This window comes from Streptomyces sp. ATexAB-D23 (genome assembly GCF_000373645.1).
Lineage (GTDB): Bacteria > Actinomycetota > Actinomycetes > Streptomycetales > Streptomycetaceae > Streptomyces > Streptomyces castrisilvae.
In genome coordinates this window covers 15780-129784 of the sequence record NZ_KB892009.1, presented here as the reverse complement: position 1 = coordinate 129784, position 114005 = coordinate 15780, and the positions used below count along the sequence as shown (strand labels likewise).

102 protein-coding genes, 1 tRNA gene, 1 pseudogene and 1 riboswitch (1 of these 105 only partly in view) are annotated in these 114005 nt (G+C 72.0%); of the genes and pseudogenes, 32 read left to right on the top strand and 72 right to left on the bottom strand.

All coding sequences use genetic code 11. The annotated features are described in order from the left end of the window. The 9 genes from B082_RS0110880 to B082_RS0110840 all read right to left on the bottom strand — a co-directional run. On the bottom strand, positions 1 to 509 hold the 5' portion of the coding sequence (locus B082_RS0110880) for a DUF4081 domain-containing GNAT family N-acetyltransferase (protein ID WP_199783786.1). The gene continues 337 nt to the left of window position 1, outside the view; 509 of the gene's 846 nt are visible here — the first part of the coding sequence; the start codon lies at positions 507 to 509; its stop codon lies beyond the left edge, outside the window. Between the two features lie 168 nt (positions 510 to 677). After that, complete coding sequence (ispG, locus tag B082_RS0110875; protein WP_026249654.1) at positions 678 to 1832, bottom strand: flavodoxin-dependent (E)-4-hydroxy-3-methylbut-2-enyl-diphosphate synthase; 1155 nt, start codon at positions 1830 to 1832, stop codon at positions 678 to 680. A 185-nt stretch (positions 1833 to 2017) separates the two neighbouring features. Next, a complete protein-coding gene (locus B082_RS0110870) occupies positions 2018 to 3328 on the bottom strand; it encodes a M50 family metallopeptidase (RefSeq protein WP_018551820.1) in 1311 nt (436 codons plus the stop codon). After that, on the bottom strand, positions 3325 to 4578 hold the full coding sequence (dxr, locus tag B082_RS0110865) for a 1-deoxy-D-xylulose-5-phosphate reductoisomerase (protein WP_026249653.1): 1254 nt from the start codon (positions 4576 to 4578) through the stop codon (positions 3325 to 3327). Before dxr ends, B082_RS0110870 begins: the two co-directional genes overlap by 4 nt. Before the next feature lie 83 nt (positions 4579 to 4661). Then, positions 4662 to 5906, bottom strand: a complete 1245-nt coding sequence (gene aroA, locus B082_RS0110860; RefSeq protein WP_018551818.1) for a 3-phosphoshikimate 1-carboxyvinyltransferase — start codon at positions 5904 to 5906, stop codon at positions 4662 to 4664. 79 nt (positions 5907 to 5985) lie between these two features. Next, a complete protein-coding gene (locus tag B082_RS0110855) occupies positions 5986 to 7932 on the bottom strand; it encodes an acyl-CoA dehydrogenase family protein (protein WP_026249652.1) in 1947 nt (648 codons plus the stop codon). 213 nt (positions 7933 to 8145) lie between these two features. Continuing rightward, positions 8146 to 9591: an aldehyde dehydrogenase family protein gene (locus B082_RS0110850; protein ID WP_018551816.1), complete on the bottom strand. Its 1446-nt coding sequence runs from the start codon at positions 9589 to 9591 to the stop codon at positions 8146 to 8148. Positions 9592 to 9697: 106 nt separating this feature from the next. Continuing rightward, a complete protein-coding gene (locus B082_RS0110845) occupies positions 9698 to 11266 on the bottom strand; it encodes a PucR family transcriptional regulator (protein ID WP_018551815.1) in 1569 nt (522 codons plus the stop codon). Between the two features lie 155 nt (positions 11267 to 11421). Continuing rightward, positions 11422 to 13896, bottom strand: a complete 2475-nt coding sequence (locus B082_RS0110840; protein ID WP_018551814.1) for a hypothetical protein — start codon at positions 13894 to 13896, stop codon at positions 11422 to 11424. Between the two features lie 262 nt (positions 13897 to 14158). Between B082_RS0110840 and gabT the strand changes: the two genes are divergently transcribed. Together gabT and B082_RS0110830 are read left to right on the top strand one after the other, a co-directional pair. Then, positions 14159 to 15499, top strand: a complete 1341-nt coding sequence (gene gabT / locus B082_RS0110835) for a 4-aminobutyrate--2-oxoglutarate transaminase (protein ID WP_018551813.1) — start codon at positions 14159 to 14161, stop codon at positions 15497 to 15499. Between the two features lie 121 nt (positions 15500 to 15620). Continuing rightward, positions 15621 to 16439: a phosphatase PAP2 family protein gene (locus B082_RS0110830; protein ID WP_202453972.1), complete on the top strand. Its 819-nt coding sequence runs from the start codon at positions 15621 to 15623 to the stop codon at positions 16437 to 16439. Here B082_RS0110830 and B082_RS0110825 read toward each other — a convergent pair. Together B082_RS0110825 and B082_RS0110820 are read right to left on the bottom strand one after the other, a co-directional pair. Continuing rightward, positions 16393 to 18237 carry a chitinase gene (locus tag B082_RS0110825; protein WP_026249651.1) on the bottom strand — a complete coding sequence of 615 codons (1845 nt, stop codon included), beginning with the start codon at positions 18235 to 18237 and terminating at the stop codon, positions 16393 to 16395. The genes B082_RS0110830 and B082_RS0110825 overlap by 47 nt on opposite strands. Before the next feature lie 175 nt (positions 18238 to 18412). Then, positions 18413 to 18871: a hypothetical protein gene (locus B082_RS0110820; RefSeq protein ID WP_018551810.1), complete on the bottom strand. Its 459-nt coding sequence runs from the start codon at positions 18869 to 18871 to the stop codon at positions 18413 to 18415. 209 nt (positions 18872 to 19080) lie between these two features. Between B082_RS0110820 and B082_RS0110815 the strand changes: the two genes are divergently transcribed. Beyond that, positions 19081 to 19659 carry an NADAR family protein gene (locus tag B082_RS0110815; RefSeq protein WP_018551809.1) on the top strand — a complete coding sequence of 193 codons (579 nt, stop codon included), beginning with the start codon at positions 19081 to 19083 and terminating at the stop codon, positions 19657 to 19659. Positions 19660 to 19777: 118 nt separating this feature from the next. On the opposite strand, the gene B082_RS0110810 is transcribed toward B082_RS0110815, so the two are convergent. Then, positions 19778 to 20605 carry a DUF4190 domain-containing protein gene (locus tag B082_RS0110810; protein ID WP_051094605.1) on the bottom strand — a complete coding sequence of 276 codons (828 nt, stop codon included), beginning with the start codon at positions 20603 to 20605 and terminating at the stop codon, positions 19778 to 19780. A gap of 126 nt (positions 20606 to 20731) precedes the next feature. Between B082_RS0110810 and B082_RS0110805 the strand changes: the two genes are divergently transcribed. Then, the gene (locus B082_RS0110805; RefSeq protein ID WP_018551807.1) at positions 20732 to 21766 is read left to right on the top strand and encodes an adenosine deaminase; all 1035 of its coding nucleotides are present in this window, start codon (positions 20732 to 20734) and stop codon (positions 21764 to 21766) included. A 24-nt stretch (positions 21767 to 21790) separates the two neighbouring features. Further along, entirely contained in the window at positions 21791 to 22495 is a 705-nt protein-coding gene (locus tag B082_RS0110800) for a glycerophosphodiester phosphodiesterase (protein WP_018551806.1), read from the top strand. Positions 22496 to 22575: 80 nt separating this feature from the next. Here B082_RS0110800 and B082_RS35920 read toward each other — a convergent pair whose 3' ends face one another. The 3 genes from B082_RS35920 to B082_RS0110785 all read right to left on the bottom strand — a co-directional run bounded on the left by B082_RS35920 (position 22576) and on the right by B082_RS0110785 (position 28127). After that, positions 22576 to 24444, bottom strand: coding sequence for a glycosyl hydrolase family 28-related protein (locus tag B082_RS35920; RefSeq protein WP_420707678.1), 1869 nt, complete (start codon positions 24442 to 24444; stop codon positions 22576 to 22578). Between the two features lie 136 nt (positions 24445 to 24580). Continuing rightward, positions 24581 to 26347, bottom strand: a complete 1767-nt coding sequence (locus tag B082_RS35910) for a glycosyl hydrolase family 28-related protein (RefSeq protein ID WP_018551803.1) — start codon at positions 26345 to 26347, stop codon at positions 24581 to 24583. A gap of 340 nt (positions 26348 to 26687) precedes the next feature. Further along, positions 26688 to 28127, bottom strand: coding sequence for a gamma-aminobutyraldehyde dehydrogenase (locus B082_RS0110785; protein ID WP_026249649.1), 1440 nt, complete (start codon positions 28125 to 28127; stop codon positions 26688 to 26690). Between the two features lie 351 nt (positions 28128 to 28478). On the opposite strand from B082_RS0110785, the gene B082_RS0110780 reads away from it, so the two are divergent. Together B082_RS0110780 and B082_RS0110775 are read left to right on the top strand one after the other, a co-directional pair. Continuing rightward, on the top strand, positions 28479 to 29216 hold the full coding sequence (locus B082_RS0110780) for an ABC transporter ATP-binding protein (protein WP_018551801.1): 738 nt from the start codon (positions 28479 to 28481) through the stop codon (positions 29214 to 29216). Continuing rightward, positions 29198 to 30382 (top strand): hypothetical protein, encoded by a 1185-nt coding sequence (locus B082_RS0110775; protein ID WP_026249648.1) that lies wholly within the window; start codon positions 29198 to 29200, stop codon positions 30380 to 30382. Before B082_RS0110780 ends, B082_RS0110775 begins: the two co-directional genes overlap by 19 nt. A 91-nt stretch (positions 30383 to 30473) precedes the next feature. Here B082_RS0110775 and B082_RS0110770 read toward each other — a convergent pair whose 3' ends face one another. From B082_RS0110770 to rlmN, 4 genes are all read right to left on the bottom strand, one after another. Continuing rightward, entirely contained in the window at positions 30474 to 31499 is a 1026-nt protein-coding gene (locus B082_RS0110770; RefSeq protein ID WP_018551799.1) for an ABC transporter ATP-binding protein, read from the bottom strand. A gap of 20 nt (positions 31500 to 31519) precedes the next feature. Continuing rightward, complete coding sequence (locus B082_RS0110765; RefSeq protein ID WP_037709879.1) at positions 31520 to 33124, bottom strand: ABC transporter permease; 1605 nt, start codon at positions 33122 to 33124, stop codon at positions 31520 to 31522. Positions 33125 to 33210: 86 nt separating this feature from the next. Further along, positions 33211 to 34314, bottom strand: a complete 1104-nt coding sequence (locus B082_RS0110760; RefSeq protein ID WP_018551797.1) for a thiamine ABC transporter substrate-binding protein — start codon at positions 34312 to 34314, stop codon at positions 33211 to 33213. A gap of 82 nt (positions 34315 to 34396) precedes the next feature. Further along, positions 34397 to 34513: riboswitch (TPP riboswitch) on the bottom strand. 74 nt (positions 34514 to 34587) lie between these two features. Next, a complete protein-coding gene (gene rlmN / locus B082_RS0110755) occupies positions 34588 to 35694 on the bottom strand; it encodes a 23S rRNA (adenine(2503)-C(2))-methyltransferase RlmN (protein ID WP_018551796.1) in 1107 nt (368 codons plus the stop codon). A 139-nt stretch (positions 35695 to 35833) separates the two neighbouring features. Between rlmN and B082_RS0110750 the strand changes: the two genes are divergently transcribed. Next, positions 35834 to 36361 carry a hypothetical protein gene (locus tag B082_RS0110750; protein WP_018551795.1) on the top strand — a complete coding sequence of 176 codons (528 nt, stop codon included), beginning with the start codon at positions 35834 to 35836 and terminating at the stop codon, positions 36359 to 36361. A gap of 66 nt (positions 36362 to 36427) precedes the next feature. Here B082_RS0110750 and B082_RS35905 read toward each other — a convergent pair whose 3' ends face one another. From B082_RS35905 to rpsB, 5 genes are all read right to left on the bottom strand, one after another. Next, on the bottom strand, positions 36428 to 37516 hold the full coding sequence (locus B082_RS35905; RefSeq protein WP_026249646.1) for a phosphatidate cytidylyltransferase: 1089 nt from the start codon (positions 37514 to 37516) through the stop codon (positions 36428 to 36430). Continuing rightward, entirely contained in the window at positions 37516 to 38073 is a 558-nt protein-coding gene (frr, locus tag B082_RS0110740) for a ribosome recycling factor (RefSeq protein WP_018551793.1), read from the bottom strand. Before frr ends, B082_RS35905 begins: the two co-directional genes overlap by 1 nt. 155 nt (positions 38074 to 38228) lie before the next feature. Next, a complete protein-coding gene (gene pyrH, locus B082_RS0110735; protein ID WP_018551792.1) occupies positions 38229 to 39005 on the bottom strand; it encodes a UMP kinase in 777 nt (258 codons plus the stop codon). A gap of 159 nt (positions 39006 to 39164) precedes the next feature. Beyond that, positions 39165 to 40001: a translation elongation factor Ts gene (tsf, locus tag B082_RS0110730; protein WP_018551791.1), complete on the bottom strand. Its 837-nt coding sequence runs from the start codon at positions 39999 to 40001 to the stop codon at positions 39165 to 39167. Positions 40002 to 40099: 98 nt separating this feature from the next. Next, positions 40100 to 41014: a 30S ribosomal protein S2 gene (rpsB, locus tag B082_RS0110725; RefSeq protein WP_018551790.1), complete on the bottom strand. Its 915-nt coding sequence runs from the start codon at positions 41012 to 41014 to the stop codon at positions 40100 to 40102. A gap of 236 nt (positions 41015 to 41250) precedes the next feature. Here rpsB and B082_RS37865 point away from each other — a divergent pair. Next, positions 41251 to 41929, top strand: a pseudogene (locus tag B082_RS37865) (murein hydrolase activator EnvC family protein); the annotation flags it as partial. A 119-nt stretch (positions 41930 to 42048) separates the two neighbouring features. Here B082_RS37865 and B082_RS0110720 read toward each other — a convergent pair. From B082_RS0110720 to B082_RS0110635, 18 genes are all read right to left on the bottom strand, one after another. Beyond that, positions 42049 to 42624, bottom strand: coding sequence for a TetR/AcrR family transcriptional regulator (locus B082_RS0110720; protein ID WP_018551789.1), 576 nt, complete (start codon positions 42622 to 42624; stop codon positions 42049 to 42051). Positions 42625 to 42855: 231 nt separating this feature from the next. Next, positions 42856 to 43692, bottom strand: a complete 837-nt coding sequence (whiG, locus tag B082_RS0110715) for an RNA polymerase sigma factor WhiG (RefSeq protein ID WP_026242485.1) — start codon at positions 43690 to 43692, stop codon at positions 42856 to 42858. 288 nt (positions 43693 to 43980) lie between these two features. Continuing rightward, complete coding sequence (dprA, locus tag B082_RS0110710; RefSeq protein ID WP_018551788.1) at positions 43981 to 45135, bottom strand: DNA-processing protein DprA; 1155 nt, start codon at positions 45133 to 45135, stop codon at positions 43981 to 43983. 203 nt (positions 45136 to 45338) lie between these two features. Continuing rightward, positions 45339 to 46964: a YifB family Mg chelatase-like AAA ATPase gene (locus B082_RS0110705; RefSeq protein ID WP_018551787.1), complete on the bottom strand. Its 1626-nt coding sequence runs from the start codon at positions 46962 to 46964 to the stop codon at positions 45339 to 45341. Beyond that, positions 46964 to 47323, bottom strand: a complete 360-nt coding sequence (locus B082_RS0110700) for a YraN family protein (protein ID WP_018551786.1) — start codon at positions 47321 to 47323, stop codon at positions 46964 to 46966. Before B082_RS0110700 ends, B082_RS0110705 begins: the two co-directional genes overlap by 1 nt. Before the next feature lie 84 nt (positions 47324 to 47407). Continuing rightward, entirely contained in the window at positions 47408 to 47716 is a 309-nt protein-coding gene (locus tag B082_RS0110695) for a DUF2469 domain-containing protein (protein ID WP_003965949.1), read from the bottom strand. Between the two features lie 63 nt (positions 47717 to 47779). Continuing rightward, positions 47780 to 48268 (bottom strand): NUDIX hydrolase, encoded by a 489-nt coding sequence (locus B082_RS0110690; protein WP_018551785.1) that lies wholly within the window; start codon positions 48266 to 48268, stop codon positions 47780 to 47782. After that, positions 48258 to 49007 carry a signal peptidase I gene (gene lepB / locus B082_RS0110685; protein ID WP_018551784.1) on the bottom strand — a complete coding sequence of 250 codons (750 nt, stop codon included), beginning with the start codon at positions 49005 to 49007 and terminating at the stop codon, positions 48258 to 48260. Before lepB (B082_RS0110685) ends, B082_RS0110690 begins: the two co-directional genes overlap by 11 nt. Positions 49008 to 49056: 49 nt before the next feature. After that, a complete protein-coding gene (gene lepB, locus B082_RS0110680) occupies positions 49057 to 49956 on the bottom strand; it encodes a signal peptidase I (protein ID WP_026249645.1) in 900 nt (299 codons plus the stop codon). 105 nt (positions 49957 to 50061) lie between these two features. Continuing rightward, positions 50062 to 50982, bottom strand: a complete 921-nt coding sequence (gene lepB / locus B082_RS37860; RefSeq protein WP_018551782.1) for a signal peptidase I — start codon at positions 50980 to 50982, stop codon at positions 50062 to 50064. Continuing rightward, positions 50864 to 51928 (bottom strand): signal peptidase I, encoded by a 1065-nt coding sequence (lepB, locus tag B082_RS0110670; protein WP_026249644.1) that lies wholly within the window; start codon positions 51926 to 51928, stop codon positions 50864 to 50866. Before lepB (B082_RS0110670) ends, lepB (B082_RS37860) begins: the two co-directional genes overlap by 119 nt. After that, positions 51921 to 52694 carry a signal peptidase I gene (lepB, locus tag B082_RS0110665; protein WP_018551779.1) on the bottom strand — a complete coding sequence of 258 codons (774 nt, stop codon included), beginning with the start codon at positions 52692 to 52694 and terminating at the stop codon, positions 51921 to 51923. The genes lepB (B082_RS0110670) and lepB (B082_RS0110665) overlap by 8 nt, the downstream gene beginning before the upstream one ends. Before the next feature lie 45 nt (positions 52695 to 52739). Then, entirely contained in the window at positions 52740 to 53090 is a 351-nt protein-coding gene (gene rplS, locus B082_RS0110660; protein WP_018551778.1) for a 50S ribosomal protein L19, read from the bottom strand. A 128-nt stretch (positions 53091 to 53218) separates the two neighbouring features. Then, positions 53219 to 54040 carry a tRNA (guanosine(37)-N1)-methyltransferase TrmD gene (gene trmD, locus B082_RS0110655; protein ID WP_018551777.1) on the bottom strand — a complete coding sequence of 274 codons (822 nt, stop codon included), beginning with the start codon at positions 54038 to 54040 and terminating at the stop codon, positions 53219 to 53221. Next, a complete protein-coding gene (gene rimM, locus B082_RS0110650; protein WP_026249643.1) occupies positions 54040 to 54621 on the bottom strand; it encodes a ribosome maturation factor RimM in 582 nt (193 codons plus the stop codon). Before rimM ends, trmD begins: the two co-directional genes overlap by 1 nt. A gap of 79 nt (positions 54622 to 54700) precedes the next feature. Then, positions 54701 to 54940 (bottom strand): RNA-binding protein, encoded by a 240-nt coding sequence (locus tag B082_RS0110645; RefSeq protein WP_005311361.1) that lies wholly within the window; start codon positions 54938 to 54940, stop codon positions 54701 to 54703. A 2-nt stretch (positions 54941 to 54942) separates the two neighbouring features. Continuing rightward, positions 54943 to 55386, bottom strand: coding sequence for a 30S ribosomal protein S16 (rpsP, locus tag B082_RS0110640; protein ID WP_018551775.1), 444 nt, complete (start codon positions 55384 to 55386; stop codon positions 54943 to 54945). A 157-nt stretch (positions 55387 to 55543) separates the two neighbouring features. Then, entirely contained in the window at positions 55544 to 56137 is a 594-nt protein-coding gene (locus B082_RS0110635; RefSeq protein WP_003965961.1) for a hypothetical protein, read from the bottom strand. A gap of 563 nt (positions 56138 to 56700) precedes the next feature. Between B082_RS0110635 and B082_RS0110630 the strand changes: the two genes are divergently transcribed. The 9 genes from B082_RS0110630 (at position 56701) to B082_RS0110590 (ending at position 65444) form a co-directional block, all read left to right on the top strand. Beyond that, positions 56701 to 57546, top strand: coding sequence for an SAM-dependent methyltransferase (locus B082_RS0110630; protein ID WP_018551773.1), 846 nt, complete (start codon positions 56701 to 56703; stop codon positions 57544 to 57546). 132 nt (positions 57547 to 57678) lie between these two features. Next, positions 57679 to 58617 carry a GntR family transcriptional regulator YhfZ gene (gene yhfZ / locus B082_RS0110625; protein WP_018551772.1) on the top strand — a complete coding sequence of 313 codons (939 nt, stop codon included), beginning with the start codon at positions 57679 to 57681 and terminating at the stop codon, positions 58615 to 58617. A gap of 108 nt (positions 58618 to 58725) precedes the next feature. After that, on the top strand, positions 58726 to 59112 hold the full coding sequence (locus tag B082_RS0110620; protein WP_018551771.1) for a PRD domain-containing protein: 387 nt from the start codon (positions 58726 to 58728) through the stop codon (positions 59110 to 59112). 49 nt (positions 59113 to 59161) lie between these two features. Beyond that, positions 59162 to 59518, top strand: a complete 357-nt coding sequence (locus tag B082_RS0110615) for a DUF2620 domain-containing protein (RefSeq protein ID WP_018551770.1) — start codon at positions 59162 to 59164, stop codon at positions 59516 to 59518. A gap of 47 nt (positions 59519 to 59565) precedes the next feature. After that, on the top strand, positions 59566 to 60903 hold the full coding sequence (locus tag B082_RS0110610; RefSeq protein WP_018551769.1) for a YhfT family protein: 1338 nt from the start codon (positions 59566 to 59568) through the stop codon (positions 60901 to 60903). Positions 60904 to 60950: 47 nt separating this feature from the next. Continuing rightward, on the top strand, positions 60951 to 61904 hold the full coding sequence (locus B082_RS0110605) for a phosphotriesterase family protein (protein WP_018551768.1): 954 nt from the start codon (positions 60951 to 60953) through the stop codon (positions 61902 to 61904). Positions 61905 to 61906: 2 nt separating this feature from the next. Next, positions 61907 to 63022, top strand: coding sequence for an aminotransferase class V-fold PLP-dependent enzyme (locus tag B082_RS0110600; RefSeq protein WP_018551767.1), 1116 nt, complete (start codon positions 61907 to 61909; stop codon positions 63020 to 63022). Between the two features lie 2 nt (positions 63023 to 63024). Then, entirely contained in the window at positions 63025 to 64191 is a 1167-nt protein-coding gene (locus tag B082_RS0110595; protein WP_018551766.1) for an alanine racemase, read from the top strand. A gap of 11 nt (positions 64192 to 64202) precedes the next feature. Continuing rightward, on the top strand, positions 64203 to 65444 hold the full coding sequence (locus tag B082_RS0110590; RefSeq protein ID WP_018551765.1) for a phosphopentomutase: 1242 nt from the start codon (positions 64203 to 64205) through the stop codon (positions 65442 to 65444). A gap of 121 nt (positions 65445 to 65565) precedes the next feature. On the opposite strand, the gene ffh is transcribed toward B082_RS0110590, so the two are convergent. The 5 genes from ffh to B082_RS0110565 form a co-directional block, all read right to left on the bottom strand. Further along, entirely contained in the window at positions 65566 to 67119 is a 1554-nt protein-coding gene (ffh, locus tag B082_RS0110585) for a signal recognition particle protein (protein WP_018551764.1), read from the bottom strand. A 110-nt stretch (positions 67120 to 67229) separates the two neighbouring features. Further along, a complete protein-coding gene (locus B082_RS0110580) occupies positions 67230 to 69683 on the bottom strand; it encodes a [protein-PII] uridylyltransferase (RefSeq protein WP_018551763.1) in 2454 nt (817 codons plus the stop codon). Between the two features lie 49 nt (positions 69684 to 69732). After that, on the bottom strand, positions 69733 to 70071 hold the full coding sequence (locus tag B082_RS0110575) for a P-II family nitrogen regulator (RefSeq protein WP_018551762.1): 339 nt from the start codon (positions 70069 to 70071) through the stop codon (positions 69733 to 69735). Next, positions 70068 to 71420 (bottom strand): ammonium transporter, encoded by a 1353-nt coding sequence (locus B082_RS0110570; RefSeq protein WP_018551761.1) that lies wholly within the window; start codon positions 71418 to 71420, stop codon positions 70068 to 70070. Before B082_RS0110570 ends, B082_RS0110575 begins: the two co-directional genes overlap by 4 nt. Positions 71421 to 71803: 383 nt before the next feature. Then, positions 71804 to 73279, bottom strand: coding sequence for a hypothetical protein (locus B082_RS0110565; protein ID WP_026249642.1), 1476 nt, complete (start codon positions 73277 to 73279; stop codon positions 71804 to 71806). A gap of 361 nt (positions 73280 to 73640) precedes the next feature. On the opposite strand from B082_RS0110565, the gene B082_RS0110560 reads away from it, so the two are divergent. Next, a complete protein-coding gene (locus tag B082_RS0110560) occupies positions 73641 to 74300 on the top strand; it encodes a bifunctional DNA primase/polymerase (protein WP_018551759.1) in 660 nt (219 codons plus the stop codon). Between the two features lie 75 nt (positions 74301 to 74375). On the opposite strand, the gene ftsY is transcribed toward B082_RS0110560, so the two are convergent. Next, positions 74376 to 75575, bottom strand: a complete 1200-nt coding sequence (ftsY, locus tag B082_RS0110555; protein ID WP_018551758.1) for a signal recognition particle-docking protein FtsY — start codon at positions 75573 to 75575, stop codon at positions 74376 to 74378. A 124-nt stretch (positions 75576 to 75699) separates the two neighbouring features. On the opposite strand from ftsY, the gene B082_RS0110550 reads away from it, so the two are divergent. Both B082_RS0110550 and B082_RS0110545 read left to right on the top strand, forming a co-directional pair. Continuing rightward, the gene (locus B082_RS0110550; protein ID WP_018551757.1) at positions 75700 to 77094 is read left to right on the top strand and encodes a purine-cytosine permease family protein; all 1395 of its coding nucleotides are present in this window, start codon (positions 75700 to 75702) and stop codon (positions 77092 to 77094) included. 57 nt (positions 77095 to 77151) lie between these two features. Continuing rightward, positions 77152 to 78117, top strand: a complete 966-nt coding sequence (locus B082_RS0110545; RefSeq protein ID WP_018551756.1) for an LLM class flavin-dependent oxidoreductase — start codon at positions 77152 to 77154, stop codon at positions 78115 to 78117. 68 nt (positions 78118 to 78185) lie between these two features. Here the strand turns inward: B082_RS0110545 and B082_RS0110540 are convergent, their stop codons facing one another. The 4 genes from B082_RS0110540 to B082_RS0110525 all read right to left on the bottom strand — a co-directional run bounded on the left by B082_RS0110540 (position 78186) and on the right by B082_RS0110525 (position 84905). After that, entirely contained in the window at positions 78186 to 79604 is a 1419-nt protein-coding gene (locus B082_RS0110540) for a sugar porter family MFS transporter (RefSeq protein ID WP_018551755.1), read from the bottom strand. A 209-nt stretch (positions 79605 to 79813) separates the two neighbouring features. Further along, positions 79814 to 83617, bottom strand: coding sequence for an AAA family ATPase (locus B082_RS0110535; protein WP_018551754.1), 3804 nt, complete (start codon positions 83615 to 83617; stop codon positions 79814 to 79816). A 355-nt stretch (positions 83618 to 83972) separates the two neighbouring features. Further along, on the bottom strand, positions 83973 to 84185 hold the full coding sequence (locus B082_RS0110530) for a hypothetical protein (RefSeq protein WP_018551753.1): 213 nt from the start codon (positions 84183 to 84185) through the stop codon (positions 83973 to 83975). 438 nt (positions 84186 to 84623) lie between these two features. Further along, positions 84624 to 84905 (bottom strand): acylphosphatase, encoded by a 282-nt coding sequence (locus tag B082_RS0110525; protein WP_026249641.1) that lies wholly within the window; start codon positions 84903 to 84905, stop codon positions 84624 to 84626. Between the two features lie 143 nt (positions 84906 to 85048). On the opposite strand from B082_RS0110525, the gene B082_RS0110520 reads away from it, so the two are divergent. Together B082_RS0110520 and B082_RS0110515 are read left to right on the top strand one after the other, a co-directional pair. Continuing rightward, positions 85049 to 86098 carry a CAP domain-containing protein gene (locus tag B082_RS0110520; protein ID WP_026249640.1) on the top strand — a complete coding sequence of 350 codons (1050 nt, stop codon included), beginning with the start codon at positions 85049 to 85051 and terminating at the stop codon, positions 86096 to 86098. A gap of 122 nt (positions 86099 to 86220) precedes the next feature. After that, on the top strand, positions 86221 to 86628 hold the full coding sequence (locus B082_RS0110515; RefSeq protein WP_018551750.1) for a winged helix-turn-helix transcriptional regulator: 408 nt from the start codon (positions 86221 to 86223) through the stop codon (positions 86626 to 86628). On the opposite strand, the gene mutM is transcribed toward B082_RS0110515, so the two are convergent. The 8 genes from mutM to recG all read right to left on the bottom strand — a co-directional run bounded on the left by mutM (position 86604) and on the right by recG (position 94112). After that, positions 86604 to 87479 carry a bifunctional DNA-formamidopyrimidine glycosylase/DNA-(apurinic or apyrimidinic site) lyase gene (gene mutM / locus B082_RS0110510; RefSeq protein ID WP_018551749.1) on the bottom strand — a complete coding sequence of 292 codons (876 nt, stop codon included), beginning with the start codon at positions 87477 to 87479 and terminating at the stop codon, positions 86604 to 86606. The two genes, B082_RS0110515 and mutM, sit on opposite strands and share 25 nt — an antisense overlap. A 102-nt stretch (positions 87480 to 87581) precedes the next feature. Further along, entirely contained in the window at positions 87582 to 88406 is an 825-nt protein-coding gene (rnc, locus tag B082_RS0110505; protein ID WP_026249639.1) for a ribonuclease III, read from the bottom strand. A 19-nt stretch (positions 88407 to 88425) separates the two neighbouring features. Continuing rightward, positions 88426 to 88599: a 50S ribosomal protein L32 gene (gene rpmF, locus B082_RS0110500; protein ID WP_003965982.1), complete on the bottom strand. Its 174-nt coding sequence runs from the start codon at positions 88597 to 88599 to the stop codon at positions 88426 to 88428. 2 nt (positions 88600 to 88601) lie between these two features. Then, positions 88602 to 89210 carry a YceD family protein gene (locus B082_RS0110495; protein ID WP_037709851.1) on the bottom strand — a complete coding sequence of 203 codons (609 nt, stop codon included), beginning with the start codon at positions 89208 to 89210 and terminating at the stop codon, positions 88602 to 88604. 208 nt (positions 89211 to 89418) lie between these two features. Continuing rightward, positions 89419 to 90552, bottom strand: coding sequence for an ATP synthase F0 subunit B (locus tag B082_RS0110490; RefSeq protein ID WP_018551746.1), 1134 nt, complete (start codon positions 90550 to 90552; stop codon positions 89419 to 89421). 110 nt (positions 90553 to 90662) lie between these two features. Continuing rightward, a complete protein-coding gene (gene coaD / locus B082_RS0110485; protein ID WP_199783788.1) occupies positions 90663 to 91142 on the bottom strand; it encodes a pantetheine-phosphate adenylyltransferase in 480 nt (159 codons plus the stop codon). Between the two features lie 26 nt (positions 91143 to 91168). Then, positions 91169 to 91753 (bottom strand): 16S rRNA (guanine(966)-N(2))-methyltransferase RsmD, encoded by a 585-nt coding sequence (rsmD, locus tag B082_RS0110480; protein ID WP_018551744.1) that lies wholly within the window; start codon positions 91751 to 91753, stop codon positions 91169 to 91171. A 139-nt stretch (positions 91754 to 91892) separates the two neighbouring features. Further along, complete coding sequence (gene recG / locus B082_RS0110475; protein ID WP_199783785.1) at positions 91893 to 94112, bottom strand: ATP-dependent DNA helicase RecG; 2220 nt, start codon at positions 94110 to 94112, stop codon at positions 91893 to 91895. 176 nt (positions 94113 to 94288) lie between these two features. On the opposite strand from recG, the gene B082_RS35900 reads away from it, so the two are divergent. Both B082_RS35900 and B082_RS0110465 read left to right on the top strand, forming a co-directional pair. After that, a complete protein-coding gene (locus B082_RS35900) occupies positions 94289 to 96196 on the top strand; it encodes an HSP90 family protein (RefSeq protein ID WP_202453969.1) in 1908 nt (635 codons plus the stop codon). Positions 96197 to 96215: 19 nt separating this feature from the next. Further along, the gene (locus tag B082_RS0110465; RefSeq protein WP_018551741.1) at positions 96216 to 99137 is read left to right on the top strand and encodes a hypothetical protein; all 2922 of its coding nucleotides are present in this window, start codon (positions 96216 to 96218) and stop codon (positions 99135 to 99137) included. Between the two features lie 124 nt (positions 99138 to 99261). On the opposite strand, the gene B082_RS0110460 is transcribed toward B082_RS0110465, so the two are convergent. After that, entirely contained in the window at positions 99262 to 100896 is a 1635-nt protein-coding gene (locus B082_RS0110460) for a DAK2 domain-containing protein (RefSeq protein WP_018551740.1), read from the bottom strand. 270 nt (positions 100897 to 101166) lie between these two features. On the opposite strand from B082_RS0110460, the gene rpmB reads away from it, so the two are divergent. Next, complete coding sequence (rpmB, locus tag B082_RS0110455; protein WP_003965989.1) at positions 101167 to 101352, top strand: 50S ribosomal protein L28; 186 nt, start codon at positions 101167 to 101169, stop codon at positions 101350 to 101352. Positions 101353 to 101475: 123 nt separating this feature from the next. Here rpmB and thiD read toward each other — a convergent pair whose 3' ends face one another. Beyond that, positions 101476 to 102285, bottom strand: coding sequence for a bifunctional hydroxymethylpyrimidine kinase/phosphomethylpyrimidine kinase (thiD, locus tag B082_RS0110450; RefSeq protein ID WP_026249637.1), 810 nt, complete (start codon positions 102283 to 102285; stop codon positions 101476 to 101478). A 10-nt stretch (positions 102286 to 102295) separates the two neighbouring features. After that, positions 102296 to 103267, bottom strand: coding sequence for a thiamine-phosphate kinase (locus B082_RS0110445; RefSeq protein ID WP_026249636.1), 972 nt, complete (start codon positions 103265 to 103267; stop codon positions 102296 to 102298). Positions 103268 to 103508: 241 nt separating this feature from the next. Here B082_RS0110445 and B082_RS0110440 point away from each other — a divergent pair, with 241 nt between their 5' ends. Together B082_RS0110440 and B082_RS0110435 are read left to right on the top strand one after the other, a co-directional pair. Then, positions 103509 to 103742, top strand: coding sequence for an Lrp/AsnC family transcriptional regulator (locus B082_RS0110440; protein ID WP_018551737.1), 234 nt, complete (start codon positions 103509 to 103511; stop codon positions 103740 to 103742). Positions 103743 to 103762: 20 nt separating this feature from the next. After that, positions 103763 to 104251: a DUF3515 domain-containing protein gene (locus tag B082_RS0110435; RefSeq protein ID WP_384191130.1), complete on the top strand. Its 489-nt coding sequence runs from the start codon at positions 103763 to 103765 to the stop codon at positions 104249 to 104251. A 58-nt stretch (positions 104252 to 104309) separates the two neighbouring features. Here B082_RS0110435 and B082_RS0110430 read toward each other — a convergent pair whose 3' ends face one another. Genes B082_RS0110430 through B082_RS0110420 form a run of 3 tightly spaced genes read right to left on the bottom strand, consistent with a single transcriptional unit; the run spans position 104310 to position 107287 of the window. Further along, the gene (locus B082_RS0110430; protein ID WP_018551735.1) at positions 104310 to 105467 is read right to left on the bottom strand and encodes a D-alanine--D-alanine ligase family protein; all 1158 of its coding nucleotides are present in this window, start codon (positions 105465 to 105467) and stop codon (positions 104310 to 104312) included. 60 nt (positions 105468 to 105527) lie between these two features. After that, positions 105528 to 106538 (bottom strand): NAD(P)H-dependent glycerol-3-phosphate dehydrogenase, encoded by a 1011-nt coding sequence (locus B082_RS0110425; protein WP_018551734.1) that lies wholly within the window; start codon positions 106536 to 106538, stop codon positions 105528 to 105530. Continuing rightward, entirely contained in the window at positions 106535 to 107287 is a 753-nt protein-coding gene (locus B082_RS0110420; protein WP_018551733.1) for a lysophospholipid acyltransferase family protein, read from the bottom strand. Before B082_RS0110420 ends, B082_RS0110425 begins: the two co-directional genes overlap by 4 nt. 163 nt (positions 107288 to 107450) lie before the next feature. On the opposite strand from B082_RS0110420, the gene cofC reads away from it, so the two are divergent. Further along, positions 107451 to 108134, top strand: a complete 684-nt coding sequence (gene cofC / locus B082_RS0110415; RefSeq protein ID WP_018551732.1) for a 2-phospho-L-lactate guanylyltransferase — start codon at positions 107451 to 107453, stop codon at positions 108132 to 108134. Between the two features lie 10 nt (positions 108135 to 108144). After that, positions 108145 to 108348, top strand: coding sequence for a hypothetical protein (locus tag B082_RS0110410; protein ID WP_018551731.1), 204 nt, complete (start codon positions 108145 to 108147; stop codon positions 108346 to 108348). A gap of 96 nt (positions 108349 to 108444) precedes the next feature. Here B082_RS0110410 and B082_RS0110405 read toward each other — a convergent pair whose 3' ends face one another. From B082_RS0110405 to leuC, 4 genes are all read right to left on the bottom strand, one after another. Next, positions 108445 to 109110 (bottom strand): HU family DNA-binding protein, encoded by a 666-nt coding sequence (locus B082_RS0110405; protein WP_018551730.1) that lies wholly within the window; start codon positions 109108 to 109110, stop codon positions 108445 to 108447. Between the two features lie 143 nt (positions 109111 to 109253). Continuing rightward, entirely contained in the window at positions 109254 to 109481 is a 228-nt protein-coding gene (locus tag B082_RS0110400) for a hypothetical protein (RefSeq protein WP_026249635.1), read from the bottom strand. A gap of 124 nt (positions 109482 to 109605) precedes the next feature. After that, positions 109606 to 110199: a 3-isopropylmalate dehydratase small subunit gene (leuD, locus tag B082_RS0110395; protein WP_018551728.1), complete on the bottom strand. Its 594-nt coding sequence runs from the start codon at positions 110197 to 110199 to the stop codon at positions 109606 to 109608. 2 nt (positions 110200 to 110201) lie between these two features. Next, positions 110202 to 111668 carry a 3-isopropylmalate dehydratase large subunit gene (gene leuC / locus B082_RS0110390; protein WP_018551727.1) on the bottom strand — a complete coding sequence of 489 codons (1467 nt, stop codon included), beginning with the start codon at positions 111666 to 111668 and terminating at the stop codon, positions 110202 to 110204. Positions 111669 to 111842: 174 nt separating this feature from the next. Here leuC and ndgR point away from each other — a divergent pair, with 174 nt between their 5' ends. Continuing rightward, positions 111843 to 112559, top strand: coding sequence for an IclR family transcriptional regulator NdgR (gene ndgR / locus B082_RS0110385; protein WP_003966003.1), 717 nt, complete (start codon positions 111843 to 111845; stop codon positions 112557 to 112559). A 73-nt stretch (positions 112560 to 112632) separates the two neighbouring features. Here ndgR and B082_RS0110380 read toward each other — a convergent pair whose 3' ends face one another. After that, on the bottom strand, positions 112633 to 113115 hold the full coding sequence (locus B082_RS0110380) for a DUF4188 domain-containing protein (protein ID WP_202453976.1): 483 nt from the start codon (positions 113113 to 113115) through the stop codon (positions 112633 to 112635). A 102-nt stretch (positions 113116 to 113217) separates the two neighbouring features. On the opposite strand from B082_RS0110380, the gene B082_RS0110375 reads away from it, so the two are divergent. Next, a complete protein-coding gene (locus tag B082_RS0110375; protein ID WP_018551725.1) occupies positions 113218 to 113859 on the top strand; it encodes a MerR family transcriptional regulator in 642 nt (213 codons plus the stop codon). Positions 113860 to 113929: 70 nt separating this feature from the next. On the opposite strand, the gene B082_RS0110370 is transcribed toward B082_RS0110375, so the two are convergent. Further along, a tRNA-Glu gene (locus B082_RS0110370) sits at positions 113930 to 114005 on the bottom strand.

Below are 114005 nucleotides of genomic sequence, written 5' to 3'. Positions count from 1 at the left end.
AGCGGGGAGATGCCGACCTCCTCGGTGAACATGGCCACGCAGGCCGGCATGAGGATGTCCATCTCGTCCTTGCGGACGCGGCGGACGAGCGGGTCGGGTGCCACGTCGGCGGACGGGCTCTCGGTCTCCATGAGGGGCTGGTTGGCCCGGACCTCGCGGGCCGGGCCCCAGCCCGGTTCGAGGAGCCGCCAGAGCTGGGCGGTGGGCTCGGCGGGGCCGACGATCGAGGAGCAGCGGCGGCCGGCCCTGCGGGCGCGGTCGGCGAAGGCGCGTACGGCTTCGGGGCCCGCGCAGATGGGGACGAGGTTGGCGCCCGAGTAGCACAGGGAGCGCAGGTGGCCGTCGGCGTACCAGCCCCACATCTCGCCGCCGAGGCGCCAGGGGTCGAGACCCGCGATCTGGACGCGGGACGTCACGAAGGCGTTGGTCACGGGTTCGCTCTCGAGCACCGCGAGGGCGGCGCCGAGGTCGCTGGGTTCGAGGACCCGGGTGGTGGTGTGCGTCAACACGAGGGGGCCTCACCATGCGGTCTGCTGATTTCCGCACTGTACCCAAAGAGCCCGGCCGACGCCGCCCGTGCCCGGGAACGGCTTCCGGCGGACGCGGTGAGCCCGCTCACGGGCCGCGCCCCGCGAAGGTGGTTCCTCCGGCGGGGCGCGGTCGCGGGGCGCGTGGGCTCAGCTGATGGAGACCTCGGGCTCGCCGGAGGCGATGCCGTCCTTCTCCATCTGCTCGGCGATCTTCATGGCTTCCTCGATGAGGGTCTCCACGATCTTCGACTCGGGGACGGTCTTGATGACCTCGCCCTTGACGAAGATTTGGCCCTTGCCGTTGCCGGAGGCGACGCCGAGGTCGGCCTCGCGGGCTTCGCCGGGTCCGTTGACGACGCAGCCCATGACCGCGACGCGCAGCGGCACCTCCATGCCCTCCAGACCGGCGCTGACCTGGTCCGCGAGCTTGTAGACGTCGACCTGGGCGCGGCCGCAGGAGGGGCAGGAGACGATCTCGAGGCGGCGCTGCTTGAGGTTGAGCGACTCCAGGATCTGGAGCCCGACCTTGACCTCCTCGGCCGGCGGCGCGGACAGCGAGACGCGGATGGTGTCGCCGATGCCCTCGCTGAGCAGGGCGCCGAAGGCGACGGCCGACTTGATGGTGCCCTGGAAGGCGGGGCCGGCCTCGGTGACGCCGAGGTGCAGCGGGTAGTCGCACTGGGCGGCGAGCTGGCGGTAGGCGTTGACCATCACGACCGGGTCGTTGTGCTTGACCGAGATCTTGATGTCGCGGAAGTCGTGCTCCTCGAAGAGCGACGCCTCCCAGAGCGCCGACTCGACGAGCGCCTCGGGGGTGGCCTTGCCGTACTTCTTGAGCAGTCGCGCGTCCAGCGAACCGGCGTTGACGCCGATCCGGATGGGGGTGCCGGCGTCCTTCGCGGCCCGCGCGATCTCCTTGACCTTGTCGTCGAACTGCTTGATGTTGCCGGGGTTCACGCGTACCGCCGCACAGCCGGCGTCGATCGCGGCGAACACGTACTTCGGCTGGAAGTGGATGTCCGCGATCACCGGGATCTGCGACTTGGTGGCGATGGTCTTCAGGGCGTCCGCGTCGTCCTGGGTCGGGCAGGCCACGCGCACGATCTGGCAGCCGGACGCGGTGAGTTCGGCGATCTGCTGAAGCGTCGCGCCGATGTCCGACGTACGTGTCGTCGTCATCGACTGCACCGAGACCGGTGCGTCCCCGCCGACCGCCACCGAGCCGACCTGGATCTGGCGGCTGACCCGCCGTTCGGCGAGCTTGGTCGGAACGGCGGGCATTCCGAGAGAAATCGCAGTCATGCGCTGAGCATCCCCAAGGTGTGGATCGAGGTCCCGGTATCGGCGGGCTCCGGCCTTCGAGGTTACGTCACCGAGAGCGGCCGGGAGCACACCGCGTCCGGGCCCGCACGGAATGTCGGGCTGTCCGGACGCGCCGTGCGCACCGGCCGTCACTCGCGGTGCACCGGGCGGGCGGGCCGCCCCGGTCAGGTGATCTTGACCGGGTTGACCACGTCGGCGACGAGGACGAGCAGGGTGAAGCAGATGAAGACCCCGGCGACCACGTAGGCGACCGGCATCAGCTTGGCGACGTCGAACGGGCCGGGGTCGGGGCGCTTGAAGATCCGGGCCGCGTTGCGCCGCAGCGCCTCCCACAGGGCCCCCGCGATGTGGCCGCCGTCGAGCGGGAGCAGCGGCAGCATGTTGAAGAGGAACAGCGAGAGGTTGAAGCCGGCCAGCAGGAACAGCATCATCGCGATCTGGTTCTCGGCCGGGACGTCCAGCGTCATCACCTCGCCGCCGATCCTCGCCGCGCCGACGACACCGACCGGGGAGTCGGCCGCGCGTTCTCCGTCGCTGAAGGCCGCGTCCCAGAGGGCGGGGATCTTGGACGGCAGGGCCACGATCGAGTCGACGCCGTTCTCGATCATGTCGCCCATGCGGACGACCGAGTCGCCGAAGGAGAGCGGCAGGATCTCCGACTGGGCGGCGAAGCCGAGGTAGCCGGCCGTGACGTACTCACCGGCGACCGCCTCGCCGCGGGAGTCCTTCTTGGCGACGGCGTTCTTCAGGAGCACGGCGTGCAGGGTCTTCTCCTGTCCGTCGCGCTCGACCGTGATGGTGGCCGGGCCGATGGTGTCGCGGATGCGGTCGGAGAGGGTGGACCACTCGTCGATGCGCTCGCCGTCGAAGGCGACGATCTTGTCGCCCTCCTTGAGGCCGGCGGCCTTCGCGGGCGAGACCGCGTCGGACTTCTCGCAGGTCTCGCGCTCCGCGCTCTGCGGGATGACGCACTGCTGGACGCCGGCGACCTCGGTGGTGTTGGTCTGGAAGCCGAAGGTCATGGCGACGCCGAGGAAGATCGCCACGGCCAGGACCAGGTTCATGAACGGTCCGGCGAACATGACGATCACGCGCTTCCACGGCTTGCGCGTGTAGAAGAGGCGTTTCTCGTCGCCCGGTTCCAGCTCTTCGAAGGCGGCGGATCTGGCGTCCTCGATCATGCCGCGCCAGGGCGAGGTGGAGCGCGCCTCAAGACGGCCGTCCGCCCCGGGCGGGAACATCCCGATCATGCGGATGTAGCCGCCGGCCGGGATGGCCTTGATGCCGTACTCGGTGTCGCCCTTCTTGCGCGACCAGATGGTCGGGCCGAAGCCGACCATGTACTGCGGGACGCGGATGCCGAAGAGCTTGGCGGTGGAGAGGTGGCCCAGCTCGTGCCAGGCGATGGAGAACAGCAGACCGAACACGAAGACGGCGATGCCGAGAATCGTCAGCAGGATCGTCGTCATGCTCATGCGCGTGCCTCCGCAGTGGCCTTGGCCGAGAGTTCCCGGGCCCGGGTCCGTGCCCAGGTCTCCGCTTCAAGGACGTCCGCGACGGTGAGAGAAGTTCCCGAGGCGGGCGTTCCGTGTTCGGTCACCACCGCGGTGACCGTGTCCATGATGCCGTTGAAGGGCAGCCTGCCGGACAGGAACGCGTCGACGCACTCCTCGTTGGCCGCGTTGAACACGGCGGGCGCGGTGCCGCCCAGCGCGCCCACGTGCCGGGCGAGGCCGACGGACGGGAAGGCCTCGGTGTCCAGCGGGAAGAACTCCCAGCTGGACGCCTTCGTCCAGTCGAAGACGGGGGCCGCGTCCGGAACGCGCTGCGGCCAGCCGAGACCGATGGCGATCGGGCCGCCCATGTCGGGCGGGGTGCACTGGGCGAGGGTGGAGCCGTCGGTGAACTCGACCATGGAGTGCACGTAGGACTGCGGGTGGACGACGACCTCGATGCGGTCGAAGGGGATGTCGTAGAGGAGGTGCGCCTCGATGACTTCGAGTCCCTTGTTGACCAGGGTCGCCGAGTTGACCGTGATGACCGGGCCCATGGCCCAGGTCGGGTGGGCGAGGGCCTGCTCCCGGGTGACGTCGGCGAGTTCGCTCCTGGTCCGTCCCCGGAACGGGCCGCCGGACGCGGTGACGACGAGCCGGCGCACATCGGCGCGCGTGCCGGCGGCGAGCGCCTGGAAGAGCGCCGCGTGCTCCGAGTCGACCGGGATGATCTGGCCCGGCGCGGCGAGCGCCTTGACGAGGGGGCCGCCGACGATCAGCGATTCCTTGTTGGCGAGCGCCAGCGTGCGGCCCGCCTTCAGCGCGGCCAGGGTGGGGGCGAGGCCGATGGACCCGGTGATGCCGTTCAGCACGGTGTGGCAGTCGCTCGCGGCCAGGTCCGCGGCGGCGTCGGGCCCGGCCAGGATCTCGGGCAGCGGCTCGGCCGTCCCGTACTCCTGTCGCAGGGCCTCGCGCAGCGCCGGTACGGCCTCGGCCGAGGCGACCGCGACCGTGCGTACCTTCAGCAGGCGGGCCTGCTCGGCGAGGAGGGCGACCCGGCCGCCGGCCGCGGACAGCGCGGTGACACGGAAGCGGTCGGGGTTGCGCAGCACCAGGTCGATGGCCTGGGTGCCGATGGACCCGGTGGAGCCGAGGATGACGAGATCCCGGCGGCCTTCCACGGCGTCGAAGACGAGGTGCGGGTCGGCGAGAGGAGCGGGGCTGTCGGTCATGGCCCCCATTGTCGCCGCTCGCTCTGTGTGCGGGGACAGGGCGTCCCGGGTGGGGCCGCGCGTGTCCTGTCCCCGCCCCTGCCTCAGCCGGTGGCGCCGGCGTACGCGGCGAACGCCTCGTGGAATCCGGGGAACGTCTTGCGTACGCAGCCGGGGTCGTCGTACGTGAGGCCCGGGGTGCGCAGGCCGGTGACGGCGAACGACATGACGATGCGGTGGTCGCCGTGGGTCTCGATCTCCACGGGCCGGGGTGTGCCGGGCCGGATCTCGATCCAGTCGGGTCCGGTGGCGACCGTGACGCCCATCCGCCGGAGGTTGCCCGCGCACGCCTCCAGCCGGTCGCACTCCTTCACGCGGGTGTTGCCGACGTCCTCGATGCGTACGGGCCCCGAGGCGAAGGGGGCGAGCGCGGCGAGGGTCGGCATGGTGTCGGAGATGTCGCGCATGTTGACGGTGAGGCCGCTCAGGGTGCCGGTGGAGCGGACCGTGGTGGAGCCGCCCGCCGTGCGGACGTCCGCGCCCATGCGGCGCAGTACGTCGACGAACCGCAGGTCTCCCTGGAGCGCGCCGTCGCCGAGCCCGGGGACGGTGACCTCGCGGCCGGTGAGGGCCGCCGCGGCGAAGAAGTAGCTCGCGGTGGAGGCGTCGGGTTCGACCGCGTAGGTGGTGGCACGGTAGCCGCCGGGCGGGACGGTGAAGACGGTGTTCCCGGGGCCGCTCCGGGTGACCTCGACGCCGAAGGAGCGCATCATCGCGAGGGTGATCTCGATGTACGGCGCCGATACGAGGTCGGTGACGGTGATCCGCAGCCCGGTCTCCGTGAGCGGTCCGAGCATCAGCAGGGCGGTGAGGTACTGGCTGGACTGCCCGGCGTCCAGGGTGAGTTCGCCGCCCTTGATGCCGGCGGCCTCGATCCGCAGCGGGTGGTGGCCCTCGGCGTCCTCGTGGCGCAGGTCGACGCCGAGCGTGCGCAGCGCCTCGGTGAGCGGGGCGAGGGGGCGGCGGCGCATCTGCGCGGAGGCGTCGAAGCGGTAGCTGCCGCGGGAGCCGGCGGCGGCGAGGGTGGGCAGGAAGCGGGCGGTGGTCGCCCCGTCGCGGCAGTAGACGTCGGCCTCGGTGGCGGCGGGTCCGGCGGGGCGGCCCGTGATGTGCCACTGCTCCGCCTCCTGCTCGACGGCGTATCCGAGCGCGGTGAGCCCGGCGGCGAACCCCTCGGTGTCGTCCGAGCTCAGGGGGCGTACGAGCGTGCTGCGGCCGTTCGCGGCGGCGGCCAGGAAGAGGGCGCGCGCGGTGACGGACTTGGAACCGGGGACATGGGTGACGGTCACGGGCCCCCATCCTGCCGTGCCGGGCAGCGGGCGGCGGGGCCCGTCCAGCGACTGGACGAGCCCCGCGGTGCCCGGTGGCTCAGCGGATGGGCCGGTGGACGTTGTCCTTCGTGGAGGGGCCGGGGGTGGCGTCCGCGATCCAGGGGCCCTCTCCGCTCGGGTCCACCACGCCCTCCTCCAGCCAGGCGTACGTGCCGGACAGGACGCCGTCGACCACGCGCCGGTCGAGGTCGTCGGTGTTGAACCAGAGCCGGGTGAACAGCTCCTCGACCCGGATGCGGGCCTGCCGGCAGAAGGCGTCGGCGAGCTGGTAGGCCTCGCGGCCGTGGTCGTCGGCGGTGCGCAGGTGCTCGGCGCGGACGCAGGCGGCGCTCATCGCGAAGAGTTCCGCGCCGATGTCGACGATCCGGCCGAGGAAGCCCTGCTTGGTCTCCATCCGGCCCTGCCAGCGGGACATGGCGTAGAACGTGGACCGGGCGAGCTTGCGCGAGGCGCGTTCGACGTAGCGCAGGTGGGTGGCGAGGTCGACGTGGCCCGCCGGGTGGAACTCGGCGTAGGCGCGCGGGAGCTGTCCGGGGCCCGCGACGAGCTTGGGCAGCCACTTGGCGTAGAAGCCGGCCGCGTCGGCGCCGGCCTTCGCCTTGGCGGAGAGCGGTTTGTCGGGGTCGATGATGTCCCCGGCGACCTTCAGGTGGGCGTCGACGGCCTCGCGGGCGATCAGCAGGTGCATGATCTCCGTGGAGCCCTCGAAGATCCGGTTGATCCGCATGTCGCGGAGCATCTGCTCGGCGGGCACGGCCCGTTCGCCCCGGGCGGCGAGGGAGGCGGCGGTCTCGAAGCCGCGTCCGCCGCGGATCTGGACCAGTTCGTCGGCGATCAGACAGCCCATCTCGGAGCCGTACAGCTTGGCGAGGGCCGCCTCGATGCGGATGTCGTTGCGGTTCTCGTCCGCCATCTGCGAGGCGAGGTCGACCACGGCTTCGAGGGCGAAGGTGGTCGCGGCGATGAAGGAGATCTTGGCGCCGACGGCCTCGTGCCTGGCGACCGGCCTGCCCCACTGCTCGCGGACGGCCGACCACTCGCGGGCGATCTTCAGGCACCACTTGCCCGAGCCGACGCACATGGCGGGCAGCGAGAGCCGTCCGGTGTTGAGGGTGGTGAGCGCGATCCTGAGTCCGGCGCCCTCCGGCCCGATGCGGTTGGCGGCGGGGACGCGCACCTGGTGGAAGCGGGTGACGCCGTTCTCGATGCCGCGCAGGCCCATGAAGGCGTTGCGGTGCTCCACGGTGATCCCGGGGGCGTCCGCCTCGACCACGAAGGCGGTGATGCCGCCCCGGTGGCCCTCCGACTCCGGGACCCGGGCCATGACGACCAGCAGGTCGGCGACGACCCCGTTGGTCGTCCACAGCTTGACGCCGTCCAGGACGTAGTCGTCGCCGTCCGGCACGGCGGAGGTGGCCAGCCGGGCCGGGTCGGAGCCGACGTCCGGCTCGGTGAGCAGGAACGCGGAGATGTCCGTACGGGCCAGCCGGGGCAGGAAGGTGTCCTTCTGCTCCTGGCTGCCGAAGGTCTTCAGCGGCTGCGGCACCCCGATGGACTGGTGGGCCGAGAGCAGGGCGCCGATCGCCGGGCTCGCGGAACCGGCCAGCGCGAGGGCGCGGTTGTAGTAGACCTGGGTCAGGCCGAGACCGCCGTACTTGACGTCGATCTTCATGCCGAGCGCGCCGAGTTCCTTGAGGCCGGTGATCACCTCGTCGGGAATCCGTGCCTCGCGTTCGATCAGGGCCCCGTCGACCCTGGTCTCGCAGAACTCGCGCAGCCGGGCGAGGAATTCCTCACCGCGCCGGACGTCCTCGCCCGCGGGCAGCGGGTGCGGGTGGATCAGGTCGAGGCGGAAGCGGCCCAGGAAGAGTTCCTTGGCGAAACTGGGTTTGCGCCAGTCCCGTTCCCGCGCGTCCTCGGCCACCCGGCGCGCTTCGCGTTCGGAGACCTTGGGCGTGTGCTGTTGTGCGGATGGAGCGGACATGAGGAGCTCACCTCGCCGCGTCGTCGGGTGGGTGGACCCGGCAGGCGCGCGTGCGGTGCGGGGACCGTCCGCCGTGCGTGCCTGACCGGTTCTACTTGTCCGTATGTACCCGATTCCGGCAGGCCCCACCAGCCTCGGGGCGCCGATCGGGTCGGCCGCCACTCCACTGCCCGCCGCCGCGTGCGGCATGCCGCACGCGGCGGTCCGCCCCGGCTACAGCGCGAGGCCGGTGAGGACCAGGACGCGCTCGTAGGTGTAGTCGTCCATCGCGTACCGGACGCCCTCGCGGCCCACGCCGGACTGCTTGGCACCGCCGTACGGCATCTGGTCGGCGCGGTACGAGGGGACGTCGCCGATGATCACGCCGCCGACCTCCAGCGCGCGGTGGGCGCGGAAGGCGGCCTGGATGTCGTGGGTGAACACGCCTGCCTGGAGCCCGTACTTGGAGGTGTTGACGGCGGCGAACGCCTCGGCCTCGCCGTCCACCCGCTGCACCGAGAGGACCGGTCCGAAGACCTCCTCGGCGGCAAGCGTGACGCCGTCGGGCAGTTCGGCGAGGACGGTCGGCGCGTACGTCGAGCCGTCGCGCTTCCCGCCGGTGAGCAGCCGGGCCCCGGCGGCGACGGCCTCGTCGACCCAGGACTCGACGCGCCGGGCGGCCGCCTCGTCGACCAGCGGGCCGACGTCGGTGGCCGGGTCGGACGGGTCTCCGGTGACCTGGGCCCCGACCGCCGCGACGATCTTCGGGAGCAGCCGGTCGTAGACGGCCGCGTCCGCGATGACGCGCTGCACCGAGATGCAGGACTGGCCGCCCTGGTAGTTGGAGAAGGTCGCGATACGGCTCGCGGCCCGGTCCAGGTCCTCTTCGGAGGCCCAGTCGCCGAGCACCACGGCCGCGCCGTTGCCGCCGAGTTCCAGCGTGCAGTGCTTACGGGGCACCGAGTCCATGATCGCGTAACCGACGGGGGCGGACCCGGTGAAGGAGATCACGGGCAGCCGCTCGTCCTGGACGAGGGCAGGCATCCGGTCGTTGGGGACCGTCAGCACGGACCAGGAGCCGGCCGGCAGGTCGGTCTCGGCCAGCAGTTCGCCCAGCACCAGCGAGGAGATCGGGGTGGCCGGGGCGGGCTTGAGGATGATCGGGACGCCGACGGCGATGGCCGGGGCGACCTTGTGGGCGCTCAGGTTCAGCGGGAAGTTGAAGGGCGCGATGCCGAGGACGGTGCCGCGCGGGAAGCGCCGGGTCAGGCCGAGCCGGCCGGTGCCCCCGGCATCGGTGTCCAGGCGCTGGGCCTCGCCGCTGTTGAAGCGGCGGGCCTCCTCGGAGGCGAAGCGGAAGACGGAGACGGCCCGGCCGACCTCGCCGCGCGCCCACTTGACCGGCTTGCCGTTCTCGGCGGAGATCAGCTGGGCGATCTCCTCGGTGCGCTCGGTCAGCCGGCGGGCCACGTGGTCGAGCGCGGCGGCGCGCACGTGGGCCGGGGTGGCGGCGAACTCCTCGCGCACGGCGTGTGCGGCGGCGACGGCCTCCTCGACCTGGGCCCCGGTCGGTACGCCGACGGTGCCGACGAGCCGGCCGTCCCAGGGGTTGGTGACGTCGAAGCTTTCCTCGCCGGTGGCCTCGCGGCCGGCCAGCCAGAAGGCGTGGGTGGAGGTCATGGGGTCCGGCCCTTCGATGACGTGGGGTGTTTCCGCCCCCACGGTAGGGCCGCGCGGGCCGCCCGGCGTTTGTCCGGGATGGAGCGGTGAAGCGGCGGGATACGCCTCATTGGCCAGGGGGCGTGGTGACCTTCAGGGCGAGCCACAACTCCATGCGCACGTCGGGGTCGTCCAGGGAGCGGCCGAGGATCTCCTCCACCCGCCGCATCCGGTAGCGCAGGGTGTGCCGGTGGACCCCGAGGTCGGCGGCGGCCGCGTCCCACTGGCCGTGGTGCGAGAGCCAGGCGCGTACGGAAGCCACCAGGTCGCCGCGGCCCTTGGCGTCGTGGTCGTGCAGGGCGCGGAGCAGGCCGTCCGCGAAGGCCCGCACCGCGTCGTCGGCGAGCAGCGGCAGCACGGAGCCGGTGGCCAGCTCCGCGTGCTCGACCAGGGCCCTGCCCCGGCGCCGGGCGACCGACAGGGCCTGCTCGGCCTGCTTGTACGCGGCGGAGACGGCGACCGGTCCGGCCGGTGCGGACATGCCCACGACGACATCGGACTCCTGGGCGGCGGCCGGCTCGCGGGGCGTCCGCTCCTCCTGCGCCTCGGCGAAGGCGGCGCAGGCGGCCACCGCCGCTCCCCCGTCGGCGGCCAGCACGAGGAGGCGCTCGCCCTCGGGCACCATCAGCAGCGTCTCGCCCGCCCGGTAGGCGGCGGTGTCCATGGCGTCGGCCAGCTGGGCGGTGGCCGTCGGGTTCTGGGCCTCGGCGATGAGCAGCCGGAAGGGGGCGTCGAGCAGCCCGCCGTAGAGGTCTCCGGCGACGGCCCTGGCGTGGTCGGGCTGGCCGGCGAGGAGCATCCGCAGCACGGCGGTGCCGAGGCGCTGCTCGGCGCCCTGGAGCGCGCGGGAGCGGGCGGTGGTGAGGGTGAGCAGGGCGACCGCCGAGTGCACGGCGTAGCGCTCGGCGGTGCCGAGGGCGGCTCCGGTGCCGACGGCCAGGGCGCCGCGCACCCGGCGGCCGGTGCCCAGGGACTGGAGTTCGACGCGGTCGTCGGTGTCGCCGACGACCATGCTGGCCGGGGCGGGGCGTTCGCGCAGGCGTTCCACGTCGGGGGTGAGCCGGGCGGCGCGGCGGGCGGCCCAGTCGGGGGCGGTGGCCACGACGGCACCGGAGGCGTCGTAGAGGGCGGCCCAGCCGTTGACGTGGGCGGCGAGACGGGCGAGGAGGGCGGCGGGGCCGTCTCCGGTGAGCGCCGCGCTTGTCAGCTCGCGCTGGGCCTCGAAGCCGGCGGTGACGGCGCGGTACTGGTCGGCGGCGATCTGGGAGGAGACGGCCTTGGCGATGGCGATGAACGGGGTGCGGCGGGGCACTTCGAGCAGCGGCAGGCCGGCTTCCTCGGCGGCGCCGATCAGTGGCTGCGGCACCTCGTCGTAGTTGACACCGACGCCGAAGCCGAGACCGGCGACCCCGGCGGCGGCCAGCCGTCGCACGTACCGGCCCATGGCCTCCGGGTTCTCCGCGTCGAGGTTGGTCGCGGTGACCAGCAGCAGCTCGCCGCCCTCCATATAGGGGACGGGGTCGGTCAGCTCGCTGGCGTGGGCCCAGCGCACCGGGGTGTCGAGGCGGTCCGTCCCCGCGCGCACCGTGAGTTTGAGCGCCGAGTGCTGAATGAGCGAGGCGAGCGTGGGCGGCATGGGGAGGGGGCCTTCGGACGGGGGCGATTACGCCGTCCCGTATGAACGGCTCGGCTCGATTCTGCCAGGGTGGCAGAGTCCCTGTCACCGCTGCCACGTCCCCCTCTCCCTCCCCTCCCGTCGCTCCTGTCCCTCTCCTCGCACGCCGCGCGGCGTCAGCCGGAGAGGCGGACGAGCAGTGGCGGCATGTGCTCGCCGGCGACCGTGGTCAGCGAGAGCACGGCGTGGCCCGGGGGCAGCTCGTAGGCGAGGCCGGAGGCGGACCAGCGTTCGCGCTCGACCTGGCGCACGGTGACCGCGTCCGTGGTGACGGCCTTGCCGGTGGCCATCTTGCGCAGGGCGTGCATGGCGCGGGTGAGCGGCTGGTCGGCGAAGACGCCGTGCTGGGCGACCTCGCGTACCTCCACCCACTCCTTGCCCCAGGCCTCGGCGAAGCGCTTGCCGTCCCAGGTGGTGAGGCCGGGGAAGGCCATGGTGCAGCCGAAGGCGCCGAGCAGCGCGGTGTGCAGCCCCTCGGGCACGTCGTCCAGGGTGCGCAGGGCGAGGACCGCCCCGGCGTTGACGGACCGCAGCCGGCGGATGCCCCGGACGGTCTCGGCGGTGACGGTGTGGGTCGCGTCGTCCAGGACCAGGCAGACGAAGAGCGAGCGGTCGGTGCGGGCCGCGGTGACGGCGTTGAACTGGGCGAGGACGAGGCGGGCCAGGATGCGGGACGCCTCGGCGTGGACGCGTTCCGGCAGGTCGACGCGGACCCGCAGCGGGTGCCGGCCCAGGGAGCGGAGCGAGAACGGGCGGGCGTCCTCGCCGGTCGCGAAGAAGCCGGCGAAGGCGGGCCGGTCGAGCGCAGCGATCCGGTCGGCGAGGACGGCGCCCGGGTCGGCTGCGCTGCCGGACTGCCGGGCCCTGGCCTCCAGCTCCCGCAGCATCGTCTGGTGTCCCCCGGTCTCCAGGGCTTCTCGCAGGGCGCCCAGGGCGGTGGCCGAGCCTTCGAGGAGTTCGCGGAGTTCGGGTACGGAGGGGAAGCGTCCGCGGACGGCGTGGAAGGGGCCGAGCAGCTGGCCGAGCGCGGTCGTCGCGCGGCGGGTGTCCAGGGTGGGGATGTCACCGGCCAGGCCCTCGGCGAGGGCCGCCGCCGCCTCGTCGGGGTCGGTCGTGCCGCCGTACAGGTCGAAGTCGTACAGGGAGGCGGGGTCGCCGATCCGGACGACGACGTCATAGGCGTCGTCCGGGCCGAGCGCGCCGCCCGCGCCGCCGACGGCGAGCACCGCCGCCTGGCCGGTGAGCGCCCGCAGGGCGAGGGCCTCGACGACGGGCCTGATCACCCGGTCCGTCTTTCCCGAGCCGGGCGGGCCGACGGCCAGCAGGGAGGTGCCGAGCGACGATGGTTCCAGGGCCATGCCGGAGCCCCGGCGGGGGTAGGGGTTGCGCGGGTCGTCGGCGCAGTCACCGATCCTGACCTGGCCGGTCAGCGGGTCGTGCGTGGCGGTGCGCAGGGGCACGTCGCGGAGGCCGGAGGGGTGCAGGAAGGCGTCCGGGCCCTTGCGGAGCACGGTCTCGGTGAAGGACGAGAGCCGGTCGTGGCTGGTGCGGGCGGCGTTCCAGGCGTGGCTCAGGCGTACGCAGTCCACGTCGTTCATGCGGCCGGTGTACACGGCGGCGGTGAGCGCTTCCGCGGCGTCCGTCCGGCCGGCGGCGCGCAGCTTTGGCCAGTGGGCGCGCAGCGGGCCGGCCTCCTGGGCGGGGGCCGTGCCGGGCCGCTCGGGGGCGGTCGACGGGGCCTGCGCGCCCGGGGGCCGGGCGGGTCCGCGCCGGGCCCGGAATTCGCGCAGCGCGTCCCCCCACCGCGCGAACCGGGCGATGGGCCACACCACGATGGCGATGGTCAGCGCGTAGCAGCTGTAGGCGGCCACGGTGGCCTTCAGCTGGTCGCCGCTGCGCAGCCACCCGTCCGCCGAGCCCATGAGCACCAGCAGCAGCGGCACCTTCGGGGTCCAGGCCAGCCACAGCACCAGCAGCGCGACGGCCGCCGACAGCCCGAGCCGGGCCCGGTCCAGCCGGGGGCCGGCGAAGTAGCGGACGACGTGGGCCCAGCCGCCGATGCGGGCGGCCCAGAAGCCCAGGACCAGCACCAGGACCTCGTAGTAGAGCGTGGTCGAGTTGACCACCAGGGCCGGCGCGCCCTCCCTGAGCCCGCCGAAGGACCACCACTCGGGCCCGGTGATGATCTCGATCGGCTTGTACACATAGGGGACGGCGCGCTGGTTGAGCAGCAGCCACAGCAGCAGCCACAGGATCAGCGTGGCGGCCGGTCCCACCAGCGAGGGGCGCTCCTCGCGCTCGGCGGGCCGGGGCACGTAGCCGTACCGCCAGACGCCGGGGCCCGCCTCGGGGCGGGGCGCGTTGAACCAGTCGGCGGTGGGCGCGGGCGCGTCCGGTGCCTGGTACCGCGCCGGCGAAGCCGGTACGGACGGGGGCCGGGCGGGCGGCGGGACGGTGGGCGGGTAGGAGGGCGGGGCGGCGGGCGGCGGGCCCGCGGGGTGCGGTACGGAGTTCCCGGGCCGGGCGGGCCCGCCGGCGGGCGGCTGCGCACCCCGCGTGCCCCACGCGCCGTGCGTACCGTCGTTGTCCATGAACCGTTGCCCCCTGACCAGCCGGGTCCGACCCCTGCACCGGTCAATCTAGTGCGCGCACACGGTGAGTTCAGCAACGCGCCGGGATAGTGACCGCCCCTGTGGAGCGCCGACCGGCTCCCGTACGCCGTTCTGTCCGCCTTCTGTCCTTCGCGGACAACGACACGTACGCCATCACTACCGATCGGAGCATGCCCGACCCCCGGCCCGGCACCTAGCCTGCAGAAGGAGAAGCGTCCGAAACACCCCCCAGGAGCCCCGCATGACCGCAATTCCGCAGGAGCGCCGCCTCGTCACCGCCATTCCCGGCCCGAAGTCGGTGGAGCTGCAGGAGCGCCGGCTCGCGGCGGTCGCCGCAGGCGTGGGCTCCACCCTGCCGGTGTTCACCGCACGGGCCGGCGGCGGGATCGTCGAGGACGTGGACGGCAACCGTCTGATCGACTTCGGTTCCGGGATCGCCGTGACCTCGGTCGGCGCGTCCGCCGAGGCCGTCGTACGCCGGGCCTCCGCCCAGCTCGCGGACTTCACCCACACCTGTTTCATGGTCACGCCGTACGAGGGGTACGTCGAGGTCTGCGAGCAGCTCGCCGAGCTGACGCCGGGCGACCACGCGAAGAAGTCGGCGCTGTTCAACTCGGGCGCCGAGGCCGTCGAGAACGCGGTGAAGATCGCCCGCGCGTACACCGGGCGCACCGCCGTCGTCGTCTTCGACCACGGCTACCACGGCCGGACCAACCTCACGATGGCGCTGACGGCGAAGAACATGCCGTACAAGCAGGGCTTCGGCCCGTTCGCGCCCGAGGTGTACCGGGTGCCGGTGGCGTACGGCTACCGCTGGCCGACCGGTGCCGAGAACGCGGGCGCGGAGGCCTCCGCCCAGGCCATCGACCAGATCACCAAGCAGATCGGCGCGGAGAACGTCGCCGCGATCATCATCGAGCCGGTCCTCGGCGAGGGCGGCTTCATCGAGCCGGCCAAGGGCTTCCTGCCCGAGATCGCGCGGTTCGCGAAGGACAACGGCATCGTCTTCGTCGCCGACGAGATCCAGTCCGGTTTCTGCCGGACGGGCCAGTGGTTCGCCTGTGAGGACGAGGGCATCGTCCCGGACCTGATCACGACCGCCAAGGGCATCGCGGGCGGCCTTCCGCTGTCCGCCGTGACCGGCCGCGCCGAGATCATGGACGCGGCGCACTCGGGCGGCCTCGGCGGTACGTACGGCGGCAACCCGGTCGCCTGCGCGGGCGCGCTCGGGGCCATCGAGACGATGCGCGAGCTGGACCTGAACAAGAAGGCGAAGCGCATCGAGGAGGTCATGAAGGCCCGGCTCGAAGGGATGCGGGCGAAGGCGCCGAACGGCGGGCTGATCGGTGACATCCGGGGCCGCGGCGCGATGATCGCGATCGAGCTGGTGAAGCCGGGCACGAAGGACCCGCACCCGGAGGCGGCCGCCCGGCTCGCGAAGGCCTGCCACGCCGAGGGCGTCCTCGTCCTGACCTGCGGCACGTACGGCAACGTGCTGCGCTTCCTGCCGCCGCTGGTGATCGGCGAGGACCTGCTGAACGAGGGCCTCGACGTCCTTGAGCAGGCATTCGCCGGAATCTGATCCCCGGGTCCCCGCATCCCCCGGGATTCCGTGTGGGCCTGTGAAGAAAGGGTGCGGGGCCGATGGCGGGATAACGTACCCGCTGTCGGTCCCCCCTTCGCCTGACGTACGGTTTCGGCAGATGAGAGAAACACCCCGCCCGCAGGGAACTGCGGGTGAATCCGGGTCGGAGCTTCCCCAGCACCGTCCCGGGCGTGCCTTCGCGCACACCACTGGAGCACCACGCTCCGGAACTCCTCACCGATCGGATGGCCGCCCGTCCCACACCCCCCGGGGCGCGCGGCAAACCGGTCCACTCGTCCGCTCCGGAACCACCCCCCCTGTTCCGGGGCGGACGGCTCTTCTCCTCTCCCTGGTGTCGGGTCTCTCCGCGCTGTTCGCGCTGACCACCTGGCAGATCGCCTCGGACGGGCCGCTGCGCGGGCTCGACGAGCGCGCCGGCCGGGCCCTCGTCGGACACGGCCCCCGGTGGCTCACGGAATTCCTCGCCGATCTCGGCAATATGCAGGTCGCGCTCCCGGTCCTGGGCTGCGCGGTCGGCTGGTCACTGCTGCGCGGCCGGCGGCGGGCGCCGCTGGGCGCGGTCCTCGCCATGGCGGCGGTCCCGCTGCTGGTCGTCCCGCTGAAGGACTGGATCGCCCGTCCCGGGCCGCTGACGGAGGCCACCGGCTACTTCCCGTCGGGCCACGCCGCGACCGCGGCGGTGGCGTACGGCGCCTCGGCGCTGCTGCTGGGCGGGCTGGTGCGCCGCCGCGCGTGGATGATGCCCGTCGCCGCCGTCCTGCTGACGGCGGCGACGGGCATCGGTCTGGTGCTCCGCGGCTATCACTGGCCGCTGGATGTGCTGGGCAGCTGGTTCCTGTGCGGACTGCTGCTGGTGCCGCCCGGTGTGCTCAGCCGAAGTAGGCGTCGAAGTTCTTCGAGAACTCCCAGTTGTTGAAGTGGTCCCAGTTGATGGACCACGTCATCAGTCCGCGCAGGTCCGACCAGGTGCCATGGGTGGCGTAGGAGCCGCAGTCGGTCTTCTTGGTCAGGCAGTTCAGCGCCTTGGTGACCTCGGCGGGTGAGGTGTGCCCGTTGCCCGCCTGGGTGGAGGCCGGCAGGCCGATCGCGACCTGGTCGGGACGCAGACCGGGGAAGACCTTCGTCTGGTCACCCGCGACGGGGAACCCGGCCAGCAGCATGTCGGTCATCGCGATGTGGAAGTCGGCGCCGCCCATGGAGTGGTACTGGTTGTCCAGGCCCATGATGGAGCCCGAGTTGTAGTCCTGGACGTGCAGCAGGGTGAGGTCGTCGCGCAGTGCGTGGATCACCGGCAGGTAGGCACCGGCGCGCGGGTCCTGGCCACCCCACGGCCCCGAGCCGTAGTACTGGTAGCCGAGCTGCACGAAGAAGGTCTCGGGGGCCATGGTCAGCACGAACTTCTCGCCGTACTTGGCCTTGAGGCTCTTCACCGCCGAGATCAGGTTGACGACGACCGGCGTGGTGGGGTTCCGGAAGTCGGTGTCACCGGTGTTCAGCGAGAGGGAGTGGCCCTCGAAGTCGATGTCCAGGCCGTCGAGACCGTACTCGTCGATGATCTTGCTGACCGAGGAGACGAACGTGTCGCGCGCGGCGGTGGTGGCGAGCTGCACCTGGCCGTTCTGGCCGCCGATGGAGATCAGCACCTTCTTGCCGGCGGCCTGCTTGGCCTTGATGGCCGCCTTGAACTCGGCCTCCGACTCGACGTTCGGGCACTCGGCGACCGGGCAGAGCGAGAAGCGGATGTCGCCGGAGGTGACGGAGGTCGGCTCGCCGAAGGCCAGGTCGATGACGTCCCAGGAGTCGGGGACATCCGCCATGCGGGTGTAGCCGGAGCCGTTGGCGAAGCTGGAGTGCAGGTAGCCGACGAGCGCGTGGGGCGGCAGCTGGGTGCTGGTGCTGCCGTCGTCACCGCCGTCGTCGCCCCCGCCGCCCTCGGCGGTGGTGGCGGAGACGGCCGCGGACTTCGCGGACTCACCGGCCGCGTTGGTGGCGCTGACCTGGAAGCTGTACGCGGTGGAGGCGCTGAGACCGGTCACGGTCGCCGAGGTGCCGGTGGCGCTTTGCACCAGGGTGTCGCCCCGGTAGACGTTGTAGCCGGTGGCGCCGGTGGAGCCCTTCCAGGACAGCGCGACCGAGTTGTCGGTGGCCGTGCCCGCCTTGAGGCCCGTGGGGGCGGCGGGGACCGCGACCGGGGCGCCGCCGGGACCGACCAGGCTGAGGTCGTCGACGTAGTAGGCGGGGGTGCCGTACCAGCCGTGCGTGTACACGTTGACCGAGGTGGTGGAGGGCCCGGTCCTGAACGTGGTCGTGAGCTGCTGCCAGCCGGAGGCGGACTGCGTCCAGGTGGACACGTCGGTCGTGCCGGTGCCGTCGGCGCCCAGGTAGACGTAGCTGCCCTGCACCCAGGCGCTCAGGGTGTACGTGGAGTCGGGCTTGACCGTCACGGCCTGGGAGCACTTGGCGTTGTCGCTTCCGGCGGGGGTCGCCTTCAGCGCCGAGTTCCCGCCGTGTACGGGGGTGCTGACGGCGGCTCCGCTGCCGCCGGTGCAGTTCCAGCCGGTCAGCCCGGCCTCGAAGTTGCCGTTGCTCGCCAGATCGGCGTCGGCCGCGGCGGCGTTGGGCGCCGTCGCGGCCAGCCCGCCGGCGGCGAGGAGGGCGGCCGAGAATGCGGCCAGAAGTCCGGTCATGCGGGCAGGGGGTCCCGTGCGTTCCACAACGGCCTCCGTACAGGGGGGAATTGAGTGCGGCGCGCACAACATGGTCCAGACCAATCGGGTTGTCAAGACCTCTGACAGCGACGCACCCGAGCCCGGCCCCGCGGGAACAGGAAGCCGACACCCCCTGAACAGCTCTGTGGCATCCCACAACTCCCCGTACCCATAAGGCAGTTCAGCCTCCGCCATCTGCGGCGGCCCGGCCCGCGGCCTCGTGCATGGCGAGCTCCAGCAATGTGGCGTCGGTGAGCGTTCCGGAGCCGTCGGGCGGCACCAGCCAGCGCACCTTCCCTACCGGACGACCGGGATGCGGTACGACGATCCAGGTGCCCCGCCCCGCACCCCGGACGCCCGTCCCGACCCAGCGGGCGACGGTTCCCGCGGGCACGAAGAAGCCCATCCTCGCCTCGCCGAAGTCCGCGAGGACCGGCCCCGGCCGGCCGATGAGCCGGGTGAGCACGTCGAGCGTCGGATAGCCCAGCTCCCCCGGCAGAATCAGCACGTCCCAGCGCCTGCCGGCGGGCAGCAGTGCGATCCCCCGCGGATCGCGCTCCCACTCCCACCGGCAGGCGTCCGGATCGGGTGCCGCCGATGCCAGCCACTCGACCGCTGCCCTGACTTCCGAGCCCTTCATGGCCCGCCCTTCGTCTCCGGTCGCGCCGGCAGGTCTGCGGCGCGTTCACCTCGGGAGAGCGGGCCCGGACCGATTCATGACGCGGGTTCGGCTACTCATTGGTAGTGATCTACGTCACGGCGGGCGGTACCGCCGGGAACAGGGCTGTGACCTGCGTCCGCGCCGCTGTGCCGGGCCCGTTGTCAGTGGCGGGTGACAGACTCCGTGCCATGGAAAACCTGGGGGATGTCCGGAGTGCCGCGGCGCCTGCCGAGCCGGCCGCACGCGGCGAGAAGGTGAAGTATCTGCTGTTCTGGGGGCACCGCCCGCGCCCGGACGGCCGGATCGGTGCGAGCTGCCTGAGCCAGTGGTGGCCCTCGCCGTTCACGGTCGACGGCGTGGGCTACGCGTCGGCCGAGCACTGGATGATGGCCGGCAAGGCCCGGCTCTTCGGCGACGAGGAGGCGGCCGGGCGGGCGGTGGCGGCGAAGAGCCCCGCCGAGGCGAAGAAGGTCGGCCGCCTGGTGCGCGGCTTCGACGAGGCGGTCTGGGAGCGCGAGCGGTACAGGCTGGTGGTGGCGGGCAGCGTCCACAAGTTCGGCCAGAACCCGGAGCTGGGCGCGTTCCTGCGGGGCACGGGCGACCGGGTGCTGGTGGAGGCGAGCCCGCTGGACCGGATCTGGGGCATCGGTCTCGCTGCGGACGATCAGCGCGCGCAGGATCCCGCGACATGGCGGGGCCTGAATCTGCTGGGCTTCGCGCTGATGGAGGCGCGCGAGCGGCTGCGGGGCGGGGCCGACGGCATATGAAGCGGGGCGGCGGGGAGTGGTCCCCGCCGCCCCCTGGCCCGGCTCCGTCCCGGGCGGCCGGGCACCGTGGCGTGAGGGCCTCGACGCCTCGGGCCCTCGACGGCCCCTCGACGCGCCCTCAAACCTTGAGGGAGACGCTCCCCAGCGGAGTGTGCCGTGGCGCCTCGACGACCAGGGAGGTCGGCACCGTTTCGTACACCCGGTCGTCGCCCTCGTCGTCGTCGGTGTTCGCCGCCCAGATGGTCAGTCCCAGGAACGCCGCGCTGATGACGATCCCGACCGAGCCGAGGATGACGCCGGCCAGGGCCACCCCGCCGTTGTCGGCCACGCCGTCGCGGACGCGGCCGCGGCCTATCAGCCCGAAGATCAGGGCGAGGACGCCGAGGATGATCCCGAGGCCGAGCATGCAGAAGGCGGCCGTCGCGATGATGCCGAGCACCAGCGCGGCGACACCCATCCCGTTCGCGGGCTGCGGACCGCCCCAGGTCTGCCCGTAGCCGGGGTAGCCCGGGTAGCCGTACTGCGGTGTCTGCGGCGCCTGACCTGCCGGGTAGCCGTACTGCGGCTGGGCGCCGGGGTAACCGTACTGCGGGGTCTGTCCGGTCGGGTAGCCGTACTGCGGCGGGGCCTGCCCCGGGCCGTTCGGGCCGACCGGCGGCATCGGTACGGTCCCGGGCTGCTGCCCGGTCTCCGGCGCGGCGAAGCCGGCGGGCGGCACGGGGCCCGTCCCCACGCCCGGCATCGCGGCGACCGTCTGCTGATCGTGCACGCTCGGCGGGCGGGTGCCCTCGGGCGCGGCCGTCGGCGGGTGGGCGTCCTGCGGAGTACCTCCGGCCGGCGGTCCGCCCGCACCGGGCTTCTTGTCCAGGGGCACCCTGGACTGCGGCGGAGCCCACGGATCGCGCGACGCGGCCCCGTCCGACGGCTGCTCTGTGTTGTCTGGCATGGGCCTCCCCCATCGTGATGCGGTCATGCTACGGGCGGGCCCGTCCTACGATGACTCCCGTCCCCTGCCCCGGCCACCCCCTGGCGGTCGGCGGCCCGTAACCACACCACGCCCACGGAGGCCCCGGTGACCGATCTGCACCCCTTCATCGCGGGGCTGCCCAAGGCCGAGCTCCATGTCCACCACGTCGGGTCGGCCTCGCCCCGCATCGTCGCCGAGCTGGCCGCGCACCACCCCGACTCCAAGGTCCCCACCGACCCCGAGGCCCTGGCCGACTACTTCACGTTCACCGACTTCGGCCACTTCATCGAGGTCTATCTCTCGGTCGTGGACCTGATCCGCACCCCGGAGGACGTCCGGCTGCTGACGTTCGAGGTCGCCCGCGACATGGCCCGGCAGAACATCCGTTACGCGGAGCTGACGGTCACCCCGTTCTCCTCGACCCGGCGCGGCATTCCTGAGCAGGGCTTCATGGAGGCCATAGAGGACGCCCGCAAGGCAGCCGAGCGGGAGCTCGGTGTCGTACTGCGCTGGTGCTTCGACATCCCGGGCGAGGCCGGTCTCGAAGCGGCCGAGGGGACCACCCGGCTCGCCGTGGACCTGCGGCCCGAGGGGCTCGTCTCGTTCGGGCTCGGCGGCCCGGAGATCGGCGTGGACCGCCCGCAGTTCAAGCCCTACTTCGACCGCGCGATCGCCGCCGGCCTGCACTCGGTGCCGCACGCCGGGGAGACCACGGGCCCGCAGACCGTCTGGGACGCGCTGACGTCGCTGCGCGCCGAGCGCATCGGCCACGGCACCAGCTCGGTGGCCGATGCCAAGCTGCTGGACCACCTCGCCGAGCACCGCATCGCCCTGGAGGTCTGCCCCACGTCGAACATCGCCACCCGGGCGGTGAAGGACATCGAGCAGCACCCGGTCAGGGAGATGGTCCAGGCGGGCGTGCTGGTCACGATCAACAGCGACGACCCGCCCATGTTCGGCACCGACCTCAACAACGAGTACGCGGTGGCCGCCCGCATCCTCGGTCTCGACGAACGGGGCCTGGCCTCGGTCGCGAAGAACGCCGTCGAGGCATCCTTCCTCGACCCGGCCGGCAAGCGCGCACTGGCCGCCGAAATCGACACGTACACGGACAACTGGCTGGCGAGCGTCGGACGGTGACCGCCCGGCGGTGACAATGGCCCCATGCCCATGCCTGTCACCGCCGTCGCCCATCGCGGCGATCCGTACCGTGCCCGCGAGAACACCCTCCCCTCGGTCCGCTCCGCCGTCGAACGGGGGGCGGACGCGGTCGAGGTCGATGTCCGGATCACCCGCGACGGGGTGCCGGTCCTGCTGCACGACGCCACGCTGGACCGGCTGTGGGGCCGTGACCTGCGGCTGGACCGGCTCACCCACCGGGAGCTGACCGAGCTGACGGCGGGCGGTGTGCCGACGCTCCGCGAGGCGCTGCTCGCCGTCGGGGCGCACCGGGTGATGGTCGATCTGCCCGGTTCCACGGACGAGTCGGTGCGGCGGACGGTGGGGGTGGTGCGGGAGTGCGGGGCCGGTGACCGGGTGTACTACTGCGCGGGCCCCCAGGCCATGCTGCGGGTACGGGCCGCCGACCCGTCCGCCGAGATCGCGATGACCTGGACGACACTCGCGCCGCCGCGCCCGGCCCTGCTGGACGCGGTACGGCCGCGCTGGCTGAACTACCGCTTCGGCCTGGTCGGTGCGGAGCTGGCGGACCGCAACCACCGGGACGGGCTGCTGGTCTCGGCCTGGACCGCGGACACCGGTCGCACGATGCGCCGGCTGATCCGGCACGGCGTGGACTCCATCACCACCAACCGGATCGATGTGCTGCACTCCGTGATCGCGAAGTCCGCCGCCCGAAAGGACCGTTGACGTAGGACCGCCCGGATCCGGGGAGTCGGATCCAGGCGGTCCCGCCGAGCGCCGGGGCGAGAGGCCCCGCCGCCGGGTCGCTACTGTCCCTGCCCGCTGCCCCGCGTCCCGGCGGTGGCCTGCGTGTCACCCGTGTCGATCACGAACTGCGATCCGGGTTCGACCAGGACGTCTCCGTCGCGCGAGCCGCTGATGGTCACATCGGTGAGCGTCGCGCTGCCTCGGGCGCCGCCCATGGCGAGGATGCCGGAGCCGTTGGAGGACCCGGAGATCGTCACGTTGCTGATCTGTACATCCGGCATCGCGCCCCCGCCGGTCTTGAACTGGATGCCGTCGTACGTCGAGTCCTGGATGTCGGTGTCGCGGATCGTGACGCCGGGGATGTCGGAGCCCTGCGCGAACAGGGTGATCGCGCCGAACTCCTGGTCCTCGTTCCAGAACGCCCCGCCCGTGCGGTAGAGCCCGTTGTTGGCGATCAGGGTCTCCCCGGAGAAGGGCACCGGGTCGTGGTCCGTGGCGAGCATGATGCCCGGGTAGTTCATGGTGTCGGAGACCAGGTTGTTCTCGATCCTGTTGCCGTAGCCGCCGTACACCGCGATGCCGTTGGCCCGCCAGGGCAGCTGGATCGTGTTGTTGCTGAAGACGTTGTCGTGACCGACGTCGACCGCCGGGTCCTTGACGTACTTGCTCGCCCACACGGCCAGTGCGTCGTCCCCGGTGTTGCGGAAGGAGGAGTCGGTGACGGTGGAGTTGTGGGTGCCGTTGGTGAAGTTGATGCCGTCCGCGTAGGTGTTGCGGATGCGCATCCCGCTGAATTCGAGCCCGTCGCCGGGGCCCCACAGCTCGGGGATGTTGCTGTAGTCGCGGCCGACCCAGGTGCCGACGTTGGCGTGCTCGATCCAGACGTTGGTGATCTTGGTGTTCTTGCCGAAGCGGCCGTTGAGCCCGACGCCGCCCTCGGCGTTGCCGTCACCGCCCCGGATGGTGCCGGAGCCGAAGATCGCGATGTCCGAGATCTTGGTGTTGTCGTCGATGTCGAAGCCGAAGTTGCCCTCGTGCGGGTGGTTGATGCCGCCCGCGTCCTGCGGCGGGGTCAGGGAGTAGAGCTGGGAGTGCCACATGCCGGCACCCCGGATCGTGACATCACGGATGCCGACCTGGTTGTACTCCCCTCGGTCCTGCGGGTCGTCGGTGAGGATCTTCTGTTCCTGGCGCCACTGCCCGGCCGGGATCCACACACAGTCGATCTCACCGTTCTGGTTGGCGGTGACGGCCGCCTGGATCGCGTCCGTGTCGTCCTTCCCGTCGTCCGGGACCGCGCCGTACTCGGTGATCGAGGTGCACTCCTCGGGCTTGCTCGCGGGCGGCGCCACCTGTTCCAGGTCGACCAGGTCGACCACGTAGTACGCGGCGTCGTCGTCGGCGTCCCGCTGGAGACGGAAGGTGGTCCCCTCGGGATAGGTCTTGTCGAGCAGGGCGTGCGACTCGTCGAACAGGCGCCGCGCGTCACCGCCCGGGGTGTTCGTCAGACCTTCCGGGTCGTCCGTGCTGCCGTACAGCCAGCTGTGCTTGGACGACAGGTCCAGCTTCTGCACGAACGTGCCGTCGGCGTAGAGGCTCAGCGTCTTCTCCTGGCCGCCTCCGCCCGGCGCGTCGGGTATGGAGTTGCGGACGACGATCGAGTTGGTGCTGACGGTCGACGTGAACTCCGCGTACTGGCCGGTGGAGTCGAGCCGTACCGACTTGCGCCCCGACGACTCGGTGGCGAAGTTGGTGTGCCCGAAGGTACGCGTGGCGTCCGTCTCCAGCAGGGTGCCGTCGAAGGTGCCGTCCTCCAGCTCGTACTCGGTGTACGGGGACGGCGCGCCCCGGTCGGCCGCGGCGGCCGTCGGTGCGGACACCACCGGCGCGCCGTGTGCGGCGGCCGGCAGCAGCCAGACGGCGGTCAGCGTGGCGCCGAGCGTGACGGCGATGCTCCGCCTGCTCCAGTCTCTCCTTGTCACGGTGTTCCTCTCGATGTGGGGGGGGATGCGGGGGGAAATGTGGGGGGGGTGATGTGGGGGGGGTGATGTATACGACTTGGCGCTAGTTCCCGCTGTCCGGCTCGGGCCAGGCGGAGCAGTCGTCCCAGGTGGTGTCCCAGCCGGAGTTGCCGCCGCCGTCGGTGAGCGTGAAGGTGCCGGAGCCCTCGGGGTAGGCGCAGTTGTAGACGCCCGCCGCGCCGACGCCGGTCGCGGTGACGTCCGACATCGTCACGGCGCCGGGCGTCTCGGCCTGGACGACGACCGTGCCGACCCCGTCGACGTCCGACCCGTCGACCGTGACGTTCCTGACCTCCTGGCCGGTGCCGCCGCCGGAGACGAACTCGTAGGCGCTGTAGGGGCTGTCCTTGATGGTGGTGCCGGTGATGTTCACATTGGCCTCGATGGCGCTGTCGTACGCGTCCACGCGCAGCGCGCCCATCGGGTGCCCCCAGTTGGGGTTGACGGCCCCGGTGCGTACGAGGGTGTTGCCGGAGACGGTGATGGTGCCCCCGAGGGGGAAGAACGGGTCGGCGAACTTCTGGTTGGAGATGGCGATACCGCTGCCGAGGGCGTTGGTGTCGCTGATCAGGTTGTCCTTGACGGTGATGTCGCTGCCGCCGTAGATGGCGATGCCGTTCGCCAGGTTGGGCTGGGAGATGGTGTTGTTCGCGAAGGCGGAGTCGGTGTCGGCGGCGTTCAGCGACCACATGGCGAGCGAGTCGTCACCCTGGTTGCGCAAAAAGTTGTCGCGCACCTGCACGCCGTGGGCGCTGCCGTTGAGGTTCAGGCCGTCCGCCGTGGTGTCGAGGATCCGGTTGTTCTCGACGACCAGGTTGTCGTTGTTGCCGGTCAGCCAGAGGCCGACCTTGAGGTGCTGCAACCACATGCCGCTGACCCGGGAGTCCGGGCCGAGCGATCCGTTGACGAAGTTGTCCGGGTTGCTGTCGACCCGCTCGGTGACCTCGCCGATGACCGCGAAGTCCTTGATGGTGACGTTGCCGGCGGAGGTGCTCTGGTTGATGAACCGTGAGGCGTGCACGACCGAGTGCCAGCTTCCGGCGCCCTGGATCGTCACGTTCTCGACACCGCTGAGCTCGGAGTCCAGCTTGAAGTCGCCCGCCGGAATCCACACGGTGCCGCCACTGGACCCGGCCTCGGCGATGGCTTCGCGGAACGCCTGTGTGGAGTCCTGCTGCCCGGTGGCGTCGGCTCCCTTGTCCACGACGGAGACCGCTCCCGACGGTGCGGCGGCGGGCGCGCCGACCTGCTCGAAGTCGGCGACGTCGACGGTGACCTCGGTGGAGACGGCCTCCAGCTTCACCGTGTCGCCCGCCTGGAGGTCGCGCCCGAGGAGAAGGCGGGCGTTGTCGAAGAAGTGATGGGTCTTCGCGCCGGCGATCCAGGGCGTGTCGACGTAGCTGTACTCGGAGGTGACGGGCAGGGACGCGTCGAGCGCGGTGCCGTTGACATAGACCGCGAGTGAACCGTTCTGCCCGTCCGGGACGCTGTAAGCGACGTTCACGGCGTTGGCCGCCTCGGCGAGGGTGAACTCCACGCTCTGACCGGTGTCCAGGCGGACCGCCTGCCGGCCCGAGGCCTCGGAGGCCAGGGTGCCCTGGGTGTAGTCCGGCCCGATCTTCTGGCCGGTGGTGGTGGCGGACTCCGCCTCGGTGGAGCTGAAGGGAAGCGTGGCGCCCGCCACGGCCGCCGCCCTCGGCTCGGGGGCCTGCTGGGCGGAGGCCGGGCCGGTGACGCCGACGACCGCGCCCACGAGGGCGACCGCGACGGCGAGTACGTACGAATGACGCGTGGGGGATGACGTGCTCATGACACTCCAAATCCTCTGCGGCTGCGCTTCCCGGTGGGGGAGGTGGGGGGAGGGGAAGCGCCTCACACTCAAGCATCACGAACACGCGAACACAAGATGTCGCTCAGATTTCGAAAATTTTTGACAGTGAGGTGAAACAATCAACTGGTGTCGGGGTGCGGGCGGCCGGCGGCTCCGGCTCCGCCACCCGCTCCAGGGCCTCCGGCCGCTTGATCCGAGGGCTCACGACCGGACTCGGATCACCCGAAAACACCCGCGGCCCCGCGCGAACCTGCTGGTTCGCGCGGGGCCGCGGGTGGGTAGGGTCAGCCCTCGATGGACGTCATACGGGTGGGTACGGTCAGCCCTCGATGGACGTCATGACGTGCTTGATGCGCGTGTAGTCCTCGAAGCCGTAGGCCGAGAGGTCCTTGCCGTAACCGGACTTCTTGAAACCACCGTGCGGCATCTCCGCGACGAGCGGGATGTGGGTGTTGATCCAGACGCATCCGAAGTCGAGGTTCTTCGACATCCGCATGGCACGCGCGTGGTCCTTGGTCCACACCGAGGAGGCCAGCGCGTACTCGACGCCGTTGGCCCACTCCAGCGCCTGGGCCTCGTCCGTGAAGGACTGGACGGTGATGACCGGGCCGAAGACCTCGTTCTGGATGATCTCGTCGTCCTGCTTGAGCCCGGAGACCACGGTCGGGGCGTAGAAATAGCCCTTGTCACCGACCCGGTGGCCACCCGCCTCGACCCTGGCGTGGGCCGGGAGGCGCTCGATGAAGCCGCTGACCTGGGCCAGCTGGTTGGCGTTGTTGAGGGGGCCGTAGAGCACGTCCTCGTCGTCCGGCAGGCCCGTCTTCGTGTCGGCGGCGGCCTTGGCGAGCGCGGTGACGAACTCGTCGTGGATGGACTCGTGGACCAGGACGCGCGTCGCCGCCGTACAGTCCTGCCCTGCGTTGAAGTAACCCGCGACGGAGATGTCCTCGACGGCCTTGGCGATGTCGGTGTCCTCGAAGACGACGACGGGCGCCTTGCCGCCGAGCTCCAGGTGGACCCGCTTGACGTCCTTGGCCGCCGACTCGGCGACCTGCATGCCGGCCCGGACCGAACCAGTGATGGAGGCCATCGCCGGAATCCGGTGCTCGACCATCGCGCGGCCGGTGTCCCGGTCGCCGCAGATGACGTTGAAGACGCCCTTGGGCAGGATCTGCCCGATGATCTCGGCGATCAGCACGGTGGACGCCGGCGTGGTGTCGGACGGCTTGATGACGACGGTGTTGCCCGCCGCGAGCGCCGGGGCGAACTTCCAGACGGCCATCATCATCGGGTAGTTCCACGGTGCCACCTGCGCGCAGACGCCGACCGGCTCGCGGCGCACGATGGAGGTCAGCCCCTCCATGTACTCGCCGGCCGAGCGCCCTTCGAGCAGCCGGGCGGCACCCGCGAAGAAGCGGATCTGGTCCACCACCGGCGGGATCTCCTCGGTGCGGGTGAGCCCGATCGGCTTGCCGGTGTTCTCGGACTCGGCGGCGATCAGGTCCTCGGCGCGCTCCTCGAAGGCGTCCGCGACCTTGAGCAGGGCGCGCTGACGCTCGGCCGGTGTGGCGTCGCGCCAGGCGGGGAACGCGGCTGCGGCGGCGTCCATCGCGGCATCGACGTCGGCGGGGCCGGAGAGCGGCGAGGTCGCGTAGACCTCCTCGGTCACCGGGTTGACCACGTCGATCGTCCGCCCGTCGGCGGCGTCCCGGAACTCCCCGTTGATGTAGTTGCGCAGACGGCGTACCTCAGCGGTCACGGCCACCCCTCCTGATGTTGAGTCCAATGGGTGAGACGCCCAGCGTAGTCGGGGGTCCCTGCCCGGCGATCGGCAAGGCCGCGGACGAAGTTCTGAGCGAACATTCGACCGGCTGATCGACTGTTCCCGTCTTGACCTCCCCTTGACCGTCCCACGCCCGTCGGCGGGCGGTCATCTCATACGCCCGGCGCAGCCCGGATGCGCCCGATCGAGTGGGATGAGGCGTACCCGGGCCGCGTGCTGTACGCACACCGCGATCCGAATCCCTACGGTGCCGAGTGACCGATCGGCCCCCTCTTCGTTCCCCCGTACGGGGGAACGGGATATCTGATCTGAACCGAGGTGTACGCCATGGTGGCCCCGCCGGACAACGATGTGATCTGGGCGCGTTCCCTGCAGCACTCCCACAACGGCTCGCCCGCGCTCGGCGGGGTATCCCTGGGCATCCGCGACGGCGAGATCCTCGCCGTGACCGGCCCGCGCGGCAGCGGCAAGACGACCCTGCTGCACTGCCTCTCCGGCCAGCTCGTCCCCCAGGAGGGCGAGGTCTGGTTCAACAGCGTGCCCGTGCACACCATGGGGCCGAGGCTGCGGGAGCGGCTGCGCCGCGACAAGTTCGGCTGGATCGCCCCCGAGCCGCAGCTCGTCCCGGAGCTGAACACCTGGGAGAACACCGCACTCCCGCTCCTGCTGCGCGGCGCCTCGCACCGGGAGGCGAAGAAGGCCGCCATGGAGTGGCTGGAGCGCCTCGACATCGGCATGTGCGCCAAGCAGCGCCCGCACACCCTCCAGCAGAGCCAGCGGCAGCGGATCTCCGTGGCCCGTGCCCTGGCCGCGGGGCCCTCCGTGATCTTCGCCGACGAGCCGACCGCGAGTCTGCACCGCACCGACCGCACCCATGTGCTGCGGACCCTGACCAGCGCCGCCCGCTCGCACGGCATCACCGTGGTGCTCGCCACCCACGACGCGGAGATCGCCGCCCTCGCCGACCGTGTGGTGCCCCTGCTGGACGGGCGCCGCGTCTCCACGGTCACCCTGCCCGCCGAAACCGATCCGGAGGGCCGCGCGGCGTGCTCGCTCTCCGTCTAGCCCGCGGTTCCCATCCCCTGGTCCTGATGCGGAGGCTGCTCGTCGCGGCTGCCTCCGCCGGGGTCGGCTTCCTCCTCCTGTGCACCCTCGGCTACGCCGCCGGGCATCCCGCCCACTCGGCCGGTTCGGTGCTGCGGCTGCTGTGGTGCCTCGTCCCGCTCGCCACCACGGTGCAGTTCGCCGTCGCGGTGGCCCGTACGGACCCGAGCACCCGGCCGCGCTCCGGGCTGTCCGCCGTCGGCCTCGGCCCGGTGCGGCTCAGCGTCCTCGCCGCGGTCTCCACCGCCGTCTCGTGCACCCTCGGCTCCGCGGTGGCGCTGCTGTTCTTCCTCCACCTGCGCGGCGACCTGTCCGGGCTGCCGTTCGACGGCGCAGCCGCCGGGCTGCTCGGCGCGGACGCTCCGCTTCCGGTCGCCGCCGTCCTCGTCCTGCTGACCCTGGTGCCGGCGTCCGCCGCGACGGCCAGCGCGCTGGCGCTGCGCACCCGTCCGGTACGGGCGGCGAGCCCCGCCGAGGACACCGCCGACCCGGCGCCCGCCGAGGAGCTTCCTACCCCCGCGGCCCCGCCCACCGGACTGCCCTGGGGCGTGGCCCTGACGGCGGCCGGTCTCGCCGTCGAGGCGTACGCGAGCCGGGGCTCGGCCGGCAGCCCCTTCCCGCTTCCCGGCAAGCTCGACGCCACACCGGCCTGGGTACTCGTCGGCTGGACGCTGACGGCGATCGGCCTGGCCATGGCGGGCCCCGGTCTGACCCATCTGTGCGGGCGGCTGCTCCAGATGGTGCGCCCCGGAGCCGTACGCCTGCTGGCGGGCCGGGTCCTGATGGACGAGGCGCAGCGCATCGGCCGCCCGCTCGGGGTGGTCTGCGCGGTCCTCTCGGGGATCATCGCCGCCTTCGCGCTGTACGGGACGGGGCCCCGCCCGTTCGGCCCGCTCACCGCGCTCGGGGCGGTGCTCGTCATCGGCTGCACCACGGCGACGCTGCTGACCTCCGCCCTGGAGGCGAAGCAGGCCCGCGCCGAGACGGCACGGGCGCTGCTGCGGCTCGGTGCCCCGGCCTCGGCGCTGCGTGCGGCGACGGCCCTGCGTGCCGCCGCGCTGCTGGTGGTGTTCGCCCCGATCACCTGGGCCATCGCGGAACTGGCGGCGCTGCCGCTGACCCCCTGAGCGGGACCGGACGGACCCGACGGACCGGCCTGGGCGCACTGCCCGGCCGGTCCGTCGCATATGCCCCAGCCCCGGCCCGTCCGTCCCTCCGTCAGAAGAGTGCGGGCAGCACGACGCACTCCGAGACGTCGAAGGTGACCCCGACCCGCTCCCCCTCGTCCGGCGTCCCGCGCAGTGAGCACTCGGCCTCCAGCACCGGGCCGTGCTCGGGGTGCAGGGTCACGGCGACATGGCTGCCGCGGAAGGTGCGCGCGCCGACGACGCAGCCCAGCCCCTTCCCCGGCCCGCCGATCCGCACCCCGGCCGGACGCACCAGCAGATCGCACGCCCCCTGCCTCGACCCGGCGGGCACCGGTACCTCGCCCCAGTCCGTGAGCGCCGTCTCCCCGTCGACGGTCGCCTCCACCACGTTGTCGAAGCCCAGGAAACGCGCCACGAACGCGGAGGCGGGGCGCTGCCACACCTCCAGCGGGGTCCCCACCTGGGCGACGCGTCCCTCGCGCATCACGACGACCCGGTCGGCCAGGGCGAACGCCTCGCCCTGGTCGTGGGTGACGGCGAGCACGGTCGTGCCGAGCCGGCCGAAGAGGGCGCGCAGTTCGACGACGAGGCGTTCACGCAGGCTGCGGTCCAGCTGGCCGAGGGGTTCGTCCAGCATCAGGAGCCTGGGCCGGGGGGCGAGGGCACGGGCGAGGGCGACGCGCTGCTGCTCGCCGCCGGAGAGCGTGGCGACGGCACGCCGTTCGGCGCCGGGGAGGCCGACGAGGTCGAGGAGTTCGGCGACCTTGCGGTCCTGCTCGTCCCGGCCCACGCCGTGCATGCGCAGGCCGAACGCGACGTTGGCGCCGACGTCCCGGTGCGGGAAGAGCTGGTGGTCCTGGAACATCAGGCCGAGCCCGCGCCGGTGCACCGGGACACCGTCCTGGTCGGCGCCGTCGAGCAGGACCCGCCCGCCGTCCGGCTCCTGGAGCCCCGCGACCAGCCTCAGCAGCGAGGACTTGCCGCTGCCGCTCGGCCCGAGCACGCAGACGATCTCGTGATCGGCGACCTCCAGGTCCACCCCGTCGAGCGCGACCCGCTCACCGAAGCGGACCGTGGCCGATTCGAGTGTCAGCATTTTCCGGAACTCCCCATTTCCTAGAACTCCCCCGACCGGTCGGTGCGGATGCGTTCGAGGAGCAGCAGCGACACCGCGCACACCAGCATCAGGATGGTGCTGAGGGCCATCGCCTGGCCGTAGTTGAGCTCCCCGGACCGCCCGAGCAGCCGGGCCACGGCCACCGGCAGCGTCGGGTTGTCGGGCCGCGCGATGAACACGGTGGCGCCGAACTCCCCCAGCGACACGGCGAAGGCGAAGCCGGCGGCGACCAGCAGCGCCCGCCGCACCAGCGGAAGGTCCACCTCGCGCCAGGCCCGCAGCGGGGACGCGCCGAGCACCCCGGCGGCCTCGCGCAGCCGTGCGTCCACCGCTCTCAGGACCGGCAGCATGGTCCGTACGACGAACGGCACCCCGACCAGCGCCTGGGCGAGGGGCACCAGGATCCAGGAGGTCCGCAGGTCCAGCGGCGGCTTGTCCAGGGTGATCAGGAAGCCGAAGCCGACGGTGACCGCGGAGACCCCGAGCGGCAGCATCAGCAGCGCGTCGAAGCCCCGTACGAGCCGGCCCGCCCGGCGGGTGAGCGCGGCCGCGGCCAGCCCGCCGACGACCAGGGCGATGAGGGTGGCGACCACGGCGTAGCGCAGCGAGTTGCCGATCGCCTCGATGGGCGCGACCAGGAACGTACCGCTGTTGGCGTCCGCCGAGGTGAGCGCGCGGTAGTAGGCGAGGCCGGACCCGCCGAGCGAACGCTCCACCAGCACCGCGAGCGGCAGCAGGATCAGCACCAGCACGCTCAGCAGCACCCCGGCGAGCAACGTCCACTGCCCGGCGCCGCTCGGCCGGCGGGCGGTCTGCGCCGGGTCGACCAGCTTCAGCGCCCGCTCCCTGCGCCGTACGGTCCAGGCGTGCACGGCGAGGATCGCGCCGACCGCGACGAACTGTACGAGCGTCAGCACGGCAGCCGTGGGCAGGGCGAGCAGCTGCGCGGTCTGCCGGTAGATCTCCACCTCCAGCGTGGAGAAGCCGGGCCCGCCGAGGATCTGCACGACCCCGAAGGAGGTGAAGGTGAAGAGGAAGACCATCAGAGCGGCGGCGGCCACGGCCGGGGCGAGCGCCGGCAGGGTGACGCGCCGCCAGGCGGTGAACCGGCCGGCTCCCAGGACCCGGGCGGCCTCCTCCTGACGCGGGTCGAGCTGCGCCCAGAGGCCGCCGACCGTGCGGACGACGACCGCGTAGTTGAAGAAGACGTGCGCCAGCAGGATCGCCCACACGGTGGTGTCGAGCCGTACGCCCCACAGCTCGTCCAGCAGGCCGCCGCGGCCGAGCAGCGCGAGAAAGGCGGTGCCCACGACGACGGTCGGCAGCACGAACGGCACCGTGACGACGGCCCGCAGCACCTGCTTGCCGGGGAAGTCGAACCGGGCGAATACATAGGCGCCGGGCAGCGCGATCAGCAGGGTCAGCGCGGTCGAGGCGAGCGCCTGCCACAGGGTGAACCACAGGACGTCCCGGATCTCCGGCCGGGCCAGCACCTCGCCGAACCCGCCGAACTGCCAGACGCCGTCCGTCTTGAGCCCCCGGCCGACGATCGCCGCGACGGGATAGGCGAAGAACACGGCGAAGAAGGCGACCGGCACGGCCATGAGACCGAGCCGGATCACGTTCCCGCGCCGGGACCGGGCGCGTGCGGACTTCCCGCGCGCGCCCGGTCCGCGTACGGGATCCTTCGCTACTTCACTACGAGCGAGGACCATGACTGGACCCACTGCTCACGGTTCTTGGCGATGGCGTCCGGGGCGACGGTCGCCGGCTTGTCTGCGGTGGCGCCGAACTTCGTGAAGAGTTCCGGCACCTTCGCGTCCTCGGCGACCGGGCTGACGAACATGGTGAGGGGCATGTCCTCCTGGAACTTCTTGCCGATCAGGAAGTCGAGCAGGGCCTTGCCGCCGGCCTCGTTCTTCGCCCCGTCCAGGAGTCCGGCGAACTCGATCTGGCGGAAGCACGTCCCGGTGGCGACGCCGGTCGGCGCGGTCCCCGGCTGCGGGTCGGCGTACAGCACCTCGACGGGCGGGCTGGAGGCGTAGCTGACGACGAGCGGCCGGTCCGCCTTGGCCTTCTTGCCGCCCGCGGAGCCGGAGAACTCCTCGTTGTACGCCTGCTCCCAGCCGTCGACGACCTTGACGCCGTTGTCCTTCAGCTTCTTCCAGTAGTCCTGGTAGCCGTCCTCGCCGTACGTGGCGACGGTGCCGAGGAGGAAGCCGAGACCGGGCGATGAGGTCGCGGCGTTCTCGGTGACGAGCAGGTTCTTGTACGCGGGCTTCGCCAGGTCGGCGAAGGTCTTCGGCGGTGCGAGCTTCTTGTCGGCGAAGTACTTCTTGTCGTAGTTGACGCAGATGTCGCCGGTGTCGACCGGGGTGACCCGGTGCTTGTCCGCGTCCAGCTGGACGTCGGCCGGGACCCGGTCGAGCCCCTTGGCCTCGTACGGCGTGAACAGGCCGTTGTCGAGGGCGCGGGAGAGCAGGGTGTTGTCGACGCCGAAGAAGACGTCGCCGCGCGGAGAGCCCTTGGTCAGGATCTCCTGGTTGAGGGCGGCGCCCGCGTCGCCGCTCTTCAGCACCTTGACGGTGTAGCCGGTCTCGCGGGTGAAGTCCTTCAGCACGTCCTTGGAGGCGTTGAAGGAGTCGTGGGTGACGAGCGTGACGGTCTTGGAACCGGTGCCCTTGGTGCCCTCGGCGCCCGGGGCCGGGTCGTCGGAACTGCCGCAGCCGGCCAGCGCGGTGATGCCGAGCGCGGCGGCGACGGCCGCCACCGCGGCCTTCTGGGTGGTGCTCATGTGTGATTCCTCCTGGAGTGACCAGGAAGAGACGCGGCCCCGCCCGCACCGGTCGTAACCGGAAGCGGGCAGGGCGCAACAGCTTGAGTATGGTCCGAACTTCCTACCCGGAATGACCCGGGCGAGGTTCAGAGGGTCTGCGGCCAACCTGTCCTTGGTGCCGCACTCTCAGCGCTGTGGCGCTCCCCTGTCGGAATATGCAGTTGATTTCGGCCCCAGGCTACACGGCCCGTTTCGGCCGAGGACGGGGCCCATGTCCCCGGCCTCCCGGCCTCAGCGCTCGGAGGCCGCCAGCTGTCCGCAGGCCCCGTCGATCTCCTGGCCCCGGGTGTCGCGGACCGTGACCGGCACACCGTGCGAGGCGATGGCGTCGACGAACGCCTTCTCGTCCTCGGGCCGCGAGGCCGTCCACTTCGAGCCGGGCGTCGGGTTCAGCGGGATGAGGTTGACGTGCACCCGCCTGCCCTTGAGGAGCCGGCCGAGCAGGTCCCCGCGCCAGGCCTGGTCGTTGATGTCACGGATCAGCGCGTACTCGATGGAGATGCGGCGGCCGGACTTCTCCGCGTACTCCCACGCCGCGTCCAGCACCTCGCGCACCTTCCACCGGGTGTTCACCGGTACGAGGGTGTCGCGCAGCTCGTCGTCGGGGGCGTGCAGCGAGACCGCGAGGCGGCATTTGAAGCCCTCGTCGGCGAACCGCAGCATCGCGGGCACCAGGCCGACGGTGGAGACGGTGATCCCGCGCTGCGAGAGGCCGAGGCCGTCGGGCTCGGGGTCGGTCAGCCGGCGGATCGCGCCGACCACGCGGTTGTAGTTGGCCAGCGGCTCGCCCATGCCCATGAACACGATGTTGGAGAGCCGGGCGGGACCGCCGGGGACCTCGCCGTCGCGCAGCGCCCGCATCCCGTCCACGATCTGGTGGACGATCTCGGCGGTGGACAGGTTGCGGTCGAGACCGGCCTGCCCGGTGGCGCAGAAGGGGCAGTTCATCCCGCAGCCGGCCTGTGAGGAGATGCACATCGTCACCCGCTCCGGGTAGCGCATCAGGACGGACTCGACCAGCGTCCCGTCATGCAGCTTCCACAGGGTCTTGCGGGTGGTGTCCTCGTCGCAGCTGATGTGGCGGACGACGGACATCAGGTCGGGGAACATCGCCTCGGCGAGCTTGTCCCGCGACCCGGCCGGGATGTTGGTCCACTCGGCCGGGTCGTGCGCGTACCGCGCGAAGTAGTGCTGCGAGAGCTGCTGGGCGCGGAACGGCTTCTCGCCGATCGCGGCGACGGCTTCCCTGCGCTCGGCGGGCGTGAGGTCGGCGAGGTGCCGCGGCGGCTTCTTGGCTCCGCGGGGCGCGACGAAAGTGAGTTCTCCGGGCTTAGGCATGGTTCCTCCAGTGTCGCAGACGTGCGGAGGTACCCGTGTGCGTCGTCCGGCCGGGCCGCCCGAGCACCGTTGGACCGGGCTGTCGGGGGTAACCGGGCCAGTACAGGGAGTTCCGCAGACGCCGCAGGAGGTAGGTGCCGTGCACACCGTGAAGCACTGGTTCAGCGACAGCCTGACCGGACAGGGCCTGCTGGTCCTCGTGCTCGGCGTGGGCCTCGGGGCACTGTTCCGGCACGACGAGCATCCGGGCCTGTGGGTGGTCCAGGGCGTGCTGTACACCGTCGTGGTCATGGGCGCCCTGGCCGTGCAGCGCCACAGGACCAGCCGTGCGACCGGGGCCGGCCCGCGCGCCATCGCCGGTCTCAGCCGCAAGATCCGGCATCGCGAGGTGCCCCGGGACCCGCAGGAGCGCGCGGTCATGCGGCGGCTGGTGGACGACCAGCTGGGGAAGATCGAGCGGGGTGAGAGGTGGCTGCCGTACTGGCTGGGCTTCATGGGGCTGGTGGCGGCCGGCCTGCTCGTCCTCGGCGCCGCCCGCGGTTCGCTGGTGTACTCGCTGGTCGTGGCGGCCCTCGTGGCGGCGTTCATTCCCTGGATCCTGCGGATGCGCCGGCGGGCGCTGGGCCTTCACCACTACATGCGCGCGGCGCTGCGGGAGCGTGGCTGACGTCATACGCGTGAGGGTCCGCCGTCCCGTGGACGGCGGACCCTCACGCGTGAACAGTCCGTGCGCTCAGCCGGAGCCGACGAAGAGCACCATCAGCAGCCAGACCACCGGCGCGGTCGGCAGCAGCGAGTCCAGCCGGTCCATGATCCCGCCGTGGCCGGGCAGCAGGGTCCCCATGTCCTTGATCCCGAGATCCCGCTTGATCATGGACTCGCCCAGGTCACCGAGGGTGGCGCTGGCCGCGACGGCGAGCCCGAGCAGCAGCCCCTGCCACCAGGAACCGTCGTCGATCAGGAACTGCATGCACAGCGCGCCGGCCACCATCGCGAAGCTGACCGCCCCGAACAGGCCCTCGCGGGTCTTGCCGGGGCTGATGCGCGGCGCGAGCTTGTGCTTGCCGAACCGCCAGCCGACCGCGTACGCACCCGTGTCGCTGACCACGGTCAGCAGCAGGAAGGTGAGCACCCGCTGCGGCCCGTCGTCGGCGGTCAGGAGCATGGCGACGAAGGTGGCCAGGAAGGGGACGTAGAACGCGGCGAAGACGCCGGCCGTGACGTCCCTGAGGTAGTCCTCGGGCGGCTGCGTCATCCGCCAGACGAGCACCGCCAGGGCGGTCAGGGCCATGGCGACCCAGGCACCCTCGGCGCCCCGCGCGTACCCGGCGACAACCATCGCGGCGCCGCCGACCGCGAGCGGCACGAGCGGCGCCTTGATGCCCTTGCGCTCGTCGAGCCGGGAGGTCAGCTCCCACAGGCCCACGACGACGGCGAGCACGATCACGCCGACGAAGACGGCCTTGACGAAGAAGAGCGAGACGACCACCAGCGCACCGAGCCCCAGGCCGACCCCTATGGCGGATCCCAGGTCCCGGCCCGCACGCTTCTTCTGCGGGGGTGGCGGCGGCGCGGTGGGCATGGGCTCCTGCGGCTTCTCGTCGCGGAACAGGGGGCCGCCGCTCAGGCGTCCGGCCCCCTGTCCCCGGTGATCACGGTCTTCAGCGTCTCTACCTGCGTCGGGAACGTCCGGCACGATGGGCATGGGCCGAGTCTGCTGGGCGTCATGCACATCGTATGCAGGACCCGCCGCAGCGGCCCGCATCTCGGGCGCGACCCGGTGGCCGGCGCCCTGCGGAGCGCCCCAGGAAGAGTCGTTCATCAGACTTCGAGCAGCTCGGCTTCCTTGTGCTTCAGCAGCTCGTCCACCTGCGCGACGTACTTCGCGGTGGTGTCGTCGAGCTCCTTCTCGGCGCGGCGCACCTCGTCCTCGCCGGACTCCTTGTCCTTGACCAGCTTGTCGAGCGTCTCCTTGGCCTTGCGGCGGACGGCCCGGATCGAGATCTTGGAGTCCTCGGCCTTGGTCTTCGCGACCTTGATGTAGTCGCGACGACGCTCTTCGGTCAGGTCGGGGAAGTTCACCCGGATGATATTGCCGTCGTTGCTCGGGTTGACGCCGAGGTCCGAGTCGCGGATGGCCTGCTCGATGTTGCGCAGCGCGGTCTTGTCGAACGGCGTCACCACAGCCATACGCGGCTCGGGCACCGAGAACGAGGCCAGCTGGTTGATCGGGGTCGGCGCACCGTAGTAGTCGGCGACGATCTTGTTGAACATCGCCGGGTGCGCGCGGCCGGTACGGATCGCGGCGAAGTCCTCCTTCGCAACGACGACGGCCTTCTCCATCTTCTCCTCGGCCTCAAGGAGGGTTTCTTCGATCACCACGTGCTCCTGCGTGTCTTGAACGGGCCCGGCGGGCCCAGCGGATCCTGCGTCGCGTCCTCACCTGCACGGTGTCCGACCGGCAGGCCGTTGTCCATCTTCCGGGGCGGTTCCGCGCCCCGGGTTCCACCGGGCCTCACCGGTGGAACCACGCGTCAGGCGCGGGTGCTCTGGTCACTCACGAGTGTGCCGATCTTCTCACCCTTGACGGCGCGGGCGATATTGCCCGCGGTGGTGAGCTCGAAGACGAGGATCGGCAGCTCGTTGTCACGGCAGAGCGTGATGGCGGTGGCATCGGCGACCTTGAGGTCGCGGGCCAGCACCTCGCTGTACTCCAGCGCGTCGAACTTCACCGCCGCGGGGTTGGTCTTCGGGTCGGAGTCGTAGACCCCGTCCACGCCGTTCTTGCCCATGAGCAGCGCTTCCGCGTCGATCTCCAGGGCGCGCTGGGCGGCGGTGGTGTCGGTGGAGAAGTACGGCATGCCCATGCCGGCGCCGAAGATGACGACGCGGCCCTTCTCCAGGTGCCGTACGGCACGCAGCGGAATGTACGGCTCCGCGACCTGGCCCATGGTGATGGCGGTCTGCACGCGGGAGTCGATGCCCTCCTTCTCCAGGAAGTCCTGGAGTGCGAGGCAGTTCATCACGGTGCCGAGCATGCCCATGTAGTCGGAGCGGGCCCGGTCCATGCCGCGCTGCTGGAGCTCGGCGCCGCGGAAGAAGTTGCCGCCGCCGATGACGATCGCGATCTGCGCGCCGTCCCGGACGACCGCCGCGATCTCGCGGGCGATGGCGTGCACGACGTCGGGGTCGACGCCGAGACCCCCGCCACCGGCGAACGCCTCTCCGGACAGCTTCAGCATGAAGCGTCCGGGCACCTTGCCGTCCTCGCGCTTGTGGTCACCTTTGGCGGCGTCCGCGCCCTTGTTCATGGGAATTCTCCTCGTGCACATACGAAGAAGGCCATTGCCGGTGGGCCTGGTGTCCCTCAGCGGCAATGGCCTCCTCGTCAGATCTGCGGTCGTACGGCGGTGTGCGGCCGTCGACTGCACCAGACCCTATCGGGGTCCGCCGTTATTTCGCGGTCGGACTCAGATGCCGACCTTGATGCGCGTGAAGCGCTTCAGGGTGACACCGGCCTCGTCCAGAACCTTCTGGACGGACTTCTTGTTGTCCAGCGCGTACGGCTGGCCGAGGAGGGTGGCCTCCTTGAAGAAGCCGTTGACGCGCCCCTCGACGATCTTCGGGAGGGCGGCCTCGGGCTTGCCCTCGGCGCGGGTGGTCTCCTCGGCGACGCGACGCTCGGCCTCGACGACCTCCGCCGGGACGTCCTCGCGGGCCAGGTACTTCGGCGCGAAGGCGGCGATGTGCTGGGCGAGGCCCTTCGCCAGGTCGGCGTCGGCCTTGTCCAGCTCGACCATGACACCGATCTGCGGCGGCAGGTCGGGCATCGTGCGGTGCATGTACACGGAGACGTAGGCGCCCTGGAACTGCGCGAAGCGGTCCAGGACGATCTTCTCGCCGAGGTTGGCGTTGGCCTCGTCCACGTACGCCTGGACGGTCTTGCCGGGCTCGATCTCGGAGGCGAGGAGCGCCTCCAGGTCGGCCGGGGAGGACGCGGCGACGTGCGCGGCCAGCGCGTTGGCGACGGCCTGGAACTTGTCGCCCTTGGCGACGAAGTCCGTCTCGCACTTCAGCTCGACCAGAACGCCGGACGTCTTGTCCTCGGAGACGAGGGAGACGACCGCGCCGTTCTCGGCGGAACGGCCCTCGCGCTTGGCGACGCCCTTCTGGCCCTTGATACGCAGCGCCTCGACGGCTCCGTCGACGTTGCCGTCGGCCTCGTCGAGCGCCTTCTTGCAGTCCATCATGCCGGCGCCGGTGAGCTCGCGGAGCTTCTTGACGTCAGCGGCGGTGTAGTTCGCCATGAGTCTGTGTTCTCTCTCGAAGTCTGAAAGATCTACGGGTGGACGGCGGGGGCGGTGCTTGTGGCACCGGCCCCCGCCGTCTTCAGCCGTGACGGGTGTCAGGCCTGCTCGGCGTCCGCGGCCGGAGCCTCGGCCGGGGTCTCGGCCTGCTCGGCGGCGATGGCGGCCGGCTCCGCGTCGGCGGCGGCGTCCTTCTCGGTCTCGACGGAGGACTGAACCTCGGCGTCGGCCTTCTTGTCGCCCTCGAGCAGGTCGCGCTCCCACTCGGCGAGCGGCTCGCCGGCGGCCTTCTCGCCCGGCTTCGAGTCGCCGGTCGCGGCGCCGGAACGGGCGATGAGGCCCTCGGCGACGGCGTCGGCGATCACGCGGGTGAGCAGGGTGACGGAGCGGATCGCGTCGTCGTTGCCCGGGATCTTGTAGTCGACCTCGTCGGGGTCGCAGTTGGTGTCGAGGATCGCGACGACCGGGATGTGGAGCTTGCGCGCCTCACCGACGGCGATGTGCTCCTTCTTGGTGTCGACGATCCAGACGGCGCTCGGCACCTTCTGCATCTCGCGGATACCACCGAGGGTCTTCTCCAGCTTGGCCTTCTCGCGGGAGAGGACCAGGAGCTCCTTCTTGGTGAGGCCGGAGGCGGCCACGTCCTCGAAGTCGATGAGCTCCAGCTCCTTCAGACGCTGAAGGCGCTTGTAGACGGTGGAGAAGTTGGTGAGCATGCCACCGAGCCAACGCTGGTTGACGTACGGCATGCCGACGCGCGTCGCCTGCTCGGCGATGGCTTCCTGGGCCTGCTTCTTCGTACCCACGAACATGATGGAGCCGCCGTGGGCGACGGTCTCCTTGACGAACTCGTAGGCGCGGTCGATGTACGACAGCGACTGGAGCAGGTCGATGATGTAGATGCCGTTGCGCTCGGTGAAGATGAAGCGCTTCATCTTCGGGTTCCAGCGACGGGTCTGGTGACCGAAGTGGACGCCGCTTTCCAGCAGCTCCCGCATCGTGACGACGGCCATGGCCGTACTCCTTGAGGTGCTCGGTTGTCGCGGCAGCAGGTTTGCTGTCGCGCCTGACGCCCCGACGCGCCGTGCCACGAGGGACCGAGGAGCGCGGCCACCTCCGCTGAGCGGATGGTGGCGGGGCGTGCGAAGTCGACCCGGTGACCCGGATCGCCAGAAGAAGTGTACGGGACCCGCCGGGTCCCGGGTGACGGCGCTGTCCACAACCGGCTGGTAGTCCACAGATCAGGCCCATGATCCCCGCGATCCGGGGCCGCGGGGGACGGTGGTGCCATGCGAATCACATCCGGCCGGGCGACTGCCCGGACCCGACACGGGGACCGTCGCGCGCGGCGGCGGTACCGCCGGCCCCTCGCCCTCGTCCTCGCCCTGCTGATGGCGGCGTGGGCCCGGCCGGGTACGGCCGAGGCGTCGTCGGGGCCGGGCTACGGCGCGCGGGCCTGGCCGCTGGCGGGCCGGCCCGCGGTGGTACGCGGCTGGGAGCCGCCCGCCACGGTGTACGGGCGGGGGCACCGGGGAGTGGACCTGGCCGCCGCCCCGGGCGCCGAGGTGCTGGCCGCCGCGCCGGGCCGGGTCTCGTTCGCGGGCGAGGTCGCCGGCCGCGGGGTGGTCTCGGTCGAGGTCGCCGGGACGGGCGACCCTCCGCTGCGGACCACGTACGAGCCGGTGCGCCCGCTCGTCGCGAAGGGCGACGAGGTCACGGCGGGGCAGGTGGTGGCCGTGCTGGAGGCGGGGCCGTTCCACTGCGCGTCGGGCTGTCTGCACTGGGGGCTGCGCCGCGCGGAGGCGTATCTGGACCCGCTGTCGCTGCTGCCGGCCGCACTGCTGCGGCGCGGGCCCTCACGGCTGCTGCCGGTGTTCGGCGTACCGGTGCCGGAAGCGGAATCCGGGGCACGGGCGGCGTCCGGTGGCGGTGGGTGGCCCGTGACGTCCGGCAGCGGCGGGCCGACGGTCGCGCCCGGCAGCGGGGGCCCGGCCTGTCCCGCGGTGCTGGTGGTCCTCGCCGGGCGGTGGCGGTGGCGGCGCCGGGGTCAGCCCCGGTCGGCCGCGATGCCCCGGACGCCGTTGAGGATCATGGCGACGGCGGTGTCCGCGATGACACCGGGCTCCTCCGCCACACTCAGCTCGATACGCCGGACCGCGGCGTCCACGGAGCCCTGGAGCAACATGGCCGCCAGCCGGGGCTGCTCATGGCCGAGGTCGCCGAGCGCGTCGACGATCATGGCGACGAGGCCGCCGTGCGCGGCCCGGATCTTCTCGCGCGCACCCGCGTCCAGTTCGCTGGCGGAGATCGCGACCACGGCCCGGTGGCGCCGGTCCCCGACGAGGTCGAGCTGACGCCGGACGTACGCCTCGATCTTCTCCTCGGGCGTCGCCGCCCGCTCCATCGCGGTCTCCACCTCGGCAGCCCAGACGGGGAAGTCGACGGCGCAGAGCTCCTCGACGACGGCGGCGCGGGAGCGGAAGTACTCGTACACGGAGGACCGGGCGAGGCCCGTACGTTCGGCGAGGGCGGGGAAGGTCAGCGCTTCCGTGCCCCCTTCGGACAGCAGGGAGCGCGCTGCGTCCAGGAGGGCGCCGCGCTGCATGGTCCGGTGCTCGGCCACGGAGGCCGCTCGAATCCTGGGCACGCCTCCACTCTACGGCGACCTCCGCCGAACAGAGAGAGCGCGCCCCGAACCGTGGCCGAACCGGACCTGCGAGCACGGCGGCACGAGGGCGGGCCCGGGGGCCGCGGTCTCGGGTGCGGTGTGGGGCGGCGGCCCCGGACGGCGGGCGTCCGACGGCGGCGGTCCGAGCCGCGGCGGGCAGCCGTACAGGGCCCCGGACCGGCTGCGTCAGCGGCCGGCGTCGGCCAGTTTCGCGCGGAGCTGGAGGACCGACTTGGTGTGGATCTGGCTGACGCGGCTCTCGGTGACCCCGAGCACGTTGCCGATCTCGGCAAGGGTCAGGCCCTCGTAGTAGTAGAGCGTGACGACCGTCTTCTCCCGGTCCGGAAGGGTGTTGATCGCTCGGGCCAGCAGCCTCCTGAGCTCCCGGTCCTCGGCCACCTCCACCGGATCGTCGGCGGCGGTGTCCTCCAGCGTGTCCATCAGACTCAGCCGGTCGCCGCCCTCGCCGCCCACATGGAGCAGCTCCTCCAGCGCCACCACATTGGCCAGCGACAACTGGCTGAAAACCGCGTGCAGTTCATCCAGCGTGACGTCCATCTCCGCCGCGACCTCCGCCTCCGACGGGGTGCGCCGCAGCTGGGCCTCCAGGGTGGCGTAGGCGCGCTCCACGGCGCGCGCCTTCTGCCGGACGGAGCGCGGAATCCAGTCCAGCGCCCGGAGTTCGTCGATCATCGCGCCCCGGATGCGGGTGATCGCGTACGTCTCGAACTTGATCGCCCGCTCGATGTCGAACTTCTCGATCGCGTCGATCAGTCCGAAGACCCCGGAGGAGACGAAGTCCGCCTGCTCGACGTTGGACGGCAGGCCCACACTCACCCGGCCGGCGACGTACTTCACCAGGGGCGAGTAGTGCAGGATCAGTTGCTCCCGCAGCCTTCCGTCGCCCGTCGTCTTGTACGAACGCCACAACTCGTCGAGCGAGGACGGGGCGGGAGGGCGCACAGTGCCACGCGCAGCCGGTGGTACTGCCGCGCGGTCAGACCCGGAGGTGTGCTGGGGCATGTGGTGCCTTGAGCCGTTCTGCCGTGAAGTACTGGGACTTGTCTCTGGGGCGGAATCCTTGTGAGCGTAGCGTGACCGCGCTGTCGCGGTGCGCGCAGGATAAGGGATCGGACCCCTGCGCCCTCGGGCGGACGCACATGACGCGCGACCGGGCCGCGGACATGACAGCCCACCGGGGCGCGGACGCGTCGGAGGCCCGGGGCCGTCGCCGCAGGCACCGGCCCCGGAACCACCGTCGAAGCGTCCGCCGAGGTCATCGGCCTCACCTTTTCACCCGAATGCCCCAGATCAAGAACCGCCTCGCCGAGCGTCGTCCGGACAACTCGGCCGCCGCGTCAACCTCCAGCCTTCGCCCTCACGTTCGACGAATCCCAGTGAGTGCAGTTCGTACAGTTTGCCGAGGGCTTCATCGGCGCTCGTCCCGGCGACGCGCGCCACCTCGCGGGCGACGACGGCCGTCCGGGCCGGCAGGGCGTCCAGCACCCTTCCTGCGACGGCGTCGAGCAGATCCCTGGCCAGCACGGGACCGCTCCTGGAGGGGGCCAGATCCCCGATGTCCCCCACGAGTTCGGCGACTTCCGCGGCGTCCGTCACCAGCACGCCCTCGCCCCGCAGGAGTTCGTGGACACCCGCTGACAGACCACTGGTCGCCGGCCCGGGAACGCCCATCGTGAACCGGCCGAGCCGCTGCGCACTGCGCGCCGTGACGAGGGAGCCGCTGCGGTATTCGGCCTCGACCACGACGGTCCCCCGCGTCAACGCGGCGATCACCCGGTTCCGCAGGATGAACCTGCTGCGCGTCGGGTGTTCGGACGGCGGCAGTTCACCGATGACGAGCCCCTGTTGGGCCACGCGGCCGATCAGCTCGGCGTGCCCGCGCGGGTAGGGGACGTCCACCCCGCAGGCCAGCACCGCCATCGTCGCGCCACCGGCGGCCAGCGCGCCCCGGTGCGCCGCCCCGTCCACCCCGAAAGCCGCCCCCGAGACGACCACCCAGCCCCGCTCCGCCAGACCGGCACCCAGTGTCGTCGCCATGTGCGCCCCGTACGGTGTGCAGGCGCGGGCGCCGACCACGGCGACCGAGCGCAGCGCCCAGAGCCGCAGATCGGGCCTCCCCCGCACCCAGAGCCCGGTCGGCCGCGCATCGCCCAGGTCGTCGAGCTGTGTCGGCCACTCCGGGTCACCGGGACAGACGAAGCGCCCGCCGACCGCCGCGACGGCGGCCAGATCCCGCTCCGGGTCGACGCACTCGGCCCTCAGCCGGTAACCGGCCAGCCGCCGCGCGGTCATCCCGCCGAGCCGCTCCGCCTCCCCGCCCGGGGCCGTGATCCGGCGCCAGAGCTCCGCCGCGCCGCACTCCCTCAGCCACCGGCCGCCGTGCTCGTCGCCCGGCTCCAGCACCCGGGTCAGCGCCGCCCGCGCCAGCCGCTCCCGCGCACTCACGCCCCCGGCCGGCCACCCCCGCCCGCCCGATGTCCCGCCGCCGTCCGCGACCAAGGCTCTCCCACCGCCGGGCCCGCGTCCCGCCACGACCGCGCCGCCCCCGCGCCCCGCGACCACCTCGCCGCCACCGCGCCCCGCGGCCCCCGCGCCGTCACCGCCCTCCGGGGCCGGCGACCCGCTCCAGCGCCCCGCGTCCCGTGCCGTCATGCCGCCCCCGCCCCCAGCGCGACCCCGCGCGGGATGCCGCTGCGCAGCTCCAGGGCCACCGCGACGTCCGAGGCGTCCGGGCGCTCGGCGCCCCGCAGGTCCGCCACCGTCCACGCCACCCGCAGCACCCTGTCAAGGCCCCGCGCGGTGAGCAGGCCGCGCTCCATGTCGCGCTCGGCCGCCAGCAGCGCGCCCGGCGCAGCGGCCAGCCGGGTCCGCAGCTCATGGCCGGGGACCTCGCTGTTGGTCGTCCAGGCCGTCCCCGCCAGCCGCTCGGCCGCCCGCGTCCGGGCCTCCCGCACCCGGGCCGCGACCGTCGCGGTGGACTCGCCCCTGCCGCCCCGTCCCATCAGGTCCTCGCGCGTGACGGGCTCGACGGCCACCCTCAGATCCACCCGGTCGAGCAACGGCCCGGAGAGCCGGGCCTGATAGCGGCGCACCGCGGACGGCGGGCACTCGCAGCCGTCCCCGCTCAGGGTGTGCCGCCCGCACGGGCAGGGGTTGGCCGCGAGCACCAGCAGGAACCGGGCCGGCAGCCGCACCACCCCCGCGCTGCGCGCCACCACGATGTGCCCGGACTCCAGGGGCTGGCGCAGCGCGTCCAGCGCCCGGACGGAGAATTCCGGCGCCTCGTCCAGAAAGAGAATCCCGCGATGAGCGAGCGAGACCGCGCCGGGTCTCGGCAGCCCGTTGCCCCCGCCGACCAGCGACTGCATGGTCGCCGAGTGGTGCGGCGCGCAGTAGGGCGCCCGGGAGACCAGCGGCTCACCGAGCGGCAGGATGCCAGCGACCGAATGCACGGCGGTCACTTCGAGGGATTCCTGCCTGCTCAGGGGCGGCAGGATCGCGGACATGCGCTCGGCCAGCATGGTCTTGCCCGCGCCCGGCGGCCCGGTGAGCAGCAGGTGGTGGCCGCCGGCCGCGGCGACCTCCAGGGCCTTGCGCGGCCGCTCCTGCCCCGCCACGTCCGCCAGGTCCGGCCGGGCGCCCTCGGCCGTCGCCGAGGCCCTGGCGATGCCGGTGCCCAGTCCGGCGCCGGGCACCATCAGCCCGGCGAGCATGGTGTCGGGGCGCCCCTCGTCCTGGGCCCGCTGTTCGTCGGGCACGGGTTCGTCGCACAGCACCGCGATCAGCTGCCGCAGGCTGCGCACCCCGAGCACGGAGACGCCGGGCACGAGGGCGGCCTCGCCCGCGCTCCGTTCCGGGACGACCACCTGCCGGTAGCCCGCCTCGGCCGCCGCCAGGACGGCGGGGAGCACTCCTCGTACCGGGCGCACCCGGCCGTCGAGCCCCAGCTCCCCGATCATCACCACGTCGTCGATGGAGGCGGGGTCGATCCGCTCGGCGGCGCCCAGCACCGCGCACGCGACAGCGAGATCGAAGCCCGATCCGCCCTTGGGCACCGAGGCCGGGGACAGCCCCACGGTGAGCTTCTTCTGCGGCCACTGGGCCCCGGAGTTGACCACGGCGGCCCTGACCCGGTCCCGGCTCTCCACCAGGCTCTTGTCCGGCAGCCCCACCAGGGTGAACGCCGCCACCCCGGCCTCCAGGTCCGCCTGGACCTCCACCACCACGCCCTCGACGCCGACCAGCGCGACCGAGCAGGCACGCGCGAACCCCATCACGCCACCCCCCGGGCGTGCTCGGCCAGGGGCGCACCGCGCGTGGGCAGCACCACACCCACCAGATCGATGCGCACCCCGCCGGGCGGCGGGCCGCCGTGCCGGTCGAGCCAGAGCGCGGCCAGCCGTCGCAGCCGGTCCGCCTTGGCCGGGCTGACCGCGGCCATCGGGTGCTCGAACGCGCCCGCCCTGCGGGTCTTCACCTCGCAGATGACGAGCGCGTCACCGTCCATCGCGACGATGTCGATCTCGCCGGCGCGACAGCGCCAGTTCCGTTCCAGTACGGACATGCCGGCGTCGGCCAGCAGCCGCGCCGCCAGGTCCTCGCCGTACCGCCCGAGAGCCCCCCGTGCGTTCATATCGGCACCACCTCCGGCACCGACTCTGACGCTTCCGCCCTACCTCAGTGGATCTTGGTGGACAAGCGGGCGATTGTGGATAACTCAGCCACCCGGAAGTTCGAGATCGCTCTTGTTGAGCTCCTCGATGTTGACGTCCTTGAACGTCAGCACCCGTACCTGCTTGACGAACCGTGCGGGCCGGTACATGTCCCAGACCCAGGCGTCCGCCATGGACACCTCGAAAAACACCTCGCCCTGGACCGAGTGCACCTGCATCTCGTAGTCGTTGGTGAGGTAGAAGCGCCGTTCGGTCTCGATCACATATTTGAACAGACCGACGACATCGCGGTACTCCCGGTAGAGCTTCAGCTCCATCTCGGTCTCGTACTTCTCGAGGTCCTCGGCGCTCATTGGCATGTTCCCCTTCAGCCGTGCGTTTCCCCATTGTGCGCCGGCTCCCGGCGCCCCGGCCGCTCAGGCGTTTTCGGGTGCCAGGACCACCGGCGTACCCGGAGGACCCTCGTCGAGCAGCGTCCGGAGCAGCTCGGCGAGTCTGGTCGGGTACACCGTCTCACGCGCCGCCGACAGTTCGGCGGAGGTCCACCACCTCAGACCCGTGACACTGCGGCGTTCCAGCCATGTGTGGCCGCTGGTGTCGGTGGCGGTCTGTGCGGTACGGGCCAGGAAGTACCACTCGTCCTGTTCCCAGCGCCGGCCGTCGAAGGTGAAGGAGCACCGCCGCTGCCAGAGGACCGGGCCCAGTTCGACGTCGGTGATCCCGGTCTCCTCGGCCAGCTCGCGCAGCGCGGCCCGCTCACGGGTCTCGTCGCCCTCAAGACCGCCGCCCGGGGTGAACCACCAGCTGCGCTCCGGGTCCTCCGGTTCGAAGCCGTGCATCAGCAGAATGCGGTCGTCCGGGTCGAGGAGTACCAGGCGGGCGACCTTGCGCACTTCAGCGGACACCGGCCGCCGCCTTCGGCTGCGTGCTCCGCTTCGGCCGGGAGGAACGGGCCGCGAGCGGGCCGTACACGGCACCGCCGAGGATGAGCACGACGCCCACGGCCATGGCGGTGAGCTGGAGCTTCAGCGGCCCGGCCGAGGAGACCCCGCCGGGCAGCGCCGCGAAGGCCTCGGGCCTGTCGATCATGGAGCCGAGCGGCCAGGCGACGGCGTCGACCCGGGCCTGCACGGCGCCGCGCGGCACCGAGCCGTGGGTGGCGTCCGACAGGTGGACCCGGGAGTCCAGCGAGACCGTGCGGTCGTCGCCCAGCAGGAAGAGCTGCCCCTTCGGCACCTCGGCCGTGAAGTCCTCGCCCGAGGCGCGGCCGGAGGACCGCAGATACGGTTCGTCGATGGGTATGCCGTTGACCGTGAGGCGGCCGTCCTTGCCACAGCAGACGATCTTGTCGCCGCCGGTGCCGACCACCCGCTTCACCATGGGCATGTCGCCCCACTGGGTGTCGGTGAAGACGACCACGTCACCGCGCCGGACGTCGCCGCCGTCCACCCGCTGCGCGAGGACCTTGTCGCCCGCGTTCACCGTAGGCGTCATCGAGCCGGTCGGGACCGTGTAGGGCCGGTACAGCACCGCTCCCCAGGCGAAGCCGCCGAGGAAGAGCACGCAGCCGATGGCCACGGCCACCGAGGACAGCCTCGCGCCGAGCCGGCCGCGGCCGTCGTCCGCACGACCTGTTGCACCCATACCGGCATCCCCCATCGGAGGTCGACAATCGCTGATCCGCGTGGGCACCCTACCCGGCGGTACGCCCGGCGGTCAGCCTCCGCCGGCGCCACAGCACGAGCGGCAGGGCACCGGCGAGCCCGGCGGCACCCGGCGCGGCTCCGGCCGCGGCGCCGATGCCGGACTGGTCGAAGGTGTCGGGAACGGGAAGCGTCGCCCAGCGGTTGACCGGCCACGCCACCACCACGGCCCGGCCCACGACCTGGCTCACCGGCACGAAGCCCTTGTTGGCGTCGTCCGTGTGGTAGCGCGAGTCCGACGAGTCCTGCCGGTGGTCGCCCATCACCCAGATCTTGCCGTCGGGCACCTTGAACGGGCCGAAGGGCATGTCGTCGCAGGCGCTGTTGCCGGGGAAGACGTACGGCTCGTCGAGCGCCTTGCCGTTGACCTGGACCGGCCCGCCCTTCTTGCACTCCACGGTGTCACCGCCGACCGCGATCGTGCGCTTGATCAGGTCCTTCTCCTCGGCGGACGGCATCAGCCCGACGAAGCTCAGGAACTTCTGCACGGCGTTCGGCTTCGGGGTCGGCTCGTCGCGCAGCCAGCCGTCCGGGTCGTGGAAGACGACGACCTCGCCGCGCTCCGGCTCCGAACCGAACCACGGCGTCAGCTTGTCCACCAGCACCCGGTCACCACGCTGAAGCGTGTTCTGCATCGAATCCGAAGGAATCGAGAACGCCTGCACCAGAAACGTCTTGATCAGCAACGCCAGAATCAACGCGATCCCGATGAGGAGGGGCAGTTCCTTCCAGAACGGGCGGGCGTTCTTCATCTTGTCCCCGCCGCTGTCCGGCTCGGCCTCGGGGGCCGGGGCGGACTCGGCGTCGGTGCCGGTGTCCGTCGCGTCGGCCGGTTCCGGCTGCCGGGTGGGCCCCTGCTCGGGCCGTGCTCCGCCTGCCACTCCACTCATGTCCGCTTCCTCACTCTGCGCCGGATGCCTGCCCAGGGGACCGCCCTGCCGGCCGGCCCGCCGTATCGGAGAACCGCCCCCTGCGCGCAGGGGGCGGTTCGTCGGTTACGTCGTCCGCCGGGGCGCGGTCCGGCGCCGCCTGCGCCAGAGCACGAGCGGTACGGCGCCCGCGAGGCCGATCGCTCCGGGCGCCGCAGCGGCGGCCGCGGCGTTGAGGCCCGGCTGGTCGAAGGTCTTGGGAATCGGCAGGGTGGCCCAGCGGTTGACCGGCCACGCGATCACGATGGCCCGGCCGACCACCTCGTCGGTGGAGACCGTGCCGCCGCCCGCCAGATTCTGGTGGTAACGGGAGTCCAGCGAGTTCTGCCGGTGGTCGCCCATCACCCAGATCCGGCCCTTGGGGACCTTGATCGGGCCGAACGGCTGGTCGTCGCAGGCGCTGTTCCCCTCGAAGATGAACGACTTGTCGTCCAGCGCCGTGCCGTTGACCTCGACCGGTCCGTTCTTCTTGCACTCCACGGTGTCACCGCCGATCGCGATGACCCGCTTGATCAGGTCCTTCTCCTCGGCGGACGGCATGAGACCGATGAAGCTGAGGAACTTCTGCACCGCGTTCGGCTCGGGTGCCTGGGTGTCCTCCAGCCAGCCGCCCGGGTCGTGGAAGACGACGACCTCGCCGCGCTCCGGCTCCGAACCGAACCACGGCGTCAGCTTGTCCACCAGCACCCGGTCACCACGCTGAAGCGTGTTCTGCATCGAATCCGAAGGAATCGAGAACGCCTGCACCAGAAACGTCTTGATCAGCAACGCCAGAATCAACGCGACGCCGATGAGGAGGGGCAGTTCCTTCCAGAACGGGCGGGCATTCTTCTTCTTCCGGGCCGTGCTGCCGCCGGACGCGCCGCCGTCACTCTCCGCCCCGCTCGCCGTCGCCGAGTCCGCCGGCTCCCCGGCGGACTCGGCGTGCGCCGGACCGCCCGGCCGGTCCTCGGGTTCTTCGTGTCCGGATCGTGCGCCGACCGCCAAATCCCCCACATCCACTCCTTATTCCGTGCCACCGCCTGCGTCCTAGCCGATGCAGGCCCACCACTCCCATAACGAGCGGGAGTTCCGCAGGGGTCGGGAGACGGGTCGATCCGTATGGATACTCGGACACACTATTCGACGGCCCCGAGGCGGCAGCCGTACCGGCGCGCGCGTCCGGGACCCCGGCGAACGCCGAGCGTTCCGCCAGACCGCTCCAGTGTCCGAAGGGCCAGACGATCCACTTCGCCCGCCCCACGACCGCCTCCTCGGCGATCGTGCCGTCCGCCGCCTTGTCCAGGTGGAAACGTGAATCGGCGGAATTGGAGCGGTGGTCCCCCATGACGAAGAGACGGCCCGCCGGAACCTTTACCTCGAATTTGATGGTGGAAGGGGAATCCCCGGGGAAAACATAGGGTTCGTCGATCGCCACGCCGTTGACGGTGAGCCGCCCGTCCTGCGCGCAGCACTTCACGGTGTCGCCCCCGACGGCCACGACCCGCTTGATCAGATCCTGCTCGTCGCCCGAAGGAAGCAGCCCGATGAAGGTGAGTGCCTCCTTCACCTGCTTGACGACGACGGGGGACTCCTCGGAGCTCGTCGGGTTCGGGGGCGGCCAGTCCGACGGGTTGCGGAACACGACGACGTCGCCGCGCTGCGGCTTGGACCCGAACCAGGGCGTCAGCTTGTCCACCAGCACCCGGTCGCCGATCCGGATGGTCTGCTCCATCGACCCGGAGGGGATCACGAAGGCCTGCACCAGGAACGTCTTGAGGAACAGCGCGATGAGCAGCGCGACCGTGATCAGCAGCGGGATCTCCCGCACCGCCGACCTGCGCCGCTTGCGCTTCACCTTGCGGGCCAGCTTGCGCCGCTCCGCCCGGGTCGGCAGCGAACGCGCGCTGGCCGCGTCCGGCGCGGCCCCGCCCTGACGCCCGCGGTTACCCATGGGCCGGGCCCGGCGCCGGTATGCCGTCGAACGCCGAGGTGCCCGGCAGGGAGCCGATCCGGCCGAGCGGCCAGCCGAACCAGTCGACCCGCCCGATCACCCGGTCCACCGGCACCATGCCGCCGCCCGGCTCGCCCAGGTGGTCGCGGGAGTCACGGGAGCGGCTGCGGTGGTCGCCCATCATCCACAGGGTGCCTTCCGGCACCACGATGTCGAAGGGAGCCCGGGAGGCCGCGTCACCGGCGAAGAGGTAGTCCTCCTCCAGCGGCCGGCCGTTCACCTCGATCCGGTCCCGCGCGTCGCAGCAGACCACCCGGTCGCCCCCCACACCCACCACCCGCTTCACGAAGTCGGTCTCGGCGGGCTCGGCGAGCCCGAGGGTCGCCAGCGCCCCGTGCAGCAGCGCGGTGACCGGGTTCGTCTCCCCCGCCCCCTCGGGCACGAAGGAACCGGTTCCGTCGAAGACCACCACGTCACCGCGGCGCGGCTCGGAGCCGAACCGGTACGCCAGCTTGTTGACGAGCACCCGGTCGCCCACCCGGAGCGTGGGCTCCATCGAGCCGCTGGGGATCAGGAAGGGCTGTACCACGAAGGTGCTGAAGAGGAGCACGAAGACCGCGCAGACGGCACCGAGCGCGAAGGCGCGCCGCCAGGACAGCGAGGTGGCGGCCCGGTCCCGTACACGCGAAAAGCGCGACCGCGCCTCCGGACCCGTAGCGGGTGCGGAGGAGCGGTCGCGCTCCTGGAGTTCTGCTTCCGTGTCCATCGGGGCCAGAGCTTATCCGGCCGTCCTGTGGACCAAGGAGTCAGCTCAGCGGTCGCGCTTCTCCTTGATCTTCGCGGCCTTGCCGCGCAGCTCACGGAGGAAGTACAGCTTGGCGCGACGGACGTCACCGCGGGTCACGACCTCGATCTTCTCGAAGATCGGGCTGTGCACCGGGAAGGTGCGCTCGACGCCGACGCTGAAGGAGACCTTGCGGACCGTGAAGGTCTCGCTGACGCCCGCGCCCTGGCGGCGGATGACGATGCCCTTGAACTGCTGGACTCGGGAGCGGTTGCCCTCGATCACGCGGACGTGAACGTTGACGGTGTCACCGGGACGGAACGCCGGGACGTCGGTACGCAGCGACGCGGCATTGACGTCGTCGAGCAGGGAAGCCATGTTGTCTGCTTTCTTCGCCGATGCCACAGGTCATCGACGGGAGAGAGTGATGAATGCGAAGGGCTGATCGCGTCGGACGGGCGTCTTTCCCCCTGTGGCAGGGGCGCACGCGGACGTACAGCAGCGGCCTATTCTTCCACGGCCTCGGGCCTGCGCCAAAATCGGCCGCCGGGCTCCGGCGACCAGCCGAGGATGGAGAGCATCTCCCGGTCCTTCTTGTCGAAGCCGGACGCCTCGCACCGCTCGATCAGATCGGGCCGGTTGGCGGCCGTACGGCGCAGCGCCTCGTCCCGCCGCCAGCGCGCGATCCGTCCGTGGTGGCCGCTGAGCAGCACCTCGGGGATGCCCCGCCCGCGCCACTGGGGCGGCTTCGTGTAGACGGGCCCCTCCAGGAGGTTCGCCATCGCGCCGGGCGCGAAGGAGTCGTCCTGGTGGGACGCGGCGTTGCCGAGGACGCCGGGCAGCAGCCGGGCCACCGCCTCGGTGATCACCAGAACGGCCGCTTCCCCGCCCGCCAGCACGTAATCGCCGATGGACACCTCGATCACCGGCATCCGGCCGGCGTACTCCTCGGTCACCCGCCGGTCGATTCCCTCGTAGCGGGCCGGGGTGAAGATCAGCCAGGGCCGCTCGGCGAGTTCGACGGCGAGTTCCTGGGTGAACGGCCGGCCGCTCGGTGTGGGCACCACGAGGACCGGCGCGTGCGCCCCCGCCTCGTAGCCGTCCGCGAGCGCCTCGTCCAGGGCGTCGCCCCACGGCTCGGTCTTCATCACCATGCCGGGACCGCCGCCGTACGGGGTGTCGTCCACGGTGTTGTGGCGGTCGTACGTCCACTCGCGCAGGTCGTGCACCCGGACGTCGAGGCGGCCGCTCGTGCGGGCCTTGCCGACCAGGGAGACGTTCAGCGGTTCCAGGTATTCGGGGAAGATCGTGACGATGTCGAGGCGCATCAGGCGTCGTCCTCGCCCGTCCCGGCGGCCGTTGCGCCTTCCTCCTCGCGCGCGGAGGCCACGACCGCCTCGCTCTCGTCGATCAGTCCGGGCGGCGGGGCGATCACCGCGCGCTGCTCGTCCAGGTCGATTTCGGTGACGATCTCCTCGACGAACGGGATCATCACCTCGCTGCCGTCCGGGCGCTCCACGATGAAGAGGTCCTGGGACGGCAGGTGCGTGATCTCGGTGATCCGGCCGATCTCGGTGCCGTCGGCGAGGACCACGTCGAGGTCCATCAGCTGATGGTCGTAGAACTCCTCGGGATCCTCCGGAAGCTCCGCCGGGTCGACATCGGCGATCAGCAGGGTGTTGCGCAGCGCCTCGGCGGCCGTACGGTCCTTCACGCCCTCGAAACGCAGCAGCAGCCGGCCGCTGTGCACCCGGCCGGTCTCGATCGTCAGCGGTCCCGTCGTGGCCGGCTCGGTGGCCAGCACGGCTCCGGGCGCGAGCCGCAGCTCCGGCTCGTCCGTGCGCACCTCGACGGTGACCTCGCCCTTGATGCCGTGGGCGCGACCGATCCGCGCGACTACCAACTGCACCTTGTGTCTCTCCTGTCGTACGACGACGGGCCGGGGCGGGCGCTCAGCCCTCCCCGGCCCGTGCCGGTGTTCAACTCTGTCAGCGAACCTGGTCCACATCGACGAGGTCGACGCGGATGCCACGGCCGCCGATGGCGCCCACGACGGTACGCAGCGCGCGCGCGGTGCGGCCGTTGCGGCCGATCACCTTGCCGAGGTCATCGGGGTGGACCCGGACCTCCAGCACGCGGCCACGGCGCAGGTTGCGCGAGGCGACCTGCACATCGTCTGGGTTGTCGACAATGCCTTTCACGAGGTGCTCGAGAGCCTCCTCGAGCATGCTCAGGCCTCGGTCGACTCGGCGGGCGCGGCAGCGTCAGCAGCCTCGTCCGCCTTCTTGTCGGCCTTCTTCGCCTTGGGCGTGATGGCCTCGCCCTTCGACTCCTCGCCGCCGTCCTTGGTGAGGGCGTCGAACAGGGCGCGCTTGTCGGCCTTGGGCTCCGGCTGCAGCAGCGGCGCGGGGGCCGGGAGGCCCTTGTGCGCCTGCCAGTCGCCGGTGAGCTTCAGGATCGCGAGAACCGGCTCGGTCGGCTGGGCGCCGACGGACAGCCAGTACTGCGCGCGCTCCGAGTTGACCTCGATGCGCGAGGGGTTCTGCACCGGGTGGTACAGGCCGATCTCCTCGATGGCCCGGCCGTCACGGCGGGTACGGGAGTCGGCGACGATGATGCGGTAGTGAGGCGAACGGATCTTGCCCAGACGCTTCAGCTTGATCTTGACTGCCACGGGAGTGGTGTCTCCTGGTCTATGACGTGGTTGGGCACAACGAAGATGCCACGTGGGGTTGCGGTACTCGGGTGCCCGATGGACGCGTCAGCCGGAGGAGAGAGGGGTCCTGTGCGACTGTCGAGTACAGCTAGCCATTGTGCCACACCACATCGGCTCACCCCACCGCGACCGCCGCTTCCGGAATCCGGAACGGCTTCCCGCAGCCGCCGCAGACGATCGGGGCCTGCGCGAGGACCGAGGGGACCACGCGCACATTGCGCCCGCAGTCGCAGACGGCCTTGACCCGCACGCCCCCTCCGGAGGAGCCGTGCCGGGCGGCGGGGCCGCGGAAGGAGCGCTTGGTGTCGGCGGCGGTGGCCACGGTGTGCGCCTTCAGGGCGCGCTGGAGCCGTTCCGTCGTGGGCCGGTAGCGGCGCTTGGCCTCGGGGTTGAGCGTGACCAGCGAGAAGCCGCTGCTGGGATGGGGCTCCTCGGCATGGTCGAGGCCCAGCTCCTCGGCGATCGCCAGGAATCGTCGGTTGTGGTATCGGCCGGCGCGTGAGGTGTCGCGGACACCTCTGGCGGCGGCGATGCCGTGGACTGCCTCGTGGAGCAGTCGCTCGAAGGAGAGCTCGGCGCCACAGGCGGACGAGGACTCTCCGATCAGGGACTCGGGTGCGGCGAGATCGGGCAGCTCGGGGTGGTACCGCTGAATGTCGGCCCACGCCTGCGCCAGCTCTGCGGCAAGTACAGGTGGTGTCGTGCTCACGTCGTGACCAACGAGCGCGGGGCCCTCGGTGTTCCGATTCCGGGCCATCCCAAATATTTTGCACGTACCAGTCAGTTGCCGTTCATGCGTCCTGACGAGGGCGGGTGCGCTGATCTGCGGAGAAGTCTCACAGCTCGCACCAAGCCGGTACGTAGCGCCGTGTACGCCCGAGCGCGTAGACGCCGTGCGCGCCCCCACCGTCCGCGAGTGGTCAGGCGCCGGGCTCCGGCAGGCACGGAAACGCAGGTGGAAGAGGCTATCCGCAGCCCCCTGACGTGCTCGACGTGCCCGTCCGGGCGTACCGGGTGAGACTGGGACGGCAGCGACGGCAGCGCACGTGGCGGACCCCTGGTCGGCCATGCCGTCCGGGCGCCCGGGTGCCGTCACGCGCACCGGGGCCGCCCTGCGGGCATCGGCGCCCCGCAGCCCCCTGGACGCGGCGGCGGGCGCGCGGTACTCCGGCATACGGGGGAGCGCGCGTACGGGGACGGGCCGGCCGTCCACCCGGGCACGACCGATCGGCAGAACCGGCAACCTCTCGGCGGATGATTGGGGCGCGTTCCATGACACCTACGCTCGTCCGGCACCACCGGCACACCGAGTCCTCCGCCCCCGCGGACGACGGCTCCCGGGCCCGTGACTGGGCCGAGATCCAGGAACGGATGCTGGCACCGCTCTACGAGGCGGTGTACGCGCGGCTGGAAGTGGGGCCCGCCACGCGGATGCTCGCGCTCGGCTGCGGTTCCGGGCTCGCGCTGCTGATGGCCGAGGGCCGCGGCGCGCGGGTCACCGGCGTGGACACCGACCCCGAGCGCCTCGCCCTGGCGCGGGCCCGCCTCCTGCCCGCTCCCGAGGACCGGGGCTCCCCCGCCACCGGGGCCCGCCTCGTGGACACGGTCACCGAGGCGGCGGCGGCCGGACCGCACAACCTGATCACCGCGTTCACCCCGATCGGCTGCGCGGCGGGCGACGGGGACGAGCTGGTACGGAGCCTGGGGACCGCGGTGCCGTCGGCGGGCCGGGGCCGCACGGTCGTCCTGACCGGCTGGGGCCCGCCCGAGCGGTGCGCGACCGAGGCGGTGCTGCGGGTGGCGAGCCGGCTCGCCGGGGACGGGCGCACACCGGGCGGCGGCTGGCGCGGCCCGCGCCGGGACGATCTGGAGGACGTGGCCTTCCGGTCCGGGCTGCGGCCGGACGGTTCGGGCCGGGTGGCCTGCCCGTTCGGCTACGCCGACATGGACAGCGCGGTACGCGGTCTGCTGTCGACGCGGCTCTTCGACGCCGCGGTCCGGGCGACGGACCGGTGGCAGGTGGAGAAGGAAGTGGCGGAGTCCCTGCGTCCGCACCAGCGCGCGGACGGCACGGTGTGGATGTCCAACGTGTTCCGCTATCTCGTCTGTACCTCTTAGCGAAAGCGGATACGGGCCGGCCGCCTCGCGACACCCGTCGCCGAGGCGGCCGGCCCGTCCCGTCGTCCGTGACCCGCCGTGCTCCGGCGAGGACGCTTGTCAATATCCAGAATCCTGTTTACTGTTCCCTTTGTGAACGTCTTCGATGACCGTTTCCTCACGCGCAACGGACTGGCCGCCCGCCAGCTCGCGGTCCTGCTGCTCAACCATGAGCCGGACACGCGGCTGCCCCGGGTGCGGGACTACGCGCAGGAGCTGGGCTGCGGAAACGGCACGGTCCAGGCGGCCCTGCAACTGCTGGAGGAGTCCGGCGCCATCAGGACGACCGCCCGGGGCCACCTCGGCACCTTCCTCGCCCACTCGGACCGCTCCATACTCTGGCGGCTCTCCGGGCTCGGGACACTGCTGGCCGCGATGCCCCTGCCGTACTCCCGCCGTTACGAGGGCCTGGCGACCGGACTGCGCGGCGCCTTCGAGGAGGCGGGCGCGCCCTTCGCGATCACGTTCATGCGAGGCGCCGGGGCCCGTACCGCCGCACTGCTCGAAGGCAAGGTCGACCTCGTCGTCCTGTCCCGTTTCGCCGCCGACGAGCTGATCGCCGAGCATCCGGTGGAGCTGGTGGCGGACCTGGGGCCGGCCACCTACGTCGGCGCGCACGGCATGCTCCTGCGCCACGGCGTGGACCTGGACACCCCGGGCCTTCGGGTCGCGGTCGACCACGCGTCGGAGGATCTGCGCATGCTGGTCGACCTCGTCTTCGCCGGGCGCCCGGACGTCCAGCGGCTGGAGGCCTCGTACATGCAGCTGCCCGATCTCTTCGCCCGCAAAGAGGTGGACGCCACCGTCTGGAACCTGGACGAGGTGCAGGACCGGCTCGGGGTCGGCGTCGACGTGCTCCCGCTGGGGGACGAGGTCACCCGCGAGCTGTCGCTGCGCAACTCGAGCGCGGCCGTCATCGGCCGGACCGAGGGGGCCAAGGCCCTGGCCGCCGTCCGGGACTCCCTGGATCTCTCACTGATCACCTCGCTCCAGCGCGAGGTGCTTGAGGGCACCCGCCTGCCCTCGTACTGACCCCCGGCCGGCGGGGAGCCGGAACAGGACGAAGGTCCTGCCGCGACGGGACCTTCGACCTCGTCAAAATACAAAATCCTGGTTACTGTCGATTTTAGGAGGACCGCCATGGACGACCAGCTGGCCCTGCGGATTCAGCTCTTCCGCGAAGGCGGACAGATCAAGCCCGAGGTGGCCGACTTCGTCACGGCCGAACTGGCCGCCCTCGAAGCGGAGGGCCGCACGGTGACCGAGGCGACCGCGGGCATGCTCACCAGCCACCTGATGATGGCGCTCACCCGGCTCCTGGACGGCGAGGCCATCGAGCAGTTCCTCACCGACGACCAGGTGGCCGCCGAACTGGCCGGACACCCCGAGGCCGTCACCCGCGCCCGCGCCGTCGCCGAGCGCGCCCGGCGGGAACTCGGGGCCGCCCTCCCGGAGTCCGAGGTGAACTTCCTCGGCATGCACCTCGCGGTGCTGGCGCAGCAGACCCCCGCCGCGCCCTCCTCCTGAACCACGGTCCGGCGCAGCCCGGTCCGAACCACCGAGAAAGAAGCAGGACATGACGAAGATCCTCGCCGGCGGCGTCGGCAAGACCGAGGTCACCAACACCATCAAGCAGCTCGGCATCGAGGGCCTGGAGGTCACCGCCTCCAGCGACATGGACGCCGCGATGAAGCTGCGCGTCGCCCAGGCCGACTACTACCTGGGTACCTGTCACACGGGCGCCGGCGCCTCGCTCGGCGTCCTCGTCGGCCTGATGGGCAGCGCCGTCTGCCACACCTTCGGCCGCAGCGTCCCCACCGAGGAGCAGATCACCGCCCTGCTGGACGAGGGCAAGAAGGTCTTCGGCTTCTCGATGGACCAGATCGACACCATCGCCCCCCTCATGGCGCGCGCCATCGCCGCCCGCGGCTGACCCCAGCCATCCCGCTCTGATCGCCCCGGGCACGAAGGAGTGACCCCGTGAGTACAACACTCGCAGCCGGTGCAAGCCTCGACTTCTCGCTGGCCCAGCAACTGACCGTCATAGCCCTCTGTGCGCTGACCGCGTACATCTCGCACATGGCGCTGGCCGTCTTCAACGACGGCGTACGCCCGTTCCTCCTGGACTTCATCCAGGGGCGCACCACGCGCAGCGCCACGACGGCGGTCTCGTTCGGCCTCTCGGCCGGGTTCATCTTCGGGCTCGGCGCCCCGATGGCCCTGTCCACCGGCGTGCTGAACCCGTGGCTCCTCTTCCTGCCCACCGACATCCTCGGCATGCTGTCGCCGAAGAAGTGGCTCGCCCCGATCCTCGGCGGTGCCTGGGGCGCGGTCGTCGTCTTCGGACTCAACGGCGCCAACAACGTGGCACACGACCTGCCGGTCGACTTCATCACCGCCATGCAGCAGATGTCGACCCCGATCCTCTTCCTCTTCACGCTGTTCCCGGTGCTGGCCATCACCAAGCAGTTCGGCCGCAAGTGGGGCGGCATCGCGGGGCTGCTGGAGTTCGCCCTGGTCGTCATGACCATGAAGCTGTGGCCCAACATGTTCGCCGGCGCGCTGGCGATGGCCGTCGGCGTGCTGATGCTCATCGGTCTCGCCGTCGCCAAGGACCTCGCCCAGCGCAAGGCCGACAAGGCCGCGGGCGTGAGCGAGCCCGTCCTTGAGGGCGACGACCCGATGGCCTCCCTCTTCAGCGCCAGTGCGGCCCGGCTGCGCAGGTATCTTCCGCTGTTCATGGTGCTGGGCGCCGGAGTCTGTGTGCTCGCCCAGATGCACATATTCGGCGGCGGCGAGGCGACCAGCTTCCTGATCGCCAAGGGGCAGTACTCCGAGGCCGCGCAGGTCGACTTCTACCGGGTCTTCGGCTTCATCCCGCTGATCGCGACCACCGCGCTGGCCTCCGGCGCGTACGGCATCGCGGGCTTCACCCTCGTGTACCCCATCGGCTATCTGATGCCGAACCCGTTCCTCGCCGCGATCGTCGGCGCCCTGGTCTTCGCGGCCGAGGTGCTGGCCCTGTCCTACATCGGCAAGCTCCTCGGGCGGCTGCCCAGTGTCCGGGACTCCTCGGAGCACCTGCGCAGCGCGATCAGCGACACCCTCCAGCTGGCGATCCTCTTCGGCTCGCTGATGGCGGCCAACGCCATGGGCGGCGGCCTGGGCATCCTCGTCGTCGGCGGGCTCTACCTGCTGAACGAGGCGATGGGCCGGCCGATCGTCCGGATGGCCGCGGCACCGGCCGCGGTGATCGTCGGCGGCATCCTCCTCAACCTCCTGTACTGGATGGACCTGTTCACACCGATCAAGGGATAGCTCCGCGCCCCGGATCACGCAGGCCGACCCGAGAAGGACCCCCCACGATGAACAGCCCCGCCCCCGTGCTTCGTACCGTCCTCGGAGACATCGCCCCCGACGCGGTACGCGGCCCCGCCCTGGCCCACGAACACCTCGTACTCGACCTCGACCACCGGGGTGACGGCGGCGCCGTGCTCGCCGCCGGCCGGCACACCGCCGCCGTCACCGCCGAACTGGCCGCACTCCGCGAGGAGTACGGACTCGCCCTCGTCGTCGAGCTGACCTGTCGCGGCATGGGCCGCGACGTGCGCACCCTGGCCCGGATCTCCCGGGACGCCCAGGTCGCCGTCGTCGCCGCGACCGGCTGGTACTACGAGCCGTTCCACACCCCCGAGATCGACCGCGGCAGCGTCGCGGACCTCGCCGCCACCCTCGTCCGCGAGATCGAGGACGGCATCGGCACCACCGGCATCCGCCCCGGCGTCCTCGGCGAGATCGGCAGCCACGGGGACATCCCGACGCCGCCGGAGAGCAAGGTGCTCCGCGCCTCGGCGCGGGCCGCCCTCGCCACCGGGCTCTCCGTCGCCACCCACGCCCAGCTCGGCCGCGGCGGCCTCGCCCAGCTGGAACTGCTCACCGCCGAGGGGCTGCCCCCGCACCGGATCTCCCTCGGCCATCAGGACCTGCTGGACGACCCCGCGGTGCACCGGGAGCTGGCCGCGAGCGGCGCGTACGTCGCCTTCGACACCGTCGGCAAGGACAGCTATCAGAGCGACGACACCCGGCTGCGGCTCCTGCTCGCCCTGCTGGAGGCGGGACACGCCGACCGGGCCCTGCTCAGCTGCGACATCTCCCGTCACGGCTACCTCACCTCCGAGGGGGGCCAGGGCTACGGCCACCTCTTCGGGAGCTTCCTGCCCAAGGTCCGTGCGGCAGGCGTGGACGACGACCTGATCGACCTGCTGACCCGCCGCAATCCGCTGCGCTTCCTCAGCGGCGCGAACGTGGAAGAGAGCTGACCATGAACCCCGTACTCCCCCGGACGTTCCCGCTGCCGACCGTGGCCCCGGCCGACGCCGTCGCCCGGCAGTTCCGGCTCATCGAGGCCACCGCCCGCCACTTCGAGGGCCCGCAGCTGTTCGCCTCCGACGCCGGGGTCGTGCCCGGCCTCGGACGCCCCGCCACCACCGCCCGCGTCGAGTCCGTCCTCGCCGACTTCTTCGGCGCCGAGGACGCCGCCTTCGTCCAGGGCGCGGGCACCGGCGCGATCCGGGCCGCCCTCACCGCCGCCGTCCGGCCGGGCGATCCCCTCCTCATCCACCGGGCGCCGGTCTACCGCACCACCGAGGTCACGCTGCGCGGCCTCGGGGCCGAGACCGTCGAGGCCGATTTCAACGACCCCGACGAGCTGCGCGGGGCCCTGGAGTCCGGCCGGTTCCGCTGGGCCTACGTCCAGCACACCCGGCAGCGGCTCGCCGACTCCTACGACCCCGGCGAGGTCCTCTCCGCCTGCCGGGCCGCCGGCGTCCGCACCGTCGTCGACGACAACTACGCCGTGATGCGCACCCCGGCGGCCGGCGTCGAACTGGGCGCCGACGCCTCCTGCTTCTCCCTGTTCAAGCTGCACGGCCCGGAAGGCGTCGGCATCGTCGTCGGCGCCCGCGACCTGGTCGAGCACATCCGCCGCGACAACTACTCCGGCGGCGGCCAGGTCCAGGGGCACCAGGCGCTCGACGCGCTGCGCGCGCTCACCCACGTACCGCTCATGTGGTCCGTGCAGTCCCAGGTCGGTGCCGAGGTCGCCGAGCGGCTGACCGCGGGCGAGGTGCCCGGGGTCGCCGAGGTCCGGCTCGCCAACGCGCAGGACCGGTGCCTGCTCGTCCGGCTCGACCGGCCCGTCGCCAGGGAACTGCCCGCCGTCGCCGCCCGCTTCGGCGCGGCCCCCTACCCCGTCGGTTCCAACTCCCGTTACGAGATCACGCCGCTCTTCTACCGGATGTCCAGCTCCGCCCTGGACGACTCCCCCGAACTGGCCGACTGGACCGTGCGCATCAACCCGATGCGGGCGGGCGCGGACCTCGTCATCGAAATCCTGCGCCGCTCGCTGGCCGCGCTGAACGACCCGAAGGACCACTGACCGTGTTTCTCGACACCGTACTGACCCGCAATCCGGGGCTCGTCGAGGCCGCGGCCGCACTCCACCACGAGGGCGCGATCCCGCCGGACACCTATGTGATGGACCTGGACGCCATCGAGGCCAACGCCGCGCTGCTGGCCGCCGAGGCCGACCGGCTGGGCGTCTCCCTCTGGTTCGTCGTCAAACAGCTCGGCCGCAACCCGGAGCTGATCCGGGCCATCGCCCGGCACATCCCCCGGTACGCCGCCATCGACCCGCCCGAGGCCCGCACCCTGCACGCCTCCGGCGCCCGTGCCGGCAACCTCGGCCATCTCGTCCAGATCCCGCGCCGCGCCCTGCCCGAGATGCTGGCGTGGCGCCCCGAGACCGTCACCGTCTACGACCTGGACAACGCCCGCGCGGTCTCCGAGGCCGCGCGGCGGCTGGGGTTCGTCCAGGACGTCCTGATCCGGCTCGAAGGCGCCGAGGGAAGCGTCTACCCCGGCCAGGAGGGCGGCGTCCCGCTCGCCGGGCTCGACGCCTTCGCCGACGCCGCCGAACGGCTTCCCGGCATCCGGATCGCGGGGGTCACCGCCTTCCCGTGCGTGCTGTGCGACCCGGCGACCGGGGCCCCGTACGCCACGCCCAACTTCGCCCTCGCCCTCAAGGCGCGCGAGACGCTCGCCGGCCGCGGCCACGCGGATCTCAGGCTGAGCGCACCGAGCGCCACCTCGATGGCCTCCCTGCCGCTGCTCGCCGGCCTCGGCGCCACCCACGGCGAGCCGGGCCATGCCCTGACCGGCACGACCCCGCTGCACGCCCTCGACCCGGCGCAGCCCGAGACCCCCGCCTATGTGTACGTCACCGAGGTCGCCCACGCCCTGGACGACGGACGTCCCGCCGTCTTCGGCGGCGGGTTCTACGCCCGCTCCCACATCAGGAGCGCGCTGCTGCCGCGCACCGGCGCACGCCTGAACGTGCTGGACGCGCCCGCCGAGAACATCGACTACTACCGGCTGCTCGACGCGCCCGCCACCGGCCAGGAGGTCCGGATCGGCGACACCGCGCTGCTCGCCTTCCGCACCCAGATCTTCGTCACCCGCTCGACCGTCGCCGTCGTCTCCGGAATCTCATCCGGTGCGCCCCGTCTCAACGGTCTGTACGACGCCCAGGGCCGGTCCCTGAGCTGAGGAGGCACCCCATGGCCAAGACCGTCATCGTCGTGATCGACGGATTCGGCATCGGCGCCATGCCCGACGCGGGCACCACGCGCTCCGGCGATCTCACCGCCGACACCTGCGGACATGTGCTGGACCACTGCCGGGAGGCGTTCGGCCGCCCGCTGCGGCTGCCCGTGCTGGGCTCGCTGGGCCTCGGACTCGTCCACCCGCACGCCGATCTCGCCCGGCGCACCCACCTGCCCGTCGCCGCGGGCCGGGCGGCCCTCGGCTATCCGGGCGCCGACACCTTCGCCGGGCACCAGACCATGATGGGCGCCGACTTCAGCCGGGTGACCGTCGCCCGGCTCGCCGACCACATCGACGAGGTGACCGCCGCCCTCGAAGAGGCCGGTCACCGGGTCGGCCGGCTGGACGGCAAGCCGCTCCTGGTCGTCGACGGCGCGGTCCTGGTCCACGACAACCTGGAGGCCGATCCGGGCATCAACTGGAACGCCTCCGGGCGGCTGGAGGACCTGCCGTTCGACGGGCCGGACGGCATCCTCGCCGTGGCCCGCACGGTACGCACGGTCGCCCCCGTGGCCCGGGTCATCGCGGTCGGCGGACACGCGGACGACCCGCTGGAGCGCTTCGTGCGGGCCGGCGAGGAGGGCACGGTCGGCCTCGACACCCCCGCCACCGGCTTCTACCGCAACGGCGGCCTCGAAGTGCAGCACCTGGGTGCCGGGATCGACCACGCCCGCCAGCTCCCCGACCTGGCCGCCCGCGCGGGCATCCCCGTCACCCTGGTGGGCAAGGCCGCCGACATCCTGGTCTGCGACGCCGCGGCCCGGCACCCCGCCGTGGACACCGCCGACGTCCTCACGCACACCCTCGAAGCGGTACGCGCCCCCGGCGACGGCCTGGTGGTCTCCAACGTCCAGGAGACGGACCTGGCCGGACACCAGCAGGACACCGAGCGCTACGGGCGTCTCCTGGAACAGGTCGACGCGGGCCTGGCCGCGCTCGTCGCCCTGCTCGACGCACCGGGTGACCGCCTCATCGTGACCGCCGACCACGGCAACGACCCGACGGCCGGGCACGCCTTCCACACCCGTGAGTACGTCCCCGTCCTCATCCACCGGCCCGGCGCGGACGGCACGGAGCTGCTGCCGGACGCGGGGAGCCTGGCGGATGTCGGCGCGACGGCCGCCGTGTCCCTGTCGCTGGACCCGGAGGGCCTGGCCAACGGCCGGGAGCTGCGGACGGGCCGGCGGGCGGCTTAGGGCCTGTCCGGCGGATCTTCGCGGGCCCACGACGCCGGACAGGCCCTGGTTCCTGTCCGGACACGCGTGAGGGGCGCCCAACTTTCGGTGGGCGCCCCTCACGCGTGAGCCGTCCGGGCTGTCAGCCCATGAACTTCTTGAACTCGTCGGGCAGCTCGAAGTCCTGACCGTCCTGGCCGGCCGGCAGGCCGGGGACGCCGCCCTGCGCCGCCTGCTCGCGGCGGGCCGCGGCGGCCTGCTCCTCGGCCTTGCGCTTCATCGGGTTGCCGCTCTTGCGCTTGCCCTTGGCCTGCTTGACCTGCTTCTTCTGCCGTCCGGGCCCACCGCCCATGCCCGGCATCCCGGGCATCCCCGGCATGCCGCCGCCCTGCGCCATCTTCGACATCATCTTGCGGGCCTCGAAGAACCGCTCGACCAGGTTCTTCACGGCGCTGACCTCGACGCCGGAGCCCTTGGCGATACGGGCGCGCCGCGAGCCGTTGATGATCGTCGGCTCGGCGCGCTCCTTCGGGGTCATCGACTTGATGATCGCGGCGGTGCGGTCGACGTCGCGCTCGTCGATGTTGTTGATCTGGTCCTTGATCTGCCCCATGCCGGGCAGCATGCCGAGCAGCTTGGAGATGGAGCCCATCTTGCGGACCTGCTCCATCTGGGCCAGGAAGTCGTCGAGCGTGAAGTCCTTGCCGCCCTTGCTCGACGACAGCTTGGAGGCCATTTTGGCGGCCTCTTCCTGGCTGAACGTCTTCTCCGCCTGCTCGATCAGGGTGAGCAGGTCACCCATGTCGAGGATGCGGGAGGCCATGCGGTCCGGGTGGAAGGCGTCGAAGTCATCGAGCTTCTCGCCGTTCGACGCGAACATGATCTGCTTGCCCGTGACGTGGGCGATCGACAGGGCCGCGCCACCGCGGGCGTCACCGTCGAGCTTGGAGAGGACCACCCCGTCGAAGCCGACGCCGTCGCGGAAGGCCTCGGCGGTGTTGACCGCGTCCTGACCGATCATCGCGTCGACCACGAAGAGGATCTCGTCGGGGCTGACGGCGTCGCGGATGTCCGCGGCCTGCTGCATCAGCTCCTGGTCGATGCCGAGGCGGCCGGCGGTGTCCACGATGACGATGTCGTGGACCTTGGTCTTCGCGTACTCGATGGAGTCCTTGGCGACCTGGACCGGGTCGCCCACGCCGTTGCCCGGCTCGGGGGCGTACACCGCGACCCCGGCGCGGTCGGCGACGACGCTCAGCTGGTTGACGGCGTTGGGGCGCTGGAGGTCACAGGCGACGAGCAGCGGGGAGTGGCCCTGGCCCTTGAGCCAGAGGCCGAGCTTTCCGGCGAGGGTCGTCTTACCGGCACCCTGGAGGCCGGCGAGCATGATCACGGTGGGCGGGTTCTTGGCGAACCGCAGCCGCCGGGTCTCGCCGCCGAGGATGGCGATGAGCTCCTCGTTGACGATCTTGACGACCTGCTGCGCCGGATTCAGCGCCTGGGAGACCTCGACGCCGCGCGCCCGCTCCTTGACGTTGGCGATGAAGGACCGGACGACGGGCAGCGCCACGTCGGCTTCGAGCAGGGCGATACGGATCTCGCGAGCCGTGGCGTCGATGTCCGCCTCGGACAAGCGGCCCTTGCCCCGGAGGTTCTTGAAAGTCGCGGCAAGGCGGTCGGAGAGAGTATCGAACACGGCGCTCGTCGGTCCTCAGGGTCGGGGGCGGGTGGAGTCAGTCGGTTCCCAGGGTATCCGGACGCCGGAGAACGCCAAGCCCGCGCCCGGCACTCACCGGGAGGCGGGGCTCAGCCGAGCGCCTTCTCGACCTCCTGGGCCAGCTGCGCCGCCCGTTCCGCGGACAGCGGTGCACCGTCCGCGTCGGTGACGTAGACCGTGTCCACCGCGTTCGCCCCCAGCGTCGACACATGCGCGCTGCGCACCCGTACCGTGCTGCGCTCCAGCGCGTGGCCGATGCGGTGCAGCAGGCCGGGGGCGTCCTGGGCGCGGACCTCGATCACCGTGGCGAGACGGGAGCCGGCCGCCGCCACCGTCACCCTGGGCGGCGGAGCCTTCACCCCGCGCCGCCTGGGGTAGGCGGCCTCGCGTTCGGCGAGGCGGGCCGGGATGTCCAGGGAGCCGTCCAGGGCGCGTACGAGGTCGGCGCGCAGCCGGGCCGCCTGGGGCAGCGAGCCGTACTCGGCGGCGACCCGCCAGCTGAGCAGCAGCAGGTCCGCGGTGTCGCCCAGCTCCGTGGGCAGTTCCACGGCCCTCAGGTCGGCGGCGCGCACGGTGAGGCGGTGCAGGGCGAGGACCCCGGCGGCGGCGGGCAGGACGCCCGGCCGGTCCCGGAGCGCGATGAGGAGTTCGACGCCGACCGGCTCCGGGGCGCCTTCCTCGTGCGGGGTCTCGGGCCGGGTGTGCAGGGCGAGGACGGGTTCGCCGGTGCGCAGGGCCTCGATGGCGAGGCGTTCCTGCTCGGCGCCGGGGGCGGTGGGTTCGGGTTCCTCGGGGGCCTCACCGGCCAGGACCTGGGCGACGCGTCTGACGAGTTCGGTGACGAGGGAGGCGCGCCAGGCGGACCAGGCGGCGGGCCCGGTGGCGAGGGCGTCGGCCTCGGTCAGGGCGTGCAGCAGCTCCAGGGTGGCGGCGCTGCCGACCGCGTCGGCGACGGCGCGGACGGTGGCCGGGTCGTCCAGATCGCGGCGGGTGGCGGTCTCGATGAGCAGCAGGTGGTGGCGTACGAGGGTGGCGATGACGCCCACGTCGTGCCGGTCGAAGCCGGTCCGGGCGGCCATGTCGCGGGCGATGACCTCGCCGGCGACGGAGTGGTCGCCCGGCCAGCCCTTGCCGATGTCGTGCAGCAGGGCGGCGACGAGCAGCAGGTCGGGGCGGCCGACGCGGCGGGTGAGCGAGGAGGCGCGGACGGCCGTCTCGACGAGGTGGCGGTCGACGGTCCAGGTGTGGACGGGATTGCGCTGGGGGCGGCAGCGGACCCGTTCCCAGTCGGGCAGGAGCCGGGTGATCAGCCCCTCGGCCTCCAGTGCCTCCCAGACGGGGACGGTGGCCTCGCCCGCGCCGAGGAGGGTGACGAGTTCCTCGCGCGCCTCGGCGGGCCACGGCACCGGGAGCGGCTTCGCGGCGGCGGCGAGGTGGCGGACGACGTGGCGGGAGAGAGGCAGCCCGGACTGGGCGGCCGCGGCGGCGGCCCGCAGGACGAGGACGGCGTCGCGTTCGGGGCGTGCGGTGCGGGCGAGCACCGCCTCGCCGTCGGCCTCGACCACGCCGTCGGCGAGCGGGGTGCGGTCGGGGGCCGGGCCGCGTCCGCCGCCGAGCAGGGCCCGCAGCCGGGGCCGGGCCGAGCGGGCGCGCAGCACCCGGTTGACCTCGCGCCAGGTGACGTCGGTGGCGTACGAGATGGTGCGGGCGGCCTCGTAGACCTGGCGCAGCAGGGCGTCGGCGTCGAGGAGGCCGAGGGCTTCGGCGACCTGGTCCTGTTCCTGGAGGGCGAGGCGGTCGGTGGCGCGGCCGGTGGTGAGGTGGAGGGCGTCGCGGGTGTCGAGCAGGACGCGGCGGGCCTCGGCGAGCCCTTCGCGGGGGGCGTCGGCGACCCAGGAGGCGGCGACGGCGCGCAGGGCGGTGGCGTCGCGCAGGCCGCCCCTGGCCTCCTTGAGGTCGGGTTCCAGGAGGAATTGGAGCTCGCCCCGGCGTTCGGCCCGTTCGGTGCAGAGTTCGTGGAGTGCGGGCAGGCGTTCGGGGGCCTGGTTGCGCCAGTCGGCGAGGATCGCGGTGCGCAGGGAGGCGACGAGGCCGAGGTCTCCGGCGACGGGCCGGGCGTCGAGCAGTCCGAGCTGCACCTTGAGGTCCTCGCCGGCGGTCTTCCGGGCTTCGGCGGGGGTGCGGACGGAGTGGTCGAGGGCCAGGCCGAGGTCCCAGACGGGGTACCAGATCCGGTCGGCGAGCGCGGCCACGGCCGCGGCGTCGGCGGTGCCGTCGTGCAGGAGGAGCAGGTCGAGGTCGCTGCGCGGGGAGAGTTCGCCCCGGCCGTAGCCGCCGACGGCGACGAGGGCGGCGCCCCGGACCCCGGCGTGTTCGGCCGCGGTGGTGAACAGGGCGGTCAGCCAGGTGTCGGTGAGCGTGGCGAGGGCCGCACGGCGCGGCGGCCCGGACCGCTCCTTCTCCTGGAGAAGGCGCAGTCGGGCCGCCGCGTAGCCGCTGGGTCCCGAGTCCTCGGATTCGGTGGTCACTTCGGTGCTCGTCACCCAGCTGCCCTTCCGTGTGCGACGGTACGAAATCGGTGGACCGGACCGGTCAGAGCGCGTCCGGGCCGCGTTCCGAGGTGCGGACCCTGACGGCGGTCTCGACCGGGACGCTCCAGACCTTGCCGTCACCGATCTTGCCGGTGCGGGCGGCCTTGACGACGACCTCGATGAGCTGTTCGGCGTCCTCGTCCTCGACCAGGACCTCGATGCGGATCTTGGGGACGAGGTCGACGGTGTACTCGGCGCCCCGGTAGACCTCGGTGTGGCCGCGCTGGCGCCCGTAGCCGCTGGCCTCGGTGACGGTGAGTCCCTGGACGCCGAAGGCCTGGAGGGCTTCCTTGATCTCGTCGAGGCGGTGGGGCTTCACGACGGCGGTGATGAGCTTCATGCGTCCACCTTCTTGTTCGTCGGGGCGGCCGGCGTGCCGGGGGCGGAGGCGGTGGTGCGCGGGGCCGCGCCGCCGCCGGCGCCGCTGAAGTCGTACGCGGTCTCGGCGTGTTCGACCTGGTCGATGCCGGAGATCTCGTCGTCCTCGTCGACGCGCATCCCGAGGGTCCTGTCGACCAGGAGGGCGAGGACGGCGGAGACGACCAGAGAGTACGCGAGGACGGCGAAGACACCGACGGCCTGCTTGCCGAGCTGGTCGAGCCCGCCCCCGTAGAAGAGGCCCTTGGCGTCGGACTGGACCCCGCCGGTGGCGAAGAAGCCGACGAGCAGGGAGCCGATGACGCCGCCGACGAGGTGGACGCCGACGACGTCCAGGGAGTCGTCGTAACCGAGCTTGTACTTGAGGCCGACGGCCATGGCGCACACCACACCCGCGACGGCGCCGACCGCGATGGCGCCGAGCGGGCTGACCGCGCCGCCCGCCGGGGTGATCGCGACGAGTCCGGCGACCGCGCCGGACGCGGCGCCGAGGGTGGTGAAGGAGCCGTGGCGCAGCTTCTCGTAGCCGAGCCAGGCGAGCATCGCGGCGGCCGTGGCGACCTGCGTGTTGACGAACATGACCGCGCCGACGCCGTCGTCGTTGCCGAGCCAGGAGCCCGCGTTGAAGCCGAACCAGCCGAACCAGAGGAGCGCGGCGCCGAGCATGACGAGCGGCAGGCTGTGCGGCCGCATCGGGTCCTTCTTGAACCCGACGCGCTTGCCGATCACCACGATCACGCCGAGGGCGGCGGCACCGGCGTTGATGTGGACGGCCGTACCGCCGGCGAAGTCGATGACGCCCAGCTCGGCCAGCCAGCCGCCCGAACCCCAGACCCAGTGGGCGACCGGGAAGTAGACGACGGTGACCCAGAGCGTGATGAACAGGGCCCAGGAGGTGAACTTGACCCGGTCGGCCAGGGCGCCGCTGATCAGGGCGGGCGTGAGGACGGCGAACATCAGCTGGAAGACGGCGAAGACGTAGACCGGGATGGTGGTGCCGTCCCAGAGTTCGTTGACGCCGATCCCGCTGAGGCCGAGGAAGTCCTGGCTCCATCCGATGACCGAGCCGGCGTCGGTGCCGAAGGTCAGGCTGAATCCGTACAGCACCCACAGGATCGTGACGATCCCGAGGCTGATGAAGCTCATCATCAGCATGTTGAGGGTGCTCTTGACGCGGACCATGCCTCCGTAGAAGAAGGCGAGGGCCGGGGTCATGAGCATCACCAGGGCCGAGCAGATGAGCATGAAGCCGGTGTTGGCGGCAGACAGCGTCGGGGCGTCTGCGGCAAGCGTCGTGATGCCTGGGGGCATCGGCGTCTCCTCGTCGTCGGTGCGGCCGCGTGCGGGCGATGGGGGCACAACCACGTGCGGGACCACTGGGGAAGGCGTGCGGGCCTGTTGTTATGCGCCATGAGGTTCGCGCAGCGCGGTTTCGGCCGTTGCGCCGCGATGTTTCGCCGCAGTGACCAAGGGGACCGCAGTGTTACGTCCCCATGAACCGCCCGCGCCGTGCCCACGCTCGCGCCCACTCTGCGGCTCGGGCCGCATACGGTGCGGTTACGACGCTCCGGCGGGGGAACGACCACACGAACCGGCCACGGCGATCACCCGTTGACCTGGCAATGGGGGGAGCCGAAGTCGGTCTGTGCGGGGTGATCGTCGTGGCCGGGGTCTGAGGGGCCTCTCCGTGGTCGCTAGACGGCTTCCACGGTTTCGGGCAGTTGTTCGATGAGGAGTTCGGTGAGCCGGGCGACCTCGGGTACGTCCCCGAAGTCCCTGGCGGCGGTGTCGACGGTCTTGCGGAGCCGCGTGTTGACGCGCTCGGAGCGGACCTTCTTGGCGACGCGCAGCGCCTTCTCCGCCGGCGCGGTGGACTCCTCGGGCTCGCCCTTGAGGAGGTGCACCGTGGCGAGGCCGATCAGATTGAGCGCGTACGAACGCTGGTGCTCGTCGTCCTCGCCGAAGAGCTGGACGGCCCGCCGCATGACGGGCTCGGCGAGCGAGGCGTAGGTGGGGCTGCGGCCCGCCACGTAGGCCAGGTCGCGGAAGGAGTGCGAGTTCTCGCCGTTCAGCTCGGCCTCGGAGAAGAAGCGGATCCAGTCGGGCTCGGGCTCGCCGTCGATGCCGGCGTCGAGGAAGGTGTCCTCGGCCATGCGGACGGCCCGCTTGCACTTGCTGGGCTGGCCCATGTTGGCGTAGGCGCGGGCCTCCATCGCGTACAGCATGGCCTGGGTGCGCGGCGTCGCGCAGTCCCGGCTGCCGTACTGGGCGAGGTGGATCAGCTCCAGGGCGTCGTCCGGGCGGCCGAGGTGGATCATCTGCCGGCTCATGCTGGACAGGACGTACGAGCCGAGCGGCTTGTCGCCGGCCTCCTTGGAGGCGTGCAGGGCGAGCACGAAGTACTTCTGCGCGGTGGGCTGGAGGCCGACGTCGTAGCTCATCCAGCCGGCCAGCTCGGCCAGTTCGGCCGCGCACCGGAACAGGCGCTTGGCGGTGGCGGCCGGCTGCGGCTCCTGGAGCAGGTCGGTGACCTCGTGGAGCTGGCCGACGACGGCCTTGCGGCGCAGCCCGCCGCCGCACTGCGCGTCCCACTGGCGGAACATCGCGGTGGTCGACTCCAGCAGGTCCAGCTCGGGCCCGGAGAGCCGGGACGGGCGGCGGGAGGCGTCAGCGGGCTCCGGCTCGGCCGGCGCGGCGGAGGCGACCGGCACCAGCCAGCGCTGCATCGGCTCGACGAGCGCGGGGCCCGCGGCGAGGGTGAGGGAGCTGCCGAGGAAGCCACGGCGGGCGAGCATCAGGTCGCTGCGCGAGAACTCGCTGAGCAGGGCGACGGTCTGCGGGCCCGCCCAGGGCAGGTCCACCCCCGCCACGGAGGGCGCCTGGTGCGGCGTGCGCAGCCCCAGGTCCTCGACGGCGACGACGCTGCCGAAGCGCTCCGAGAACAGCTCGGACAGGATGCGCGGGATCGGCTCGCGCGGCTGCTCGCCGTCGAGCCAGCGCCGCACCCGGGAAGTGTCGGTGCTGATGTGGTGGGCGCCCATCTGCCGCGCCCTGCGGTTCACCTGCCGCGCCAGCTCACCCTTCGACCAGCCACTGCGTACGAACCACGATCCCAACTGCCCATTCGGGCGCTTACCGGCATTCGAATCGCCTGCGCCGCTGCCACTCACTGGAACGCCCCCATCCCGCCGAATACTGTCGCGCGAAGCACTATCAGAATGCCCCGAACTCATTGTGCCCGTACGGGCGTTGCACCCGATCGAACAGGAAATCGGGTTGCCTCCGGCATACCCGTGGGCGCACATACTTCCACGGTTCGTGTACCGACGGTAATCCTACGATCACGGGCCCGGCGACCGCCTTTGCACAATCGCCACCATTCGCCACCCCTTCGACTGAACGCCACCCGCACGGGGCGCGATTCACTTGACAGGGCGATCAGCAGGAGGCGCAGGGATGCGTCCGGGGGCGCGCGGGCGGTTGTGCGCTCCCGTTCGTAACCACCGGCGAGTTGGACCCGTTGGAGGGGGCATGGGCTTCACGATCGGCGGCATCCGCGAAATGCGAACCGGAGCGCGGCGCCGCGGCCGTGCCGTCGGCGGCACCGCGGTGGCGGAGTACACCGGCCTGTGGGGCTGGGCCGTCGTGCCGGGCGCCCGCGCCGCGGACGGCGCCTGCTCGTGCGGGGACACCGGCTGCGCCGCCCCGGGCGCGCATCCGCTGGACTTCGCGCCCGAGGTGCCGGCCGGGACGACGCTCGACGCGGCGGCGCGCGCCTGGGCCGAGGTGCCGGGCGCCTCGATGCTGCTCCCGGTGGGCCGCAGCTTCGACGTGCTCGACGTGGCGGAGGCGGCCGGGCGCCGGGCCCTGGTGCGGATGGAGCGGATGGGCCTGCCGCTGGGCCCGGTCGCGGTGACCCCGCAGGGACGCGCGCAGTTCTTCGTCGCCCCGGGCGCCGCCGACGAGCTTCCCGGGCTGCTGTACCGGATGGGCTGGGACGACGCGGGGCTCGACCTGCGGGCGCTCGGCCCCGGCAGCCACATCACCGCGCCGCCCTCGGACCGGGGCGGCCTCGGTCCGGTGCGCTGGCTGCGGCCGCCCGGACCGGACAGCGCCCGGCCGCCCGAGGCCCGGCTGCTGCTCGGCACGCTGGCCTACCTCTGCCACCGCTGGGCGGCCCCCTGCGCCTGAGCGGGGTCCGACAACAGCGCGGAGCCCGGCCGCACAGCGTGTGCGGCCGGGCTCCGTGCGTCGTGCCCGGCCGGGTCAGTCCCCGATCAGGGCGTCCACGAACGCTTCCGGTTCGAACGGAGCGAGGTCGTCCGGCCCCTCGCCGAGTCCGACGAGCTTGACCGGTACGCCCAGCTCGCGCTGGACGGCGATGACGATGCCGCCCTTGGCGGTGCCGTCGAGCTTGGTGAGGACGATGCCGGTGATGGCGACGACCTCGGCGAAGACCCGCGCCTGCACCAGACCGTTCTGCCCGGTGGTGGCGTCGAGGACGAGCAGGACCTCGTCAAGGGGGCCGTGCTTCTCCACGACCCGCTTGACCTTGCCCAGCTCGTCCATCAGGCCGGTCTTGGTGTGCAGCCGGCCCGCGGTGTCGATGAGCACGACGTCGGCGCCCTCGGCGATGCCCTCCTTGACGGCGTCGAAGGCGATGGACGCCGGGTCGCCGCCCTCGGGTCCGCGCACGGTACGGGCCCCGACGCGCTCGCCCCAGGTCTGGAGCTGGTCGGCGGCGGCGGCGCGGAAGGTGTCGGCCGCGCCGAGCACGACGCTGCGGCCGTCGGCGACGAGCACCCGGGCCAGCTTGCCGGTGGTGGTGGTCTTGCCGGTGCCGTTGACCCCGACGACCATCACGACGCCGGGGGTCTCCAGACCGCCCTCCGTCTTGACGGCGCGGTCGAAGTCGGTGCCGAGCAGCGTGAGCAGTTCCTCGCGCAGCAGGGCGCGCAGCTCCTCGGGGGTACGGGTGCCGAGCACGCGGACGCGCTCGCGGAGCCGTTCCACCAGTTCCTGGGTGGGGGCGACGCCGACGTCGGCGGTGAGGAGGGTGTCCTCGATCTCCTCCCAGGTGTCCTCGTCGAGGTTGTCCCGGGACAGGAGCGCGAGCAGCCCCTTGCCGAGAGTGTTCTGCGAGCGGGCGAGGCGGGCCCGCAGCCGTACGAGCCGGCCCGCGGTGGGCTCGGGGACGTCGAGCGCGGGAGCTGCGGGCGCCTCCGGTTCGGCGGTCTCGGGGGCGGCCTCGGCGGGCGGGGCTCCGGCCTCCTCGATGGTGCGGCGCGATTCCTCGCGCGGCGTTTCGGCCTCCTCGCCGACATGGGGCTCGGCGGGAGGAGTGATGGTCGGCGTGCTCGACGGTGCCGGGGGCAGCTGCTTCTTCTTGCGGCTGCTGACCACGAGCCCGCTGATCACGCCGACCGCGACCAGGGCGATGACTACAGCAAGGATGACGAATTCCATAACCCACCCAGTATCAGTCACCCGGCCCGGCAATCGGGGAAGGGTGGGGTCCGGCGCAGAGCCGGAGGGGCGCGCGCTCCCGCGTTCGTTATGCGCTGTATGCCGGAAAGGTACGATCCTGGCCGTGGAGACCCGTGGCCTGGACCCCGTGCCCGACGAGGAGCGCACCGGCCGGGTCCGTGCCCTCTTCCCCACCTGGGCCGCGGCGAACATGACGGTGCTGCTGCTCACCGTCGGCGCGGGGCTCGTCGTGCTCAACCGGCTGAGCTTCTGGCAGGTGCTGGTCGTGGCGGTCACCGCGCCGCTCGTCTCGTTCGGCCTGGTGGGCTTCGTCTCGGTGGCGGGGAAGCGCGGCGGCGCCCCCGGCATGGCGCTGTCCCGGGCGGTCTTCGGCCAGCGCGGCAACCTGGCACCGGGGGCGCTGATCTGGGTCGCGCGGTGGGGCTGGGAGACGATGAACGCGGTCACCGGGGCGTACGCCCTGCTGACCGTGGGCGATGTGCTGTTCGACGTACGGACCACGCCCACGCTGATCATGGGGACGCTGCTCGCCTTCGTCGCCGGCAGCTTCCTGCTGTCGGGGCTGGGGCTGCGGGCGCTGCGGGTGTGCTGCACCTGGTCGGCGTACCTCTTCGGCGCCTTCAGCGTCCTGGTGCTGGGGCATCTGGCGGTCACGGCGCCCTGGCGGCTGGTGCTGGACCGGCCTCCAGGGCCGGCGTCGATGGTGATCGCGGGCGTCGGGATCCTGACGGCCGGCGGGATCAGCTGGGCCCCGTCCGGACCGGATTTCACCCGCTATCTGCCCCGCACCGCCCCGGGCCCGGCCCTGGTCGCGTTCACCGTGGGCGGGGCGGCCGTGGTGCTGCTGCCGATGGTGCTGATGGGCGCGGTGATGGCGGAGGCGACTCCGGCCCTGGCCGTGACCGGTGACCCGGTCTCCTTCATCGGCGCGCTGCTGCCGACCTGGCTCTCCGTTCCGTATCTCATCGTCACCATCACCGGCATGGTGCTCATCAACGCGATGTCGATGTACTCGGCCGGATTCACCGCGCAGACCCTCGGGTTCTCGCTCCCGCGCGCCTGGGCCGTCGGGGTGAACGCGGCGATCAGCCTGTTCCTGGGAGCGCTCCTGATGATGGTGGCGAGCAGTTTCATCGAGTCGTTCGTCTCCTTCCTGAATCTGCTCGCGGTGACGTTCTCGGCCTGGATCGGGGTCTTCGCGACGGACATGCTGCGCGGCCGTTCCTACGATCCGGTGGCACTCATGGACACCACTCCCGCCAGCGCCTACTGGTACACGGGCGGCGTCGCCTGGACCGCCGTCGCGGCCTGGGCGGCCGGTCTGGCGGTGGGGCTGCTCTTCACGGGCGTGGAGTGGTTCACCGGCCCGCTCGCCGGGACCTGGCCGGGGCGCAGCGGCCTGGGCTGGGCGGTCACGGTCCTCGTCTCCGGTGGCCTGTACGCGGCGCTGCCGCGCCCGGGGCGGGGCCGCGGGGTCGCCGCACCCCTCCACATTTGACGCATCGTCAGTTATGGTCGCGGCCCCGTCCCGGCCCGCCCGAAGGGGACCCGCGTCATGGCCTTCACCGTCGTACGGTTCAACCTCGTCGCTCCGGGCGCCACGCCCGCCGCCCTCTCGGCCCGGTACCGCGCGGCCCTGGAGATGGCCGCGTACGCCGACGCGCACGGCGTGGACACCGTCCAGACCGAGGAGCACCACGGGGCCGCGAACTCCTGGCTGCCCTCCCCCTTCGTCCTCGCGGCGGCCGTGTTCGGCGCGACACGCCGGATCGCGGTGACCGTCTCGGCGGTCATCGGCCCGCTGCACGACCCGCTGCGGCTGGCCGAGGACATCGCGGTGCTCGATCTGCTGAGCGCGGGCCGGCTGGCCACGGTGGTGGGGATCGGTTACCGGCGCGAGGAGTACGAGCGGGCGGGCGTCGAGTGGGCGGGGCGCGGCCGGCTCCAGGACGAGCTGCTGGAGACGCTGCTGACGGCGTGGAGCGGGGAGCCCTTCGAGTTCCGGGGCCGTACGGTGACGGTCACCCCGCGCCCGTTCACCCGTCCGCATCCGCTGCTGCTGGTGGGCGGCAGCTCGCGGGCGGCGGCGCGGCGGGCGGCCAGGCTGGGGCTGCCGCTGTTCCCGAGCGCGCATCTGCCGGAGCTGGAGGCGTACTACCACGAGCAGCGCGCGGTGCACGGCACGGAGGGGTTCTGCATGATGCCGTCGGCCGAGACGCCGCTGCTGCACGTGTCCGACGACCCGGACCGCACGTGGGCCGCGTACGGGGAGCATTTCCTGCACGAGGCACGTACGTACGCCTCCTGGCAGTCCGCCGGGATCCGCTCGGCCGTGCGCTCGGCGGCGACGACGGTGGCGGAGCTGCGGGACGAGGGCGTCTACCGGGTCGTCACCCCGAAGGCGTGCGCGCGGCTGGCCGGTGAACTCGACAGCCTGGTGCTGCATCCGCTGTGCGGCGGGATGCCGGTGGAGGAGGGATGGCGGAGCCTGCGGCTGTTCTGCGGGGCGGTCGGCGGGTGAAGCGCGTACGGCCCCGCTCGCGGACGCGCGCGGGGCCGTACGGTTTTCGAGGAGGGGGCAGCGGGGTCTTAGCCCATCTCCTCCAGCGCCTTGCCCTTGGTCTCCTTGACGAACTTGATGACGAAGGGGATCGAGAGCGTGGCGAAGCAGGCGTAGATGATGTACGTGCCCGACAGGTTCCAGTCGGCGAGGCTCGGGAAGCTCGCGGTGATCGCCCAGTTGGCGATCCACTGCGCGGAGGCGGCGACGCCGAGCGCGGCGGCGCGGATGCGGTTGGGGAACATCTCTCCGAGGAAGACCCAGACGATGACACCCCACGACAGGGCGAAGAAGAGCACGAAGACGTGGGCGGCGATGAGTGCGACCGTGCCCTGGGTGGTGGGGAGCTTGCCGTCGACCAGGTCGGCGGAGAAGGCCCACGCCTCGAAGGCCAGGGCCACGGCCATGCCGCAGGAGCCGGCGAGGGCGAGCGGGCGGCGGCCGACCCGGTCCACCAGGACCATCGCGATGACGGTACCGATGATGTTGATGATCGACGTGGTGAACGAGTAGAAGAACGAGTCGGTCGGGTCGATGCCGACGGACTGCCACAGCGTCGCCGAGTAGTAGAAGGCCACGTTGATGCCGACGAGCTGCTGGAACACCGAGAGGCCGATGCCGACCCAGACGATGGGCAGGAAGCCGAAGCGGCTGCCGAGCAGGTCCCTGAAGCTGGACTTGTGCTCGCGGCGCATCGCGGTCTCGATCTCCTCGACGCGCGCGTCGAGGTCGACGTTCTTGCCCTCGACCTCTTCAAGGATCTTCCGGGCGCGCTCCCGCTTGCCGATGGAGAGCAGGAAGCGCGGCGACTCGGGGATCGCGAACGAGAGGAGCCCGTAGAGGACCGCGGGCACGACCATCACGCCGAGCATCCACTGCCAGGCCTCCAGCCCGGCGATCTTGCCGCGCTGGTCGCCGTCGGCGATCTGGAGGATGCCGTAGTTGACCAGCTGGGAGACGGCGATGCCGATGACGATCGCGGCCTGCTGGAAGGAGCCGAGCCGGCCGCGGTAGGCGGGCGGCGAGACCTCGGCGATGTACGCGGGGCCGATCACCGAGGCCATGCCGATCGCGAAGCCGCCGATGATGCGCCACATCGCCAGGTCCCAGAGCGCGAACGGGAGCGCGGAGCCCACGGCGCTGATGGTGAACAGGACGGCGGCGATCTGCATGCAGCGGATGCGGCCGATGCGGTCGGCGATGCGGCCGGCCGTGGCGGCGCCGATCGCACAGCCGATCAGGGCGATGGCGATGACCTGGGCCAGCGTGCCCGAGCCGATGTCGTAGCGGTGGCGGATCGCCTCGACGGCGCCGTTGATGACGGAGCTGTCGTAGCCGAAGAGGAAGCCACCCATAGCGGCCGCGGCGGTGATGAAGATGACATGGCCGAGGTGATCCGGGTGGGCCGCCCTGGCTCCGGACTCCGGTCCCTGCGATGTGCTGGTCACATGAACTCCTGATGCCTGGCCGCAACGACAGGCGTGGGGGGTGAGCTCCTCCCAGTGGTACACAACTTCTTACCAGCTACCACTTGAAGGCAAAGTAGACGCCGCAGAGACTATGTCTTCAAGTTTTGAAGTCAATACCGGGGTAGGAGCCGGAACCACCCCCTGGTACCCCAAAGGTCAGGTTGAAGTCCTGAAGATTGCGTCAAAGCTCAGCGAAGGCGCTGGCTGATCACCTTCGAGACGCCGTCGCCCTGCATCGAGACGCCGTACAGGGCGTCGGCGACTTCCATCGTCCGCTTCTGGTGCGTGATCACGATGAGCTGCGAGCTCTCCTGGAGCTCCTCCATGATCCGGATCAGCCGCTGGAGGTTGGTGTCGTCCAGCGCTGCCTCGACCTCGTCCATCACATAGAACGGACTCGGCCTCGCCTTGAAGATCGAGACCAGCAACGCCACTGCCGTCAGGGACCTTTCCCCGCCGGACAGCAGGGAGAGCCGCTTGACCTTCTTGCCCGGCGGGCGTGCCTCGACGTCGACACCGGTCGCGAGCATGTTGTCCGGATCGGTCAGGATCAGCCGCCCCTCACCGCCCGGGAAGAGGCGCGAGAAGACACCCTCGAACTCGCGGGCGGTGTCCCGGTAGGCCTCGGTGAAGACCTGCTCGACCCGCTCGTCCACCTCCTTGACGACCTGCATCAGATCGGCCCGGGTCTTCTTCAGGTCCTCCAGCTGCTCGGAGAGGAACTTGTGCCGCTCCTCCAGCGCCGAGAACTCCTCAAGGGCGAGCGGATTCACCTTCCCGAGTTGCTGATACGCCCGTTCGGCCGCCCTGAGCCGCTTCTCCTGCTCGGCCCTGACGAACGGCCTCGGCAGGTTGCGCGGATGCTCCGGATCCTCGGGCAGTTCCTCGCCCTCGGCGGCCGGCGAGGGCGGCACCGGCTGGTCGGGCCCGTAGTCGGCCACCAGCCCGGCCGGCTCCACGCCCAGCTCCTCCAGGGCCTTCGTCTCCAACTGCTCCACGCGCAGCCGCTTCTCGGCGCCGAGCACCTCGCCCCGGTGCACCGAGTCCGTCAGCTTGTCCAGCTCCGCCTTGAGATCACGCCCCCGCAGCCGCTCGGCCCCCAGCTCGCGCTCCCGCTCCCCCTTCGACGCCTCGGCCGCCGCCCGCTCCCGCTCCGCCCGCACGACCGACACCTCGACGTGGGCCAGCAGCTGCCGGGCGCCCGACGCCACGGCGGACGCCACCTCGGCCTCGTGCCGCAGCCGGGCCCGGCGCCGCTCGGCCCGCGCCCGCGCCTCGCGCTCGGCCCGCGCGGCCCGGTCCAGCGAGTCGGCGCGCCCCGCCAGCGCCTTGACCCGCTCCTCGTGCGTACGGACCTGGAGGCGGGCCTCCATCTCGGTCTGGCGGGCGTTGGCACCGTCGGCCGCGAGCCGGTCGCGCACGCCGGTGTCCGGCTCGTCGTCCGCGCCGTCACCGGCCGCCTCCTCGGCGACGAGCAGCCGTTCGGCCAGCTCCTCGGCCTCCTCCGTGGCCCGCTCCAGCGCCTCCTGGGCACGGGCGGCCGACGCGTCCATGCGCTCGGCCTCACCGGCGGCGCCCCGCGCCTGACCGGCCAGCCGGCCGAGCTGCTGGGCCACCCCGGACCTCTCCCGCTCCACGGCCCGCCGCTGCTCCCCCAGCTCCTCGACCAGCGCCGCCGACGCGGTCCGCCGCTCGGCCGCGAGGCGCTGCGCCTCGGCCAGCTCCGTGCAGCGGACGGCCAGCTCGGCGAGTTCGGCGGCCGCCTCGTCCACGGACGCCTGCACTTCGAGGAGGCTCGGAGCGCCCGCCGAGCCACCGTGCGCGAAGTGCGCGGAGAGGAGGTCCCCCTCGCCGGTCACCGCCGTCAGCTCGGGACGGGCGGCCACCAGGTCCTCGGCGTCCTCCAGGGTGGAGACGACGACCATGTCCCGCACCAGCCTGCGGACGGCGGCCACCAGCCCGGCGGGGCCGCCGACGAGATCGGCGACGGCGGGCGCCCCCGGACCGGCGACGACGACCGGGACCGGCTGCCGGTCGGCGGCGCTGCCTCCGCGCTCCGGGGCGTCCACGGGCTCAGCGGCGTCCGCGGGCCGCCCGAGGCCGGCCACCGCCTCCGGGGCGGCCCCGGGCTCAGCGGCGTCCGCGGGTCCGAGGCCGGCCACCGCCTCCGGGGCGTCCACGGCCTGGGCGCTCTGCCCGGGAAGGACGACCTGCGGCGGGTGCCCCTGGGCCCCCTGCCCGGGTACCTGGCCCACCGCGTCCGCACCCCGGGGCACGCCGCCGAGGAGCAGGGCCGCGCGGCCCGCGTCCTGCTTGCGCAGCAGCCGGATCGCCTCGGCCGCCGTGGCCGGGTCCGCCACCGCGACCGCGTCCGCCGCCGCGCCCAGCGCCGCCGCCACCGCCACCTCGTACCCCGGGGCCACCGTCAGCAGCTCCGCCGCCGGTCCGAGCAGCCCGGCGAGCCGGTCGCGGGCCGCGAGCAGCACGCCCGTACCGTCCTTGCGCCGCAGCCCGAGGGCCAGCGCGTCGTGCCGGGCGGCGAGGGCGGCGCGCCGGCGTTCGGCCGCGGTGGCCTCCTCGCGGGCCCCGGAGAGCGCCGCCTCGGCCTCCTTCAGCTCCCGGCGGGCGGCCTCGTGGCGCTCGCCCAGCTCGGTGTCCCCGGCGTCCAGGCCGTCGACCTCGGCCTTCAGCTGCTCGTACTCCTCCTGGGCCGCGACCGCACGCTCCCGCGCCTCGTCGCGGGACGCGGCCAGCCGGTCGATCTCCGCCTGGGCCGAACCGGCGCGGCTGCGGGCGGCGTTGACCTGACCGTGCAGCCGGGCGAGCCCTTCGCGGCGGTCGGCCTGGGCGCGGGCGGCGTCCTTGAGCCTGCGCTCCTCGGCCGCCAACTCTCGTTCCAGCTCGGCGCGGTGGGAGGCGGTGTCCTCCAGCGCGTGTTCCGCCGCCTCCAGGGCCGCGGTCAGCTCCGCCTCCTGTTCGCGGATGCGGGCCGCCTCGCGCTCCATGTCCTCGGGATCGCGGCCGCGCCGCTCCTCCTCGGGCGGGGCGGTGGCGCTCTTCACCCGGGCGTCGGCCAGCGAGATCGTGCCGCGCACCCGTTCGGCCAGCTGGGACAGCTCGTACCAGGTCTGCTGGGCGCGCTGGAGCCGGGGGGTCAGCCGCCGCACCTCGTCCTCCAGCCCGGCCTCGCGTCCGAGTGCGGCCTTGAGTTCCGCCTCGGCGGCCTCCCGGCGCCGCTTGAGCGCGGCCTCGTCGGCGATCTCACCGCGCAGGGCGGTGCGCAGCGTCACGAGGTCGTCGGCGAGGAGGCGGAGCCGGGCGTCGCGCAGGTCGGCCTGGATGACCGCGGCCCTGCGGGCCACCGCCGCCTGGCGGCCGAGCGGCTTCAGCTGCCGCCGCAGCTCGTCGGTGAGGTCCTGCACCCTGGCCAGGTTCGCCCCCATCGCGTCCAGCTTCCGCAGCGCCTTCTCCTTGCGCTTGCGGTGCTTGAGGACGCCGGCGGCCTCCTCGATGAAGGCGCGGCGGCCCATCGGGTCGGCGTGCAGGACGGAGTCCAGCTGGCCCTGGCCGACGATGACGTGCATCTCGCGGCCGATGCCGGAGTCGGAGAGCAGTTCCTGGATGTCGAGCAGCCGGCAGGTGTCGCCGTTGATCTGGTATTCGCTGCCGCCGTTGCGGAACATGATCCGCGTGATCGTCACTTCGGCGTACTCGATCGGCAGGGCGCCGTCGGAATTGTCGATGGTCAGCGACACCTCCGCCCGGCCCAGCGGCGGCCGGCCGGTGGTCCCGGCGAAGATCACGTCCTCCATCTTGCCGCCGCGCAGGGATTTGGCCCCCTGCTCCCCCATGACCCAGGAGAGCGCGTCCACCACATTGGACTTGCCCGAGCCATTGGGGCCGACCACGCAGGTGATCCCCGGTTCGAACCGAAGGGTCGTGGCGGAGGCGAACGATTTGAAACCGCGCAGGGTCAGGGCCTTGAGGTGCACGCCGCCGGACTCTACCTTTCGCTCTCGGTTTCACCGATGAAGGGGCAGGGCACATCAGACGGTAAGGGAAGGGGTGTACGTCCGGGGCAGGACCTGCGCGGGGCGAAGGGGAAAAGAAAGAAGGGACGCCGAAGCGTCCCTTGTAATTCTGGATCACGCGTCTCACGACGAATCGTGCGTCTCCGTGAAGACGCGCGTTACCGGATCAATGACGAGGCCGAGGAGAAGCAGATCAACGCGATTCTGCGGCCGTCCGGCCCGCGATTGACCTTCAATGATCCGGTGATGATCCGGCGATGTGCCCGTGCGGTTGACGTGTACCGCCCGACCGGCCCGTGAGGGCCTCTCGATCGGGTCAGGTCAGCGCCGGCTCCGCCTGGGGTACGTCGATGTCGATGCTGTCGAGCAGCGACTCTTGGTGCTGGGCGGCGGCGTTGAGCGCGTCGTTCTCGTCCTGAATGCGTACGAGTTCGGACTCGAGGTCCTGGACGCGCTGCTGGAGCCGTCGCATCTCGGCGAGGAGTCGCGGGTCGGAACCGCCGACGTAACCGAGAAGCGCCTTTGCCATGATGGATGGTCCTCCACAATGAGTGACCGACCGATGCGGTGTGGGTCGTGAGGGATCGCACCCGCGGTGCTCGGCAGTGCCTCTGTGTCACTGCTGTCCTGCTGCCTACCAGCTCTGCCGAACAGCTAAGGTGCGCGGGGATTTCAGAGTCTCACCAAAAAGTTTGACGGTCAACACGATCACACCCCGCTGAGGCAGGCGTCCCGGGGGCGCACGGCGGGACGATCATGCCGCGCGACTCTCCAGCGGGGCCCTCAGGGGTCCGGAGATCATCGTTACTGCGGCAGCCTGGCACGCCAACCGAATCTTGGCAACCATCGGGTCATTCCGCAGGTCATTTCATGTGTACGCGCGACGGGGGCACCTGCCGTCACCCCGCGCCGCGCCTCGAACACGGCCCGAACACGAGCCCCTTTCCCGCCGGGTTCCGGTGCCGGGTCAGCGGATCGCGAATCCCTCATATCCTCCGCGCGGCGTGTCCCATATCTCAGTGACACCGTCAACGCGGCCGGGTGTGTCGTCCGACCGCAGCCACTCCAGGAGACGGTGGCAATTCTCACGCGGGCCCTCGGCCACGACCTGCACCCTGCCGTCGTCCAGATTGAGGGCGAAACCGGTGAGGCCCCCGATCTCCAAAGCGTTTGCCCTGGTGAACCAGCGGAACCCTACTTGCTGTACTCGGCCGCGTACCCAGGCGATGAGTCGCGCATCTTCGTTCATGCCCGAACGCTAGCCGGTCAATTACTCGCGGAGCACTTCTCTGCGAATCGCCATGGCGTACAGTCCCCTCGCAAAAGCTTCACTCGTTCGGGTGAGCGTGGGGCGCCGAAAACGGCGTCCAGGTCGTCAGAAGGGCACAGCAGATGGGACGCCATCGACGCATCGCCGCAGCTCCCGCCGCTGAGGAGTCCGCGGACGGGGCCGCCGGCCGGCGCCGGGAAGCGGGCCGCAGGAAGCGATCCGCGATACCCGTGCGCACGGGGCTGATAGGCGTCTCGGCGGCCATGGCCGTCGGAGCCGTCGCCGTGGCCTCGGGTCTGCTGCCCGGCGGTGACAGCCACACCGTGGGCGGCGGCCCGACCGTCGATCAGGTGCGCTCCCAGGCGGCCCCGGACCTGCTCACCCAGGGCGGCGCCACCACCGAGCCCGCCGACCGCTCCTCCGCTTCGGCGAAGGCCAGCCGCGGAACCGACCGCTCCACCGGACCCGCGAAGTCGCGTTCCACCAAGTCCGGCACGCCCTCCGAATCGGCGACCGCCTCCCGGTCGGCTTCCGCATCCGCATCGGCATCGGCCTCGCCTTCCGCTTCCGCCTCGCCCTCTTCCGCATCGCCCTCGAAGTCGGCCACGCCGACGAAGACCGCGGCCGGCAAGAAGGCGGCGGCCAAGAAGAAGGAGTCGGCCCGCCCCTCCTCCAGCACCTCCAAGGCACCCGCCACCACGGCGGCCGGGAGCAGCACCCCGGCGGCCCCCGCCGCCCCGAAGCCCTCGTCCTCCGCCCCGGCCCCGTCCAGGAGCAGCACCCCGACCGCCACCCCGGCCTCCGCCGAGGCCGCCGTGCTCGCCCTGGTCAACCAGGAGCGCGCCAAGGTCGGGTGCAGCCCGGTCACGGCGAGCGCCTCGCTGGCCTCGCTCGCCCAGAACTTCAGCGACGACATGGCCGAGCGCGGCTTCTTCGGCCACACCGACCCGGACGGGAAGACCCCCTGGGACCGGGCGGACGCGGCCGGTGTCTCGGGGCTCGGCGGCGAGAACATCGCCCGCGGACAGGCCGACGCCCAGGCCGTGATGGACGCCTGGATGAACAGCGACGGCCACCGGGCAAACATTCTCAACTGCGATTACAAGACCCTCGGCGTCGGCGTCCACCTCGGGGCCGGCGGCCCCTGGTGGACCCAGGACTTCGGCTTCTGACCGGCCTCCGGCCCGCCACCGCCGTACGCATCGCCCGTAGGCACCACCCCGTACGCCCCACTCGCTTCCCCATGGATTCCGCTGTCTCCAGGAAAGCGCTGTGCGGGCGTACGCTGGTTTTCATGGACCAGAGCACCGCATCGCCCGAGGAGCGGCAGGACGCCGATCTGCCGTTCGACGTGTTCTCCAAGCGGTGCCCCTCGCGCGGCCTGCTGGAACACGCCACCGGCCGCTGGGGCAGCCTCACGCTCGGGGCGCTGTACGAAGGGAGCCTGCGCTTCAACGCACTGCGCCGCCGGGTCGACGGGGTCAGCGAGAAGATGCTGTCCCAGACCCTGCACGCGCTGGAGCGGGACGGTCTGGTGCACCGCGAGGCACAGCTCGTCAATCCGCCCCGCGTCGACTACGAGCTGACCCCGCTCGGGCGCGAGGTCGCGGAGCGGCTGCTCGGTCTGATCCACTTCGTGGAGGGCCGCATGTCCGAGGTCCTGGCGGCGCGTGAGCGCTACGACGCGGCGCGCGAGGCCTGAGGCCGGGGCGGGCGCTGGCAGCGCGGGCAGTAGTAGCTCGACCTGTTCATCCAGGGGCGCCGCGCCATCGCCGTACCGCAGCGGTGGCAGGGCTCGCCCTCGCGGCCGTAGGCGTCGAGCGAGCGGTCGAAGTAGCCCGATTCGCCGTTGACGTTCACATAGAGGCTGTCGAAGCTCGTGCCGCCCTGGGCCAGCGCCGCGTTCATCACGTCGCGGACGTGGCCGAGCAGCTCGGCGGACCTGGGGCGGGTCAGCGTCGCGGTCGGGCGGTCGTAGTGCAGCCGGGAGCGCCAGAGCGCCTCGTCCGCGTAGATGTTGCCGACCCCGCTGATCAGCGACTGGTCGAGCAGGGCGCGCTTGACCGTGGTGCGGCGCAGGCGCAGTGCCGTGTGGAAGGCGGCGTCGTCGAAGGCCGGGTCCAGGGGGTCGCGGGCGATGTGGGCGATGATGTCGGGCAGGCCGTCGGGGGTGTTCTCGTGGAGCGAGAGCCCGCCGAAGGTGCGCTGGTCCACGAACCGCAGCTCGGTGCCGACGGAGTCGGCGAACCTGATCCTGATCCGCAGGTGCTTCTCGTCGGGCGCCCCCTCGGGCTGGACGAGGAGCTGGCCGCTCATGCCGAGGTGGCCGAGGAGTGAGTCCGCCGCGTCGTCCAGCGGCACCCACAGGTACTTGCCGCGGCGCATCGCCGTCCCGAAGCGCGCGCCCGCGAGCCGGGCCGCGAAGTCCACGCCGCCCGCGAGGTGGCGGCGGACCGCGCGCGGGTGCAGGACCTCGACCTCAGCGGCCGTCCGGCCGGCGACCCAGCGTTCCAGACCGCGGCGGACGACTTCGACCTCGGGCAGTTCGGGCACGGTGTCGCTCCTGGCTCTGCGTCTCGAACGGGACGGTGACGGGTGGGGTGCGGACAGGGAGAACCCCCCGGCGCACGACTGGCACCGGGGGGTTCTCGCAGGTCAGGCGGGAGCACCGTCCGTGGAAGGCGACGGGCCGGCAGGGGTGTCGGCGACCCCTCCGTCGGCCGCGGCCTTCGCCGCGGCCTCCCGCGCCTGGGCTGCGGCGCTGATCTCGCGCCAGGCGGACTCGGCCGCCTGCTGCTCCGCTTCCTTCTTGCTACGGCCGGTGCCGGTGCCGTACGAGACACCACCGACGCGAGCAGCAGCAGTAAAGGTCTTCTCGTGGTCCGGGCCGGTCTCCGTGACGAGGTACTCGGGGACTCCGAGGCTCTCGCTCGCGGTGAGCTCCTGGAGGCTGGTCTTCCAGTCCAGGCCGGCGCCGAGGTTCGAGGACCTGTCGATGAGCGGGTCGAAGAGCCGGTGGACCAGCTCCGAGGCCGCGTCGAGGCCCTGATCGAGATAGACCGCGCCGATCACCGCTTCAAGGGTGTCGGCGAGGATGGAGGCCTTGTCCCGGCCACCCGTGCCCTCTTCACCGCGGCCGAGCCGGATGAAGGAGCCGAGTTCTAGGCCGCGGCCCACTTCCGCAAGCGCACGCGAGTTGACCACCGCGGCCCGCAACTTGGCCAGCTGGCCTTCGGGCAGGTCGGGGTGGGTGCGGTACAGCGTGTCCGTGACCACCAGGCCGAGCACGGAGTCCCCTAGGAACTCCAGCCGCTCGTTGGTGGGCAGACCGCCGTTCTCGTACGCGTACGAACGGTGGGTCAGCGCACGCACCAGAAGGGCGGACTCGATCTGATAACCGAGCCGCCCTTCCAGAAGCGTGTGGGACGAGGCTGTGTTGACGTTGTCTGCCTGCTTCTTGGCGTGGGACAACTCAGACATCGGGCCTCTCACCAGCCGCTCAGACCTCGAGGACCTGGCGCTTGTTGTACGTGCCGCAGCTGGGGCACGCGATGTGCTGCAGCTTCGGCTCCTGGCAGCGCTCGCACGAAACCAGGGTGGGGACCGCAGCCTTCCACTGCGACCGGCGGTGGCGCGTGTTGCTGCGCGACATCTTCCGCTTCGGAACAGCCACGGCTACTTCTCCTGCTTCTTGTCGACGCCGGGTGCGGCGCCGCCCATGTTGTCCTTCTCGCCGTCCTGAACGGTCTCGGCGAGTCCTTGCAGTGCCGCCCAACGTGCGTCGACGGCATCGTGGTGGTGGCCCGGATTCTCGTCCAGCCTGATTCCGCATTCGGAACACAGACCGGCGCAGGTCTCCTTGCACACCGGCTGCATCGGCAGTGCGAGCACCACCGCATCACGCAGCACGGGTTCGAGGTCGAACAAGCCGTCCTCTAGGAAATACCTGTCCTCGTCGTCCTCGGCGTCGTCGACCGGGTCCGCCGTCTTGCCACGGTTCCGGTCATCGGCGTCAGGGTACGAGAACATCTCCTGGAAGTCCGCCTCCACCTCACGGCTCAGCGGCTCCAGACACCTTACGCACTCCCCCTCGGCCGTCGCACGGGCGGTGCCGGTGACGAGCACACCCTCCATGACGGATTCGAGGCGGACCTTCAGCTCCACCGGGGCGCCTTCCGGCACTCCGATGACGCCGGCGATACCGAGATCGGCGGGGGCGTCCGCCGTGCGGGTCAGCCGCTGCATGGCACCGGGACGCCGACCCAGCTCGTGCGTATCGAACACGAGGGGGTTTCGGTGGTCGAGGTGGCCGTTCAGGGCTTCTCCTGCTTTCGGATCGAACGCGTCACGCGCGGTGGGGGTGGGAGGGGCCGACCGGTCCGGAGTCGAAGCGGGCAGCCGGGATCGCGGACATGCGCGCGACCGAGGATCCAGGATACTGGACTCACCGCTCAGCTCCCAATCCGGGCCCGCGCGGCATGATCGCCCAGGGTCAGCGCTCCTGCTCGTAGCGGCGCAGCTGGTCCAGGTCGATCATGCTGGTGTCGAACAGACTGGTCTCGTCGAGGGCGCCCTCGCCGTGCTGCTGGAGCGGCTGCTGCGCCGGTACGGGCTGCTGCCAGGCGTCGTAGCCGCCGCCCTGTGCCGGCATCACGGCCTGGGCCTGCTGGTCGTAGCCCTGCTGCTGGTAGGCCGCGTACGGGTCGGGCTGCTGCTGGTAGCCGTAGACGTCCTGCTGCGCGGGATCCTGGTAGGCGTCCTGCCGGGACTGGTCCTGATAGGTGTCCTGCTGCGGCTGGTCCTGGTAGGCGTACGTCTGCGCGTACTGCGGCTCCGGCTGGGCGGGGTACTGCGGCTCGGACTGGTGGGGAACCTGGAGCGGCTGCGGGGTGGCCACCTCGGCCAGTCCGGCCCAGTGGTCCTCGTCGCTGGTGTGGCCCTGGCTGCCCGCCGCGTCCTGGGCCGCGATGTGCGCGCCCAGCTCGTCGGTGGCGACCCGGCCGTGCAGCTTCTGCCGGCCCCGGCCGACCGCCTCCAGGGTCTTGGCGAGCACCGCCTCGAAGGCGCCGAGCTTGGTGTCCACGTACTCGTCGGCCCGGCGCTGGAGCGTGGCCGGGTCGGCGCTGCGCTCGGGGGCCTCGGTGAAGTCCGGGTCCTCGTAACCCTGGTCGTCGAAGCCCTGGCCGCGGCCGAGGAGCTTCTCGCGGCCCCGGTCGACGGAGCCGATGGTCTTGGTGAGGACGACCTCGAAGTTGGCGAGCTTGCTGTCGACGTACTCGTCGGCCTCGGCGCGGACCTCTTCGGCCTCCTTGCGGGCCTCGGCGAGAATCCGGTCGGCCTCGGCCTGGGAGCGCCGGGCGATCTCGGTGTCGGAGACCAGGGTGGTGCGCTCGGCGTGGGCGTTCTCGATGATCCGGCCGGCCTCCTGGCGGGCCTGCTCGACCAGTTGCTCATGACCGCCGATGACCTCGGCGGCCTGGGCGAGCGAGCCGGGCAGGGCGTCGCGCACCTCTTCGAGCATCGAGAGCAGGTCGGCGCGGTTGACCACGCAGGATGCCGACATGGGCATGGACCGGGCGTTCCCGACCGTCTCGACGATCTCGTCGAGCTTCTTCTGCACGTCCACCGTGTGCTCGCCACTCTCTACTGCCGATTGGAGACGGACGGGACGACTGTACGGCCAGTCGGCGCCCGTCCGACACCTGCGGGGTGCGCGGCTGACGCCCTGTCAGCGGCTCAGCGCTGCGCGAGGCGTTCGGTCAGGACCTCGTGGACGACCGGGGGCAGCAGGTGGGAGACGTCGCCGCCCCAGGTCGCCACCTCCTTGACCAGGGAGGACGACAGGAAGCTGTAGGTGGGGTTGGTCGGCACGAAGAGCGTTTCGACGCCGGAGAGCCCGTTGTTCATCTGGGCCATCTGGAGTTCGTAGTCGAAGTCGCTGACGGCCCGCAGGCCCTTCACGATCGCCGGGATGTCGCGCTCCTTGCAGAAGTCGACCAGCAGTCCGTGGAAGGACTCGACCTGGACGTTGCCGAAGTCCGACGTGACCTGGCGGATGAGCTCTATCCGCTCGTCGACCGTGAACAGGCCCTTCTTGGACTGGTTGATCATCACCGCGACATGTACGACGTCGTACAGCTTCGAGGCGCGGCCGATGATGTCGAGATGTCCATTGGTGATGGGGTCGAACGACCCCGGGCATACGGCGCGGCGCAACTTGATTCCCTCGCTCTCCGGTCCGGTCATCGTGCGTCTTCGCACGTAGCGGCGGCGCGACCGTACCAAAGCGTTCCCTCGCCGTAGCGACGGGCCCGCAATGGCTCGAATCCCTTGGGCCAGCTGAATTCTCCGCCTCTGGTGCTGCGTTCCACGGTGACGAGCGCGTCGGCTGTGAGCCACCCCTGGGAACGGAGTGTGAGCAGGATCTCGCCAAGATCGTCGTCGGTGACGGCGTAGGGCGGGTCCAGGAAGACCACGTCGTACGGCTCCGCGGGTGCCGGGCCCGTCACGATCTGTTCCGCTTTGCCGCTGCGGACCTCGGCGCCGGGCAGGCCCAGGGTGCGGGCGTTGTCCCGGACCGTGCGGACGGCCTTGGTGTCGGCCTCGACGAGCAGGGCGTGGGCCGCGCCCCGGGAGAGCGCTTCGAGGCCGACGGCGCCCGAGCCCGCGTAGAGGTCGGCGATCCGGATGCCGTCCAGGGTGCCGAGGAGCGCCTGCCAGGTGGAGAACAGGCCCTCGCGCGCCCGGTCGGAGGTGGGGCGGGTGCCGGTGCCGGGCGGGACGGCCAGGCGGCGTCCGCCGGCCACGCCTGCGATCACGCGGGTCATGGGTGACTGTTCCTCGGGTCGGGGCGGCGCGCGGGGTGGAGCGGGCGCCGTGCCTCCCACGATATGGCGTCGGCGGGGACGGGGCGCTCCGGGGCCCGGCGGGCCCGGGGACGGGGCCCGGCGAGGGCACTGCCCGTGCTCACCCCTTCTCCAGGTACTCCTCGCGGTCCTTGTCGAGCAGGGCGTCCAGGGCGGTGCGCAGCTCCGGCAGGTGTTCCAGCTCCGGGTCGGCGGCCACGACGGTGACGGCCTCCTGGCGGGCGGCGGCGATGACCTCCTCGTCGTCGATGACGCTCAGGACCCGCAGCGAGGAGCGGACCCCGGACTGGGCCTGGCCCAGGACGTCGCCCTCGCGGCGCTGTTCGAGGTCGATGCGGGACAGCTCGAAACCGTCCAGGGTGGCGGCGACGGCGGAGAGGCGGGCGCGGGCCGGGCTCGCCTCGTGGGCCTCGGTGACCAGCAGGCAGAGGCCGGGGGCCGAGCCGCGGCCGACCCGGCCGCGCAGCTGGTGCAGCTGGGAGACGCCGAAGCGGTCGGCGTCCATGATCACCATCGCGGTGGCGTTGGGGACGTTGACGCCGACCTCGATGACGGTGGTGGCGACCAGGACGTCGACCTCGCCCGCGGCGAAGCGGCGCATCACGTCGTCCTTGTCGTCGGGCTGCATCCTGCCGTGCAGCACCTCGACGCGCAGGCCGCTCAGAGGGCCCTTCGCGAGCTGTTCGGCGATCTCCAGGACGGCGAGCGGCGGGCGCTTGTCCGCCGTCGCCTCCTCCTCGGCGGTCTTCTTCTTCCCCTTCTTCTTTGCGGGGTCGTCCTCGTCGTCCCCGATGCGGGGGCAGACCACGTACGCCTGGTGGCCGTTCTCCACTTCCTCGCGGACCCGTTCCCAGGCGCGGGTGAGGAAGTGGGGCTTGTCCTTGGCGGGGACGACGTGGCTGGCGATGGGTGAGCGGCCGGCCGGCAGCTGGTCGAGTACGGACGTCTCCAGGTCGCCGAAGACCGTCATGGCGACCGTGCGGGGGATGGGGGTGGCGGTCATGACGAGCAGGTGCGGGGGCTGTTTGCCCTTGGAGCGCAGGGCATCGCGCTGCTCCACGCCGAAGCGGTGCTGCTCGTCCACGACGACCAGGCCCAGGTCGTGGAACTTGACCTTGTCCTCGATCAACGCGTGCGTGCCGATGACGATGCCGGCCTCGCCGGTGACCAGGTCGAGCAGGGCCTGGCGGCGCGCGGCGGTGCCCATGGAACCGGTGAGCAGGACGACCTTCGTCCCCCGGTCGGAACCGCCGAGCATGCCTCCTTCGGCCAGCTCCCCCATCATCTCGGTGATGGACCGGTGGTGCTGCTGGGCGAGGACCTCGGTGGGCGCGAGCATCGCGGCCTGCCCGCCGGCGTCGACCACGGCGAGCATGGCGCGCAGGGCGACCATGGTCTTTCCGGAACCGACCTCGCCCTGGAGGAGGCGGTGCATCGGGTGTTCGGTGGCGAGGTCGTCGAAGATCTCCTCGGAGACCTTCAACTGGCCGTCGGTGAGGGTGAACGGCAGCTTCGCGTCGAAGGCGTCGAGCAGGCCGTCGGGGGCGGGGCGGCGGGCGACGGCCGGGAGCAGGGTGTCGGCGAACCTGCGGCGGGCCAGCGCGACCTGGAGGACGAATGCCTCGTCCCACTTCAGCCGGTCCCGGGCTGCCGCGACATCGGCCTTGGTCTGCGGCCGGTGGATCTTCAGCAGGGCCTCGGGCAGTGGGGTGAAGCCGCGGCCCTCGCGCAGGGCGTCGGGCAGCGGGTCCACGGCGTCCTGGGCGCTGGGCAGCACCGCGTCGACCGCCTTGGCGATCCGCCAGGAGTCGAGCTGCTTGCAGGCGGGGTAGATCGGCAGCAGCTTCCCCGCGAAGGCGTCCACGGCCTCGGTCGCCCCGGCGTCGTCCGCGGATGCGGCGTCGAGCAGCTGGTACGTGGGGTGGGCGAGCTGCATCTTGTGGTTGAAGACGGAGACCTTGCCGGCGAACATGGCGCGCCGGCCCGGCAGCAGGTCCTTGTGCGGTTTGTGGACGCCGTGGCCGAAGAAGACCAGCTGGAGCCGGCCGTGGCCGTCGGTGAGGGTCACTTCGAGGCGCTTGCCGCGGCCGCCGTTGAACGTCAGCACACGGGCGTCGGCGACCTGGGCGACGACCGTGACGTGCTCGTCGAGCGGGAGGTCGGTCAGCGCCGTGAGCCGGCCGCGCTCCTCGTACCGGCGCGGGTAGTGATGCAGCAGATCACCGACCGTGTGCAGGTCGAGGTGGTCCGCCATCACCTTCGCGGTGGCGCCACCGAGCAGCTTCTTGAGGGGTTCGTCGAACGCAGACACGCGATCCATTGCACACCACGGCAGTGACAGTTGTCCGGCGGGCACCGCCGTGGGCCCCGGAAACCCCTGGTCGGAATGGCCGCCTCGACTCTAGGATCGCCTCCCCCACACCTCTCCTTCGCGGTCACCCTCCCGGGGACCGCCCGACCCGCGCTGCCGAAAGGTCCCCCACCGGCGCTGCGACGATGACATCCGAGACTTCAGCACCCGATTCCGCCGCCGCCCGGGAACCGCACACCTTCCAGGTGGATCTGCGCGGACTGGTCGACCTCCTCTCCCACCACCTCTACTCCTCGCCCCGCGTCTACCTGCGCGAGCTGCTGCAGAACGCCGTGGACGCCATCACCGCCCGCCGGGCCGATGAGCCGGACGCGCCCGCGCTGGTGCGGCTGTACGCCGGGGACGGCCGGCTGCGGGTGGAGGACAGCGGCATCGGCCTGACCGAGGCCGATGTGCACAGCCTGCTCGCCACGATCGGCCGCAGCTCCAAACGGGACGGTGCCGAGTCGCTCGCCTCGGCGCGTGCCGGGTTCCTCGGTCAGTTCGGGATCGGGCTGCTGGCGTGCTTCGTGGTGGCCGCCGAGATCCGGGTGGTGAGCCGGTCCGCGCGGACGCCCGGGGAGCCGCCGGTGGAGTGGTGCGCCCGTGACGACGGTTCGTACACCGTCCGTACGCTGCCCGACAGCGCGCGCCCGGAGCCCGGGACCACCGTGCATCTGACCGCCCGGCCGGGGAGCGCCGAGTGGCTGGCGGAGGAGCGGGTGCTCGCGCTGGCCCGTGACTTCGGTTCGCTGCTGCCGTACGACGTCCGGGTCGGCGAGGCGGCCGTCACGGCGCTGCCGGCCCCCTGGGACCGGGCGTATCCGAGCCCGGCCGCGCGGCGGGTGGCGCTGGCGCGCCACTGCCACGAGCAGTTCGGCTTCTCACCGCTCGACACGATCGATCTCGCCCTGCCGCTCGCCGGGATACGCGGGGTGGCCCATGTCCTGCCGTCGGCGGTGAGCCCGGCGCAGCGCGCGGGTCACCGGGTGCATCTCAAGGGCATGCTGCTGACGGACCGGGCGGAGGAACTGCTGCCGGAGTGGGCGTTCTTCGTGCGGTGCGTGATCGACACGGACACCCTGCGGCCCACCGCCTCGCGCGAGGCGCTGTACGCGGACGAGACGCTGGCCGCCGTGCGGGACGCGCTGGGCGACCGGGTCAGACAGTGGCTGACGGGACTCGCGGCGGGTGATCCGGAGCGGCTGGCGCAGTTCCTGTCCGTGCACCACTTGGGCGTGAAGTCGCTGGCCAGGCACGACGAGGCGATGTGGCGCACGATGCTGCCGTGGCTGCCGTTCGAGACGACGGACGGCAGGCTGTCCCTGGAGGAGTTCGCCCGGCGCCACCCGGTGGTGCACTTCACCCGGACCGTGGAGGAGTTCCGGCAGGTCGCGCCGATCGCGTCGGCGCAGGGCATCGGGGTGGTCAACGGCGGCTACACGTACGACACCGAGCTGGTCGAGCGGCTGCCCGCGGCCCGGCCGGGGACGGTGGTCGCGGAGCTGGACGCCGATACGGTGACCGCGCATCTGGACGCCGTGGACCCGGCCGAGGAGCTGGCGCTCGGCCCGTTCCTCGCGGCGGCGCGGGCCCGGCTCGACCCGCTGGGCTGCGACGTGGTGGTGCGCGCCTTCCACCCGGTGACCACTCCGGCGCTGCATCTGGACGACCGGTCGGTCCGTCATGAGCGGGCCAGGGCCGAGGCCGAGGCGCGGGCGGACGATCTGTGGGCGGGCATTCTGGGCTCGTTGCGCGGCAGCGCGCCGCGTGCCCGGCTCGTACTGAACCAGCTCAACCCGCTGATCCGCCGCATCGGTTCGCTGGACACCCCGGAACTGGCGGCGACCGCGACGGAGGCGCTGTACGGGCAGGCCCTGCTGATGGCGCAGCGTCCGTTGCGCCCGGCCGACTCGGCGCTGCTGAACCGGGCCTTCATGGGGCTCCTGGAGTGGGCCGCGCCCCCGGCCGCACCCCCGGCCACCCCTCCGGCCGCTCCCCCGGCCCCACCGCCCGCCGCGCCGCCCGGCGCCGCGTCCCCACCCCGCCCGTGAACCCCCAGGAGGACGGCCGATGAGCGCCGACGCAGCGACGATCCGCCAGGCCCTGCGGGACATGCAGGACGAGCCCGAGGGGCCCGCGCGCAACGCCCGCTCGGAACGGCTCCTGGCCGAGGCCGAGCGGAGCGGGGACGGCGCGCTGGTGATCGAGGCGCTCGTCCATCAGCTTCAGGTCTACAACTACAGCTCCGAGAAGGACAAGCTGTTCGTGCCCTTCGCGCGGCTGCTGAAGCTGTGGGACGAACAGCCCGGCGACTTCGACCGGTTCATGACCCATCATCTGTTCTGGATGTTCAAGTGGGTCTCCAGCTCCATGGTCGACCAGCCGCACATCCCGCTCGCCTCCATCGAGAAGTGGCAGGCCGAGATGGCCCACCGCTACCGGCTCGCCGGCCACTCGGAGCGGGCCGTGCGCCAGGGCGAGCTGGAGATCGCCCGGCACCTGGGCGACCTGGAACGGGGCGAGCGGGCGTACACCGCCTGGCTGGCCGCCGACCGGGACCGGATGGCCAACTGCCACGCCTGCGAACTGCACGGGCAGGGCGCCTGGCAGGTGCTGCGCGGGCTGGACGAGGAGGCGCTGAAGACCTGGGCTCCGGTGCTGGACGGGGAGCACGTCTGCGCGCACGAGCCGCACGCCGTGCTGGCGTCCTCCCTGCTGCCGCTGCTGCGGACGGGGCGCGCGGAGCAGGCGCGGGCGCACCATCTGCGCGGTTACCGGATGGTCCGGCCGATGGAGAGCATGCGCTACTCGGCCGCACTGCACATCGAGTTCTGCGCGCTGACCGGCAACGAGGCCCGGGGCCTGGAGATCCTCGCCGAGCGGCCGGCGTACTTCACGGACAGCGGGAACCCCAGCAGCCTGATGAACTTCCTGACCGTGACCGCCCTGCTGATGGACCGGCTCACCGCGCTGGGCCACGGCGGGCAGTCGGTGCCCGGCCCGGCCGGGACGGAGTGGACCGCCGCCTCGCTGGCCGTCGGGGCCCGGAGCCGGGCGCTGGCCCTGGCCGCCCGCTTCGACGAGCGCAACGGCAACGGGTACGTGGGCGGGGAGGTGCGCGAACGGCTGGCGCAGGCCCCGCTGCTGGACCGGCTGCCGCTCGGCCTACGGGCTGCGCGGCCGGTGAGCACGGCCCGGCCCGCCCCCGTACCGCAGGAGGCCGCCGGGGGCGCGGACGCGCCGGACCTGGCGGCGCTGCTCGCCGAGGCGCACCGGCTGTCCGAGGCGCTGCGCCCCGAGGCCGGGGCCGCCTGGCGGTCGGTCGCCGCGCGCGCCGAAGCGGAGGGGGCCGTCCTCGCGGACCTGGACCGGGCGACGCTGGAGGACCACCTCGCGATGGACGGCACCCTGCCGCCCGCCGGGGCCGCGCAGGCGTTCGAGAAGGCGGCCGGGCTGTACGAGGCCGGGGGCGACGCGGGCGAGGCCGTCGCCGCGCGCGCCCGGGGGGTCTTCGCCCGTGCGCTGGACGGGGAGACCGATGAGGCGGCGGCCCTGATCGGGCCGCTCGTGGAGCAGGCCCTCGCCCTGCACGCCCGGGGCGGGGCGACGGCGCGGCAGGCGTCCGGAGTCCTGGTCTGCCGGGCCCGGATCACCGAGCAGCGGATGCTGCGGGCGGCGAACGAGGAGGCGCACTTGGCCGCGGTCGCGGAGCTCGAAGAGGCGGCCCGGGAGGTGCTGGCGTTCGCCGAGCCCCGGCGCGGCGAGGGCCGGGTCGCCACCCGGATCGCGGAGGCGCTGGGCCACCTCGGGGATGTCGCGGCCCACCGGGGCGACGACCCCGGCGCCCTCGGCCTGTACGAGCGGGCCGCCGCCGAGGCGCACGGGGCGGGGCTGCCCTGGAGCGCCGTGGACTACGAGGCACGGACGGCGCAGACCGCCGGCCGGCTGCACGACCACGCGACGGCGGAGCGGGCCGCGCGGGCGGCGCTGGAGCACGGCGAGACGTTGGTGAGCCCGTCCGGCCGGGCCCGGCTCCTTCTCCAGCTGGCCGAGGCGCTGGCCGCGACCGGGCGGCTCGGCGAGGCGGCGGACCGCACCCTGGACGCCTCGCACTGGGCGGACGAGGCCGGTGAGAGCGAGTCGCTGGGGGTCTACGCGCGGCACCGGCTCGGTGGCCGGCTGCTGGGGCTGGGCCGGGCGGCGGAGGCGGCAGCCGTGCTGGAGGCCGTCCTGCCCGACATCTCGGCCGACGACCACGGGGACGGCATGCTCGTCCAGACGCTGTGGTGGCTCGGCGACGGGCTGATGGCGCTGGACGAGCCGAGGGCGGCGGCGGAGCACCGGCTGCGGGCGGCGGACATCGCCCGCGCCTGGCCCGAGCAGCACGACCACGCGATGCTCGCCCAGCTCGCCGGGGAGTCCCTGTACCGGGCGGAGCTGAACGCGGAGGCCGAGCAGGCGTACGCGCGCGCCGGGGAGCTGTGGCGGTCGCTGGGCGAGGTGCCGGGGCTGGTGCGGACGCTGCGGGTACGGGCCTGGATCGCGCTGCGGGAGGGCCCCTCGGGGATGAGCGCGGCGCGGGCGTTCATGGCCGGGGCGGAGCGGGAGTGCGCGGCCCGTCCGGAGCTGCGGGCTGAGCTCGCGAGTACGTACGGGCAGACCGCCGACCTGATCGTCCGGTCCTGCGAGGGCGAGCCGGGCGAGGCGGCGGACGATCCGGTGCGGGTGGCGTACGAGGAGGCGCTCGGGTACGCGGACCGGGCTGCGCGGGCCTTCCACGAGGCGGGCCCCGAACAGCTGGCCTCGCGCACGGCCTCCGTGCTGACGGCCGCGTGGCTGGAGGCGGACCTGGGCCGGGGCCGGGCCGCGCTGGGGCGGGCGGCGCAGGTGGTGGCCGCGTACGAGGGCGTGCCGGAAGGGGCGGACGAGACGGTGGACGCGCGGCGGGCGGAGGTGGAGTCGGTACGGGCGTACGTGGCCCGCACCGCGTAGGGCCCCGGCGGGGGGGCGGTGGTCCGGCGCCGGGACCGTCCGGCGTGCCCCCTCGTCCTCGGTCGCCGGACGGGCCCGGTCGGGCGCCCCCGCCGGACGGGCCCGATGTGGTGCTCCGGGCCGCCTACTCCACGCCGATCAGGAGCGGAGCGTGCTGGTGGCCGCCGTCGTAGACCGTGGTGTCCACCGCCAGGTAGCCCTCGCGGACGTGTTCCTCCAGGGTGCCGGCGAGGGTGGCCGGGGTGTCCTCGCCGAGGACCAGGGTGACCAGTTCGCCGCCCGCCGCGAGCATGCGGTCCAGGACCTCGCGGGCGGTGCCGGGGACGTCCTGGCCGATGACGGCGACGTCTCCGTCGATCAGGCCCAGGATGTCGCCGGCCTGGCAGATGCCGGCCATGGTCCAGGACTGCCGTTCGGCGACGGCCAGTTCGGCGTAGCGGGTGGCGCCGGCCGCCGAGGTCATGGCGACCACGTCCTCGTCGAAGCTGCGGTCGGGCTCGTGGACGGCCAGGGCCGCGATGCCCTGGACGGCGGCCCTGGTCGGGACGAGGGCGACCCGGATGCCCTGGGCCCTGGCCTGTTCGGCGGCAGCGGCGGCGGTGTGGCGCAGGTCGCCGTCGTTGGGCAGCAGGACCACCTCGCGGGCGTGGGCGCGGCGGATCGCGTCCACGAGTTCGCCGCTGGCGGGCGGCTCGCCGGGCCGGGCGAGCACCGTCGTCGCGCCGGCCTGCTCGCACAGGGCGGCGAGGCCGTCGCCCGGGACGACCGCGACGACCGCGCGCCGGGCGGGTTCGGGGCGGGCGTGCGCCCGGTCGGCGGCGAAGTGGGTGATGCGGATGCGGTACGGCCGGCCGGCCTCGACGCCGGCCTCCACCGCGGCCCCCGCGTCGTCCACGTGCACATGGACGTTCCACAGGCCGTCGCCGCCGACCACCACCAGGGAGTCGCCGAGACCGTCCAGCCGGGTGCGCAGCCGTTCGACGGCCTCGTCACCGGCTTCCAGGAGGTAGATGACCTCGAAGGCGGGGCCGCCCCCGGTCCCCTCGGCGGCCGGGCACTCCTCGGAGCCGGCGTGGGTGGGGACGAACGGGGCGGGGTTCTCGTACGGCCGCTCCGGGGCCCGTCCCGAGACGGCCTCGACGAGGGCGCCGAGCAGGGTCACCAGGCCGCGTCCGCCGGCGTCGACCACCCCGGCCCTGGCGAGGGCGGGGAGCTGTCCGGGGGTCGCGTCCAGGGCGGTACGGGCCCCTTCGTACGCGGCTCGGGCGACCTCGGCGGTGTTCGCGCCGGGCGGTGCGCAGCCCGCCGCGGCGGCGGCCCGGTCCGCGACGGTGAGGACCGTGCCCTCGACGGGGTGGGCGACGGCTTCCCGGGCGGAGGCGGCGGCCCGGTCGAGCGCCAGGCGGAGGCGGTCGCCGCCGGTGCCGTCGGCGAGCACACCGGCCATGCCGCGCAGCAGCTGGGCCAGGATCGTGCCGGAGTTGCCCCGGGCGCCGATCAGCGCCCCGTGGGCCATGGCCCGTACCGCGTCCGCCGCCGAGGGCACCGAGGTGCCGGTCTCGTGGGCGGCGAAGACCGCTTCGACGGCGGCGGCCGCGGACTCCACGGTCAGGTAGAGGTTGGTGCCGGTGTCCCCGTCGGCGACGGGGTAGACGTTGATCGCGTCGATCGCGGCGCGCTCGCGGCCGAGCGCCTCCAGGGCCAGGGAGCACCAGGTCCGTACCGCCACGGCATCCGGTTCGTCGGCGGTCTGCGGCACCTGGAAGTCCTCCTCGGAACACGGACTCGGATCACGGGCGGGGGCGGCTGGCTGCACCGCAGGGTAGCTCCGGCCGGGGGGTCCGGGCGGTCCGGGGGCGGGGCGGGCGGGTGCGGATCCCATGGTAGTTTCGTATCTCCGACGCAGCCGTTGTATGCTGCTTCGGTTGCCCGACGAGAGTCGGGACATTCCCCCGGTACCGCCACTTCAGTCAATGAATCCGGCGTGCCGGATTTCACTGTAAGTGCATCTGAAGTTTTGGAGTGACCCGTGGCTGCCAACTGCGACGTTTGCGGCAAGGGGCCGAGCTTCGGCAACAGCATTTCGCACTCGCACCGCCGTACGTCCCGTCGCTGGAATCCCAACATCCAGCGCGTGCGTGCCGTGGTCGGGCGGACGCCGAAGCGGCTCAACGTCTGCACCTCGTGCATCAAGGCCGGCAAGGTCGCGCGCTGACGTTCCCGTCGTAGCGCAGCCCTACCGGTTGCCCAAAAAGCCGGTCCATCTCGGTGGACCGGCTTTTTGCCGTGCCCGCACGGGGGGAGGGCGCCTGCGCCCGCGCCCCGGCGGGCCGTGCGGTCAGTCCGCGTCGCGCAGCCGCCAGCCGTGGCCGACCGGCCCGATGCCGGCACCGAGCGGGAAGCCCGCCTCGATCGCCCCGGTGACGTACGCCTTGGCGGCCCGTACGGCCGTCGGCACGTCGGCACCGCGCGCCAGGTGGCTCGCGATCGCGGAGGCGAGGGTGCAGCCGGTGCCGTGGGTGTGGCGGTTGTCGTGGCGGGGGGCGCGCAGCCAGTGCTCCTCGGTGCCGTCGGTCAGCAGGTCGACGGGGTCGCCGGGCAGGTGACCGCCCTTGACCACGACCCAGCGGGGCCCGAATCCGAGCAGGGCGGCGGCGGCCCGGCGCATCCCGGGCTCGTCGGTGACGGTGATGCCCGTGAGCTGGGCCACTTCGTCGAGGTTCGGGGTCGCCACGGTCGCGACGGGCAGCAGCTTCGTACGGACCGAGTCGAGGGCCTCGGCTGCCAGCAACGGGTCGCCGTGCTTGGAGACACCGACCGGGTCCACGACGGCCGGGGCGTCGGTCCCGGCGAGGAGTTCGGCGACGGTCTCGACCAGGTGCGCGGACGACAGCATTCCGGTCTTGACCGCGTCGACCCCGATGTCGTCCACGACGCTGCGGTACTGGGCGCGCACGGCCTCGGCGGGCAGTTCCCAGGCACCCTGGACGCCCAGGGAGTTCTGGGCGGTGACGGCGGTCAGCACGCTCATTCCGTGCGTGCCGAGGGCCAGCATCGTCTTGAGGTCGGCCTGGATGCCCGCACCGCCGCCGGAGTCGGATCCGGCGACGGTGAGCACGCGGGGAGGTACGGAGGGGGTTATCGGCATACGCCGCAATCTACGGGGCGTCCTCGATGTCGCCGAAGTGGTCCCAGCCGTTCTTGCTGGTCCAGGGCGCCCCGTCGACCGTCACCTGGGGCAGCGCCGAGGGGTTGAGGACCTCGCCGATCACCTTCCAGCGGGCCGGCAGCTTCACGTCGGGCGGGAAGGTCGCGACGATCGCGTGGTCCTCGCCGCCGGTCAGCACCCACTGGAGCGGGTCGACGCCGACGGCCTGCCCGATGTCCGCCATCTGCGAGGGGATGTCGATGTGCCCGGAGCGCAGGTCGATGCGGACCTTGCTGGCCTCGGCGATGTGCCCGAGGTCGGCGACGAGCCCGTCGCTGACGTCGGTCATCGCGGTGGCGCCGAGCCCGGCGGCCGCGGGGCCCGCGTGGTACGGCGGTTCGGGGCGGCGGTGGGCCTCGACGAAGGCGCGGGGCGAGCGGAAGCCGCGGGAGAGCACGGCGTACCCGGCGGCGGACCAGCCGAGCCAGCCGGTGACGGCCACGACGTCGCCGGGCTGGGCGCCCGCCCTGGTGACGGGTTCGTGGTTGCGCAGGTCGCCGAGCGCGGTGATCGCGACGGTGATGGTGTCGCCGCGCACCACGTCACCGCCGACCACGGCCGCCCCCGCGACCTGGCACTCGTCGCGCAGGCCGTCCATCAGCTCCGCGGCCCAGGTGACCGGGAGTTCGGCGGGGACGACGAGGCCGAGGAGCAGCGCGGTGGGCACGGCGCCCATGGCGGCGATGTCGGCGAGGTTCTGCGCGGCGGCCTTGCGGCCCACGTCGTACGCCGTCGACCAGTCGCGCCGGAAGTGCCGTCCCTCCAGCAGGATGTCCGTGCTGGCCACGACCCTGCGGTCGGGGGCGGTCACGACCGCGGCGTCGTCGCCCGGCCCGAGCCGGACCGCCGGAGTGGTGGTGAGCCGGGACGTGAGCTCTCTGATGAGCCCGAACTCCCCCAACTCGCCCACGGTTGCCTTCACCGAGTCTCACCTCTCATTTTCGTACCGGGCGCTCGCCCGGTCTGTCCCCCGCCCGCGCCGCCCCAGTCGCGGTCGCGTGCCGTCACTGCTGTCGGTACTGTCAAGAGATACGTCAACTTGTGCGTTCTGTACGCCACGCTGGGGCGTCATCCGGCCCGTAGGTCTCCCCGCGGCCCGCGACGACGCGATAACGTGGCGTCCCTTTCCCCCACATGATCCTCGTGGCCGCCCTGGAGGTTCCGTGGTACAGGCGTACATCCTTATTCAGACCGAGGTGGGCAAGGCGTCGACCGTCGCCCAGACCATCTCCAAGATCCCGGGAGTGACCAAGGCAGAAGACGTCACCGGCCCCTACGACGTGATCGTGCGCGCCCAGGCGGACACGGTCGATGAGCTCGGGCGCATCGTGGTGGCCCGGGTCCAGCAAGTGGAGGGCATCACCAGAACCCTGACCTGCCCGGTCGTTCACCTGTAGCCCCCGTCTACGCTGGGCCGGTGACGTCATCCAGCCGCCGGCTCCCCCACCCCGTGCTCCTCGGTCCGTCCGCCGCCCTGTTGCTGATGGCCGCGGCGGGCTGCTCCCCGGGCGGCGCCTCGGCATCGGTCGCGGTACCCAGTCCGTCGCCGGAAGCCGCAGCCTACTGCCGTGCGCTGGACAAGGAACTGCCGGACACCGTCGCCGGTCTGGAGCGCGAGGACCCCGGTCCCGGTTCGGAACTGACCGCCGGGTGGGGGGACGGGGCGATCGTACTGCGCTGCGGGGTGCCGCGCCCCGCCGAGATGGACGACGACCAGTCGAAGGGGATCACCGCGGACGGCGTCAACTGGATGCTGGAACAGCGTGAGGACGACGGGCCCCGGCTGACGACCACCCTGCGCAAGGCGTACGTCGAAGTGACGTTCTCGAAGGCGTACGCGCATGACACGACCCCGCTCGCGGCCCTGGCCCCGGCGGTGAAGAAGACGGTCCCGAACCGGCTCTGAGGGCGTGCGCTTCCCGTGGGGGAGAGCGCACGCCCTTCGCCGCGTCGTACGGGGTGTCTCAGCGCAGTCCGGTCGGCCGGTCCAGTGCCGCCTGGATGAGCCGGTCCACCAGCTGCTGGTAGCTGACGCCGCTCTCCTGCCACATGCGCGGGTACATCGAGATCGGGGTGAAACCCGGCAGGGTGTTGATCTCGTTGATGACGAATCCGCCGTCCTCGGTGAGGAAGAAGTCGGCGCGCACCAGGCCCTCGCAGGACGCGGCCTCGAAGGCCTCGACCGCGAGCCGCTGGACCTCGGCGGTCTGCTCGCCGGTGAGCGGCGCGGGCACGATCCCGGAGGCCGAGTCGATGTACTTGGCCTCGAAGTCGTAGAAGTCGTGCGAGGTGACGGGCGGGATCTCGGCCGGCACGCTGGCGCGCGGCCCGTCCTCGAACTCCAGGACGCCGCACTCGATCTCACGGCCCCGCAGCAGTGACTCCACGAGGAACTTGGGGTCGTGACGGCGGGCCTCCTCGATCGCCTCGTCCAGCTGGGAGACGTCCTCGACCTTGGTGATGCCGATGGACGAGCCGGCGCGGGCGGGCTTGATGAAGAGCGGCCAGCCGTGCTCGGCGGCGAACTCCGTGATGCGCTCGCGGGCACCGGCCGGGTCGTTGTCCCACTCGCGGGGGCGCACGACCACGTACGGGCCGACGGGCAGGCCGAAGGAGGTGAAGACGCGCTTCATGTACTCCTTGTCCTGGCCGACGGCCGAGGCGAGGACGCCCGCGCCCACGTACGGCACGCCGGACAGCTCCAGGAGGCCCTGGAGGGTGCCGTCCTCACCGTAGGGGCCGTGCAGGACGGGGAAGACGACGTCGACCTCGCCGAGCGCCTTGGGGACCGAGCCGGGTTCGCTGTAGACCACTTCGCGGCTGCCGGGGTCGACGGAGAGCACGACGCCCCCCTCGTCGGACTCGGCCAGCTGCGCCACGTCGGGCATCTTCCGGTCCGCGATCGCCATGCGTTCGGGTTCGTCGGCGGTGAGCGCCCAGCGGCCGTCCGTCGTGATGCCGATCGGCAGGACGTCGTACTTGGTCCGGTCGATGGCGTTCAGGACGGCACCGGCCGTGACCACCGAAATGCCGTGTTCGGAGCTGCGGCCGCCGAACACGACGGCCACACGCGGCTTGCGGAGCTGCTGCTCCGTGCTCTGGGGGAGGTTCTCGCTGCTCATATCGCGATGAGCGTACCTGCTGGTACGGGTCGCGTCAGCGCGGCAGGGGCCGCCCGGGGGTCAGTGCCGCTCGGCCTTGGCGCTGCGCGACATGAGCTCCTTGAGCGCGACCATCGGCGGCTTGCCCTCGTGGACGATGCCGACGACCGTCTCCGTCAGCGGCATCTCGACGCCGTGCCTGCGGGCCAGGTCCAGCACCGATTCGCAGGACTTGACGCCCTCGGCGGTCTGCTTGGTGACGGCGATCGTCTCCTGGAGCGTCATGCCGCGGCCGAGGTTGGTGCCGAAGGTGTGGTTGCGCGAGAGCGGCGAGGAGCAGGTGGCCACCAGGTCGCCGAGGCCGGCGAGTCCGGAGAAGGTCAGCGGGTCGGCGCCCATGGCCGCCCCGAGCCGGATCGTCTCGGCGAGGCCGCGGGTGATGAGCGAACCCTTGGCGTTGTCGCCGAGCCCCATGCCGTCGGCGATGCCGACGGCGAGCCCGATGACGTTCTTGACGGCACCGCCGAGCTCGCAGCCGACCACGTCGGTGCTGGTGTACGGGCGGAAGTACGGGGTGTGGCAGGCGGCCTGGAGGCGGCGGGCGACGGCCTCGTCCCGGCAGGCGACGACGGCCGCGGCGGGGCGGCGTTCGGCGATCTCCTTGGCGAGGTTGGGGCCGGTGATGACGGCGACGCGGTCGGCGGACACCTCGGTGACGTCCGCGATGACCTCGCTCATCCGCTTGGCGGTGCCGAGTTCGACGCCCTTCATCAGCGAGACCAGGACCGTCTGCGGCTCCAGGTGCGGGGCCCAGTCGGCGAGGTTGTCGCGGAGCGTCTGGGAGGGCACGACGAGGACGGCGTAGTCGGCGCCGCGCAGCGCCTCGGCCGCGTCGGTGGTGGCCCGGACGGACGCGGGCAGTTCGATGCCCGGCAGGTAGCCGGGGTTGGTACGGGTCGCGTTGACCGTCTCGGCGACCTCGGCCCGGCGGCCCCAGAGGGTGACGTCGCAGCCGGCGTCGGCGAGGACGATGGCGAAGGCCGTACCCCATGAGCCGGTCCCGAAGACGGCGGCCTTCGCGGGGTGTGTCACGTGAGTCCCTCTCCTTGGGCCTTGCGCCGCTGTTCGGCACGGGCCTTGCGGTGATCGTAGGGCTCGTCGGGTGCCTGCTGCCCGCGGACCTCCTGGAGCTGGGCGGTGATCGCCCGCATGATGGCCTCGGTGGCCTCGCGCAGCACCTCGGGCGTCGGCTCCTTGTCGTAGAACCGGGAGAGGTCGACGGGCGGGCCCGCCTGGACCCTGAGGGTCTTGCGGGGCAGCAGGCGGACCTTCTTCTCCGTGGCGTAGGGCGGCATGGCCTCGTTGGCGCCCCACTGCGCGACGGGGATGACGGGGGCCCGGGTCATCAACGCGACGCGGGCGGCGCCGGTCTTGCCGGCCATCGGCCACATGTCGGGGTCACGGGTGAGGGTGCCCTCGGGGTAGAAGCAGACGCACTCGCCGCGCTCGATGGCGCCGACGGCGGCCCGGAAGGCGTCCAGCGCGTTGGTCGTCTCGCGGTAGACGGGGATCTGTCCGGTGCCGCGCAGCATCATGCCGACGAAGGGGGCCCTGAACAGCCCGGCCTTGGCCAGGAACCGGGGCACCCGGCCGGTGTTGTACTGGAAGTGCCCGTACGAAAGCGGGTCCAGGTACGAGTTGTGGTTGACCGCGGTGATGAATCCGCCATCGGCCGGAATGTGTTCCATTCCCCGCCATTCGCGCTTGAACAGCACCACCAGCGGCGGTTTCGCGATGACCGCCGCCAGGCGGTACCAGAAGCCGATTCTGCGGCGGGACACTCGGACACCTTCCTGTTAATGGACCTGACTGTGGAGCTGATCGCTGTGTGACTACCGACGGTCAAGTCTCGCCCCAGGCCCCTGCTCTGTCGAGAACACCGTACGCCTCACCTTCAGGAACGCCCCTCCGGGTCGGCGCACCGGCAGGCGAGAATAGACGGCGATGCGCATCGAGGGAGAGACCGCCACGAACACCGACCCGGCCGGCCGCTGGTCCCTGGTCGTCCCGCTGAAACCCCTGGCGCGGGCCAAGAGCAGGCTGGTGCCTGCCTCGGGCGCCCTGTTGCGGCCCCGGCTGGCTCTCGCCTTCGCCCGCGACACGGTGGCCGCGGCGCTCTCCTGTCCGGCCGTGGCCGATGTGGTGGTCGTCACGGACGACACGACGGCGGGGGCCGCGCTGGCGGCGCTGGGCGCCCGGATCGTGCCCGACACCCCGGCCGCGGGGCTCAACGCGGCCCTCGCGCACGGTGAGCGCGTGGTCCGGGCGGCCAGGCCCGGTGCGCCGCTCGCCGCGCTCAACGCGGACCTGCCCGCACTGCGCCCGGCGGAATTCTCCCGGGTGCTCGAATTCTCCGCCGCTTTTCCCCGTGCATTTGTTCCCGATGCGGCGGGAATCGGAACGACATTTCTGTCGGCCGGCCCGGGAGTGGAATTGCGGCCCGCTTTCGGCGGCCCGTCGCGCTCCCGCCACCTGGCGTCGGGCGCGGTGGAAATCACGCTGCCGGACATCGATTCGGTGCGCCGGGACGTGGACACCGGCGAGGATCTGCGGCTGGCGCTGGCGCTGGGCGTCGGCCCGTTCACGGCGGGGCGCTGGGCCGCCGGGGCCCTCGCGCGGGAGCGATAGTCTGGCGCCCATGCAGGCGACCTCGTACACGTACGACCCCGTGACCCGGACCGGCAGTGTGCTGCTCGACGACGGCACCCCGGTGGACTTCGACGCGCCGGCCTTCGACGCCGGCGGTCTGCGGCTGCTGCGTCCGGGTCAGCGGGTGCGGATCGAGGGTGAGGGCGAGGGGGCCGGGCTGCGGATCACCCTGGTGACGTTGCAGACGTTCTGAGGTCCGCGCGGGGTGGATGCCCCCGGACAGCCCGCGGGCCGGGCTCCCCGAGGGGAGCCCGGCCCGGCGCGTGTGGGAGCCGTGTGCGGCCCGGTCTCACTTCTTGCGCGCGGTGGCCTTCTTGGCCGTGGTCTTGCGCGCGGTGGTCTTCTTCGCGGGCGCCTTCTTCGCCGTGGTCTTCTTGGCGGGCGCGGTCTTGGCGGCGGTGGTCTTCTTGGCCGCCGTCGACTTCGCCGCCGCGGGGGTGGCCTTCTTCGCGGCCGTCGTCGCCTTCTTCGCCGGCGACGTCTTCTTCGCCGACGTCTTCTTGGCGGCGGCCGTGGTCTTCTTCGCCGGAGTCGCCTTCTTGGCGGTGGCCTTCTTCGCCACGGCCTTCTTCGCGGTGGCCTTCTTGGCGGCGGCCTTGGCCGTCGTACGGGTGGAAGAACCGCCCGAGAGGCTGCCCTTGGGGGCCTTCTTCACGGCCACGTCGTTCTTGGGGAGCTTCTTGGAGCCGCTCACCAGGTCCTTGAAGCCCTGGCCCGCGCGGAAGCGGGGCACCGAGGTCTTCTTGACCCGCACGCGCTCACCCGTCTGAGGGTTGCGGGCGTAGCGGGCGGGGCGGTCGACCTTCTCGAACGAGCCGAAGCCGGTGACCGAGACCCGGTCCCCCGCGACAACCGCACGGACGATCGCGTCGAGCACCGCGTCGACGGCGTCCGCGGCCTGCTGACGGCCGCCGACCTTGTCGGCAATCGCTTCTACGAGCTGCGCCTTGTTCACGTCTTCCCCTTCGGAGACATTGCCGGAACGAATGTGTTCAGGCTTTTTCGCACGTTAGGCAGATATATACCGCAAATCAAACACGAAACGGGCTAATCACCCTAGTGCCGCAACGAAGTCGACCGCTGCGCAGTTCTGCGGAGTCAGTCACCTTCGGGGAATCGGCCCTCGTCGAGGTCCTTCATCAACCGGTCCAGACGCCTTGCCGCGCCCGGGAGATCGTGCTTTGCCGCGGCCGTGACGACCAACAGCTTCCGGTTCAGCGCCATCCTTACGCCGTCCGGGACTTGCAGCGAGCGCACCCGTGAGTGCGCTTCCTTCAATTGGTCGGCGACTTGGCCGTAAAGCTTGAGTTGGCTGTCGCGTTCCATGCACCGATTGTGCCATCTGGGGCGAGTTGTCGCCCGACGGGGTCCCAACAAACGACTGTGCCCCCTACCAGAAGGCAGGGGGCACAGTCGGGAAAACTCGCTGATCGGCCTGAAAACGTGCTGATCAGGCCTGAATTGTGCGGGGCTTGTGAGCCGGCCTGGACGCCTCGTAAGTCGCGATGTCGGCTTCGTTCTGAAGGGTGAGGCTGATGTCGTCCAGCCCGTTCAGCAGGCGCCAGCGGGCGTTCTCGTCCAGCTCGAAGTCGGCGGTGATGCCCTCGGCGCGGACCTGGCGGGCCTCCAGGTCGACGGTCACTTCGGCGTTCGGGTCGGCCTCCGTCAGCTCCCAGAGCGCGTCGACCACCTGCTGGTCCAGAACCACGGTCAGCAGACCGTTCTTCAGCGAGTTGCCGCGGAAGATGTCGGCGAACCTGGCGGAGACGACCGCCTTGAAGCCGAAGTTCTGCAGGGCCCAGACCGCGTGCTCGCGGGAGGAGCCGGTGCCGAAGTCGGGGCCGGCCACCAGGACCGACGCGCCCTTGCGCTCCGGGCGGTTGAGGACGAAGTTCTCGTCCTTGCGCCAGGCCTCGAAGAGACCGTCCTCGAAGCCGTCCCGGGTGACCTTCTTCAGCCAGTGGGCGGGGATGATCTGGTCGGTGTCGACGTTGCTGCGGCGCAGCGGGACGGCCCGGCCGGTGTGCGTGGTGAAAGCTTCCATGGTTATCGGACTCCGGCAGGCGTACGGGCGTCGGACAGGTCGGCCGGCGAGGCCAGATGGCCCAGCACGGCGGTGGCGGCGGCGACCTGCGGGGAGACCAGGTGGGTACGGCCGCCCTTGCCCTGCCGGCCCTCGAAGTTGCGGTTCGAGGTGGAGGCGGAGCGCTCGCCGGGGGCCAGCTGGTCGGGGTTCATGCCGAGGCACATCGAGCAGCCCGCGTGCCGCCATTCGGCGCCGGCGGCGGTGAAGACCTTGTCCAGCCCCTCGTCCACGGCCTGGAGGGCGACCCGGACGGAGCCCGGGACGACCAGCATCCGTACGCCGTCGGCGACTTTGCGGCCGTCCAGGATCGCGGCGGCATTGCGCAGGTCCTCGATGCGGCCGTTGGTGCAGGAGCCCACGAAGACGGTGTCCACACCGATCTCGCGCAGCGGCTGGCCCGCGGTCAACCCCATGTACTCCAGCGCCTTTTCGGCGGCGTTGCGCTCCGAGGCGTCTTCGTACGAAGCGGGATCGGGGACGTTGGCCGACAGGGGCGCGCCCTGGCCGGGGTTGGTGCCCCAGGTGACGAACGGCGCCAGCTCGGCGGCCTCGATGACCACCTCGGCGTCGAAGACGGCGTCGTCGTCGGTGCGCAGCGTCTTCCAGTACGCGACGGCCGCGTCCCAGTCCTCGCCCTGCGGGGCGTGGTCGCGACCCCGGAGGTACTCGAAGGTGGTCTCGTCGGGGGCGATCATGCCCGCCCGCGCGCCGGCCTCGATCGACATGTTGCAAATGGTCATCCGGGCCTCCATCGAGAGCTTCTCGATGGCGGAACCGCGGTATTCCAGGATGTAGCCCTGGCCGCCGCCGGTGCCGATCCGGGTGATGATCGCGAGGATCAGGTCCTTGGCGGTGACGTCGTCGGGCAGCTCGCCGTCGACGGTGATCGCCATCGTCCTCGGGCGGGCCATCGGCAGCGTCTGGGTGGCCAGCACGTGCTCGACCTGGCTGGTGCCGATGCCGAACGCGAGGGCGCCGAACGCGCCGTGCGTGGAGGTGTGGGAGTCGCCGCAGACGACGGTGGTGCCGGGCTGGGTCAGACCCAGCTGCGGACCGACCACGTGCACGACGCCCTGCTCGACGTCGCCCAGCGGGTGCAGCCGGACACCGAACTCCGCGCAGTTCTTGCGCAGCGTCTCCAGCTGGGCCCGGGAGACCGGGTCTGCGATCGGCTTGTCGATGTCGAGGGTCGGGGTGTTGTGGTCCTCGGTGGCGATGGTGAGGTCGAGGCGCCGCACCGGGCGTCCGGCCTGCCGCAGACCGTCGAAGGCCTGCGGGCTGGTCACCTCGTGCAGCAGGTGCAGATCGATGAAGAGGAGGTCGGGCTCGCCCGCTGCGTGCCCGTGGGGGCTCCCCTGGTCGAGCGCAGTCGAGACCTTGGGGATGACGTGGTCGTCCCAGACCTTCTCCGCGAGTGTCCTACCCATCGCTTTCCCTCCGGCCGGCGTCGTCGCCGGCCCAACTAGAGATTCGGTGCGCCGCCGTCCGGACCCCCGTGCGGGGCGGTGGCTACGGGCCGTTGTGGGGCCGCCGGTACAGGTTCGCAACTTCCCTGGAAAATTGAACTTGCGTTTCACAGAGTGAGACGCGAGTATCGTCGTATGGACAACTCTAGCGGCGTCGGCGTTCTCGACAAGGCAGCTCTGGTATTGAGCGCCCTGGAGTCCGGGCCGGCCACCCTCGCCGGCCTGGTCGCGGCGACAGGGCTCGCACGACCCACGGCCCACCGGCTGGCCGTGGCACTGGAACACCACCGGATGGTGGCGAGGGACATGCAGGGCCGGTTCATTCTCGGCCCCCGGCTCTCCGAGCTGGCGGCGGCGGCGGGCGAGGACCGCCTGCTGGCCACGGCCGGACCGGTGCTCACGCATCTGCGGGACATCACCGGCGAGAGCGCGCAGCTCTACCGCCGGCAGGGCGACATGCGCATCTGCGTGGCGGCGGCGGAGCGGCTGTCCGGTCTGCGGGACACCGTGCCGGTCGGCTCCACGCTCACCATGAAGGCGGGCTCGTCCGCGCAGATCCTGATGGCCTGGGAGGAGCCGGAGCGCCTGCACCGCGGCCTCCAGGGCGCCCGCTTCACGGCGACGGCGCTCTCCGGCGTACGGCGGCGCGGCTGGGCCCAGTCGATCGGTGAGCGCGAGCCGGGCGTGGCCTCGGTCTCGGCCCCCGTGCGCGGCCCCTCGAACCGGGTGGTCGCCGCCGTCTCGGTCTCCGGACCGATCGAGCGCCTGACCCGGCACCCGGGCCGGATGCACGCCCAGGCCGTCATCGACTCGGCCGCACGGCTCAGCGAGGCGCTGCGCCGCACGGGCTGAGCCCGGCCGCACCTCCCGCTCCCCCGTGGCCGCCCCAGCGTCGTGGCGGCCCCCTTCTCACTCCCTCACCGCGTCACTTCACGCCCGATCGGTGCGCGAGACGGTGCGCCGCGCCGCGGCCCCGCCCCTCGATCGGCAGCGACCCGGTCGCCGCGGCCAGTCCGAACGCCGGCATGTCGGCGTAGATGGACTCGTAGCCGCCCTCCGGCACGATGTAGGTCTCGTGCCACAGCCCCACGTGCTGCCGGGACTTCTTCTCCTTGCGGTTGAGCATCGCCCACGCCCTGCGGTGGAACATGTCGGGCGACGAGGCGTACGCGTACAGCTTCTCCTTCGACTCCCAGTACTGGACGACGTAGTACGTCCTCGGCGAGGCGGTCAGCAGGACGTGGCCGAGCAGGCCCCTGGACCTCTCCGCCCGCAACTCCCGCAGCATGCGCGTCATCGCCAGCATGACCGGGAGCCAGTGGTGCACGCCCCTGAAGTGGTTGATCCGCATCCCGATGAGCAGGACGACGACGTCCCCCTCGGCCGCGGCGGTCGTCCGCCCCGGCATGAGTTTCGTGAACACGCGCGCCCCCTGGAGTCGTTGGAGAGTTCCACTATCCAATGATTGGATAGTGACACTGCCCAAGGGTGGGCGCAAGGGAAGGCACGCATGCGACTCTCGGAACTCAGCGAGCGGAGCGGTATCGCGACCGCGACGATCAAGTACTACCTGCGCGAGAGGCTGTTGCCGCCGGGCGAGCGGGTCAGCGCGACGCAGGCCGAGTACGGCGAGAGCCATCTGCGCCGGCTGCGGCTGGTGCGGGCGCTGCTCCAGGTAGGCCGTCTGCCCGTGGCCACGGCCCGCGAGGTGCTGGGCCATGTCGATGACGAGTCCCTGGGCCGGACGATCCGGCTGGGCGCGGCGCTCTGGGAGCTTCCGCACGGCCCGGAGCCGGACGAGGAGGCCCCGGAGACGGCGGCGGCCCGTGCCGAAGTCGACGCCCTGCTGGACCGGTTGGGGTGGACCCACGCGCGGGAGATCGGCGAACTCTCCCCCGTCCACCGCTCGCTCGTCGCGGGCCTGGCCACGCTCGCCCGCCTCGGCTACCCGTACGAGAGCGCGTATCTGGAGGAGCACGCCCGGCTCATGCACCAAGTGGCCGTGCAGGACCTGGATCTGATGGAGACCCACCCGACCACGTCGCAACAGATGGAGATGGCGGTGGCCTCCGCGGTGCTGTACGAGCCGCTGCTGATGTCCCTGCACCGGCTGGCCCAGGAGGAGGAGTCGGCCCGGCGGTACGGGTACTGAGCGGGCCGGCCCCTCGGGTACACGCGAGAGGCCCCTCACCGGAGTGAGGGGCCTCTCGTCTGCTGCTCTGTGGTACCCCCGACCGGATTCGAACCGGCGCTACTGCCGTGAGAGGGCAGCGTGCTAGGCCGCTACACAACGGGGGC

Coding starts and splice junctions, on each gene's coding strand:
- B082_RS0110705 (WP_018551787.1), bottom strand. CDS start 46,964: ATGGGGTTCGCGCGTGCCTGCTCGGTCGCGCTGGTCGGCGTCGAGGGC.
- tsf (WP_018551791.1), bottom strand. CDS start 40,001: ATGGCGAACTACACCGCCGCTGACGTCAAGAAGCTCCGCGAGCTCACC.
- ispG (WP_026249654.1), bottom strand. CDS start 1,832: ATGACTGCGATTTCTCTCGGAATGCCCGCCGTTCCGACCAAGCTCGCC.
- B082_RS0110560 (WP_018551759.1), top strand. CDS start 73,641: ATGGGCTTCACGATCGGCGGCATCCGCGAAATGCGAACCGGAGCGCGG.
- cofC (WP_018551732.1), top strand. CDS start 107,451: ATGCGCATCGAGGGAGAGACCGCCACGAACACCGACCCGGCCGGCCGC.
- B082_RS0110845 (WP_018551815.1), bottom strand. CDS start 11,266: ATGCCGCCCACGCTCGCCTCGCTCATTCAGCACTCGGCGCTCAAACTC.
- B082_RS0110545 (WP_018551756.1), top strand. CDS start 77,152: ATGGCCTTCACCGTCGTACGGTTCAACCTCGTCGCTCCGGGCGCCACG.
- lepB (WP_018551779.1), bottom strand. CDS start 52,694: ATGGACACGGAAGCAGAACTCCAGGAGCGCGACCGCTCCTCCGCACCC.
- B082_RS0110515 (WP_018551750.1), top strand. CDS start 86,221: ATGGACCAGAGCACCGCATCGCCCGAGGAGCGGCAGGACGCCGATCTG.
- B082_RS0110765 (WP_037709879.1), bottom strand. CDS start 33,124: ATGGCCGTGCCGGTCGCCTTCTTCGCCGTGTTCTTCGCCTATCCCGTC.
- B082_RS0110695 (WP_003965949.1), bottom strand. CDS start 47,716: ATGAGCGCCGAGGACCTCGAGAAGTACGAGACCGAGATGGAGCTGAAG.
- ftsY (WP_018551758.1), bottom strand. CDS start 75,575: ATGGAATTCGTCATCCTTGCTGTAGTCATCGCCCTGGTCGCGGTCGGC.
- B082_RS0110840 (WP_018551814.1), bottom strand. CDS start 13,896: ATGGACAACGACGGTACGCACGGCGCGTGGGGCACGCGGGGTGCGCAG.
- B082_RS0110410 (WP_018551731.1), top strand. CDS start 108,145: ATGCAGGCGACCTCGTACACGTACGACCCCGTGACCCGGACCGGCAGT.
- pyrH (WP_018551792.1), bottom strand. CDS start 39,005: ATGAACAAGGGCGCGGACGCCGCCAAAGGTGACCACAAGCGCGAGGAC.
- B082_RS0110605 (WP_018551768.1), top strand. CDS start 60,951: ATGAACAGCCCCGCCCCCGTGCTTCGTACCGTCCTCGGAGACATCGCC.
- rpsB (WP_018551790.1), bottom strand. CDS start 41,014: ATGGCCGTCGTCACGATGCGGGAGCTGCTGGAAAGCGGCGTCCACTTC.
- ndgR (WP_003966003.1), top strand. CDS start 111,843: ATGGACAACTCTAGCGGCGTCGGCGTTCTCGACAAGGCAGCTCTGGTA.
- B082_RS0110465 (WP_018551741.1), top strand. CDS start 96,216: ATGAGCGCCGACGCAGCGACGATCCGCCAGGCCCTGCGGGACATGCAG.
- recG (WP_199783785.1), bottom strand. CDS start 94,112: ATGGATCGCGTGTCTGCGTTCGACGAACCCCTCAAGAAGCTGCTCGGT.
- trmD (WP_018551777.1), bottom strand. CDS start 54,040: ATGCGCCTCGACATCGTCACGATCTTCCCCGAATACCTGGAACCGCTG.
- B082_RS0110375 (WP_018551725.1), top strand. CDS start 113,218: ATGCGACTCTCGGAACTCAGCGAGCGGAGCGGTATCGCGACCGCGACG.
- B082_RS0110380 (WP_202453976.1), bottom strand. CDS start 113,115: ATGCCGGGGCGGACGACCGCCGCGGCCGAGGGGGACGTCGTCGTCCTG.
- B082_RS0110615 (WP_018551770.1), top strand. CDS start 59,162: ATGACGAAGATCCTCGCCGGCGGCGTCGGCAAGACCGAGGTCACCAAC.
- B082_RS35910 (WP_018551803.1), bottom strand. CDS start 26,347: ATGAGCACGTCATCCCCCACGCGTCATTCGTACGTACTCGCCGTCGCG.
- rsmD (WP_018551744.1), bottom strand. CDS start 91,753: ATGACCCGCGTGATCGCAGGCGTGGCCGGCGGACGCCGCCTGGCCGTC.
- B082_RS0110530 (WP_018551753.1), bottom strand. CDS start 84,185: ATGGCAAAGGCGCTTCTCGGTTACGTCGGCGGTTCCGACCCGCGACTC.
- B082_RS0110590 (WP_018551765.1), top strand. CDS start 64,203: ATGGCCAAGACCGTCATCGTCGTGATCGACGGATTCGGCATCGGCGCC.
- B082_RS0110400 (WP_026249635.1), bottom strand. CDS start 109,481: ATGGAACGCGACAGCCAACTCAAGCTTTACGGCCAAGTCGCCGACCAA.
- B082_RS0110780 (WP_018551801.1), top strand. CDS start 28,479: ATGGTGGCCCCGCCGGACAACGATGTGATCTGGGCGCGTTCCCTGCAG.
- rnc (WP_026249639.1), bottom strand. CDS start 88,406: ATGTCTGAGTTGTCCCACGCCAAGAAGCAGGCAGACAACGTCAACACA.
- lepB (WP_026249645.1), bottom strand. CDS start 49,956: ATGAGTGGAGTGGCAGGCGGAGCACGGCCCGAGCAGGGGCCCACCCGG.
- lepB (WP_026249644.1), bottom strand. CDS start 51,928: ATGGGTAACCGCGGGCGTCAGGGCGGGGCCGCGCCGGACGCGGCCAGC.
- whiG (WP_026242485.1), bottom strand. CDS start 43,692: ATGCCCCAGCACACCTCCGGGTCTGACCGCGCGGCAGTACCACCGGCT.
- rplS (WP_018551778.1), bottom strand. CDS start 53,090: ATGGCTTCCCTGCTCGACGACGTCAATGCCGCGTCGCTGCGTACCGAC.
- B082_RS0110630 (WP_018551773.1), top strand. CDS start 56,701: ATGACACCTACGCTCGTCCGGCACCACCGGCACACCGAGTCCTCCGCC.
- B082_RS0110430 (WP_018551735.1), bottom strand. CDS start 105,467: ATGAGCAGCGAGAACCTCCCCCAGAGCACGGAGCAGCAGCTCCGCAAG.
- B082_RS0110525 (WP_026249641.1), bottom strand. CDS start 84,905: ATGAACGAAGATGCGCGACTCATCGCCTGGGTACGCGGCCGAGTACAG.
- B082_RS0110820 (WP_018551810.1), bottom strand. CDS start 18,871: ATGAAGGGCTCGGAAGTCAGGGCAGCGGTCGAGTGGCTGGCATCGGCG.
- B082_RS0110620 (WP_018551771.1), top strand. CDS start 58,726: ATGGACGACCAGCTGGCCCTGCGGATTCAGCTCTTCCGCGAAGGCGGA.
- B082_RS35900 (WP_202453969.1), top strand. CDS start 94,289: ATGACATCCGAGACTTCAGCACCCGATTCCGCCGCCGCCCGGGAACCG.
- B082_RS0110830 (WP_202453972.1), top strand. CDS start 15,621: ATGAGAGAAACACCCCGCCCGCAGGGAACTGCGGGTGAATCCGGGTCG.
- B082_RS0110810 (WP_051094605.1), bottom strand. CDS start 20,605: ATGCCAGACAACACAGAGCAGCCGTCGGACGGGGCCGCGTCGCGCGAT.
- rlmN (WP_018551796.1), bottom strand. CDS start 35,694: ATGCCTAAGCCCGGAGAACTCACTTTCGTCGCGCCCCGCGGAGCCAAG.
- leuD (WP_018551728.1), bottom strand. CDS start 110,199: ATGGAAGCTTTCACCACGCACACCGGCCGGGCCGTCCCGCTGCGCCGC.
- B082_RS35905 (WP_026249646.1), bottom strand. CDS start 37,516: ATGAACGACTCTTCCTGGGGCGCTCCGCAGGGCGCCGGCCACCGGGTC.
- lepB (WP_018551784.1), bottom strand. CDS start 49,007: ATGGGTGCAACAGGTCGTGCGGACGACGGCCGCGGCCGGCTCGGCGCG.
- B082_RS0110815 (WP_018551809.1), top strand. CDS start 19,081: ATGGAAAACCTGGGGGATGTCCGGAGTGCCGCGGCGCCTGCCGAGCCG.
- B082_RS0110520 (WP_026249640.1), top strand. CDS start 85,049: ATGGGACGCCATCGACGCATCGCCGCAGCTCCCGCCGCTGAGGAGTCC.
- B082_RS0110645 (WP_005311361.1), bottom strand. CDS start 54,940: ATGCTCGAGGAGGCTCTCGAGCACCTCGTGAAAGGCATTGTCGACAAC.
- leuC (WP_018551727.1), bottom strand. CDS start 111,668: ATGGGTAGGACACTCGCGGAGAAGGTCTGGGACGACCACGTCATCCCC.
- B082_RS0110600 (WP_018551767.1), top strand. CDS start 61,907: ATGAACCCCGTACTCCCCCGGACGTTCCCGCTGCCGACCGTGGCCCCG.
- B082_RS0110870 (WP_018551820.1), bottom strand. CDS start 3,328: ATGAGCATGACGACGATCCTGCTGACGATTCTCGGCATCGCCGTCTTC.
- B082_RS0110800 (WP_018551806.1), top strand. CDS start 21,791: ATGCCCATGCCTGTCACCGCCGTCGCCCATCGCGGCGATCCGTACCGT.
- B082_RS0110700 (WP_018551786.1), bottom strand. CDS start 47,323: ATGAACGCACGGGGGGCTCTCGGGCGGTACGGCGAGGACCTGGCGGCG.
- gabT (WP_018551813.1), top strand. CDS start 14,159: ATGACCGCAATTCCGCAGGAGCGCCGCCTCGTCACCGCCATTCCCGGC.
- B082_RS0110770 (WP_018551799.1), bottom strand. CDS start 31,499: ATGCTGACACTCGAATCGGCCACGGTCCGCTTCGGTGAGCGGGTCGCG.
- B082_RS0110570 (WP_018551761.1), bottom strand. CDS start 71,420: ATGCCCCCAGGCATCACGACGCTTGCCGCAGACGCCCCGACGCTGTCT.
- B082_RS0110575 (WP_018551762.1), bottom strand. CDS start 70,071: ATGAAGCTCATCACCGCCGTCGTGAAGCCCCACCGCCTCGACGAGATC.
- dxr (WP_026249653.1), bottom strand. CDS start 4,578: ATGACCGACAGCCCCGCTCCTCTCGCCGACCCGCACCTCGTCTTCGAC.
- B082_RS0110760 (WP_018551797.1), bottom strand. CDS start 34,314: ATGAGCACCACCCAGAAGGCCGCGGTGGCGGCCGTCGCCGCCGCGCTC.
- B082_RS0110855 (WP_026249652.1), bottom strand. CDS start 7,932: ATGTCCGCTCCATCCGCACAACAGCACACGCCCAAGGTCTCCGAACGC.
- B082_RS0110850 (WP_018551816.1), bottom strand. CDS start 9,591: ATGACCTCCACCCACGCCTTCTGGCTGGCCGGCCGCGAGGCCACCGGC.
- thiD (WP_026249637.1), bottom strand. CDS start 102,285: ATGCCGATAACCCCCTCCGTACCTCCCCGCGTGCTCACCGTCGCCGGA.